Here is a 113,580-nt window from a genome sequence, read left to right as displayed (position 1 = left end):
CTATCTCGTTAAACAAGAGATCCTGAATATGCTCCTGTCAGAGGGGAAAAGGATCGCCTTCGTCGTCGATGATCGCAAACAAGTTGTCGACATGTGGCGGCGTAACGGGATTACATGTCTACAATGTGCGGAGGGTGATTTTTAGATAACTTACTCTAAACTAAATTCCATTCTAGCTTGAAGCAGCCAAACAATAAACTCTTTCGGCAACTATGTATCAACCTCCCCCGCCACATGCCCCAACCCATTCCGGGCTAGACGAGAAACATAATCGCGTGTCGCCCTACTCGGCGTTCCCGCCTCCCGCTTGGCTTCGTTCTCCTCAAACCCTATCGCCGCCTCTGTGATGGAAAGCCCCTGCCCGGCGATGGCGAACACTGCCTGAGATTGATCAGGCCCCAAGAGGGCTGCTATCCGCTCTAGGGTTCTGTTTGCGTCTGTGGTGGAGACAAGAAGCCAGTCGCGCACTTTGCGGCTGCAATCTACGCGGGGCTGGGTGAAGTCGATGGAGCTGGCCTGCCCCTCACACTCAGCATACAACGCCCGGATTTTGCAACCCGCCAGGTATTGCAGTTTGGTGATGTGTTTGTTGTTGTAAAGCCATTCCAGCGCCTGCCCGCGTTGATACTTTGCCCGGCGCAGCACTTCCTGTTTTTGCTCTTTCTTGGTGCCGCGCAAGCGAAGTGGATCTGTATTCTTAGAGCTCAACATCCTGCATCTCCCCATGTCGTAAAACTTCCTTGGCAATCAGGCCCGCCAGCCGTTCACGCCGCCGCTCAAAAGTATCTGCCATCAACTGAATTGGATGGTTTGGCGGAAGTGCTGCCAGCTCCCGTGTGGTTTCCCCGCGCAGCACATCCAGAGCAGACTTCACCTGCCCGGCCACGCGCCGGTTGCGCTCCATTGTGGCCACCACAAGAATCTCAGTTTCCGCCATATCCGGCATGCGCTTTTCCCGGCGCACAAAGTCCACCAGATCCGCTTGCCAGCCAGCAAGGCAGGCGGAAAGCGCAGTGTCTGCATTCGCTCCCACCATTATCTTGATGGCCACATGCTCAGGCCATGGATAGCCGCCCACCTGCAGGCTGGGCTCAGGTGTGCCTTCCAACTGCCGTTGCGCCTCAGTGCAGGCTTTCACGCACTCTCCAACAAACGGCCAAACAGTGCTTTTTGCAGCCAGCACCAACGCATCCGCTCCGGCTTTCAGCACCTCCTCTGAAAACCCGCTAAGCTTCTCTCGCAAAGAGGTGAAATAGGCTTCCTCGTTGCTGCCTGGCACCTTTTTGAAAGTGCCGCCCAGCGTACTCAAAAAGTGCTGCGCTATGAGGTCATTGGCTGATTTTGTCTGTGCGGCCGCGCTCATGCATACCCCTCACCAAACACTTTGGTAATCGCCGCCCGGCAGCGCTCTGCTGATCTGTCCAGATCTCGCGCCCTCGCTGCTTTGGCCTTGCTGCCATCAGGGATAAACCGGCCTTCAATCTTGCCCAGCTCTTCGCGGCTGCGTTTGGCCGCAAGAATGGCGCGGGTGAAGTAGTTGAGGCTGCGCGGTTGCTCCGGCGCACGCCCCAAAACATGGGTAATTGTGGGTTTTACATCCATTTCAAGATCGCACCCATGGATCAACCAGCCCCAAACCGGGTTTAGGCCGCCCCGCACCTGCGCTGTGGTGGCATCAAGCCCTAGTGATTTCAAAAACCGACTACAGCCCTCAACAAACCTCTGCCCGGCCTTATCTGCGGTTGGTGAGCTGGAAGGTTGAGTGGAAGCATTTTCGCATAAAGACCCACTCGCAGCCGCTTTGTCTTCTTCTTCTTTAGGTTTTAAGGACTCGTTCTTATAGGTGCCGATCTGGGGTGGCAGGGACTGCCGCTTATTGGATGGCACCCCCTGCCTGTCATTCACATGAGTATCCGGGGGAGCCTCTTCTAAAAGATCCCCCTGCCCGTCCTGGCGCTTTCGCTTGTTCTCCACCCGATAAGTATGGGAGCAGTCACCACCATCAGCACGCACACCCCGCATCACTTTAAGCCAGCCATAGCGCACAAGGTTGCCAATGGATTTTTGCACTGTAGAGCGTGCAATCTCCAACTGCCGGGCAATCTTCACCTGACTGCGATAGGTCACGCCATTGCCATCGGTAGAACAGCACAACACGCCCAGAACCTGAATATCCCTTGGTTTCAGGCGCGTATCTTCAAAAACACCAGCAGGAATAATAGACAAACGGGGACGGTTAACAGGCTTAGGCATTTTACGACCTCCTGAGCAGTGCGGACAATTGGAAAAGTGAGAACTAGAAAATCAGTGGCGGAATACGCGCTCTGATTACAAAGGGATTGAAGCTAACAAGGTGACTTGTAACTATACCCTCAGAACAGCCCTAGCGGCTTGTGGCGGTCACGGTCCCATAGCTTTCCGTCTCCCGTTGCCACGTCTCCAATTGAAGAGATGGCGTGGCAGTTCCATATTGGCGACAAGCGCCAACTGTTCCATCTCATGAAACCACGAAGCAGGAAATTGCCCTCGCACAACGGCAGCGCTTACAGCGCCCGACTTAACCCCGAGAGCACTTTGCAATTTGTCTCTTCCCAGTTTCTGCGCGATCATCCTAGCTGTAGTCATACCAAGAGTATTCTAATTAATTTAGAATGCGTCAATATGTGATCTGAGCGATGGTCTAAGAAATGTAGAATGTGTTAGTCTAAGCTCATGACGAAAAAGCTTAAAAATATTTCTGGACCTTTTGCGGATATCGCAACTCGCCTTCGTGCGGTTGAAACATATGTAGGCATGTCACAAAAAGAGTTTTCAGAGTCAGCTGGCGTACAGCAAAAATCCATGAGCCAATGGCAAAGTGGTGATTTTCGCATTTCAATTCAGGGAGCACTTAAGCTGCGCGAGAGATACGGAATATCGCTAGATTTTATATACTGTGGCAACATTGATGCATTACCGACCAGGATGGCTAACGAGCTTTCATCCATATTGCGTGACAGCAACTCGAGTAAGTCAAATGACAGCGGTGATCTACAAGCCCCATAAAACAACAACTTGTATCGCCGATCTTCATCCATGACCACCTCCTGAACTATCTACTCGTTTCCACCAATCAAAATTCCATCATTGCTCTTCTTATATTGTCCAATGTGCTCACCATGTTTCTGCCGAAACATGTCTGAAGTGAGACACTGGTAGCTTTGTATCAGCTGCTGACCAATTAATTGCATTCCGCATAAAAGCATGTTGCGCGTGCATTGCCTACCCATTTTAGGCACATCACTTTCTGGCACCCAACTTCACTAACCTCTCTCCCAGATATAGCCAAGCATACTTGGTCATTTTCTAATTTATTTAGACATGTATATTGACATTCTAAATTTATTAGATTTACGATGAGTGACACTTTCTAGAATACGAAGAAGTAAAGCCGCATAAAAACAACGGCCAGTTCCCCACACAACAAGTCCCAAAGCTATCTATTGCGAAAGGAATAGGCGATGCATGTTTTACCTGACTTGGGAGAAACGGACGTAAAGCCGAATAGCCCACACAGTCTTTCCAGCTACTACAGCTTATTGCAGCCAGAAATATTCAGCCTCGAACGATTGGTTGAGGCTGCACCTCTCCCTTTGAGTGAACGCGGCGAACTTGCGCAAATCATCGCAATCCGCTTTTCCAGCGGGGCAAACCGCGCCCTGTCTATAGCTCCAACTCAGTGAGGTTCAACATGGCACCTCGGAAGAAGAAACAAGACGAAGCCGCGCAGCCCAACTCCAACGCTGGCGGCATTGCAGCCGATCAGTTGCGTAGCTTTGTGGATCGCATCGAACGCCTGGAAACTGACAAAAAGGGCATTGCAGACGACATCAAGGACGTCTTCACAGAAGCCAAAGGCAACGGGTTTGATGTTCCAACCATGCGCCTGCTTCTCAAACTGCGGAAACAGAAGCCGCATGAGCGTGAAGAACAGCAATCCATGCTGGATCTTTACCTGCACGCCATGGGCATGGCTGGTGAGTACACGATTGCAGAGCAGCAAGGCATCGATGACGCCAGCGCGGGCAAGGTCGCAACAGATAACCCGTTCCTCACAGATGACCCAAGGCACACCCAATGGGCCACCGGCTGGCAAATGCAAACCACTCTGCTCGCCACTGAAGACAGCTAAGCCCCAAAACAGCGGGAGCAACTCAGCATGCCTAACCAGCACATTTTGGTAAATCAGAAGACAGCAGCAGAGATGCTTGGGGTTTCTGTAACCCTCTTCAAGCGTCTACGGTCTACCGATCACAGGCTCATGCCCGCCGTTATCCCGGAGACAAAGGGCGAAGAGCGCTATTATGTGCCTGATCTTGAGCAATGGGCGCATTCACTAAAGTATCCTCACACGGATCCTTTAACCTCAAACGGTGGTATGTGGGATGACCAAAGTGCGGCTTAAAGGCTTATCGGCGTATGCACGCAATGGCAGATGGTATGTTTACATTCGCAGCAACCGGAAAGCACTTGTAAAAGGCTTTGAAGGGTCCAGAGACGCCCTTCAAAGCCACCTCTCAACACCTGAGATCCTCAAGCGCTATACAAAGCTGGTAGACGCTCCAAAGGACAAAGGCTTCGGCACCCTTGGCGGGTTGATAGAATATTATCAAACCAAAGACCGCTGGACCAAACTCTCCCCACGCACACAATCAGACTACCAGAGGGTCATAGACTGGCTGAGAGAGAAGAATGTTCTCAAAGCCCCTCTGATAACGGTTGCCCCCTCAGACATGGCAATCACCCGTGACAAAGCCGCCGAAGACAAATACCCCAAATTCTCAAACGATGTACTCGCCATGCTGTCAGCCGCCTTTTCCGTAGGTGTCGAATACGGCTATGCAGGCTTGAAGCTCAACCCGGTCAGGGGCATCAGCCGAAAATACAAAAACTCAGCAAACGCCAACCGAAGATGGAAAGAAGCAGAGTTTGAGACAATCTTTGAGATCATCCCAAAGCACCTAAAGCCAGTCCTGGCATTGGCAAGGTGGACAGGAGCCAGAGGGCAAGACATAGCCTCGCTCAGATGGGACAATCTGCAAGGATCGCAGGCAGAAGGCTACTCCATCACCTACACCGCCAAAAAGAACAAGGTTGATTGCCTCTTCTACGTCTTGCCACCCCTGCAGGACGTGCTGAACGCAGAAGATAAATCAACCCTCACCATCTGTAAGAACTCCAGAGGCAAGCCCTACCCGTCAGAGAACGCCATGCGCAAGGCCTGGCAGGACTTCAAAGCAAAGCCGGTCTTCAAAGACACCTGCCCCACTGGATCAGATCTCACATTGCACGGTTTGCGCGTAACCTATGCCAGCGACCTGAAAGATCATGGATTTTCAGATGAAGATGTTGCCCAAGCCATTGGCGATAAATCAACGTCTATGGGTAAGCACTATGGCAGAGGCAAGAGTGTTGAAAAATTCGCTTCAAGGGTACGTAGAACTCTCTCCTAGAGAACGGTTTATGAACAGCTTTTGCCTAACACATCTGAGAAAGTTGCCTAACTGGCTTGACTATCCGCCCCAAATATCAGAAAAGCCGTTCCACACCATACTGTTGGCCTCTTGGCGGAGTGGTGACGCAGCGGATTGCAAATCCGTGTACGCCGGTTCGATTCCGGCAGAGGCCTCCATTTTTCTTCCTTTGCATTGATAGTAAAAATCTTTTCGCCTTTGGGGCCTAGAAGAATTGCGCCTTGCAATCAGTCTTGCCTCACGTTTTACAACACCGGTGGCGCGTCTATTTTTACGCGACCAATCTCCCGGTGATGGCTCGGTTTTCCTGTCAGCTTGCTCCTGAAATTCAGATAACCCGTATAAATTTCCGACTGACGCCCTTTTACACCCGGCAGTGAGCGCAAGTCTAACCCAGGCCATGGGAAGTAAGGTGATCGGCGCAAATCTGCGAAAAGGCCGACACGAGCACCTGGGCGCGTTGCAATCCCGCGGCGGTGGAACCCATGCGTATCAGCAATCACCAGTGAGTTTGCCGGCACATCAAAGCAGACGGGTTCACCATATCCCATCCTCAAAATATCTTCCTCACTGGCTCGAAAAGAACCCGCTGCATGCATGCCATCTGGATGCTGAACCGCATTCAAGCTCTGTTCAAACTCCCAGGCAGTCCGCTCCGGCGTATAACGATGAGACCCCGGCACGTAATGAAAAGGTCCATCAGCAACATCAACATCGCGCAAAAACAACCACGCTTTCGATGTGGCGTGGAATGTATCCATATGAAAATCAGTTTGCGGGTCTTTCCTCGTTTTTTCCAAATCCCACAAAACGGCATGCAAAAACACAATGGGATCCGCATTGTAAGACGCCACATAGCGCATCGCATTTTGCAAATAAGGATCGCGAACTGCCCTGCTCAAACCCGGTAGGTCTTTCAGCACCGAAGGCGGCAACCCAATGAACCGCGTCACCGTTTTCCCCTGCCGCATTTCACTTGCGGCAAACGCATTCGTGGCAATCTCATCCTGAACTTGCGCAAAAACATCCTTGGAGAGGAAATTCTCTTTCACTACGTATCCATTACGATGAAAAAACGCTTTATCTTCCTCTGGCAGAAAGCGCACCATCTGACGACGGCGCAGTGCAGCCATTTTTTCAGCCCACGCCACACGCTTCAGATAAAACCCACGCTCATTTAACCAGCGACTTCCGATAATCGGATTTTTCTTAAATGACTTTTGTCCCATCAAGGCATCAAGAGCCCAGATAGGACTTTTTAAAATTCGCAACACACGAGCCCCCACTCCTCTGACAAAACGGCCAGAACCTGTGCAGTAACAAACACACTACGTATTCCTGTGTCCATTTGCCATTTAAACTCATCAAGCAGGCTATTGCAGCACTGATGATTTAAAGGGCAATTTCCGATGAGCGATACACTTGATCAACCAACTAAGCGCTCAGCTCCCAAACGCCGCAAAAAAAGGCGTCGCAAAGCCGAGTTTGCCTCCGAAAGCGACATGTGCACCCATTTCATCAACAAGCTTCCCGAAGAGTGGGTCGCCTACCCGGAGTGGGGCAACTGGGATATTCTGCTTGTCAGGAAGAAAGATGGGTTTCAGGTTGGCATCGAGGCCAAGTTGCGCCTCAACGCAAAAGTCATCTCTCAATCTGCAGAAACCGCCTATCACTGCGACAAACCCGGGCCGGATTGCCGAGCAATCCTGATTCCAAAAGGCTCCAATCTCGACTTTCAACCGGTTTGCAACATACTATCTCTGCAGATCATTGAGATTGAAAGCGAAATCTCTAAAAGCCCAAGTACCGTCAGTTGGTATCGGCCCAAACTCCCCAATCCAGATCGCGCATCCCCAGCAGGAAACTTCAAAGAGTTTTATCCCTCCGAACGACTGGAACTCCCTGAAATCATTCCAATTGTTGCAGCTGGCAAGCCCTCGCCCATCAAGCTGACACCGTGGAAAATCAAAGCCATCAAGCTTGATATTTTGCTGCAAAAGCATGGCGTGGTTACGCGCAAACTGTTCAAAGCCCTCAACCTCAGCACAACGCTCTTCCTTCATTCCGGCAATGGCTGGATGTTGAAGGGATCAGAACGGGGTGCATGGACACGCGGCCCCAGTTTCCCCGATTTCAGAATAGGGTGCGAAGAGAACTATGACGAGCTGGAAAAGCGTTACAAAACATGGGTTAAAACCTTGCCGATGGAAGGCATCCTCGCACCGGAAACCGAAAAAGAACCTGCCTCATGAGCGAATGAGCAGCCCTTTGTTGTTGCATGCAGAACAAACACCCCGAAACAACAGAGTTTCACTTGACCTAAATAGCTGCTAGATTACCCTTAGGTAAACCAAGCATCTGGGAGGGAGCGATGGTTTTCAAAACGCAAGATGAGACGGGCACACTCAAAACATTCAGGGACGCAAAGCGATATTACTGGCTAATTGCTTATGCCAGCAGCAGTGTCACGCTCATCACAGTCGCGCTTTATGCCTACACGCACGTCACAGCAACTCTGTTCATTCCCCTCGTTTACTTCTTCATCGTCATTCCCGGTCTGGACGCTCTAATCGGCGAAGACCAGTATAATCCGCCTGATGATGTGTTGATCCAGATGGCAGAAGATCCTTATTACAGCCGGCTTGTGCGCTGGCTGGTTCCATATTCGTGGATCAACCTTTTTGCAGGCGTATGGCTTGTTGGCACCTATGACCTCCCTCTCTGGCTGATTGCTCTGTTTGCCTTTGGCAAAGGCTTGTTCGGCTCTGGCACCATCATGCTTGCCCATGAGCTCGGCCACAAAACCAACAAGACAGATCAGTTACTGGCCAAGTTTGCCCTCGCAGTTGTCGGCTACGGTCATTTTTGCATTGAGCACAATCGCGGCCACCACGTGTATGTGGCAACGCCAGAAGATCCCGCCAGCTCCCGCATGGGAGAAAGCATCTACGCCTTCGCTTGGCGCGAGATCCCCGGCGCGTTCGTCAGAGGCTGGCAAAACGAAAAGGAGCGCTTGCACAAGAAAGGCCTCAGCACCTTCTCAGCGAAAAACGATATCTTGCAAGGCTACGCCATCACCCTGATTGTCTTTGGCATTTGCACCGCCCTGTTTGGCTGGAAGGTTCTGTTATTACTGGCAATTCAAAGCGTGGTTGCTTGGTATGGCCTGACGCAGGCAAACTATGTGGAACACTATGGCCTTCTGCGCCAAAAGGACAAGAATGGCAGATACGAGCGCTGCCAGCCGCGCCACTCATGGAACACAAACCACATCTTCTCAAACCTGAGCACGTTCCACCTGCAGCGCCATTCAGACCACCACGCCAATCCGCTGCGCCCCTATCAAACCCTGCGAAACTTCCCGGACTTACCCAGCCTTCCCAGCGGATATCCCGGCTGCTTCGCACTGGCGGCCATCCCTTCACTGTGGTTCAAAACAATGGACCCCAAAGTTCTGGAATGGGCTGGCGGAGACATCAACAAGGTCAATCGCGTTGATGGGTATGAACCTGTTGCATACTCTGCGCCGAACATCTGTTGAAACACGCAGAATACCACTGCATTTCATGGCAATCACACAGTCGCCCCGCTAAAACAGAATCAAGTTTTGAAGCGGGGTTAGACCAATGCAACATGGTGGCGATCTTTCAAAGGCAATTGCTGAGTTTGGCGGCGAGATCAGCGACTGGCTGGACCTTTCCACCGGCATCAATCCTGTTGCCTATCCAGCAGCAGAACACATCACGTTCCGCGGTCTGGCAGAGCTGCCAAGCGAAAGAGCCGAAGTCGCGCTGATTGAAGCTGCACGAAAGGCTTATCAGGTCGCGCCGCACTCAGGCATCACAGCAACACCCGGCACTCAGGCAATAATCACCGCACTTCCGCATCTACTGGGTGCCAGTTCTTCAATCGCAATTGTCGGTCCAACCTATGCTTCCCACGAAGAAAGCTGGAGAGCTGCTGGTGCGACCGTTCAATGCATTTCCGCTCAAGAAGCCCATACCGCTGCGACTGACCACCTCTTGCTTGTGAACCCAAATAATCCGGATGGTCATCTTTTCTCAAAAACCGAACTTCTGGAACTTGCAGTTAAGAGGAGAAAAGGCGGCGGCTATCTGATCATCGACGAAGCCTACATGGATCTTTATCCAGAAACCTCGATCATTCCTGAGCTTAATAACCTTCCAATTCTGGTCCTGCGCAGTTTCGGCAAATTCTTCGGCCTCGCAGGTTTGCGCCTAGGGTTTCTTGTTGGTCCCAAAGCAATCACAACCAAACTACAGAACCAGTTGGGCAGTTGGGCGGTGTCGGGCCCCGCATTGGATGTAGGCTGCGCCGCTCTGTCGGATCTGAACTGGCAAGACGAAATGCGTGCGTTTTTGAAAACGGAAATGGCCATCTTCAGAGCGACATTTCAAGACCATGGTACATCAGTCATAGGCCACACCAATCTCTATCTGTTGATTGATCATCCTTCTGCTCACCAGCTCCACACAGCACTGGCGAAAGAGAAAATCTGGACACGCGTGTTCGATTACAGCGAAAGCTGGTTACGCCTTGGATTGCCTGCATCTCAAGCCGCCCGAAAGCGATTTACGCAAGCTTTCGAAAGTGTAGTGCGATCGGTTGAAAATCATGCTGCTCTTTGAAAACACACTCTGGGTCGTACTACTTGCCATTCTTCTGGATGCAATCATTGGCGACCCAAACTGGCTGTGGTCCAGACTGCCGCATCCAGTCACTTTGATTGGCAAGCTGATCTCCTACATGGATCACAACTACAACAAACTCGTGCACCAACGCTCAGCTCGCAAAACCAATGGCATTCTAACGCTTGTCTTATTGATCAGCAGCGCCGGCTTTGCTGGACTTGCACTCCAGTATCTGCTCGATTTCCTGCCATTTGGTGGCATTCTGGTCGCGCTGATCAGCATGACCTTGATCGCACAAAAAAGCCTCTACCAACACGTGGCAAGAGTGCGAGATGCCCTGCGAAACTCCGGCCTTACCGAGGCCCGCAAGCAAGTCTCCATGATCGTTGGCCGTAATCCTGAATATCTGGATGAAGCTGGCGTCAGCAGAGCAGCCATAGAATCATGCTCGGAGAACTTTTCAGATGGTGTGGTCGCGCCCATCTTCTGGTTTGCCGTTTTGGGCCTGCCTGGGCTGTTCATTTACAAAGCCGTCAACACAGCTGACAGCATGATCGGCCATAAAAACGAAACCTATGAGGACTTTGGCTGGGCCTCAGCACGGTTTGACGACTTGATCAATCTACCAGCCTCTCGCCTGTCCGGTCTGCTGATCGTGCTCGCAGCGCTCATTTCCGGCAGAGCTTATAAAACAGCACTCTCCACCATCCTTAGGGAAGCAAAAAAACACCGTTCACCCAACGCAGGCTGGCCCGAAGCTGCTATGGCAGGGGCGCTCGGAATAGCTCTAGCAGGCCCACGGCAGTATGCTGAATACCGTATTGAAGATCCCTTCATGAACGCAGAAGGACGCAAAATAGCGGATGCAGATGATATTGATTGTGCGCTGAAACTGATGGCAATTTCCAGCGTCCTCCTAGCACTCCTGATCGCAGCAATTTTAGTTATCTAATGCGGCTTTGAGCAATTTCCCAAAGCGCATCCAGATCAAGATGCTGCTCCAGATGATCCGCCAGCGCATCCAGCGCCCGTTCCACGCGGTGCTCGTATCCCAATTGAGAAACAGCCCCAAACCCTTTCAGGAATGCTGCACGAAACGCATCTGAGCCAAAGACGCCATGCATATAACACCCTGAAATCTGGCCGGTTTTCGAGATCGCACCATCCACGTGGTCTCCAAGGTCAACAAAGGGACGTTCACAATCCGGGCCAGACGTCCGCCCCACATGGATCTCATAACCTGTGACACTCTCACCACTCGGGACATGCAACCCGGTCTTCTCCGTGGTTTCCTTATGGGCTGTCAAAACCGTTTCAACATCCAGCAAACCAAGCCCGTCAACGGTGCCAGCATCACCTTCAATGCCTTCAGGATCCGCGATAGTTTTGCCAAGCATCTGGTAGCCGCCACAAATCCCCAGCACTTGCCCACCGCGGCGGACATGACCGTAAAGATCAATGTCCCACCCCTGAGCGCGGAAGAAGGCAATATCACCGATGGTGGACTTGGTCCCCGGCAGCAAAACCACATCCGCATCAGCTGGCAGCACCTCACCCGGGAGCACAAACTCCAGCGAAACATCCGCTTCCATGCGAAGTGGGTCAAGATCATCAAAATTCGCAATTCGGCTGATGACAGGAACCACAACCTTCAACTTACCGCGACTGGTGCTCTCAGACAGGTCCAGCGCATCTTCCGCAGGCAGGTCCATCACTTGCGCAAACCATGGCACCACGCCATTGCAGGGCCATCCGGTTTTGTCCTCAATAGCCGTTACACCTGAATCAAACAGTGAGGGTTCACCCCTAAACTTATTGATTAAAAACGACTTTATGCGTTTTACTTCACCACTTTCCAGCACAGCATGCGTTCCGACCAACGAGGCAATGACGCCGCCGCGATCAATATCTCCACACAGTACAACCGGTACATCTGCTGCCTCGGCAAAGCCCATATTGGCAATGTCACCGGAGCGCAGATTGATCTCAGCCGGCGAGCCGGCTCCCTCAACCAGAACCAGATCAGCCATTGACTCAACTTCAGCAAAACTCTCCATAACGTACTGGATAAGCGTGCCTTTTTGCCGACCAAACTCCGCCCCGCGCAACGTACCAAACCGTTTGCCCTGCACAATCACCTGAGACCCACTGTCGCTTTCAGGTTTCAAAAGCACAGGGTTCATATGCACGCTCAACGCAACATTTGCGCCTCGTGCCTGTAAGGCTTGAGCGCGCCCAATCTCTCCACCGTCAGCCGTGACAGCAGCGTTGTTAGACATGTTCTGCGGTTTGAACGGCTGAACGGAAAGACCACGCCGCGTGAAAGCACGCGCCAGTCCGGCAACAAGCACGCTCTTACCAACGTTAGAGCCAGTGCCCTGTATCATCAGGGCTGGCTTTCTTTTCTGCGAAACGGATGACGTCACAACTTAAAACTCAATGCCTTCCTGCGGCTTCACGCCAGAGCGGAATGGATGCTTGATCTGGCCCATCTCAGTCACAAGATCAGCAATCTCAATCAACTCGTCCTTCGCATTCCGACCTGTGATAACCACATGAACATCCTCAGGTTTTTCATCACGCAGGTACGCAACAACCTCTTCAAGAGGTATGTATTCGTAACGCAATACAATGTTCAGCTCATCCAGCAAAACCATCTTATGTTCACGAGAGCTGATCAGCTCCTTTGCCGCATCCCAGGCAGCGTGTGCAGCTGTGATATCTCGCTGGCGATCCTGAGTTTCCCATGTAAAGCCTTCGCCCATGCGTTTGATGGTGACGAGATCAGAGAAGCGATCCAATGCCATGCGTTCGCCGGTCTCCAGGCGGCCTTTCACGAACTGTACGACAGCCACTTTATGACCATGACCGAGGCTGCGAAAGATCATGCCGAAACCAGCGGTGGATTTGCCTTTCCCCTTGCCGGTATGGACGATCAGCAGTCCCTTCTCGATGGTCTTAGTCGCCATGATCTTATCGCGCGCAGCCTTCTTCTTACGCATCTTTTCAGCGTGGCGTGCGTCCAGATCTTCTTCACTCATGTCAGCCTTGGTAACCATTCTTATTCCCCTCCATCCATGAGCGCGCGTCGCAGCTCCATTAAGTCCTCAAAGGCGCTGTTTCGTTTCGGCACCCACATATCTCTTTGAATGATCTCTAAAAATCGCTCTGTCATTTCCAAAAGCGCTGCAGAATTCTTCTCTGCAATAAAGTCCCGCACCTCATCATCATAAAGATATGCATCATAGAGCTGATCAAAATGATGGTTAGAGACTGCATTGGTCGTCGCCCCAAAAGCAAAGAGATAGTCGACCGTGGCCGCCATCTCAAAAGCACCTTTATACCCGTGGCGCATCACACCTGCGATCCATTTTGGATTGGCAGCTCTTCCTCTGACAACCCGCCCGATTTCCTCAGAAAGCGTGCGAATGACAGGGCGTTCAGGGCGCGAATGGTCGTTGTGGTAGACGTGCGGAGCATCGCCTTTGAGCGTTTCAACAGTTGCGGCCAAACCGCCCTCAAACTGATAATAGTCATCAGAATCAAGGAGATCGTGCTCTCTGTTGTCCTGATTGTGAACCACTGCATCAGCATGGGTGAGCCGGGTGACCAGATCGTCTCTGGCTTGCTCGCCTTCTTGCGAACGGCCATAGGCATAGCCGCCCCATTCCAGGAAACTCTCCGCAAAATCCGCGCGTTTATCCCACAGCTTCTCGTCAATCAGCGCCTGCAGGCCAGCGCCGTAAGCCCCTGGTTTACTACCAAAAATCCGGGTGGAAGACCGCTTGCGCGCTTGTCCTTCTTCAACACCTTTCGCAAGTAATCCCCCAAGCTCAGTTTGGTACCGAGCCGCCAGAGGATTGGCATCATCAGGCTCATCAAGATCGCAAATCGCAGCAACGGCAGCGTCAAACAAATGTATGAGTTGTGGGAACGCATCGCGAAAAAAGCCGGAAATTCTGAGGGTTACGTCAACGCGAGGGCGTTGAAGCTCGGAAAGCGGAACAATTTCAAAACCTGTCACGCGGCCAGAGGTGTCTTCCCAGACCGGACGAGCCCCAATCAAGGCCAGCGCCTGTGCGATATCATCCCCGCCGGTGCGCATATTTGCGGTTCCCCAGCAGCTCATGGCGATGCTTTGCAGCCACTCGCCGTGCTCCTGAAAGTGCCGCATAATCAACGCGCTAGCGCTTCTCTCACCAAGCTTCCAGGCGACCTTTGTAGGAACGGAGCGAACGTCAACAGAATAAAAGTTACGCCCGGTCGGCAGCACATCAGGGCGACCACGCGACGGCGCACCCGATGGTCCGGGGGGGACAAACCGTCCGGCCAAGGAGGATAACACCCCGTCCACCTCAGCAGCGCCAGAGGCATCTACTGAGCGCGCAATCTCTTGCTCCAACGCCTCCAACACGGCACAAGTCGCTGTAAACACAGCCGGAACCACCCGCTCACCTGAGACATACGCCAGCGCCAGCGCTTCCAGCCGCTCAGCCGTATCCCCGCAGCTGCGCCACGGCGCGTCAACAAGCTCCTGCAAAAGCACAGGCCGTTCACCAGCCCACGCCTGCTCAAAGGCACAATCCAGTGGATCAAACTCCACCAGATTCAAATCCTCAGCAAGTGCGCGTAACAAACTGTTCTCGTGAGGTTTTTCACCACGCGGCACGCGCAGCAAAGCCACCAGCAACTCGGCCCGTTGCTCTCCTGTTGGTGACTGCCCCAGAATGTGCAACCCATCGCGGATTTGTAACTCTTTCAGGTCACACAAGTAGGCATCGAGCCGCGCCAAACGTGTGTCCTCATCCATCTGCGATGTAAGACCGATATCCTTGTCCATACCTTCACGCGCAGCAACGCCAAGTATCTCTTTTCCAAGCGCTTTCAGGCGGCGGTGGTCCACTCCCGCTGCAATGTAATACTCATCCAGCAGCGCTTCCAGCTCCAGCGCAGAGCCGTGGCTCTCAGCGCGGGCCAGCGGAGGGGTAAGATGATCGATGATCACCGAGGATAACCGCCGTTTTGCCTGCGATCCCTCTCCAGGGTCGTTGACGATGAAAGGATAGATATTCGGTACAGGCCCAATCACGGCCTCAGGATAGCAAGCCTCTGATAAGGCTAATGCTTTTCCAGGGAGCCATTCCAGATTTCCGTGTTTGCCAAGGTGAATAAGTGCGTCCGCCTCAAAGCTGTCGCGCAGCCACATGTACCAGGCAAGGTAATGATGCGGCGGAACAAGCGCTGGATCGTGATAAGTCTCTTTAGGATCAATATTATAGCCGCGAGCAGGCTGAATACCGACAGTGACATTGCCATAAGTCTTCAGCGCCAGCTGGAAAGACCCGTCAACAATATGCGGATCGTCCTCTGGAGCCCCCCAACGTTCCTCAATCCCCTCACGCACAGCCAAAGGCAGCTGAGAAAACAACTGCTTATAACGAGCAAGCGCAAACACTTCCCCGCCTTTGCGTTGGTTTGCGTTCCTAAGGGAGTTGGTGGGGCCAGCCAGCAGGTCCTCTATCAACGCCTCAGAAGATTTCGGCGCATTCTCAGCAACCCCATAACCTTCTGTTTTCATGGCTAAAAGAAGGTGCGCGCAAGAGGCAGGCGTGTCCAGCCCAACCCCGTTTGCTATACGCCCATCCTTGTTAGGATAGTTTGCGAGCACTATGCCGACTTTGCGTTGATTTGCGTTTTTGTGTTTCAGCCGCGCCCAATTGGCTGCCAGCGCTGCCACAAACTCTATCCGGTCCGGTTTTGGTACAAAGCGAACAAGCGAACATTGGGTCCTGACATCACGCCCACCTTCTTCCTTAAACGAGATCGCCCGCGTCAAAAGACGGCCATCAATTTCAGGAAGCACCACATGCATGGCAAGGTCGCGCGGGGATAAGCCCTGATCACTCTCCGCCCACCCTTCTTCCGAGGAAGATGACAGAACGATCTGCAGAACACATGCACCTGGATTGTCCAACACCGTGCCGGAATGAACAGCACCTGCACTCGACAAAGCAAAGGCTGTGGCATTCAAAACCACGTCTGGCGGACACTGCTCAAATACGCTGGAAACAACACCAGCGCATTCCGCAGTTTTCAGGCTCGCCACATAAAGCACCAGCGGGTTTATCCCCTGTGCCTCAAGCGCATGGCATAATGCCTGCACTGGCTCAATTGCACCGCTCTGGTACAGCGCACGATAAAACACAACAGCAGCAACGGGACGGCTCGGATCTTTCCAACTGGCTCGCACATCCTCCAGAGTAGGAAGCGAATGCCCTTGCAGCACCAGCCCGGCCCGCGGCAACGCCATTGGCTCCGATGGCGCTTCGACAGGCAACTCAGCATTCTGCGCGGCATAAAGCAAAGCGTTAGAAAGGTTCTCCGCCCCGCCCTCAATCAGGTATCGCCACAACATCTGCGCAACAGACAAAGGCACAGTGGAACGCTTCGCCAGCTCTTCATCCCACTTGTCATCACCGGGCAACAGAACCAGCTTCACCCCGTCAGCGCGGGCAGCTGCTTCCAGCCGCTCAACGCCGTAACGCCAGTATTCAACACCGCCCAAAAGGCGCACCACAACAAGCTTGGAGGCCTGAATGGTCTGCTCAACATAAAGATCAACAGAGTACGGATGTGATAGCGCCAGAAAACTGGCAAGACGAAGAGAGTAGCCCTCATGCTGGGCATGCGCCGCCGCAAGCCCGGCAAGCTCTGTGTCTGCTGCACTTAAAAACACAACATCCGCAGGCGCCTGCTCAAGGTCGACGGCCTCTTCTCCATCATCCAATCGGCGTGATTGCCCGACAAGTACGTGCATCAGGCCTGAACCAACTCAAATTCACTCAGCGCAGCCTGCACACTGTGCTTGTCCAGCCCCGCAAGGCCGATCACAACAAGTTTGGAGTGGCTTTCACTGCCAGCCGCAAACCAGGCCTCCACACGCGGCCCAACCGCCTGCACCAGCACCGGCGCGGCCTTGCCCTCAACCACCACACTGCCCTTAATGCGCAACACACCAGAAACCTTCATGGCCGCTTCCACCTGTGCCTTCACCTCATCAATTGAAGCAAACCGGCGGGTTGGCAGTACAAAACTCTCAAAATCATCATGAGAATGATCGTGATGATGATGGTGGTCGTGGTCGTGGTCGTGGTCGTGGTCGTGGTCGTGAGCATGCTGCGCTTCATGGTGAGAAAGACGCAAGTCCATATCATCTTCGGCCCCGGCATCACGCCCAAGCAGAACATCCAGCGCCAGCTCGCCATGAGAGGCAGCCACAATCTCAACCCCATCACGCACCCGGCCACGGATCGTCTGCTTGACAGCCGCCAGCTCTGCCTCGCTCAAAAGGTCCGCTTTGGAAAGCACAACAAGGTCAGCACAGGTCAGCTGATCCGCAAAAAGCTCTTCCACCGGGCTTTCATGGTCCAGCGCATCATCCGCTGCCCGCTGTGCAGCAACAGCCTCTTCATCGCAGGCCACTTTGCCAGCAGCAACAGCCGGTGCATCTACCACGGTCACCACACTGTCAACGGTCACACGTGGCTTGACAGAAGGCCAGTTGAACGCCCGCACCAACGGCTGTGGCAGAGCAAGGCCAGAGGTTTCAATCACAACCACATCCGGCACCTGCTCGCGCTCCAGAAGCATCTCCATGGTCGGCAGAAAATCATCAGCTACCGTGCAGCAAATGCAGCCATTGGCCAGCTCCACCACTTCATCAGCAGAACAGTCCGGGTCAGCACAGCCATTCACCAGTGAGCCATCAAAACCCATCTCGCCGAACTCATTGACGATCAGCGCTATGCGCTTGTTCTGTGCCTTCATCAGCAGGTTACGCACCAGCGTTGTTTTTCCGGCCCCCAGAAAACCAGTGATAATGACAGCAGGGATTTTTTTAGAAGGTGCAGCAAAAGAAACAGTCATAGGGAAATCTCCGGTAAAACAGCAGGCTTCAGCTGCAAAGGCTGCCCAGCAGCCACAAACATCACAAAATGGCAGAGGTCGGCGATACGCTGGTTCAGGCGGCCAGCTTCATCTCGAAAGGCGCGGGCCATGGCGTTTTCAGGCACAATGCCCATGCCCACTTCATTGCCAACAAACACAACAGGGCACGGCAAAGAGCTAAGAACCGCCTCAAGCCGCTCAAGCTCCACGGTCCAGTCCCGCGACCCGTGCATAAGGTTGGAAAGCCAAAGCGTCAGACAATCAACGAGGATCGCACGATCGCTGCTGGCATGCGTTTCCAGCACGCGCACAAGCTCCAGCGGCTCCTCAACAGTGTCCCAAAGGTCGCCCCGCTGCATCTTATGATGCGCGATACGCTCCTCCATTTCACCGTCAAAGGCCTGGCCTGTCGCGATATAAGTCGGGCGTCGCCCGCTGCTTATAACCAGCTTTTCCGCATATGCGCTTTTCCCGGAACGAGCTCCACCCGTAACCAGGCAATGGCGAACACCAAGGTCGCCTCTCTGTTCAGCCATCTGGGTTAGCTGGTCAGCAAGCGCAAAGAAGCCGGGGCTTCAGTCAAAGAATATGAAAGTACAGCAACTGTCTCGCACGGAGACAGGAAAATATGCGTCATGAGCACCTCTCGCCGTCCACCCGACAGCAGTCCTATGTCAAATCATATCTCCAGCCGGTCTCCTGGCTTGCGGCTCAACCGACCATAGCCCCTTCCCAGCCCTTAAAAGGCCAGTGGGATTTTCGCTAAGGTCTCACCGCTCACAGTTGCGGGGGCAGCTGCGGCTTGTCTCCATAATATATGGAACCGCATTCCCGTTTAATCTTGTCATTCCAAAGCCTGAGCCGGAACAAAAAGAAACTGGAGTTCTGGCCTTAAGTGTGGGGCGCAATCAGCTCTCCTGTCAATTGTCTTTGTGAGGATTCCAACATCACCGGAAAATCAAACCCGCAAAATCCGCGGTTTTTGGAGATTTCTGGCTAACCCCCTTGGATATCTCAATAAAAAAATAGAGAAACTGTCCACAAATCGAAAAATACGCAAAAAACGACTTGGCAAACACAACATGCCTCTGTAAAAGCCTCCTCACGCAAACGGCGAGGCAAACTCGCAAGGGTGTCATGATCCCCGGTAGCTCAGTGGTAGAGCAAGCGGCTGTTAACCGCTTGGTCGCTGGTTCGAATCCGGCCCGGGGAGCCATCCTTTTTCGTTTGCAGCCATACGGCAAGATCATCGTGATCCCCGGTAGCTCAGTGGTAGAGCAAGCGGCTGTTAACCGCTTGGTCGCTGGTTCGAATCCGGCCCGGGGAGCCACTTCTTTTATCGATCGCCGCCAATGGCAACATAGTATGATCCCCGGTAGCTCAGTGGTAGAGCAAGCGGCTGTTAACCGCTTGGTCGCTGGTTCGAATCCGGCCCGGGGAGCCATACTTCTCTCTTTATCCTCCCCTTCTTCTTAAAACAGCTCTTCTCTTCACAAAACACGTGCGTGCGCGTCTATCCAGAAAACAAGAAAAATGATGGGTAGAAAACCATGTTCACGCGAAGCGAAGGTGCAGCACTATCAAGTGCCGCTGGCCGAAGACATAAAGTCCATTTGGGTAGAACTCTCTTCCGCACAAAAGCGGAGGCGTTCCATTTTGCGCTAAAACTCACCCTGATCCTGCACATGGCCACCCACTGACGCAGCTCTGGCTCCTTCAATTTTCAGGGAGTTCATAAGTTGGGAGAGCTGTGCATATCAGCAACGAGCTCAAATACCGCCTAATGGCCCTTGGCACCCATAAAAAATTGGCCGAAATGAAGCGCTGTTCTTTCAAAAGCTTAGCTCATGCGGAAAAATACTAGATTTTTTTGCCATATGCACAAACTGCGATCTACATCACAGTTCTATCCAAATCCTATAGCAAATCAACACAATGAAAATTTTACATAATAGCATTTAAATAACCTGAAAGTATAAATACGCGAAACATAATTTATATACAATTATTATGGCATAGATACTCTAAGTAAATGCGTATACCTCTAATATATCTAGTGCATATTATCATAATCACTACTAAGTGATGACTAGTGAAGTGCACATAATAAGGCGCCCCCTCTGGGAAAGTTGCTGCGTAAAAGTCAGGGAGCCATAAATGAGTAGTCTGTTGCCATCCTGCGGTCTGCCGCAAACCTTCAAGTTGCATCTCACAAGATCAGGGTTTCTTGCCGCCTGCATCGCTGCGCCACTCGCTTTGGCTGCGCCTTCGCACGCAGAAACGCCCCCCGCCTCCGCGCCTGCCACAACATCAGGCCCTCAGCTCATCGAAAAATCCGACAATGGCAACACCTACGCCATGCCAGAGGATTATCTGGCCGTCACCGTTGCTCCGCCCTCCAAAACTCCCTACGCCGATCCATTAGAGAGTGATTTGTCCATCTGGGTTGGTGAGGTGGAAATTGAGGGCCGCAAGACCCTGTGGGTCGAGTTGATCGATACCCACGGCGAGGTCATTTACAATTCCGAGGTCCAGCAAAACGAGACGCATCTGCTGCCAGATGGCAGAGCCATTGCCGTCACCGTGATGCAACCTGCCACTCACAACAAAGCACTGCAGTCTGCCAGCCTGAAGAAAGACCAGTCCCGCGTGCCAACTGATGAGCGCTTTGTCATCACCCGCAAGGAAGCTTTTGCCCCGGCGCTGGATACGCAGGTGAACCTGCTGGAAGTGCAGCCCGTCCCGAAGGAAGTCCATAACTCCTTCATGCTACGCGCAGGTGAGAACGGCGAGATCCTCTGGAAAGCCACCAAGGATGCCATCACCTGGCTGGAAAGCAGATCCTGACGAAGACTGGACTGCGCGCAAATCGATACTCTCTCAAATCGCATTTAGCGCACTCATTCGAAAGCCACGCACCCCGTGAGCAATTTTGTTCTCATGCGCAATTGCAAAGAGAATAATATCCTAGTCTGACGCACCCTTTGGCAGCCCATTTCTTGTTCTCGTGAGGTCAGCACAGTAGCGTGGTCTCAAAAGGGGTAAACACCCGCATTCTGATTTTTGGTCATACGAATTATTTGAGAGAAACTATGGATACGCGCGCCTCTGCCATCGAAGCCATCGGCAACACTCCACTTATTCGCCTCAAAGGCCCCTCCGAGCGAACCGGCTGTGAAATTCTCGGCAAAGCCGAGTTCATGAACCCGGGCCAGTCCGTCAAGGACCGCGCCGCGCTCTTCATCATCAATGACGCAGTCAAACGCGGCACGCTCAAGCCCGGCGGCATCATCGTGGAAGGCACGGCTGGCAACACCGGCATCGGCCTCGCGCTGGTTTTAAGAGCCCTGGGCTATCGCTCTGTGATCGTCATTCCGGAGACCCAGTCTCAGGAAAAGAAAGACATGCTGCGTATCGCAGGCGCCGAGCTGATCGAAGTTCCGGCTGTCCCCTATAAGAACCCGAACAATTACATCAAAGTCTCGCAGCGCGTTGCTGAAGAGCTGAACAGAGCCCACCCGCAAGGCGCCATCTGGGCCAACCAGTTTGATAACACCGCCAACCGTCAGGGCCACATTGAAACCACCGCTCAGGAGATTTGGCAGCAGACCGACGGCAAAGTGGACGGCTTTATCTGTGCAGTCGGCACCGGCGGCACGCTTGCCGGCACCGGCATCGGCCTGAAGGAAAAGAACCCGAACATCAAGATCGGCCTTGCAGACCCACACGGCGCAGCGCTTTACAACTATTACGCCCACGGCGAACTGAAATCTGAAGGCTCCTCCATCTCGGAAGGCATCGGTCAGGGCCGCATCACCGCCAATCTGGAAGATGCACCGATCGACATCCCTTACCGCATTTCTGATGAAGAAGGCCTGCTGATCAACTTCGAACTTCTGGAACACGAAGGCCTTTGCCTTGGCGGCTCTTCCGGCATCAACGTCGCTGGCGCCATCCGCTTGGCAAAAGAACTCGGCCCCGGCCACACCATCGTCACCATATTGTGCGACTATGGCACCCGTTATCAGGGCAAGATGTTCAACCCGACCTTCCTGCGCGAAAAAGGTTTGCCAGTGCCAGAATGGATGGAACGCAAGTCCGAAATCGCCATTCCATTTGAAGCTGCCTGACCTTAACGGAAAGAACTGCACAATACGCCAAGAGGTTTTGACCATTCCTCTTGGCACAGCTATAAGTAGGTCCTCGCATTACAGGAGTTGTAGCGCTTGGAATCCTCATTTAGCCTTCTTCCCCTGATCGCAATTTTCAGTGTTCTTTTCTATGCTTTGGCAGTCATTTGCGCCATTCGCGAGATCATGTACTCGCGCACCTCGCAAGGCAGCATTGCCTGGCTGCTCTCTCTGTTTTTCATCCCCATGCCAACGGTCCCGCTCTACTTCGTCTTCGCATGGAAGCGGCTGGATGATTACATCGAGGTCCGCGATGATATCTCCCAGATCGAAGCAGACGTCCTCAATCGTCACACACCGTATGTAGACAGCGCAGCCAACACCCAGTGGCCTGTGCACACCCGTGTAGCCTCGGTGCCTTTTCTCGCCAACAACCAGTGTGACCTGCTCATCGATGGTCCAGCCATGTTTGCCTCCATCATTGAAGGCATCCGCACCGCCGAAAGGCATGTTCTTGTCCAGTTCTTCATCATCCGCGAAGACAGCGCAGGACTGGAACTGGCAGATGCCTTGATAGAACGCGCCAAAGCGGGCCTGCACGTTTGTCTGCTTTACGACGACATCGGCTCCCGCTCCCTTTCCACACAGTACCTCACGCGCCTGCAGGACGCTGGTGTCCGCGTCAGCGCCTTCAACAGACGCCACCGCCTTATGCGCATGCTCGGCCCCATGCGCCTCAACTATCGCAATCACCGCAAAGTCGTGGTCACAGACAGCAAACACTGCTGGATCGGCGGTCACAACATCGGTGAGGAGTATCTGGGGCTGTCCAAGGAGTTCGGCCACTGGCGAGACACCCACGTCAAAGTCACCGGCCCTGCAGCACTGGCAGCCACACTGTCCTTCAGCGAAGACTGGCAATTTGCAACGGGCAAGACATTACAGCTGGAGCTGCCCTCCACCTTCTCCCAAACGGGTGGGGAAAGCGTCATGGTCATGCCAACAGGCCCGGCGGACATTCAGGAAGACTGCGCCATCACGTTCGTGGAGAGCATTTCAAGAGCCAAGGACCGCATCTGGATCGTCAGCCCATACTTTGTACCGGGCATCGAGGTCCTCACAGCCCTCTACGCAGCAGCTTTGCGCGGTGTGGACGTCCGCATCCTCCTGCCGGAGAAAGCCGATCACTGGCTCGTCTGGCTCGCCAGCTACGCCCATGCAGATAACCTCGCCAGCCATGACATCAAGGTCTATCGTTATCTGGAAGGCTTCCTGCACGAAAAAGTCATCCTCATCGATGAGGAACTGGCAGGCATCGGCACAGTCAACTTCGACAACCGCTCCTTCAACATCAACTTCGAGATCACCCTCTGGTTCACGGGCCAGAATATGATCAGGAAAACCGAAGAGATGCTGCAACAGGATTTCAAAGGCGCTCGTCAAACAGATCGCCTCGAACTCAACAACCGCCGCTACGCCTTCCGCGTCCTCGCCCAAGCCGCCCGTCTGTTCTCACCAATACTTTAGTTTTTGATGAGGACAGTTCAGTAGACTTGCGCGGGGGCAGTAAAATACGTTAGGGCCAATTGAGAATAATAACCCAGAGGGCCTTTCGCATGTATTTTGTGCCTGAACTAAGTGTGATGGCGGGCTTTACCCTTGCTGCCTTCATCCTGTCCATTACTCCTGGACCGGACATGACCTTCTTCATGAGCAAAACGCTCACACAAGGTCGCAAAGCGGGACTGGTTGCGATCATCGGCGCAACAAACGGCATCATGATCCATGCGTTTCTGGCAGCCGTTGGCATCTCCGCGCTGCTCGCTGCATCTGAGTTCGCCTTCCAGATCCTCAAAACAGTGGGCGCGCTCTATCTGGTCTACCTGGCCTTCCAGATCCTGCGCAACGGCTCAGCCCTCTCATTGGAAGAAGGCGAAGCATCCCGCGAAACACCAAGAGCCATCTGGGCTAAGGCTGTCACGATCAACCTGCTCAACCCGAAAGTTGTGCTGTTCTTCGTAACCTTCCTGCCACAGTTTGTGTCCGCATCTGATCCATACGCAACCTCCAAACTGCTGTTCCTTGGCTTCTTCTTCATTCTGCTGAACGTGCCAAGCAGTCTGGTAATGGTGTTTGGGGCCTCTGCTGTCTCCAAGTTCCTGCGCAGCTCACCGCGGGTGATGCGCATCCTCGACTATTCTTTCGCCGGCATCATGGCAGCTTTCGCTGTGAAGCTGCTCAGCGCACGCACCACCGCTTAAGATCACCAGTTAAAGGTGCGCCAATTCATTTCATGGCGCACCTGTCCAATCCATTTGAGATTATCCCATGACCGAACATTTGTACCGTGAAGATGCTTACTTGCGCAGCAGCGAAGCCGCTGTAAACGAAATCACTCCGGAAGGTGGCATCATTCTGGACCGGACCTGCTTCTACCCCAATGGCGGCGGCCAGCCGGGGGACTGCGGCTCGCTTGAGCTGGAAGATGGCACCCGCATTCCAATTGCAACAGCTGTTTATTCCAAAGATCGCAGCCAGATTGTGCATGTGCCGGCTGATGGCACCGAGCTTCCCGCAGGGCTGACCAGCGGCGCAAAGATTACTGCGCACATTGACTGGGAAACCCGCTACAAGCGCATGCGTGTCCACACTGCTTTGCATCTGCTCTCCGTCGTGCTGCCCTTCCCCGTCACCGGTGGCCAGATCAGCGATGGCACAGGCCGTCTGGACTTTGACATTCCAGAGGCTGCACTGGACAAAGAAGAGCTGACAGGCAAGCTGCAAGACCTCATTGCAGGCGATGATGGCATCACTCAGGAATGGATCACCGACGAGGAGCTGGAAGTAAACCCGGGCCTTGTTAAAACCATGAGTGTAAAACCACCTATGGGCAGCGGACGGGTAAGGCTGATAAGAATTGGGGAAGATGTTGATTTGCAGCCATGCGGCGGAACGCACGTGTCGCAAACCGCACAGATTGGCAAAGCTGTCATCACTAAGATAGAGAAAAAAGGCCGTCAGAACAGACGCGTCCGTATCCAGTTGGAGGACTAAAACATGGCACAGGACCCGATTGTTTCGACAAGCTGGCTCAAAGACCACCTTGATGCTCCTGATGTAGTTATCATTGATGCTTCCTGGTATCTGCCTGCCATGGAGCGCGACGCCAAAAAGGAATACGAGCAAGAGCATATTCCCGGCGCACTGTTCATGGACATTGACGACGTGTCCGACCAGAATTCTCCACTCCCGCACATGATGCCAGAGCCACATGTATTCTCATCCAAAATGCGCAAGATGGGCATTGGCGATGGCCAGACCATCGTTGTCTATGATGGCATGGGAATTTTCTCCGCAGCCCGCGTCTGGTGGATGTTCCGCGCCTTTGGTGTAAAAAGCGTCTTCGTGCTGGACGGCGGTTTGCCTGCCTGGAAGGAAGAAGGATATCCGGTCTCTGACGAAGTGCCAGCCCGCATGGAACGCCACTTCACAGCCATGCTGAACAACGACATGGTGCGCAACCTCAACGAGGTGCAGGATGCCTTGGAAACCAGCAGCCACCTTGTGCTTGACGCACGCGCACCAGAGCGCTTCAAAGGACTGGCACCGGAACCTCGCGAAGGCGTGCGCGCCGGCCACATGCCAGGTGCTCTGAACCTGCCGTTTGGCTTGCTGCTGAACGATGGCAAGCTGCGCTCTAAGGAAGACCTGCAGAACATCTTTGCGCAAGCTGGCGTCGATGCCACCACTCCGGTAATCACCTCTTGCGGTTCAGGCGTAACAGCTGCTGTCATCACCCTTGCTCTGGAGCAAGTAGGCTTCACTAAGAACGCACTTTATGATGGTTCGTGGACCGAATGGGGCTCAAGTTCAAAGACCGAAGTTATCAGCGAACCAGCCTGAGTTAAACCAGATTCACATTCGCAACAAAGCCCTGCAAGTCATTGACCTGCAGGGCTTTTCTTTACGCCACAGCCAACACGTCCTGCACTGCAAGCGCATCTTGTTTGCCAAGTTCAGCAGTTTCCGCAATCCATGCAGCGCGCTCGTCCTCACCCGCCAGATAGGTTGGCGAGAACATCTTGAAGCTGTGCTCCTCAAACCCGATGAAGTCCAGAATCTGACGTCCCATCACCTTGTCATGCGCACAGTCATAAAGCTCTTCATAATAATGCGCGGCTGTATCACTGGTGATGATCACACGTGCGCTGCGGCCTTTGAACAGTTTGGCAGGCAGCTCTTCCCCTTCCACAATCTGGAAGGCAACACCCGGCAGCAGGGCCCGATCCAGCAGCCCCTTCATAGGCCCCGGCATACCACCCCACCATAGCGGATAAATTGGCGTCCAATGACTGCACCATTTCAGGTTCTCCTGAAATGCAGCCACATCCGGTTCCAGCGCCTGATCTCCTTTGAAATCACCTGAGAACAGCGCACTCTCAAAGCTCATAGTGCTCAGGTTCATTACACGAACCTCCGCTCCGGATTGACGTGCAGCTTCAGCGTATGTTTCAGCCAGCACATGCCCAAGGCGATCCTCTCCGAGATGACCGCTAAACACAAAAATTCTGTTTGTCATGGAAACTCCATTTATTTGACTGCGGTCAACTTATTTTCAAAATATGACTGTAGTCAATTTATTTTTTTGACCATAGTCATATTATTCAGATTGAGGGAACCATGCTTCAGGGCAAACAAAAACGAGCACAGGAAACCCGCCAGCGCATTTTGGTGGCGGCAACGAGCCTGTTCAATGAAGGCAATTTCAATGCGGTCAGCACAGAGAGCATTGCCGAGCAAGCCAACGTTTCCAAAGGCACGCTCTTCGCCCACTTCGGCGACAAGCTGGGACTGTTTGCCGAGATCGGCCTGAAGGAGCTGAAAGCCTGCGTGGACAGTCTTCACAAGGCAGCAGAAAGTAGCCCCCTCAATGGGCGGGATGTATTGAATCAATCTCTCATGGGAATTCTGGAATACTTTGAAAAACAACCAGAATTCCTGCGCATCTTCATCGATGTTGCTGGTTGGGAAAAAGGCACCAGAGCGGAAAACTTCATCAATGTCGCAATCAGCATTGATGCGCTCTTTCAAGCAAGTGTTGAGAAGGGCCAGCAGGACAAATCTATTCGAGCAATTGATCCAAAACTCGGCGCAGTCTCCGTCCGCGCTTTCATGATCCACGTCGCAATTGGCCGTGTCTGCGGCGAGTACAAAGACACGCAACAGCAGCACACCGAAGTTCAAAAGCTGCTCTCATTGGTGCTTTAGACGGCGCTATACGCCATAGATATCAAACGCAGTCTTCGGCGCTTTGCCACCTGTCAGCTTGGTCAACACATAAGGCCGCGTGCCTTTCAGGTGGCGTGCCGTTTCAAACTCCAACGCTTCAATCACCCCATCACGCGGGTGCTTGTGCATGATTTCATCCACGCTGGACTTGGCAAGACGGCGATGCCCTGCACCAAACAGATCACACATCGCCCCTCGGTTCACCAGATACGCCTCACCCCCATGCGCCCGCGCTGAGACATAGGCATTCAGATGCAGCGCAATCGCGTCGCCCACCCTATGCACCGTATCAGCATCATGCCCACAACTGGAGAGATGATTGCACGCCACTTCAGCCCCAGAGATCGCAAAGCAACACTCATGCACTTGGATCTCACGATCATTGATCAATCCACTGTCGTGCAAGATCGCCGCTGAGAACAAGAGCTCCCGATCAAACGGCACACCTGCATACTCCCCCAGCAGCACGCCAAACAGATAGGTCCGCCAGCTGTGATGCAGCAATCTCGCATCATGCGTCTCAACAGCAAAATCAAGGCTATCGCGCACCAATCCCGTCTCAACAGGCAGCAGCGCTTCCAGCCCAGAAGAAACCGGCGACAACAAGCCCAACCGGTCTTTCACGCTGTCACCCAGCTCAACCAACTGCGTGCGCACCAGATTGCCAACCAGTTTGAGATGTTCCAGAGGCGTCAGCCGCCCCTTGCTGTACGCCCCGTCGCGATTGCCCCAATTCAGGCTACCCATCACGCGCTCAGAGGCTCTGCAATCCTTTGCTGTCACAGACATAACTCGCTCTTCCAAAAACAAAAATAATTATGTACCGTATCGCATCAATATTTAGAGCTCAATATTTTTATGCGAAGCAGTACATAAATGAGTCCATCACGCCCACGCGGACGCCCGCGCCTTTTTGACAAAGACGAAGCGCTGACCACAATTCAGCAGATTTTCTGGAAAAACGGTTACTCGGCAACCAGTCTGGATCAGATCTCCGCAGAAACCAAAATCAACCGCCCAAGCCTTTACGCCACCTTCGGCTCCAAGAAGGACATCTACATCAAGTGCCTGGAGCACTTTGCCGAAATGATGGGCAAACGCACCGAAGCAGCCATCCTGTCTGAGACAGAGATTTCACGGGGCCTGGAGAAGGTTTTCATGCAAGCCATGGAGATCTACCGGCCCAAAGCAAAGAGTGACGGCGGCCCGATGGGCTGCTTCGTCACCTGCACAGCCCCGTCTGAAGCAGGTGCAGATGAAGAGATCAAAGAAGTCCTGAAAATGGTCCTCGACCGGATCGACCAGACCATGCGCGAAACCGTTGAGGCGGCGATCAAAGACCGGAAAATCCAGCCCAAACAAACCGCTGAAATCACCGGTCACCTGCTGGGCTGCCTGCTGAACGGCCTGTCCCTGCGCGCCCGGTCCGGCACCTCGCGAGACGAACTGGAACGCACAGCAAAAGCAGGCATCGAGCAAATTCTTGCATGACATCTGCATGCAAACAAAGCAAATCATGCCGCCCATCGGCAAATAGAAAGTGCACCGGCTTTCAACACCGGTGCACTTACAGTCACTCACTCACCCATTCAAATCAGGTCATGGCACCTTGCACCACGAGGGCCTGATCAATAGCAGCCTTAAACCGGCTCGCTACCTTCGCAAATCCATCAGACGTGCCGTGGATTTCATCCACCCAATCCGTCAGGTTTGGCATGGCCCCCCGGCAGTCAACCACAATGACATTGTCATCGCTCGCCGCCAGACCATCAAGCATAGCATAGAGCTCATCCAGCATTGCGCTGATGATCTTACGTCCAAGCACGCTCGGAATATTGCGGTCTGACAGTGGTTCACCCAGCCACTCATCCTGAGCCGCATGCAGCGGATCACGCGTATCTCCCTCCCATCTGAATGGGAACACGTAATCGTATCCATGCACGAAGACAGGCATCTCCTGCAGCTCGGCAACACCGCGAATATCGCTGATCACCCGCTCATAAGCCCCCTTGAGGAAAGCAAGTTTCTCATCAAACACCACACGGTCGATGTGCCCTTCCACATCAGTAATATCGCCGTTAAAGTCTCTCAAAACGTCAAAGAGCACTGCAACACCGGTATCCGGATCTTCGCCGATCACGTCATTCCCGGCAGCCGAGAACAGGAACCCGGACACCTGATCCTTGTATTCAAGCAGCGCGGAGAGATACTCACGCCGCCGCGCCCGGTTCGCACCATACACCATGTTCTGCGCCGTATCCCCGGCAGCGTCTAACGAGTAAATGTTGAAGTGTGCGCTGAGATGATCAATGACGTCATCAATCAGGATCGGAAACTGGAACCAGCTGTCTCCCTCAGAAATCAGCATTGGCCGCTCTGGATGATCCCTGAGCGCATCTTTGAACCGCCAATACCGCCGGATACGAGATGCCCAATTGCCGATCTGAAGAGCATTCTCAAACTCCTGATCAGCCTCAGTCATCTGCACCATGTCAGGCTTTATCTTGAACTGTATGTCAAATGCACCTGAATGCTCAACCACATCACAGTATTTTAGAAGTTGTTCCTCTGGGACACTTGGGTCCCGAGCAATTTTCAAAAACTCATCATATGTAATTTTCATAGTATTCCCCCTCCTAGATTTACAGATAAACTTTACACAAGAGGTGAGTTTATGATTAAGCTTGCCATATGCAGATAACAATTTAAAGGTACTTTTCATGACCCTTAAATTACAAAACTTAAACAATGTATTACTTGAAAAAGCGACTCATAGATTACAAAGCCGTCTGGGGGATTTAAACAAAACACGCAGTGCAATTCTTGCAGGTACACAAGCGGAAACAGATAGCCGGGAACGCTTGAATCTCTATCAGAAACGGCAGGCCACACTCGCCTTATCAGAAGGCTGCGCCATCTCTGCGCAGCCCTCAATCTTTGAGGAAGACGTGCAGGATCTCTCAAGACTGGGCAAGGAAGCTTTGATCGGCACGCGCAACGACCTCCTCCCAATCGAGTTCTTTGAATACGGCCTTTATGCCGCGCGCTCAGTTGGCAGAATTGAGCATGTTGAAGGGCTTAGGTTCGGCACCGGCTTTCTGGTTGGGCACGGTCTCATCATGACGAACCACCATGTTTTGCCCAATGAGCACGAAGCACGCCAGCACTTTTTCGAGCTCGGCGCAGAAGCTAACCGCATCGGCAATCAGACGCCCTCGAAAATCTGCTCCATCGAACCAGACCGCTTTTTCTGGGCCAACGAAGAACTGGACATAGCCATCGCGGCCGTCGTGGACGAAGACCCGAGCTTCATTCCACTGGACCATTATGGCTGGCACGCCCTCATCCGTCAGCAAGGCAAAATCAAGAAGGGAGATCCGATTAATATCATTCAGCATCCCCTTGGACGCAACAAAGCCGTGGTCGTCCATAACAACCACCTTCTTCATATTGAAAATGGAACTGATGCACACATGTTTTGCTGGTATTCCGGCGATACGCAAAAAGGAAGCTCCGGTTCCCCTGTCTTTAACAGTCGCTGGGAGGTCGTCGCCGTACACCACATGGCAATCCCGCAAACCAACACACAAGGTGACATTCTGGGCAAGAACGGCCAACCCATCAGCCGGGCAAACGCACGCAGACACCCAGACCAGATCGCCTACGCAGCCAACGAGGGTATCCGCACCTCCCGTATCGTAGATGCACTGGAAACTGCTCAGTTCACCAAAGCCCACCACGCCGACATCCGCGACTTCCTCCTAAAATCATGGAGCAGCCCCGGCGCCCAACGCAGAGGCCTGCGCGCCGCAGTAAGAAGCGCACAGGCTTTGTAACTCTGCAACATCATATTATAGCAGGCAGATACATTAAGCACCCAACCGTATCCAGATGCCTGGAAACTCGTAGGAGTTCGGGCCGATCTGTGTCGCTGGCTTTGCGGAAGAGCTGGTCTGCGGTTTGAAGTTACCGGTGGTCGCAATCTCCAGAACATCACCTGTCGCAGGATCATAAATCATGGCCTTATCCGTATCCGTCAGATGACGCGTACCAGCAACCCAATGCATCGTATTGGTGCCCGCATACTGCACCAGAATAAGGTTCACCTGATTGGTCTGGAACGGAATACTGGTCACGTTGGACAGGCTCACAGTCTTGCCGAGCTTGTTCTGAATCAGGTCTTCCTCACGATTGAAGAGATAACCACCAGCCGCATTCAGAACTTTGAAGTTGTTGAACAAGCCTTTGCCGAATGCAGTGTAATAAGTAATGTTCTTTGCCAGACCCGGGGCAAGAGTTTTCGCAACAGCAACCATACCCGAAGGGCTGTTCTCCAAATCAACTGTTCCGTCATTTTCTTTATAAAGTGCAGTTGGACCTGGCGAAGCTGTGAGATCAAGTTCCAGATTTCCTGAAACTTTGTAAGTCTGCGTCGTCACCACCTCAGCAATCTGCAAGCGATGATAGATCAAATGACTCAGCCGCCATAAATTAATGCGCCCTGGATCGGTTGTGACATCATAACCTTTGGTGAGATCGGCTGCGTTGAGCGTATCGACATCAGTCGCTTTGGGCATGAAGCCCAGTTGAGCAAGAGCTGCGTTCACACAGTAAGCACCACAGGATTTAGGGGAATGCTGGACGATACCTTCGTAGAGGTCAAATTCTGCCATTTTTACTTTTCCTTGTTGAGAGCCATTGCTCTGCAAGGAAAGACGTGGCGGCAGGCAAACTGTGAAAACGGCAGACAGCAGACAAGAAAAAAGCCCCGCTGAAACAGCGAGGCTTTGAATTGGGAACTCTGTCCAGATCAGTGATTGAGGATCTGGGAGAGGAACAGCTGAGTACGTTCATGCTGCGGATTGGTGAAGAACGGCTCAGGCTCATTCTGCTCAACAATCTGCCCCTGATCCATAAAGATCACGCGGTTTGCCACTTTACGGGCAAAGCCCATTTCGTGGGTCACACAGAGCATGGTCATCCCCTCTTCCGCCAGACCGATCATCACGTCCAGCACTTCCTTGATCATCTCAGGGTCAAGCGCGGATGTCGGCTCATCAAACAGCATAACCTTCGGGTTCATGCACAGCGAACGGGCAATTGCCACACGCTGCTGCTGACCACCGGAAAGCTGACCTGGGTACTTGTTGGCCTGCTCAGGGATCTTCACGCGCTCAAGGTAATGCATCGCAACTTCTTCAGCCTGCTTCTTAGGCATCTTGCGAACCCAGATTGGAGCCAGCGTACAGTTCTCCAAAATGGTCAGATGCGGAAACAGGTTGAAGTGCTGGAAGCACATACCAACTTCACGGCGGATCTCATCAATCTTCTTGAGGTCAGAGGTCAGCTCAATACCGTCGACAACGATCTGGCCCTTCTGATGCTCTTCAAGACGGTTGATACAGCGGATCATCGTGGACTTACCAGAACCCGATGGACCACAGATCACGATACGCTCGCCGCGCATAACCTTCAGGTTAATGTCGCGCAGAACATGAAAGTCACCATACCATTTATTCATGCCGTTGATTTCGATAGCCACATCGGTATCCGAAATCTGCATTTTTGAGCGGTCCGCCTGAACATCAGCGAGATTTGCGTCACTCATTTTTATTTCTCCGAGTTTCTCTTGGCTTGCGCCAGGCGACTAGCGATGGCCGGTATGCAGTTTGCGTTCCAAATACATCGAATATCGGGACATTGCAAAGCAGAAGATAAAGAACATGAACGCGATAAACGCATAAAGTTCCACAAAAATACCATTCCAACGTTGGTCAGCGAGCGTTGGCGCAACCAATCCGAGAGGATCCATAAGGCCAATAATCAAAACCAGTGTGGTGTCTTTGAACAAGCCAATGAAGGTGTTCACGATACCTGGGATGGAAATTTTGAGCGCTTGCGGCAGAATAATCAGACGCATGCTCTGCCAATAACTCAGCCCCAATGCATCCGCAGCTTCATACTGCCCTTTCGGCAATGCAGCCAGACCACCGCGAATGACCTCAGCCATGTAAGCACTGGCAAAGAAGGTCACCATGATGACAACACGCAGCACGATATCGAAGTTCACGCCCTTTGGCAGGAAGTAGTTGAGCAGAACGTGCGCAACAAACAGCAAGGTGATCAATGGCACACCGCGAATGAACTCGATGAAGATAATCGCCAGAGACTTCACAATAGGCAGATTGGAACTGCGAGACAGCGCAAGAACGATACCGATCGGAAGCGAGAACGAGATACCGGAGACACCGATAATCATGGTCAGCAGCAAACCGCCCAGCTTAGTGGAGGAAACCGGCTCAAGACCAAAACCACCCCAAATCAGCCAGAACGCCACAAATGGGTATGCCATAGAAGCCATCAACGCTGTACTGCGCTTTGGCATACCATCCCAAAGGGCGGGTACAAGAGCTAGGAACAGCAGCACGAAAGCCAGAATCGGACGCCAGTACAGCTCAGTTGGGTAAAAACCAAACAGGAACTGATGATAACGCTCACGAATAACGGCCCAACAAGCACCATTTTCTGTCAGTGCCCGGCATTCATCCAGAGAGTTCGCATTCCAGACTGAATCCACAAACGCCCAATTGACCACACCCGGCACGGTTGAATACACCACAAAAATTGAGAGCAGCGTCAAAATAGTGTTCAGCGGCGACGAGAACAGGTTTTCACGGATCCAGCCGACAGCACCAGTTGTACCCTGGGGAGGTGGCAACTGAGGCTTTTCAGAGGTCGAGACAAAGGCGAAATTATTTTCACTCATGTTAGCGCCCCTTCAGCTTTACGGATTCGTTGTAAAAGTTCATGACTGCTGAAATAGATAGTGAAATCAGAAGATATGTTGCCATCAGAAGCAACATGCACTCCATCTCACGGCCTGTCTGGTTCAGTGTAATACCGCCCAGTGTGCCAGTCAGATCCATGTAACCAACCGCAATCGCCAAGGATGAGTTCTTGGTGATGTTCAGGTAGTTGGAGATCATTGGTGGAATGATAATGCGCAAGGACTGCGGCAGAACAACAAGGCTCATGGTCCGTTTAGGACGAAGGCCAAGAGCATACGCAGCTTCCGTCTGCCCTTTACTGATCGCCATGATGCCTGCGCGAACAATTTCCGCAACAAAAGCTGCAGAGTAGATGGAAAGCGCAAACCACAGAGCGATAAGCGGGGTACCAACTTTAAGGCCGCCCTTCAGGTTAAAGCGTCCGGCAACAGGGTAATCAAGGCCAATCGGCATACCAGAAGCGAAATAAGCCAAAACGGCTGGTACAATCAAAATACCAAGCGTGATGTAGCCTACAGGCAGGATCTGACCAGTCGCTTCCTGACGCTGACGCGCCCAACGACGGAATACAAAAATGCCACCGATGGAAGCGAGCAAAACTGCAACAACAATCTGGTAGCCACCATCGAAGGTCAGTCCAGGAACATAGAAACCACGGTTTGTTGCATAAACCGCCCCTTCAATAACTGGTGCTTTGACAGCCTGCTTGGGGGTTGGAAACACATGAATGAAGACAGCGTACCATGCCAGAATCTGCAGCAGCAGCGGCACGTTACGAACGCCTTCAATGTAAACCGCCATCAAGCGGGAGACGACCCAGTTATTGGAGAGACGCAGAACACCGACAAAAACGCCGATGAGTGTTGCAGTCACGCAAGCCAGGAAGGCAACCAGCAGTGTGTTGAGCAAGCCAACAAGTGCCGCTTTCCAGTGTCCTGAAGCGGATGTATATTCTACCAGCATCTGACCAATGTCATAGCCTGCTGGCTCAAATAAGAAACCGAAATTGAAATCTTTGCCAAGTGCTTCGAGGTTCTCGACAGCATTGCCGATGAGCATCATCACAACAGACAGAGCAACGATAAGCGCGATAATCTGGATCGTATAAGACCTGTATCGAGCATCTCGCCACAGTTGCGAAAACTGGAAGCTATTATCGGCTGGTACGGTTGAAGTGCTCATAAGTAGCCCGCCTTATTTATTATGCTTAGAAAAAAGGGCGCTGTCATCTTACAACAGCGCCCCTTTTGTCAGATCTCAATCAGATCAACGGAATGGAGGTGCGTACTGCAGACCACCTTCGGTCCATGTCGCATTCAAACCACGAGCCAGATTAACTTTGGTCTGTGTGCCCAGGTGACGCTCGAACATTTCGCCGTAGTTACCAACGGATTTGATAGCTACGAGAGCGAAGTCGTTACCCAGACCAAGGGATGCACCCATTTCACCGGAAGCACCAAGCAGACGCTTAACTTCTGGATCTTTGGTGTTAGCGGCCATGTCGTCTGCATTTGCAGCGGTGATGCCTTTTTCTTCCGCAATCTTCATTGCATTCAGAACCCAACGGCCAATGTCTGCCCACTGATCGTCGCCATGACGGACGAGCGGACCGAGAGGCTCTTTGGAGATGATTTCAGGAAGAACGATATGGTCGTCCGCGTTCTCGAATGTTGCGCGGGAAGCAGCCAGACCGGAAGCATCGGTGGTGTACACGTCACAAGCGTCTGCAAGGTAGTTTGCACGACCTTCAGTGTTTGTCTCAATGGACAGCGGCTCGTAAGACATGCCTTCAGCTGAGAAGTAGTCAGACAGGTTCAGCTCTGTTGTTGTACCAGTCTGGATACAAACAGTTGCACCGTCCAGCTCTTTAGCAGAAGCAACACCAAGAGACTTCTTCACCATGAAGCCCTGACCATCGTAGTAGCTCACACCAAGGAAAGTGAACTTCAGGTCTGCATCACGGGAGAACGTCCATGTGGTGTTACGGGACAGGATATCCACTTCACCGGAAGCCAGCGCAGTAAAGCGGGTCTTACCAGTGGTTGGTGAGAAATCAACTGCATCCGGATCACCAAGAACAGCAGCAGCTACTGCACGGCAATAGTCAACGTCAAAGCCCTGCCATTTGCCGTTTTCGTCGGTGTAAGAAAAGCCTGCAAGACCAGTGGAAACCGCGCAGCGCAGCTTACCGCGCTCTTTCACGTCTTCGAGAGTGCCGGCAGATGCTGCAGACAGAGCAGTCGCTGCGAACGCTGCACCCAGCGCAACTGGAAGGATCATTTTTTTCATAGAATTGGAGCCTCTTTTTCTTGTCCAATTTTAAAATTCATCACCGGAAGTAGCAGGCTGTTCTCCTCCTCTAAGAAAAACACCCAGGACAGACATGTCAGCGCATGTCCTTAAAGCCCCCCTATTGGCTTCAACCACTCCTCGCTAAGCATTCGATGATATTTCTCTAAAAACGTCAAGAGGTTTTTATTAATAAGTTAGTCTACGAGGTGCTATTCATCAGCGATTGCAAAGTTTCTATGCAATTTATATCTCAGCTGCACGCGCTTTAACCATTAATCAAAATTGCAAAATATAGTTATTTATACACCAGCAAACAAATTAATCCAAACAATACTGAAATAGAGAGGAAATATTACTTAGACTACAAGCGCAATGAAAAAACTAACCTTAAAAACTGACCGCATAATCTGAGCAATTTTCTTCAAAAATACGTATTTCACACTAACCTTTACAATCCCACTGCACAAATAATACGCAATTTTACGAAAATCCCACAAGGAAGTCTATCTTCCCTATGGGCAAATAGCGTTCAGCTATACTGGTGTATTCAGGGTGCATTTATTGCGGATAAATCGCCTAGAAATTCGGGTCCTTGCGTTTTTCCTTGTAGATAAGCCATAGATTTCGGAAATAAATGATCAATCCGAGCCCCTGTCCCGCAATAAAAACCGGATCCTTCTTGACGATAGCGTAAGTCAAAAGGAGCGATCCACCCCCTATTGAGAAGAACCAAAAAGCCACCGGGACAATCGATCGCCCCACCCGCTCAGAGGCAATCCATTGGATCATAAAGCGCATCATGAACATGAATTGCGCGACAAATCCCCAAAGAACCCAAAAATCCCATTGAGCGACGAAAACATCATAAAACCAGTCATACAAACCCGAGAACATCAATGGTCCTCCTTAGCAGGAGACACATCCGAATCTGTCACCATCACCACTTCAGGAATGACTTTTCGGCGTCGGCGCAACCACCACACACCAAACAGATCAAGAACTCCGACAAGCGCCCGGTCAAAGATCCCATATTTCGAGACACCGTGCTCACGCTCACGGTCAACCACATCCACGTGGACCACCTCATATCCTTCGCGGATCACAAGCGCCGGCAAAAACCGATGCCAGCTGTCAAAATACGGCAGCTTTAAAAACACATCACGCCGTAACAATTTGAGCCCGCATCCACTATCCCGCGTATTGTCTTTCAGGATTGCACCACGCAACTTGTTAGCCGCTTTGGAAGCGTAACGTTTGAAGAGGCTGGCTTTTCGCCCCAGTCTTTGCCCGGCAGCAAGACCAACACGCACACCACCCTTCTCCATCGCCTCAAGCATTTCACGATAATAGATCGGATTATTCTGCCCATCGCCATCGATCGTGGCAACATACGTGCCCCGCGCATGCAACAACCCTGTACGCACAGAACAACTCTGCCCTCCAGACCGTTTATGATGGATCAGCCGCAAAAAACCGTGCTCCAACGCATAGCGGCGCAAAACCTCAAGACTATCATCAGTAGAGCCATCATCAACCACAATGGCTTCAAACCTGTAGTCCTTCAAAGCTTCCGCAATTTCATCCAGCAATGGAGGAAGATTATCTCTCTCATTCTTGGCGGGGATAACGACGCTAACGTCAATCTCATTCACACCAGCATTCTTGGTCATTCCAGTTACCCCTACCCTGAGACGGAACTCCGCTCAGGCTAAGGACAACGACCTCAATCAGCCCGGAGTGTCTCCGATTGTTTTTGTACGGGAGAAAAACTGTCAGATCGCGCTGCTCGCCAGGACCTCAAACATAAAGCCGCAGAGATACTGCTCATGATCGGTTGCACACCGCCTTTATCATCAAATGAAAACCCGATCCGCCGACGAGCCATCCAACGAGCACAGCAATAAGAAAATGCTCCACCTATGATAATGCCAGCGACAACATCACTGGGATAATGAGCTCCCACAATCACTCTGCTGGCAGCAATCCAAAGCCCCACAACCGCAAGCAGCCACCGAAGTCTGGGAGCAATCAATGCCAAAGCAACGATCAGAGCACCAGCCGTTGTCGAATGCCCGCTTGGAAGGCTCGAAAGCTTTGCCTCCCACGCGAAGAAGTCGAAATACATTGGCCCCATTTCATCAAAAAGGGTTGGTCGGGCACGCCCGATATTCCATTTCAGAGCAATGGCCAGCAGCCCACTAACAGCGACAACAAAGAACAGATAACTCCCGTATATCGTCAGATACGACACTGCCATCTTTCTACGAAACGGGAGGCGCTGCCAGCCGCCAAAAATCATTGCTAGAATCCATAGTCCCGTTGGGAACAGGATCCAGTCAGACTTGCCGACATCTGTAATGACCTCGAAAATATCATGATAGGCAACGGGCAGTTTCCGAGCCCAAATCGGGCTACTGTGGTCCAGAAAGACCATCGCCAGACCGCACAGCCCAATCAATAAGGCCGCAATATTTTGTGGCTTCAAAAGTGGAGGAAGAGCAGCAGCCGCAACAGAGCTCCGTGCTTTCCGGTTTTTCAAAATTGCAGAGGTTTGCCCAACATGCCGTCTCGCATTATTGCCAGCAACACGTAAGGTCTCAATCAGACGCTCACCAATTGATGGAGTGGAACTTTCTTCCCGCGGAGCATCTTCCTTGTAGCTTTGCTTATAAGACGCAGCACTGTCGGCATCTCGTTTGAAGGGTTGCGCTTCGCGTGATTTATCTTTTGTTTGATCCACGTCCTGAACTGGACGCTCTAAGGTATCGATGGAGCCGTCATCAATCATCACGTCGCCCCACCCGCAGAAAAAATGTGTATCAGCAATGCTTTACCGCCATTGATATTCAGGCCAGATACAGTTGATACGTCCGAAGTCTTCATCCCCAACCGAAGAGCTTCCGCATCAAACCGATCCAGCTGCCGTCCTTCCACCAGCACGACTCTGCAGGTCCCCTTAGGCACTCCGACTTTCTGGCTTCCATCCGCCAAAAAACGCGCCGCAGCTTCTGCGCCAAGTAATTTTGTTTGCGTGCCCTGCAAAAATACGAAGCTGGGCTCATAAAAACCTACTGTTGCAACGTCTTTCCGCTCACATCCCGGGAGCTGCTCAACAACTTCCACGAGACGGCTGGAAATCCAGATGATCGACAATGCCGGACCAGAAAATGCCCAGAAACCGACAAACATCAGCAAAGCGGAAGACCCCACCGTCGGCAATGCTCCAACAAGCTCCCCGCCAATCAGTTTACGAGTGGCTGATAACGCGGCAATGACAGCCAACCCACACAGCACAACACCGGGAGGAGACGGCCACAGATCAAGCAGCAAAGGCCCAACAAAAACAGCAATCAAAATGCCCAGCGGCACCAGCAAGAATAAAAACGCCGAGGCATATCGCCAATAAACGCCGGCCTGTTTTGCTCTGCCAGTCGTCAACACACCTGCCGCCAACAGCGCCAATACTGGCATCATCGGCAGTGTGTAGTGAGGCAGCTTCGTTGAAACCAATTCAAATATGACCCACGACGGGATCAGCCAACACAACAAGAATCTATAACAATATTTATTCAATTCTTGCCCAATTCCCTTAAAAACTACAAGGAGAAAAGAGGGGATTGGCCAGAAAATAACGAAACTGATTAACAGGTGCGTGAGTGGTGGAGCACCGTGAGCCTCTCGCCCGGTTCCCACTTTCCCCCAAAGGTCACTGCCCAGCGCATCCCGGAAGAACACACCCTTTGTTTCAATGTAAATGGCAATAAGCCATGGGGAGACCAATGCAAGAAACAGCAGAAAACCGGCGATTGGAGCGAGTCCTCTCAACCACGAGATTCGTCTTTCCCAAAGAACCAACGACAGGATGGTTAGGCCGCATACCATAAGAATGATCGGCCCCTTGATAAGGGTGCCCAGCGCCAACCCAACCCAAAAGAGCACGGCAGAAGCCCAAAGCGCTTTGCTTTGTTGCGCTATCCATACTCGAGCCAAAGCCCCTTGAGACAACATCACACATGCCAGAAGCGCTGCATCCGTTTTAGCCAAATGTGCTTCAACATTTAAAATGAGAGCTAATGTAACAAGCAGCGCACTTAAAAAGGCCTCCTGCTCCCGGAAAAATGCTCGCCCAGTCCAGTACGTCAGCAACACAGCTGCAATTGCGCCAATCACAGAAGGGAGACGATAAACCCAAATGGGCGCATGCTCTCCATATCCTAACAGTTTGGCAGCACCCACTTGTGCCCAGTAAATTCCGATAGGTTTTTTGTTTCGTGCCAGCTCTTGATAGTGAATGGAAACGTAGTTGCCTGTCTCCATCATCTGTTTGGAAGCCTGAGCAAATCTCGGTTCATCACGATCAAGCGGGGGAACGGACATCAACCCCGGCAGGTACAAGCACAGACACAAAAGCAAAAGAATGATCGGGGCCAGCCAGTCGCGCGCCACCAGACGAAGCCAAATAGCCTGCTGATCAGACCTCTCAACCTCATCCTCACTCAGAGACATTGCAAGATTCATTTGCGCAGACATAACCGCCTTGAGGCCCTCCACACTCCCAAAAAAAACATGGTCTGAGAGACTGCCGCTCCCTGAGAACAATACGCAGCCGATCATCTGGAACACATTCCCCAAAACTCCCCACTCAAATGCACGGTGGGCCTAAATCCATAAGCAACACCCTCCCCTGGAAAGCTGAAGAGCACCTGAGTTGCCCCTTCCAATTGTGTCTTCAGCATTTGACAGTCTGTGAGGTTTCTAAAACTCATGGCTTGTCTTCACTCTTCTTTGAGATCACCTGAAAATCCGAAGGACAGAAGTATGAGGGAAATGTATTTTTGTCAACTTTATTGACAATAATTACTTTTAAAATATATAATTCAATACGTTATAATAAAGCAACCAACTCTATATCGATCTATACTGGTATTCACATGACTGCTCGCTGCTCCGCACGACCAGCAATCGAAGCGCCAAAGCCGCTCCTTTTAAGGACAATCAAAATAAAGAAACAGCTTGGGAATTACGTGGATTACTCGCGAGCAGTACAGTTTCGGCCAAATTTCATGCCTAAGATGAAATGAACTAATCGGGCATTTCGGGATTACACACGTGCGTTTGAAATTAAGGGCAACTGCTGCCTTGCTGCTGGCAGGAACACTTGCTGGCTGCGCTGGCTTGGGGATGGAGACTTCAAAAGTTGAGTTGTCTCAGATTGCGATCAACAAAAACGAAGCATTGCGCCAGACCAATGCATGGCGGGCGAAGCATTCCCTGCCGCCGATCAAACTGGACCCGCACCTCAGCGAAGTCTCGCAAGATATGGCCGATCACATCGCCCGCCTGGATTCGCTCAAAACCAGACGCCATTCTTCTTCCAGTCTCATCAGTCGCACCCAGACCGACGATTATAAATCCTTTGCAGGCGCAGAAAACCTGGGCGCAGGTTACGCGAACATTTCAGCTGCAATGACAGGTTGGAAAACCTCTCCCGATCACAACAAAAACCTGCTCAACAAAAACGTCACCCATATGGGCATAGCGCGCACAAACCGAGCAGACGGCACCTACCGGAATTTCTGGGTCATGACACTTGCTGCCCCTCAAAAACCAGTGACAGCAACAGGTTTCACAACTGTCTCGCTGCCCTTCCCAGTCCAGTAACTTCCCTTGCGTCGAGAATTGATTAGGGGAATTTTCAACCCGCTTCCTTTACGCAGTTGCAATTAACACCCATATTCACATCTCCAGCGCGCATTCCCATGAAGAGGCATTGCCTCCTTGAGGGAATACGCGTCCACAATTTCATTTAAAGCAGTCTGGCTCTCCTCCTAAATGACCCGAGTCCAGCCTATGTTTTGAATTTCATCGGAGATATTTAATATGAGCGAGACCACAAAGGTTCTTCTGCAAGACTGGAAAACCCCGTTTGGACTTCCCCCGTTCGCACAGATCAAGCCGGAAGACTTTGAGGGCGCATTTGAAGAGGCCTTTAAGGCAGGCGAAGACAACATCAATCGCATTGCTCAAAATCCTGAAGAACCAACCTTTAAAAACACCATTGCAGCATTGGAACTGGCCGAAGATGCTCTTGAGCAGGCTGCAAGCGTGTTCTTCAACCTTTCCTCGGCAGATACCAACGAAACCTTACAACAAGTCGAGCGCAATGTTTCACCAAAACTGGCGGCCTACAGCACTAAGAAGTACCTGAACCCTGCCCTCTTTAAGCGTATAGAAACACTGATGGCGAAAAAGGACACGCTGGACCTGACATCTGAACAGGACCGTGTGTTGGAGCGCTACTACGCCATCTTCCATCGCGCTGGTGCAGGTCTGGACTCCAGTGGCAAAACCCGTATCGCAGAAATCAACGAGCGTCTTGCAACTTTGGGCACCAGCTTTGCGCAGAACGTTCTGGCTGATGAGGCCTCTTACAAACTCGTTTTGGAAAACGAAAGCGGTCTGGAAGGCTTGCCGGAATTCCTTGTAAAAGCCGCAAGCGCAGCAGCTGAGGAACGTGGTGAACCGGGCAAATACGCCATTACCCTCTCCCGCTCCTCCATTGAGCCGTTCCTGCAGTTCTCCAAACGTCGCGACCTGCGCGAAGAAGCCTTCAATGCCTGGGCAAGCCGTGGTGACAATCCGGGAAAAACCAACAACTCAGTAATCGTCCGCGAGACTGTGCAGCTCCGCAATGAGAAAGCCAAACTCCTCGGCTTCGAAAACTTTGCAGCATTCAAGCTGGATGATGTCATGGCGAAAAACACGAATGCAGTGGATGATCTGCTCTCCAATGTCTGGGGACCAGCCAAGGCACGAGCACTGGAAGAAGCCGCTGACCTGCAAGATATGGCGCAATCTGAGGGCGACAACATTGAGATCGCTCCGTGGGACTGGCGTTACTATTCAGAGAAGGTCCGCAGCGCTAAGCATGATCTGGATGAAGCTGAGATCAAGCCGTATTTCCAGCTGGATCAGATGATCGAAGCGGCCTTTTACACCGCAACCCGTTTGTTTGGCCTCACCTTCAAAGAGCTGAAGGGTCAAGACGTCTACCATCCGGATGTGCGTGTCTTTGAGGTCTTTGACAAAAACGGTGACCATCTCGGCATCTTCATCGGCGACTACTTCGCCCGCGCTTCAAAGCGTTCCGGCGCATGGATGAGTGCTTTCCGCTCACAACAAAAGCTGAAAGATGATGTTCGCCCAATCATCGTCAACGTGATGAACTTCTCAAAAGCACCAGAGGGTGAGCCAACCCTGCTGACCTTTGATGATGCCCGCACCCTGTTCCACGAATTTGGTCACGGCCTCCATGGCCTCATGTCCAACGTGACACACCCACTTGTTTCCGGCACCAGCGTGGCACGGGACTTTGTGGAGCTGCCATCCCAGCTCTTTGAGCATTGGCTGGATCAACCGGAAATCTTGAAAAAGTATGCCCGCCACTACCAGAGCGGCGAAGTCATTCCAGAAGAGCTTCTGGAGCGTCTGCTCGCAGCAGCCAACTTCAACCAAGGTTTTGCAACGGTTGAGTATCTGGCAACTGCTCTGGTCGATATGGCAATCCATAAAGAAGATAAACTCGACGATCTCGATCCGGCTCAGATGGAAAAGAAGATCCTCAACGGTATCGGTATGCCGAAAGAGATCATCATGCGTCACCGCATTCCGCACCTCCTGCACGCCTTTGCAGGAGACGGATATTCTGCGGGTTACTACAGCTATCTCTGGTCAGAAGTGATGGATGCTGACGCATTTGAAGCTTTTGAAGAAACGGGCGATGCGTTTGACGCTGATACAGCAGCCAAACTGGAAAAGTTCATTTACGCAGCAGGCGGATCTCAGGATCCGGCAAAAGCTTATATGGATTTCCGCGGCAAACTGCCATCCATTGAGCCGCTTCTCAAAGGTCGCGGGCTGGTCAACTAAACATCAGACACCCAAAACAGATATCAAAAAGGGCGGACCATGTGGTTCGCCCTTTATCATGGGGACTCAAAGGAAGAAGGCTAGCCTCTCATCATCCGGTTGAGACCACTTAAGAAAACAAACAGCCAGCCCAGGATCATCAGCATGCCACCCGTTGGGGCAGCAAAGTCAAAGAGCTTCTCACCAACGAACAAGCGCTGAGCCAGATCACCACAGAACAAACCAACACCGGCAAACAGCAAGAGCATGGCAAATGCAATGCCTTTGGAGCCCGTAATCCCGTGCGCAACGCCTAGCCCGACAAAAGCGGCGGCATGCATCATCGTGATTTGAGAGATAATACCCAGATACTGGTTATCGACCGCGTGCGAACTGGCCGCCGAAGTCAAAATGGCAATAACACCGCAAAACCCGCCAAGCGCCAATCCAAGACCAAGGCCCTGACCAAGTCTGATCCGTGGCTGGTCAACAGGCACCGCTTCACTTGCACTATCCGGCATGGCTGCTCCTTAAATCCCTATTCCAAATAACATACTGCGTGAAACACAGACACGCATCAACTGCATATAGGATAGCCAGCAAAAATTACAAAACCCTCAGCAACACACCACCATGATTGATAGCTGATAAGAACATGCACCCCGCTGCAGTCCCTCAACACCTGGTCCTGCGACAAACAATAGGCTCTCTCCTCGACCAGAGAGAAGGCTGCAAAGATTGACTCTTTACAGCCTGCATCACTTATTTCGCAGCATCCGCTAGATTGCTAAACGGGTCAGCCACCAGCGGCTTCAAGATTGTTAGCGTAGACCCATCCGGGTCGAAGTCCTTGAAGCTCACAGAGTTGAAGTTCATCGCATTGAGCTTCCGTACATAATAAACAGCACCATTCAGATCTGCCATAACAGACCATTGCGTGTAGTCTGGGTTGTCATCTTGCTGAGAGCTCGCAGACTGGGCCGCATCCGGCGCTTCCGGTTGGGCAAAGCCTTTCGGAATGTCGAAGTTGTTCAGAATATGCCCAGCGACATTGAGGTTCTCTTTTGCAGTTTCATGTTCCTCAGCTGTGGTCACAAACGCCGTCACGCGCACAAAACGCGATGGCGGCGTTACATCTCCCGGCACGCCCAGCATACCTGATCCCTGCCCCAGTGGTTGCAGCTCACCTTCTGGAAACTTCTTTCCAGCCGAGTTTATTGGTGTCAGGTTCACGTAATTGCGCAGGTTGGTTAAGTGCCAATCAAACTGCGGCGAGTTGGTCATCACACCAAGCTCATTATCGTAGACCTTCAAGCCATCATCGACGGGCTCAATCACGATGGACTTTCCAGAACGGTCATGAATAGTGAAATGCAGCGGAGGCACTTCGCCAAGCGGAGCAAAATCAACATCGACCAGCTTGATCGACTTAACGGCTTCTTTCACCTCTTCAACTGTCTCAAACTGCGATAGGACCCAAACGAGAAAATCAATCGGTGCAACTTCATCATCTGCGCCACTCGCCTTCACATCAGAGTACTCTGCAAAACCAGGGAAGTAGAGAGCACCAGCTGCAAGACCAGCTTCATTTACACCATCAACAATCGCGGTCTCATGCTTCATTGCATTCATACCGATCACAGCATACTTGCTTTTCCACTTTGCCCCTTCCCATTGTTTATCCCCATTAAGCTCTCCAGAACTCGTGAGCTCATAATTGCGTGGGATCAGAGAAACAGTGGACTCAGTTTCAAAGCCGAACTCCATGGTCCTCCCATAGACACGTCCGTCATCTTTGGCCGTAACAACAAAGCTCGTGCAAGCAGATGCACCAGCAATTGGTGATATCAAGAGGGTGGTCGAACACAATCCAGTCAGCACAACGCGCTGCATTTTTGAAAATAATGATGGCATGCTAAGCTCCTTTAGCTTTTTGCATGCGTATCGTCTCTGGAGATCTCCAAGAAATGCATAACGTTTGCATTCGATTATTCTGAAGCTTAGTAAGTGCTTTATGCTGTTGTTTTAATGAGAAATATTTAGAGCTCAGTTGGAGAAATCAATGCACAAAACTCTGAGCATCTCGAACCTCGTTGATGTTCCTCACTTCCTTGAGCCAGCCGCAAAAGGCATGTGGCTGGAATGGTGGGAAGAAGAAGGCCTTCCGGTTGAAGATGTTTATGAGGAACTGCGCACGAGCCTCAGCGAGGAAACCATTCCAACAACATTGATCGCCCACGACCAGACCGGGTTCCTTGGTATGGTCATGCTGGTGCGCTCAGATATGAGCAAACGCCCGCAATACGCGCCATGGCTGGCATCCCTATGGGTCGCTCCAGAGCACCAGGGAAAAGCCATCGGCTCCCGGCTCACAAAAGAACTGGAGGCACTCGCTTTAAACGATGGCACAACACACCTCTACCTCTTCGCAAAACTAAGCTTGCACCGGTTTTATGAAGGTTTGGGGTGGCAGTGCATCGAAAATGACGTGAATGGAGTAGATATTTTCCGCAAGAAATTAAGCCAAGACAGCAGGCCGTTTCATCAGCACCTTATGTAGTCCGGGTCCATAACCATCCGTCTCGACGGATTCAGCAACAAACCCCATTCTCTCGTAGAAGGGACGTGTATGCTGTGAGGTATCGATATAAACCGCCTGATCTGGATAGTCCTTTGCAATACGCGCAAGCCGGAATTGCACAAGCGCTCTGCCAATCCCCTGACCGTGCTGTTCACGGCGCACCATACCCCAAATAAGCCCCACCCCTTTAGCATTCAGGCAATACCCACCAGCAGCAACAATCAGCCCATCTTGCTCGGCCACATAGTATGGATCATCAAGGTTTTTCAGGTCCAGGCTGTATTCTTCCAGCTCAGTCTCCATGAAATACTTGGGAACATTCCCCTTAAAGATCTCAAGGCATGCGTCATAGTCACCGGTTTGATACCTACGAAAATCCATCACACAGTCCTTAGTGGCCTTGGTTCCAAAACGTATCGCATCACCGGCAATTTCCGCCCTGCTGGAAGGGAAGGCTGAAACCCAATTTCCTCCGCTCCCATACGCTCATAAAATCCTTTGGCATGAGGATCAGAGACAATCACCAGCTCTGGAAGCTGCTGATCTTGCAGCCAGTTCTGAATGAAGCCAAACATAATCCGCCCTGCGCCCCTACCCATCAGTTGCGGAGAGACCCAGAAGTCCTCAAGCTCGCTGCGTTGCTCTGCATCAACGGAAATAGAAAACACACCAACAATCCGGCCCTCAGCTTCCAAGACCCAGAAATGCCTGTTTGCCAAAACAACTGCATCAACGATCAGATCAGGCAGCCAGACATCCATCATCTCCTGCGAATAGCCCCAATGGCCTTTCGCTGAGAGGATAACCTCATTCATTTCCGAAATATGCTGCGCTCTGGCCCTGATAATATTCAAGTTCAGGCCTCCTTAGATGGAGAAGACTAAACATCTCACGCAGGCTGAAGCAATCCGAAAAGCCCGGACCTATGCGCCGTATTGCCCTCTGGTTGGGTCTGCCACATCAATAATGCGTAAGGACGGTTTCGCCTGCCCCTGCCACGTATCAACACTCAAACTACCAGCAATATGCAGGGGCTTGCCGCGAGCTTGTAAGAGCGCCTTCCCATGAGGCTGGTCTTCAGCTTTAAAAGCAATCGCCTTGAGGTTCGTTCCCTCATTGCCGCCAAGCGTCACACTCACATGGCCTTGCCCAACCACCTTGGAAAATTTGATCGGCACAGATGGCAAGGCAAAGACAGGTTCTGCGTGCGAAGCACCATAAGGTCCTGCCTGTTCCAGTATATCCAGCAGGCTCAGGTTTGCACCGGCAGGCGTCAGCACACCATCAATAGTGAGTTCATGGTCAGCAGAGGCCTGCTCCACATCCTCACTCAACTGCTCGCTCAGGAAGGCCTCAAACTCAGGCACTTTTGCCTTTTCAATGGTCAGCCCTGCCGCCATTGCATGCCCTCCGCCTTTGACAAGCAAACCCGCCTCAACAGCTGCACGAACCACAGAGCCCAGATCAACACCAATGATTGAACGGCCTGAACCAGTGCCCAAACCCTTTTCATTAAACGCCATCGCAAAAGCAGGCCGGCGGTAACGCTCCTTCAACCGCGAGGCGATCAATCCAACGACACCCGGATGCCAGCCGTCTGCTCCTGTCAAAAGCACGGCAGGAGGAACAGTGACCTCCATTTTCTGGAACGCCTGCCCCTCGCCTTCTTCCAGCATCACAGCTTCCATGGCCTGACGTTCCTGGTTGAGCCGTTCCAGTGTCGCTGCAATCCGCTCACCCTCCGCCCGATCATCAGAGGAAAGCAGTTTCATACCGAGAGCTGAATCGCCAATTCGTCCGCCCGCATTGATGCGCGGTCCAAGCATGTAACCCAGATGATACGGCGTCGGCTTTCCACTCAATCGGGAAATATCAGCAAGACAGGAAAGGCCAATGTTCTCACGCCGTGCCATCACTTTAAGGCCCTGCACCACATAAGCACGGTTCAGCCCCTTAAGCGGCACCACATCACAAATCGTTCCAAGTGCAACAAGATCGAGAAGGTCCATAAGCCGGGGCTCAGCGCGCTGCGCAAAAGCACCACGCCGCCGCAACTCCCGGTTCAAACCAACAAGGAACAGGAAGGTAACACCCACAGCTGCCAGATGGCCCTGCCCCGACAAATCATCCTGCCGGTTGGCATTCACCAGAGCATGAACTTCCGGAAAGCTCTCATCCACCTGATGGTGATCCAGAACCACCACTTCCAGTCCGATCCGCTTGGCTTCTTCAAAGGCTTCAAACGACGTGGAACCACAGTCTACTGTGACTAGCAACCGTGCTCCACCTGCATGAAGCTGATTGATCGCCGTTGGATTTGGCCCATAACCATCAATGATGCGATCCGGGATATAGACATCCGGCTCCGCTCCAAGCTGCAACAAGTAGCGCTTGAGCAAAGCAGAGGACGTTGCCCCATCAACATCGTAATCCCCGAAGATCGCAATCTTAACGCCCGCCTGCAGCGCATCTGCAACGCGTGCGCAGGCCTTATCCATATCCACCAGTTTGGAAGGATCCGGCATCAGGTCTTTAAGGGAAGGATTTAAGAACCCGGAAGCCTCTTCCAGCGCCACATTGCGCCCGGCAAGCACACGGCCAACCACTTCAGGCAGATCGGTTCTTTGAGCAATGGCCAGTGCTTGTGAGAGCCCCTGATCATCAAGCCGCTCACGCCACATACGTGCGCTCAAAGACTTTTTGACACCAAGAACGACACGTCGCTCGGTACTGGATGCATCCAACGTCATAACCATAGAAAGAAACTGCCCGGATTCTCGTATAAAAGCAAAAGGGGCGAGTGTTCAACACACCCGCCCACTCTATTTATCTAGCTTGAAGGAAGCGCTAAATCAATCCAGATGGAATTTTTCCAACTGGGTATGCTTCGCTTCAATGAAACGAACAGTACCGGTCGTGGAGCGCATCACAACAGTGTGGGTGGTGATGTTATCACGGCCCAGCTTCACACCCTTCAGGAAGTTACCAGTTGTCACACCGGTTGCTGCAAACAGAACGTCTCCGCCAGCCATTTCTTCCATGGTGTATTTGCGATTGATATCGTCAATACCCATGCGGCCTGCGCGTTCAACCTGCTCTTCGCGAGTGATCACCAGACGGCCCTGCATCTGACCACCAATACAGCGCAGAGCTGCAGCAGCCAAAACGCCCTCAGGTGCACCACCAATACCAACATAAAGATCGATACCGGTCTCTTCAGGGTCAGTGGTGTAAATGATGCCAGCGACATCACCATCACCAATCAGGAAGATGGAAGCACCCGTAGCACGGATGTCGTCAATCAGCTTAGCGTGACGCGGACGGTCCAGCACACAGACGGTTACGTCTTTCACTTCACAGCCCTTTGCTTTCGCAACAGCTGCAAGGTTTTCCTGAATTGGGCGATCCAGATCGATGGTACCCTCAGGATACCCCGGACCAATCGCAATCTTATCCATGTAGCTGTCAGGTGCGTTCAGCAAACCGCCTTCTGGTGCCAGCGCGATAACAGCAATGGAGTTTGGCATGTTCTTCGCACAGATCGTGGTACCTTCCAGCGGATCAAGTGCGATATCAACCTTTGGCCCGTCTTTTGTGCCAACCTTTTCGCCAATGTAGAGCATTGGCGCTTCATCACGTTCCCCTTCACCAATCACGACAGTACCGTCGATTGGCAGCTGGTTCAGTTCGCGGCGCATTGCGTCCACAGCAGCCTGGTCAGCTGCCTTTTCATCGCCCCGCCCACGAAGACGTGCTGCAGATACAGCAGCACGTTCCGTAACGCGTGCAAGTTCCAGTGTCAGAATACGGTCAAGAACGTCAGTTGCGTCCTGATGACTATCCGCCATTTAAACCTCTCGGGTGTCCTGTTTTCACGTTAAACGTGAGGAAGTATTATTTCAGGTTCTCAATTCGTAACATCTGAGGCTTACCAGAAGTTACTTTTTCAGCAGCAATCGCATCCAGAGCTTCGCGCACAGCCAGTTCAGTGGTCTCATGCGTGATAAGGATAACACTTCGCGGTGCTGCAGGATCGCTTACACCATCCTTATCATTTCTGGAATGCGGTCCACGTTGGACAATAGACTCAAGTGAGATCCCTTTGTCCGCCATACAGCGCGCAATTGTGGCAAAAGTACCGGCTACGTCCAACACAGCCAGACGAATGTAATAACCACCTTCATGCGCTCGCATACGCGCTGGAACATAATCTGCAAGTGTTGTCGCAGACTGACTAAACACCGGCAGAGAAACATCACGTGCAATATCGACAAGATCGGAGATCACAGAGGATGCTGTTGCATCACCGCCAGCACCCGGACCGACCAGCACCACTTCACCAACCGCATCACCATCAACAGCAACGGCGTTCAACACACCATCAATGCGAGCGATTGCAGAAGACTTCGGCACCATAGTCGGGTGCACACGTTGCTCGATCCCCGTATCAGTACGCTGAGCAACACCCAGCAGCTTGATCCGATAACCCAGCTCATCCGCAGCGCGAATATCAGCAGTCGTAATGGAAGTGATCCCTTCCACATAGATCGCATCGGCATTCACTTCACAACCAAACGCAAGGCTGGTCAGCAGAGCAAGCTTGTGTGCGGTATCAAAACCTTCGATGTCAAAGGTTGGATCAGCTTCGGCATACCCAAGGCGCTGCGCATCAGCAAGACACTCAGCAAATGACAGGCTCTCCTGCTCCATCCGCGTGAGGATGTAGTTACAAGTGCCGTTCATGATGCCGTAAACGCGGGACACATCATTGCCCGCAAGGCTCTCACGCATGGTCTTGATGATTGGAATACCACCAGCGGCGGCGGCCTCATAGTTGAGGCTCACACCTTTGGCTTCTGCAAGGTGAGAGAACGCAACCGCGTGCTTCGCCAAGAGCGCCTTATTAGCTGTGACAACGTGCTTGCCGGTTTCTAGCGCAGTGCGAACACTCACCTCAGCCGGACCGTCTTCACCACCAATCAGCTCCACAAAAACATCAATCCCGTCGAACTTGGCAAGTTCAACGGGATCTTCAAACCAGGTCAATCCATCCAGATTAACACCACGATCTTTAGAGCGGCTGCGAGCACTCACAGCCACTACTTTGATAGGTCGGCCACATCGATTAGCAAGAACATTCGCCTTGGCCTCGAGGATACGCACCAACGAAGCACCGACGGTTCCTAGACCAGCAACGCCAACTTTCAAAATATCAGTCATAAATACCCAGTATCTGTAGGTGGGCGGGCGCCTAAGCGCCCGATTTGCTCAATTCCTCAGAATTGCTGCCCGCGTCTTCAAAAAACTTCCGAATGCCACGTGCGGCCTGCCTGATACGCTGTTCGTTTTCAACCAGACCGATACGCACAAAACCTTCACCGTGTTCACCAAAGCCGATTCCCGGAGCAACCGCCACATCTGCCTTTTCAATAAGCAGCTTGGAGAACTCCAAAGAGCCTAGATGTTTGAACTGGTCTGGAATTGGAGCCCAGGCAAACATGGATGCTTCTGGAGCAGGAATATCCCAACCAGCGCGTCCAAATGAGTCGATCAGCACATCACGGCGCTTCTTATAGATCTCGCGAGTTTCACGAATGCAGTCATCTGATCCGTTCAGCGCAGACGCAGCTGCCACCTGAATTGGAGTGAACGCACCATAATCCAGATAGGACTTCACGCGAGCAAGAGCCGCAATCAGACGTTCATTACCAACTGCAAAGCCCATACGCCACCCCGGCATGGAGAAGGTTTTGGACAAAGAGGTAAACTCAACAGCAATATCCATTGCCCCCTCTACCTGCAGGATGCTCGGAGGAGGAACATCACCAAAGTAGATTTCAGAGTACGCCAGATCAGAAAGCACATAGATTTCGTGCTTACGCGCAAAGGCAACCACATCGCGATAGAAATCCAGATCAGCAACACTTGCTGTCGGGTTCGCTGGGAAGCACAGAATAATTGCAATTGGTTTCGGAATGGAATGGACCACAGCCCGCTCCAGAGCCTCAAACAGCTCAGGACCCGGAGTTGCCGGGATAGACCGCAGCGAACCACCTGCCATCAGGAAGCCAAATGCATGAATTGGATAGGATGGATTAGGGACAAGCACCACATCGCCCGGCGCGGTAATCGCCTGAGCCATGTTGGCAAATCCTTCCTTGGACCCCAGTGTCGCAACAACTTGCGTATCTGGGTTTAGCTTTACACCAAAGCGACGCTCATAATAGCCAGCCTGTGCCTTACGCAATCCCGGGATCCCTTTGGATGCGGAATAGCGATGTGTGCGCGGGTTCTGAACAGTCTCCACCAGCTTATCGACAATATGTTGCGGAGTAGGCAAATCAGGGTTGCCCATACCCATGTCGATAATATCGGCGCCTGCCGCTCGCGCTTTGGCTTTCAGACGATTGACCTGTTCAAAGACATATGGCGGGAGCCGGCGTGTCTTGTGAAAGTCGTCCATGACGCGAGCCTCACTTTCTTCAGTTTAGCGTTTCAAGCTATATTTTGATTTCTGTTCAAACTTGGTCCCGAGTCATTTCAGCCAAGTTTCCACGGCCTTTTAGCAGGTGCGAACATTTTTCGCATCATTCATGAGGGATAAAACCGACATTTTTTTAAAGTTTTCAAAGAAGATGTGAAACTTTAAATCCAAAGAAAAAGCCGCAGTATTCTGCGGCTAACAACGGGATCTACAATTTCAACTTGAGAAATTAGACGGCTTTCACACAAAATGCACAACTAAAGGTGTATTCGCCACATGAAAAATGCGACGAAAGATTATTGCGCCTGCACATCCTGAGATTGCCCAGCCTGCTCACCAGCAATCGTTTTCAGCTGTTCGGCACTGGACTCAAAGCTCCCACCGAGACCTGCCCTGCGCTTACTCTCAGAGGAGATCGCAAGCAGATTGGCTTCAGAAGCCGCACGCTGTTCTGGGGAAAGCAAATCGCTGGAAACTTCTGGCGGCAGTTCAGCCACACCAGTCTGCTTTGCGCCGTTGCCTTTTTCGATGGCCTCGTAAACCGTCAAAGATTCGCCAAATGCACAACCGCCAACAAAACCTGCCAGCACAACTGCACAGCAAACTCGTTGAAACTTAAGCAACATCTGGAACCTCGCGTTTTATCTGATGACGACACAAAAGCAGCGCACATAACTTTATTAAAAATGCACTTAGCAGTTGCGTCATCCGTAGTCCACATATATTACCCTGTTAACAACACATAGTTTCTTACTCTAGGGCAACTGTCATTTACTGAACACAGAACACGATATACTCAAACCATAACCGATAAATATTAAGAAGAAATACTATTAGAATTCGGAGTATTCCGAGTTTTCCTCAAGAGTTGAACTCATCCATAAAACTTAAGAATAACCCAAAACTTCTCACAGTTCCGCAAGAGCACTTTACTTGCTAAATACCTACTAAGAATCCACCTAAGGACTAAGACAATCAGCATGGATTTTCACGTGCCTGTCAAAATTCTTAGGGATATACTCATTATGCCGTTTTTGTAGGCTAAGACACCGCCCCATTACGCATGAGTGTATGTGGCATATTTTTGAGCACGATCACGCACACCAAATACTATTGGGTCTGGCGCGTATTAATCAGACACCAGATACGAGGACTGAGCAGGCAAATGACCGGTGAAGACACCAATCCAATGTTGCAGTACATCCTCAATAATCCTGAGGAGTTTGCCAAGAACCTCTCCGAGATCGCCGAAAATGGCGGCAAGGCTCTGGCAGCCTATCTGGAGCCTCGCGAAAAAGGCGAAGCGGCATCCGGCGGCACCGAAGAACTCAACGCGGTGGTAAAGACACTCGCTGAGGTCGGCAATTATTGGATGAAAGACCCTTCCCGCGCCATAGAAGCTCAAACCAAGCTCTGGTCTGGATATATGAACATCTGGAACTCCACGCTCCAGCGCATGGCTGGAAAGGAAAGAGAACCAATCGTCGTCCCCACCAACACTGACAAGCGCTTTAAAGACAGTCAGTGGGACGACAACAACTTCTTCGACTTCATCAAGCAGATGTACTTGCAAACGAGTAACTGGGCTGAAGAACTTGCCGAAGGCGCCGATGAACTGGATGACCACACGCGCCATAAGGCGGGCTTTTACATAAAGCAAATCTCCAATGCCATGTCGCCGTCCAACTTCATCCTCACCAACCCGGAGCTGCTGCGCGAGACCATGTCGTCCAACGCCGGCAATCTGGTGAAGGGCATGAAGTTGCTCGCCGAAGATATCAAGGCCGGTCACGGAGACCTACGCATCCGTCAGACTGACCCGGACAAGTTTGAAGTTGGCGTGAACGTTGCTGTCACACCCGGCAAGATCGTAGAACAGAACGATGTTTGCCAGCTGATTCAATACACACCAACGACAGAAACAGTTCTCAAACGTCCGCTCCTTATTGTTCCGCCTTGGATCAACAAGTACTACATTCTTGATCTTAACAAGGAAAAGTCCTTCATCAGATGGGCAGTCGATCAAGGCCATACTGTCTTTGTAGTCTCGTGGATCAATCCGGATGAGACGCAGGCTCAAAAAAGCTTTGAGCATTATATGCGCGACGGCATTCTCAACTCTCTGGAGCGCATTCGCAAGACCACACAGCAGACGACCGTCAACGCCATTGGTTACTGCGTCGGCGGCACTTTGTTGGCTGCTACCCTCGCCTACCTTACCAAAATCGGAGAGCAAGATCGCATTTCATCCGCAACCTTCCTGACCACTCAGGTGGATTTCACCTATGCAGGCGACCTGAAGGTGTTTGTGGACGAAGAGCAGATCGAAATTCTTGAACATCGCATGGGCGAGAAAGGATATCTGGACGGCTCCAAAATGGCGACGGCCTTTAACATGCTGCGCTCCAATGACTTGATTTGGCCTTATGTCGTCAACAATTACCTGCGCGGTAAAGATCCATTCCCGTTTGACCTGCTCTATTGGAACGCGGACAGCACGCGCATGCCTGCTGCCAACCACTCATACTACCTGCGCAACTGCTACCAGAAAAACGCACTTGCGAAAGGCGAAATGGAACTGGCCGGGCAAAACCTCGACTTGAGCGATGTCCAGATCCCGATCTATAATCTGGCAACAAAAGAAGACCACATTGCACCTGCAAAATCCGTATTCAAAGGCTGCGGGTGTTTTGGCGGTCCCGTGGAGTACGTTTTGAGTGGCTCTGGCCACATCGCTGGCGTCGTCAACCCGCCCTCCAAAGAGAAATACCAGTACTGGACAGGAAGTAAGCCGGAGGGTGCTTTGGAAAACTGGATGCAAGATGCATCTGAAACCCCTGGGTCATGGTGGCCACACTGGCAAAAATGGATTACATCTCAGGATGATAATCAGGTAAAAGCACGCAAACCGGGCGCACGCCGCACAAAAATTTTGGAAGACGCACCAGGCAGTTATGTTAAGGTGCGCATATAAAGAGAACACGCAGTGAGTCTGCTCGACGCCACGCTTGTTCTCACGAAATAAATGGAGGACAACGTGGCAGGAGATCCTAAGCTATCACAAATGCAACCGCGGAAGATCGGCGGCTGGGATCCTCGACATGTTCGGCACCTGAACACACAAAGCGCGGCCCTCACGCGCATGAACAAGCCTAAAAACCTCTTGGCAAGAATCCTCGTGCTTCCTGCCTTGCTTGCACCTCTGTGGTATCAACCAGCACTCGGCTGGTTCTGGGCTTTAGCCCTTTCACTTGCAGCTGTTGCATGGGTTTGGGTCATTCCACCCTTTGGCAAAAAAGCAATTGGCGCAAAAACTTGGCTGCAAAAAGCGATGTTGGGTGAGAGAATGTGGCTGAACCGGATGTTTGTTCCAGTTCCAGCCCCTTATCATCAAAAAGCACTCGCTCTTCTTGTCATCGGGCTAATCGCAGTAGGCACAGCGATCTGGGCAGCAACCACCAACAATCTTCCACTTATGCTTACGGGTGGCATCCTCGCCTACCTCGCAAAGCTCGCCTCACTGTTTGTGATGGTGAAGGTCTTCGAGCATATGAAAAATGCCCATCCGCTCTACAAGAGCTGGCGAAACATTCCAGTCAACGACAACAGCCTGAAAGCAAAAGCGAGCTGAGTCTTAGTCGGCCAACAAGGGCGCACCATAACCGTCTTGCTTTGCAGAAACAGACGACGCACGCCCCTGCCCTGAAACAAACCAGTAATCTGCTCCGGAGAGTTCCGGCTGGGTGACCACATATCCCTGCAACTTCATAAAGGCGACTAAGGCATCTTGCTGCTTTGAGTTATGATTGTGCTCAACGCATAGGAAGTCAAACGTCCTGCGCGAAAAATCTATTCCCTTGAGAACCTCCAGCTCAGTACCTTCCGTATCAATAGATATAAAGGGAATGTGATCAGGCACATTGTGCTGAACCAGAATATCCTCAGTCCGAGCAATAGGAACTTCAATCTCGCGCCCGGGCTTAGTTCCTTGGCCTACAACGGAGAGCATCCCAGAGTACTCCGAAGTATCAGCACAAAAGAAGCGAAGCGCTCCCCCTCCCGAACTCCAAGCCGCTCTCTTATCCAAATCAGCGTCACGCCTTGAGCAAATCTGCTCCCAGCAATCTGGATTGGGTTCCACAAGCAAACCAGACCAACCCAATGCCCTCTCAAAAAGGAAGCTATTAGAAAGGTGCGTTCCATCTCCAACGCCTATTTCTACAAAAAAACCTTTTTGCTTCTCGTAGAATGGAAACTGTTTGAGGAAATGCAGCTCCTGAAAGCGCTGAGCACGGCAATAGTAAAAGTACTTCTCACTCAACCGCGCAAACTGCTCATCACCCAAGCCAACTCGCAAAAACTCTTCCAATCGCCTCATATTGGAAAAGCCCTTATGCTCTTTCAGATAAAGCACTCTCGAAGCACTCAGGTTCTTCTTATCCAACCTCAAAGCAAGACGAGCCAGCGTCCCACTTCGTTTATGCGGGGCAAGCCCCATTAGGAATGCCGACAAGAACTTTTGCGACCACCGGATCAATGCACATCCCCACCACAGTTTCGCACAAACGTGGCAGGTAAACCCCAGCGCAACAACTCTGCAATTTCACCCACGGCAAGACAGAGAGCCCAAACACAAAAAGGGCCGCCAAATGGCAGCCCTTTCCGTAAAACTGTTTCCAGTATCGCGTATTAGCGCTTGGAGAACTGGAAGGAACGACGAGCTTTACGCTTACCGTACTTCTTACGTTCAACAACACGGCTATCACGAGTAAGGAAGCCTTCTTTCTTCAGAACCGGACGCAATGCTGGCTCGTAGAAAGTAAGTGCTTTAGAGATACCGTGACGAACAGCACCAGCCTGGCCGGAAAGACCACCACCAGCAACAGTTACGTTGATGTCGTACTGGCCATCACGCTCAGTGAGCATGATTGGCTGACGCAGGATCAGCTGAAGTACTGGACGAGCGAAATACTCAGCGTACTCTTTGCCGTTTACAACGATTTTACCGGTGCCTGGCTTGATCCATACACGAGCGATAGCGTCTTTACGCTTACCGGTTGCATATGCACGACCTTGTGCGTCGAGCTTCTGTACATGTACAGGAGCTTCGTTCTCGGTAGGGGCGATTGCGCCGCCCAGTTCCTCAAGGGACTGTAGCTCAGACATAATTAACCCCTCTTCGCATTTTTAGGATTCATGGCTTTAACGTCTACCACTTCTGGAGACTGGCCATCATGCGGATGTTCTGCAGCAGCATAAACACGCAGGTTACGCAGCTGTGTACGGGAAAGAGGTCCGCCTGGCATCATACGCTGGATAGCCTTTTCCAGAACGCGCTCTGGGAAACGACCTTCGATCAGCTGACGTGCAGTGCGCTCTTTGATACCGCCAGGGTAACCAGTGTGCCAGTAGTACTTCTTGCTCTGGTATTTTTTACCAGTCAGTACAACTTTGTCTGCATTGATAACGATTACGTTGTCGCCATCGTCGATATGTGGTGTGTAGGTCGGCTTGTGCTTGCCGCGCAGACGGTTTGCGATGAATGCTGCCAGACGGCCAACAACAACGCCTTCTGCGTCGATCAAGATCCACTTCTTGTCGACCTCAGCCACTTTAGTGGAATGAGTCTTCATAAGATCTACCGTAGTTTTGACGGTTAAAATTCTTGGGAGAAATTCGTTCAGGCCCGAAAGAGCAGCTAAACGTGATAGCTCCGTGTAGGAACGGGTAGATACGCGAGCTTGAGCACAACGTCAAGAACAAAAAAACACACACTCAAGCAAATTACTCAATAAAATCAAATAGATATAAAATAGGTATTATAATACCACACTTTTTCCGCATGAATCTGAGGTTTTTGCACCTCAGGAAACACCGGCAGCACGTGCAGCAGTCAAAATAAGGTCATCCACCTGCAATTCATAGAAGACCCAGTTGGCGCTGTAACAGCTGACGTAATAGCCAAGACCAGCAAGTGCCACACGATATTCGCGCAAATTAATAGGCGTAAAATGAACCGGATAGAAAAACCGCCAACGACTGCGGGTCAGGCGTGTCGTCAACGTGGCATTTGCCAGCAGAAGATTGAAGAACACCAGGCTCACGAAGACGATTGGATCACCAATAAAGGCCGTATCCAGATAGAATATCGTCTCGCGGAATTCAGCAAAGACCCGAGGCTCACTGACCACATAAAGATCAAAGAATGCAGGAACAGCCAGAACCAAAAGGATATTCAGGGCTAGAAAGCCAATATAGCCGATCGTGGCCAATAGAGTTCCGAAACGGAGTGGCACCAACAGGAAATCAAAAATGAAACCGAAAAACGCACGATAGAACACAAGCCTGCTCCCCCACATGCCGTCTTCTCAGGTCTCCCATCCATCAAAAACGGCCTTTGGCTTTAGTCCCTGAATTTTAAGTGGCTTTTTGCTTTTGGATCAACAGACAATTCAACTTTCAGACAAATTTAATTCAAAAATTTCAATAAGCTGAGGGTTTTAGGCACTTCAACGCAGTGTCGTCTTGTAGAGCACATGCCTCATACATTGGATAACATGGGATGAACACATTTCCGTGCGGAAATCATCGAATCGTTTGTTCAATCCAAAGTTGCTTTTCTCAGGTATCAAATTTTCAAATGCACCTCCCCTTTTTCTTTCTAATTCCGTCCCTGTTCATAAAACCTGCCCTTGCAGAAAATCCACCGGTCCAGATCATCATAGACGTCAGCACCACCACACCTATGAGCGGAACTGCAACAGTCACATTTCCAGTTCCACAAGGCCTCAGGTTACTGAAGCCTCGCACCATTCGAGGGGATGCAGAAACGCCACCAATTCAGTTCTTCTGCGACGGAGTTCACAAGACATCCATTACCTATGGAAAGCAATTATCATGTCGTGAGCTGCAATGGAATGTCACCTTCCAGAATGTGCAAACCGCCCCTCACGCCATTGCAAACCAGCAAAACCTTTACTCTCCCTCTGGATGGTGGAGCTTGACGGAGTGGGATGACATTCCTCGTTTCGAAGGTGTCTCAGCAACAGAGATCTGCGGCAAAGTCCATAACAAGACGCAGGCGGTCAAATGCAGCGCCCTGCCCGCCCAAAACGAACCACCTCTGATCCTCACATGGGGCAAGTCCACCAAAACACTGAAAACCGGGCAAACAACACTCACGCCATTCAAAGACGATCCGACTTCAGCCTTGAAAGCAGAGAACCTGCCCGCTCTTCAACAACAACTTGCGTATCTGAAAGCGTTGCTTGCACCCGAGGAGCGCACACCAAACAATATCGATCTCGTGTGGATCGCAATTGACAAGAAACTGGGGCAAATAGCTGGAGCTGCTGGCAAACAAGCGTTCCTTGCCAATTTTGCAGTAACCGATGGCGCAGCCACAGACGACAGCATCGCCAAACTTCATTGGGTCTCCAGCCACGAACTCTTTCACTTGCTGGCAACCCAATCTTACCCACTCTGGATTTCTGAAAGCCTTGCTCAATATTACGGCTACAAATCACTGGAGAAAGCAGGTTTACAAACAGAAACTCCGATGGAGCAATGGCAAAACTTTCAAGAGCGCTACCCTCACGCAGCAGCAGGCCTTTATGAAGCCCACACCAAAGTAACGCGCGACAATAACCCCAGCTACTACCCTCTCTTCTATATGAAAGGTGCTGCATTCTGGCAGGCAGTTGATCAGAAATTGCAGAAGGCAGGTACATCACTCGATAAGGTTCTACCTCAAATAGAAGCCTCAGCAGCAGATAATGCGGCATTATCGTCAAAGACAATCGGCCTCCTGAAAACTAAGCTTTCGGAGCAAGTCGTTTCAACTCTACAACAGCAGTACCTCCACTAAGCGCATTGCAGGTTCCCATGATCACACAGGATTCATTTCAGTATCAGCAGCTCAAAAGCATCAGGCACCGTCAAGATGGAACCCCATGCGCAGTCCAGTCCGGCGGCAAGCTGACGGATGTCGCGCTCACAAAGTGCGAGTTGAACCGTTTCCCATCAGAGTTGTTGCATCATAGTTCCTTAAGAAGCCTCTATCTGGGACAGAACCCAATCAGCGAAATACCGCAGGCCCTATCCGACCTTCAGGCGCTGAAGGAACTCTACATCTACGGATGTAAGCTAACACAGCTGCCCGGCAGCCTCTGTGACTTGCCAAATCTGGAGATCCTGGACCTCAGCCATCAAGCATTGAAGTGTCTTCCGGAAAAGTTAGGAGCTTTAAAGAAACTGCGTGTGCTCTATGCAAGCAACACAGTCATGACGCAACTACCGGAGAGCATTGGTGATCTGTCTGAACTGGAGTATCTCGGCTGCACCGACAACACCATTACCCATCTCCCAGAAAGTTTCGGGAACCTGCAAAATCTGAAGGAGCTAAGGCTCTACGGCAATGGTTTGCGCGCATTACCCTTGCACTTTTCCAACCTCTCATCCTTACGAGAAGCTTATTTGCGCGACAACGCCCTCACAAAACTTCCTGAAAACATGGATGAATTGCATCAGCTCGAAGTGCTGGACCTTCGCAACAATCAAGTATCCCAGCTCCCAGAAGAAATTGGAGATCTTCCCAATCTCTATCAGTTGGACCTCAGGGCAAATCCACTGGAAGAACTGCCCGCCAGCATGAGTAACCTGAAGAACTTGCGCAAGCTGGATCTGCGCTGGACACGCCTGACCAAAGAACCGGAGTGGTTTGAAATCCTGCGCGCACAAGGCACGCTGATTTACCTCTAACCCGAAAAGCGCCCCTGAAAAACAGTGGTAGCGATCCACGCCCTACATCTTACCATAGGGAATGCATCGCTATCTCTTACTCACCCTATCGCTTTTGTTGCTTTGGACCTGGAATGTCCAAGCTCAGGAAAGCAAGTTCCGCAAACGTCCTCGCAGTCTGTTTAAACAGCCGGACTGTTATTGCACCAACCGTGGCCTGCGGATTGAGCTGGGTGATTTTTCCTGCCTGTATGTAGACGGCACCGCCTATCTGGCCCAATGCCAAATGGCACTCAACAACCCCATGTGGCACAAAATTGAGGATGGATGCCCAACCACGCAGTTGGACAACAAACAGCACGCATCCTATCCCTTGAACGACGCCGGCGGGATGGAGTAAGTTGCGGTGGCATGAGCAATCAGATCATCGCTCCCTTCACGTGTAATTTCGCATTCCATAACAACAAGGCGCTTGCCGCCCTTCAGGATGCGACACGTGGCGATCATCTCACCAGCTTCAGCTTTGCGTAGGAAGTTGATATTGATGTTGGTGGTCACAGCAAGCGCATGCAGCCCCATATTGCCCAGCAGAACCACATAGGCTGCATAGTCAACCAGAGCCATCAACGAAGGACCGGAAACAGTACCACCAGGACGCAAATGCACGTCCCCGGCCTTGAGCGTGACAATTGCTTTTCCCGGTAGAATTTCATCGATGAAATATGCACGACCTAATGCGTGCATCTGCGGAAATGCCTTGTCCAGAAATTCCGTCAGTTCTGCCGGACTAAACTTAACAGCAGGCGCCGCCACCTCACTGGTCATGAAGTCCCTCCTCCTCATGCAAGCCGACATACTGATATATGGCTCCATGATTTACCAGCTGAACAAAAGTTCTAAACCGTTGCGCTAGGCTCAAGTTTTGTTCACTCTGTGATTTAACACTTAATCATGGCCCGATAGCCTGCTAAAGGCATCTTAACGACTATTTTCAGCACTATGGAGAACCATCATGTCTGACGCAGACACCACCAAAGATCAAAACGAAGCAGAACGCCCGATGCTTGGCAAACTGCTGCACAATGGTGTTCAGCGTATCGTCATGCAGCGCCCTGAGCGTATGAATGCTCTGTCCATGGCCATGATGAAAGAGCTCTGCACCGCGCTGGATGAAGCCGCAGCAAACCCGGAAGTGCGTGTTGTTTTGCTTGGGGCTGAAGGCAAAGTCTTTTGCGCAGGCCACGACCTGAAAGAACTAACCGCTGCACGCGCGCAAGCAGATGGCAGCAAAGTTTTCTATCAGCAGACATTCGATCAATGCGCTGAGCTCATGCAGAAGATCGTGAACCTGCCAAAGCCAGTCATCGGCGTTGTAACTGGCGTTGCAACAGCAGCAGGCTGCCAGTTGGTCGCTTCCTGTGATTTGGCACTGGCACTGGATACAGCCACCTTCTGCACCCCAGGCGTTAACATCGGCCTCTTCTGCTCCACCCCAATGGTAGCCTTGACCCGCAACATTGGCCGCAAACAGGCCATGGAAATGCTATTGACCGGTGAAAGTATCGACGCTTCCACCGCAAAAGAATACGGCTTGATCAACCGAGTGGTGCAAGCAGACTATCTGGAAGCCGTAGTTCAGAAATACGCTGAAGTGATTGCGTCCAAGTCCGCCCTCACAGTCAAAACCGGCAAGGAAGCCTTCTACAAGCAGGCCGATATGCCATTGGCAGAAGCGTATGCTTACACCTCACAAGTCATGGCAGAAAACATGCTCGCCAACGATGCGGAAGAAGGCATCAACGCTTTCCTTCAAAAGCGTACGCCTGATTGGAAAGACAGCTGATCAAGATGTAAGGAGCAGCGCAATGACAGCCGGGTATTCAAAAAGACCACTAGCTCAAAAGCTAGGCCTGAAACCCGGCATGCGCTGCTGGTGGCACAACATGCCACAAACCGTCTTCGATGAAATTGCAGCAGGAGTTGACGATCTGGTCCTCCTGCCTACTCTGGAAAACGGCGTAAACACTGCCCATATTTTTGTAACGGGTCAAAGCGAACTAGCAGATCTGCTGAGTAAACTGCGCAGGACACTGAATGCAGACGGTATGATTTGGGTGTCATGGCCCAAGAAGGCATCTAATGTCCCCTCACAAGTGACAGAAGGTACAATTAGAGAAGTTTGCTTGCCTATGGGGTTGGTCGATATCAAGGTTTGTGCGATTGACGCAGTCTGGTCCGGCCTCAAGCTTGTTATTCGCAAGGAGCTGCGTGCAGAGCACAGACGAATGCAGCTGGCAGCCAAGGAAATTGCAGAAAGTTGATAAGAATATGAATCACGATCATTATGCAGACAGCTACATCCAAGGCATTTTGGAAGGCACCAAGACAATCGCATTGGTTGGAGCTAGCAACAAGCCAGAACGCGCCAGCTTCCGCGTTTTGAACTACCTGCTGGAAGAAGGGTATACCGTTTATCCGATCAATCCCGGTCAGGCCGGAACCGAGATCGCAGGCGCAAAAGTCTATGCTTCCCTGACTGACCTTCCAGAACCTGTCGACATGGTAGATGTCTTCCGCAATTCAGAAGCGGCTGGCGGTGTCATTGATGAGGTAATCGCTCTGCCAACGCTCCCCAAAGCAATCTGGCTTCAGCTGGGTGTGAGAAACGACGAGGCAGCAGCGCGAGCTGAAGACAAGGGAATCAAAGTGGTAATGGACCGCTGCCCTAAGATCGAAATTCCACGTCTGGCATCAGTTGCAGCCAGCTAAACACTCCGATAAGGCGCTCTCGATGCCGCGAAAATTGAGAGCGCATCCGATAAGTTAGAACGATTTTCCAATCTCGCCAAGCAGAAGCGAACAGAATTTCAAACATCAAATAGTCGGCAAGTTGCTTGAGCTTTCTGCAAGAGTGAAGAGCGCTCATCTTTTCATCTGAGCTTGCCAACCTCCGGTTGCCCCCTCATAGTTCCTAGCGGGAAATTATATAAATTTCAGCAGAGAATGACGCGCCTGTTCCAAGGGTTTGCAAACCATACACCTTGCGCAGAACCGTTCCATCCTGCAAGCGCATTGAAAGGACTGCCTTATGAGCGATCACACCCCAGGCTTTGATACCCTTGCAATTCACGCAGGCGCGAAACCAGACCCAACCACAGGCGCGCGCGCAACACCAATCTACCAAACCACATCTTTCGTGTTTGAGGATGTAGACCACGCTGCGTCCTTGTTTGGCCTGCAAGCATTTGGCAACATCTATACTCGCATCACAAACCCAACCACCGCTGTTCTTGAAGAGCGCGTGGCAACATTGGAAGGCGGCACTGCAGCTCTGGCCGTGGCATCCGGCCACGCCGCACAGCTTCTGGCCTTCCACGCCCTCATGACACCTGGCTGTAACATCGTCGCTTCCAAGCGCATGTATGGCGGCACCATCAACCAGCTCAACCATTCTTTCAAAAGCTTCGGTTGGGATGTAAAATGGGCAGAAGGTCTGGACGCACAAAGCTTCGCAGACCAGATCGACGAAAACACCCGTGCCGTCTTCATCGAAAGTGTCGCCAATCCAGGCGGCGTTATCATGGATATCGAGGGCATCTCAGCAGTGGCCAAAGATGCTGGCGCGCCTCTTATCGTCGACAATACGATGGCAACCCCATACCTCTGCCAGCCAATCAAACACGGCGCAGACATCGTGTTGCATTCCCTGACCAAGTTCATGGGTGGACATGGCAACTCCATGGGCGGTGCCATTGTTGATGCCGGTACATTCGATTGGGCAGCATCTGGCAAGTATCCAATGCTGACCGAACCTCGCCCAGAATACAACGACATGCGCCTGTTTGAGACCTTCGGCAACATCGCCTTTGCGATCTGCTGTCGGGTACTGGGCCTACGAGATCTCGGCCCTGCTATCTCACCGCAAAATGCCTTCATGCTCATCACAGGCATCGAGACACTTGCGCTGCGCATGCAGAAACACTCTGACAATGCCTTGAAGGTCGCTGAGTTCCTCCAAAGCCATCCAGCTGTCAGCTGGGTTTCTTATGCAGGCCTCGCCAATGACCCATTCCATCAGGCACATCAGAAGTACTGCCCGAAAGGCGCAGGCGCAGTCTTCACCTTCGGCCTGAAAGGTGGCTATGAGTCGGGCGTTGAACTGGTAAAAGGTCTGGAGTTATTCTCTCACCTTGCTAATATTGGCGACACCCGCTCGCTCGTCATCCATCCAGCGTCTACCACACACCGCCAGCTGTCTGATGCTCAAAAAACTGCTGCTGGAGCAGGCCCGGATGTTGTTCGTGTTTCCATTGGCATTGAAGATGTTGCTGATATCATCGCAGATCTGAAACAAGCCCTCGAAAAGGCATAATACCTTTATATTTCAATGCGGTATGATTGGAGAATGAATCAATCTGCCAGCAATGATCGCTCAACAAAAAAAGGCGCCCACAAGGCGCCTTTTTCGATTCCACATCAACCACTTAGTCAGACAAACTGAATCATCATCTCAACGCAGCTTCTTTTTCGCGGCGAAGCAGACAAACCTGCTCGACAGCAAGTGCCAGAACAATAAGCGCCATCGCCTGATGCGCCAATGCGCGATCCATCGGCACCATGCCAAGCAGCGTCACAACACCAAGGAATACCTGAACAACAATCGCCACCATCAACCAGCTGGCATTGCTTTTCAGCACGCTCTCTCTGTTGCCGCGCATCAGATAAAAACCCTGCACAAACACAGCAATCACCAGCGCATAAGCGATCATGCGGTGCTGGAACTGCACCATCATCACATTCTCGAAAAAGTTGATCCACCAAGGAGACATGACAAACAAACCTGATGGAATAATCTGCCCATCCATCAGCGGCCAGGTGTTAAAGGTCAGCCCAGCATTGAGGCCTGCGACCAGTGCTCCGAGGAACAGCTGAAAGAGCACCAAGCCAACAATGGCATATGCACCAAACAAACCATCACCAAACACATTCCAGCCTTCACGCTCAAGCTCTGGGCGGCGCTTCAACACAGCTGCTAGATAATACAGGTAAGCAAACAGAATACAGGCCACACTCAAGTGCACAGCAAGACGGTACTGGCTCACATCTACGCGGTTCACAAGGCCAGACGCAACCATCCACCAGCCAATCGCCCCCTGCAATCCACCAAGCAAGAACGCAACCACAAGCCGCGGCTTAAGCCATGAGCTCACCTGTCCACGAGCCCAAAACCACACAAGCGGGATGAAGAAGAAGAGCCCAATCACCCGGCCCAGCAAGCGGTGTCCCCACTCCCACCAGAAGATGGACTTAAACTCGCCAAGCGTCATACCCTCATTGAGCAGCTTGTACTGCGGGATCTGTTTGTATTTCTCAAACTCCTCCGCCCATTCAGCTGCACTCAGTGGTGGAATGGCGCCATGTATTGGCTTCCATTCAGTAATGGAAAGGCCGGATTCGGTCAGGCGGGTCGCCCCGCCCACAACAACCATAGCCAAAATCAGGAAGCAGATAAACAGCAACCACACGCGAATTTGCCTGCGGTTGGAAAGGTCTTGAGCAGAAAGATCTGAACTGTAGAACGGAGTAGACATGACACCTATTCGAAGAACTTGTTTGCCCCTATATATGTCAGATCAGCAGCCAAATCAGGAAAAATACGCAGATCCTCACAGCAGTCTAGACAAATTACCTAGATTTTTCAGGTGAAAGTCAGTCATGCAATAGCACTGCTGTGTCATAGACTTAGAGAACACGAAAGCGGGTCTGCACAATCTAAATTGCAAATTATCAGCAAGATCCTCTTGAAAAATATATGCATTTTGAACTATGGCTTGCGCGGAAAAGAAAGGCCCTACGCAAAGAGGCTTTCAAGGAGAACTCTATGGTTTCGCCATTTCGCCGTTTCATCGGCATGGTATTTTTAGTGACTTTTGTTCTTGTCTATATCTTCCTGGCAATGGTCATTGGCGATATAACAATGGCGGGCAAGCATTGGTCTATTAAGCTTATCTTTTTTGCAATTGCTGGTTTGATCTGGGTAGTTCCGGCGGGATTGATTATCAGCTGGACCTATAAAAAGCGCTAGGACCTAAAGGTTCAAGCCCTGATCAAAGCTCACGCTCTTCTCAAAAAAGACCGGACGCGCTTCACCGCGTAGTAAGCCGCAAATGCGGCTCCGGTCAAATACACATCAACCATTCTTTGCTGTTGATGTAATCCATTCAATGAGACACGCGGCAAATGATAGCGTCGCTTGAGATTTTCCGTAGTCAAGGTTCCCGGTTGCGTCGTCACAGCCGCCGCAAAACTCAGTTCCTCTGCAACACTTTCACAACGTTTATCAACCGCTTCTGCAAAACCATAAGGATACGCCAAAACCGTCGGCGTCTTGCCTAACTGCGCAGTCATCTCCTCCAGCCCTGCCTGAATATGCTGTCGGATGTCCTCTCGGGTAGAAAGCCGCGCCAACATCGGATGAGTGTCCGTATGTGCGCCCAGGCTGACCAGTGGATCCTGAGAGAATGCACGCAACTCTTCAAAAGACAGAATCAGCTCTCGGCAAAGCACTCGCCAATCCAATCCATAACGCTCTGCAGCCTCCCGAATAACTGCCCGCTGTTTAGCCTCTGGCACCTCGCTGATAAGCATGCAGCGCGCTGATACAAACGATGCCTCTTTATGCTTTAAAGAGGTGCAATCATAATCAAACTGTTTGTCTTCATATCGGAATGAGATGTGGTCATTCTCAGCGATGAGCTGTTCTATGATAATCCACCACAGCTCAGAGTTATGCTTGCTGTACTCGCTGCTGATAAAAACGGTGAAAGGAACATCGAGTTCCTTTAGCACGGGATAAGCCACATCCCGGTTATCTTTATAACCATCATCAAAAGTCAAAACCGCAAACTTCTGAGAGCATTGCCTTTTGCTTTGAAGCCGTTCCAAAGCATCATCCAGTGAAATAAACTCGTATCCCGCCTGCCGAACCTGAATAACGGTTTTACGCAAAAATTCGGGTGTAACTTCAAGCAGTTTATTAGGCTGAAAGGACCCAGTTGCTTCAGGCAGAACACGATGAAGCGTAAAAATAATGCCATCACCAGCGGTCATGTTCCTGAATAATCTGGCAGGCCCACGGCTACTTAAAAAGTAGCTGGCGTAATCAATAAATAAATGCTTGAAGGACTTCCGCACGGAGACCCCCTAGTTCCAAACCGAATATCTCTCAAATTGTAACTGGGAATTATTTACGATTAATTTCAATTTGGGTTGCTCTACCTAGTTAGATTTGAGATTCATTAAGAGCTTGGAACTAATAATTCCTTGTATTTTATTTAGGGCATTTTTCAATGGCACTTTCACAATCCACGTCAAACAGCGAGCGCTCTAACCGTGCTGATTGTAATAACACGCTGGATTTGAATAAGCTTTCTTTTCAGATCATCTCAGATGAAGACTTGTCAAAACTGCGAAGTGATTGGCTCGTTCTGGAAGCTTCAGGCGATGGAAGTGCCTATCACGCCTATGAATGGTGTAAAAGCTGGGTGGAGCATGTTGCCCACTCAGAAAGAGCCACCACACTGATTGTTGCCGGATACATCGGCGCAAAACTCCACGTCCTACTACCTCTCGCTCTCCATCAGTGCCACCTTGCAAAAACCGCCCGATGGCTCGGGGAGGAAATCTTCAACCAGAACACGGGCTATTGGTCTCAAGAGCTATTACAAGCTCCGCAGGCACATTTTCTCCGCCCTCGTCTGGTCGCAACCCTCAAAGCATGGGGCGTTGATCTCATCCACCTTGGCAACATGGCAAGGCGTGTGGGCACCTACGACAACCCGTTAATCTGTTTGGATGACACCACGAGCACCAATGCAATCTATCCGTTTGAGCTAACAAGCCCTGCGGAAGAATTCGTCAAAGCAAAACGCTCTAAAGGTGCCCGCAAAAAGCACCGCAGTAAACTTAGCAAACTTCAGTCACTGGGAACGCTCAGCTTCAAGGCTGAAGTCACAAAAGAAGGCGCAGCCGCAGCCGTTGATGCCATGATTAGGCAGCGAGAACTCCGTCAGGCTGAGACAGGTATTCCAACCGCCTTCGCTCTTCCCAACTACCAGTGTTTCGTGCGTGAGGCCTTCACAAACCTTTCGCAAGACGACAGCCCATCAAAACCGGTGATTTACAGCCTGAAGCTTGATGATGAGATCATCAGCACATGCCTCAGTCTTATGTCTGGAAAACGAGTATATTGCTACTGCACCTCCATCATTAATGGCGAACTGATGCGACATAGTCCGGGCGAGTTGCTCATGCAGCACGTCATTGAGGACATGTGCAATGAAGGCATGGAGATTTTTGACTTTGGATTGGGCGAAGAACGTTTCAAGCTGGCATGGGCTGAACCAGAACACTTAAAGGACTGGATCGAGCCACTCACTTTCAAAGGAAAGCTCGTCGCAGCTCTCGAAAACGTCATACTCAGCTCTAAGCGCAAACTCAGAAACAACGAGCGTTTTTGGCAGCTTTACAGGCGTGTCCGTGGAATTTTCGCTCGCATACAGCACTAAGCTCACTCAAAACATTTTGAACAGCTTTTATGCTGCCATATCAACCTGTAGCCAAGCCGCAGCTTCATTGCTGACCACTCGCTCCACCTCAACGGGTGCCTTGGTGTGCTTTTCAAGAATGGTCAGAGCTTTTTCCAGCTCAGGGCCAGCTGGTGACCCGTCAGTTGCAATAATTACGCGATCCGCTTCAGAAAGCAGCTGCGCGCAAATCAAGCTCGGTTCGATAAGCCCGAGATCAGCCACGATTACGTCATACGTCAGATCCAGGGCTTCCATAATGAGATTATAGCGCCCGCCATAAACCACTTCATCACGAATAGGCATGACACCTGATTGTATCACATGCGCACGGGAAACAGGGTCGCGGTGGATCACGTTCGTAAAGGCCGCCTCGCCTTCCAACAACTCGGCAAAACCCGGCTTCAGCGGATCATCAGAACCCTCTTCAGCCTGAGGCACATCCCCAACTTCTTCAAGCGGCGTTTCTTTGAGGATGGACTGAGCCCCTTCACCGCCTTCAGACCGCACCTCGACGACCACAGGCATAATACCGCGCTCGGCAATCTTGCGCGTACAGCTTAGGGCAACGCGTGAAGACAGGCTTTCATCCTCCACGCTCAGCACAACCACACGGCCAACTTTTGCTAGCTGATTAGCGTTATCAGCCTTGACTTCTTTTAGAGTGATTGACGAAACCTCAGCACTTGCTTCTTCTTCCTCAAACTCCTCGTCAAACTCTTCTTCTTCGCGTGCTTCGTCATGCTCTTCTTCAAAAGCTTCATCCTCAGCAAGTTCAGTCATTTCCTCTTGAGGCTCTTCCTCCTCTGAGGTTTTTTGCTCCTCATCAGACTTATCTTCCTCTTCAACAAAGGAAGGCTTCAGCTCGACAGGAGGAGCGACAACAGCATGGCTGCGGGTCGTTGCATCCACCACGCTTTCAAGCGCATTAGAGGTTGCTGTACCAGTCGCTTCTTTCGGATTAGCGGCAGGTGCTGTTGGCGTAGAAAATGTTTCTCGGCGCAAAACTTCACCAGCAATCAAAGCACGTGCAATCACCCAGAGGCAGCCGAGGAAGAACGCGGCAAAACCAGCAATCGCAGCAAGCGCAGAAGGCTTCCGGCCAGACGGCTCACTTGGCACAGACGCACGCGAAATCACACGGGAGTCAGCATTCAACACACCAACACCCTGCAGCACTTCTGCTTCACGCAAGCTCACAAGTAACTGGTTCAGCTGCTCTTCTTTGGAGCGTGCTTCTCGCTGCAACTCCTGCAAATGAACCTGATCAGCGCCCGAACGGGCAGCTTCTACCTTCAACGCATTCACCTGCTCATTGAGAGCGACATAACGGTCCTGAGCAATCTTGGCATCATTCTCAAGACCAATAACAATTTTCTCCGCCTCAGCGCGGATCTGACGATCGTACCCACGCAACTGGGAACGCAGTGCTTTGATCTGCGGGTGATTTGGCAAGAGCGTAGTTGAAAGCTCCGCAATACGATTTTCCAGCGCCAACTGACGCTCGCGCAAGCGTTGGATTAGAGAAGAAGCCAGAACCTGCGTCGCAGTTTCCAAAGACCCACCATCCTCCAGCAAGGATCGGATCTGTCGCGCCTGAGCTTCAGCCTGCGACTTTGCCACGATGGCGGAAGAAACCTGAGAGTTGAGCTCGGCCAGCTGCTGTTGGTTTAGCGTCCTGTTTTCGGACCCAAGCAACAGGTCTGCTCCCGCACGAAACTCCGCAACGGTCTTTTTCGCAGCCTCAACTTCGTTTTCGAGGCGCGCAACCTGCGGCGCAAGCGCATCAGCCGTGTTATTGGTCACCGCGCGCTTCGCATTATCCTGCAGCATGCGATATTCGTTGATCACCGTGTTAGCAACACGCGCTGCAAGCTCAGGATCTTTGCTTGTAAAACGCACTGCGATAACGCGGGATCCGTCGACCTGATACACATCCAGATTGCTCGTGAATTTGTTCAGCAGCCGCTCTGCTTCACTCATCTGACCAGATGTCGGCTCAAGCCCAACACGGGTCATCAATTGATCGACAAGGCCCGGTTTGCTTTTGGCCGCAAAAACACTGTTGTTCGCAAGATCAAGTGTTTGCACAACATGGCGCGCCAAATCGCGTGACTGCAGCAACTGTACTTGGCTAGCAATGCCTTCTTTATCCAGCAGAGAACGTTCCTGCTCGCTGTTACGGATTTGGCCTGGCAGGATAATTTTGGCTGTATCAATGAGGACTTTGGATTCGCTTGTGTATTTGGCAGTTTGCTTGCTGGCCAGGTAAAAAGTGCCGAAGGCGATCAGCGCTGCAAAAGGGATCACCCAAAGGAGCCCCTTAAACACTTTTTTGAACAGCACGCCCATATCAAGAAAGACATCTTCTTGCGGCACAGCCCACTTCCCCACTCAATACAAAGCCCGAAACAATTTTCAATCACAAGAATGCATAGACAGGGTAACCAAGTTATTAAGCACCTAAATCAAATGCTGGAAAGAAATGACAAAGCGCCCAACAATTCTTGCAAAATTAACTAGAGGATAATTACAATATTTATACTCTGTTAACCTTGAGCGCCGAAACATACTCCCAATGAATTTAAAGGATTTCGTAATGCGCCCGCGCCTACTAGCAGTTATTGCTGGCTTAACTCTGTTAACGAGTTGTTCATCATATAAAAAGCCAGAGCCTGCTTTTCATGAGGAACTGGTCCAGCCATACACTCTTGCTGCAAGCGACGAAGTCCGTATTATTGTTTTTGGACAGGCTGATCTGTCCAATACCTACAAGATTGATCAGGGCGGCAGCCTCGCCTTCCCACTAATCGGTCAGATCAACGCAACTGGCAAAACTCCAAAACAACTCGCAAGCATAATCCGCACCCGTCTGAAAAACGGTTTCATCCGCGATCCAGATGTATCTGTGGAAGTTGCCGTCTACCGACCAATTTTCATCATGGGTGAAGTCAGAAACGCGGGCCAATACGCATACCTGCCGGGCATGACCGTGCAAAATGCCGTCGCCACCGCTGGAGGCTTCACTGCAAGAGCCCGCCAACAGGATGTTGATCTAACGCGTCAGATCGGTGGCGAAATTGCCAGCGGACCGGCACCAATCACAGCGCCTGTGCGCCCTGGGGACACGCTCTATGTGCATGAAAGGCTCTTTTAAATTAAGAGCATGCACTCTACATGCCTTTGCGTTTTATTAGTCTAAAACCCACGATTAAGAATTAATTAACCCTGTCGATTAACAGGTCAAACAGTATTTTAAGCTAGCAATAAACTCAGTTGCGCGGCGGTCTGTGCTGGGGAGCATCAGACAATGCATGCGCGGTGGGGAGTTTGCTGCGGATGTCTACGGACAAGCTGAAAATCGTTCATTGCATACGTGCGCCTTTAGGTGGCGCGTTTCGTCATCTTATAGATCTTGCCGAAGAGCAGATCGAGATGGGCCATGAGCTTGGCATTGTCTGTGCCTCCAACGCTATACCTCCCTCATCAATGAAACAATTAGAAGCCTTAAAGACTAGTCTTTCCCTTGGCTTACTCACAGTTCCCATGGCGCGTTCGCTCGCTCCCAAAGACCTTTTCAGCTTCTACAAACTCACAAAACACCTTACCCCTTTAAAGCCGGATGTCTTGCACGGTCATGGCGCGAAAGGTGGCGTCTGGGCACGCACCATAGGGTCTGCACTGAGGCTGAGGGGAATCAATACCCAGCGCGTTTACAGCCCTCACGGCGGCAGCTTGCACTACGATTTCTCAACCACATCAGGCAAAGTTTACATCACGCTTGAAAAGCTCTTGAGACCACTCACCGACTCACTCGTGTTTACCAGTGCGTTTGAGCAAGCAGCTTATCAACAAAAGATCGGCTTGAGCGGTAATCCTCCACACCACAAAATCGTACATAACGGTTTGCGGCAAGCAGAGTTCCAACGCAGCACAACTCATGAGAATGCAGCCGACCTACTCTTCGTCGGAGAACTTCGTCTTTTGAAAGGCGTCGACCTGCTCATCAATGCTCTGGATGACTTGCACAAAAACTCCAGTACCAAGCCAACCCTTGCAATTGTAGGAGATGGTCCAGATAGTGCTCTGTTTGAGCAAATGGTTCGAGATAAAAATCTGCAAGCCTACGTTACCTTCCATGGGTTCTTGCCACTCAGTCAAGCTCTTCCACTCGGCAAAACAGCAGTCATCCCCTCACGAGCAGAAGCTCTGCCGTATATCGTGTTGGAACTCCTTGCTGCACAAAAACCGCTGATCACGACCCGCGTTGGCGGCATACCTGAGATTTATGCAGAGCATCACAAGACACTTGTTCAGCCCGATGATCAACAAGCGCTGACAAAAGCAGTCCGTTGGGTGCTCTCTCACCCTGACGAGCAAATCCAGCTGAGCCAGAAACTACAGAACCATTTGAAAATGAATTTTACTCTGCCGCAAATGGCGCAGAGCATCACCCAACTTTATCACCCTGTTCAAAGTGCAAAAGATGAACTGGCAGACGCCTCACAGCAGTCTCAACAGTCCACGCTGCACTCACAAAACAAACTCACTTAGGCGCACGGCACAATGGTCAAGCATCGCTTCAATGTAATTGAGAGTGGCCCGTCACCTGATGACCAATCCGGGACGAACGGTCAGCAGATTTCTTCGACAAAAAATGAAGATACCACAACAAGCAACCTGTCCAAGGATGCTCTGGAGGTGGCTGCAACCCTGCGCACCAACACCATCTCTAAAACGGTTTTCGATGGTTTCATGCGCTGTTCGGATGCAGCCCTGATCGTTCTGACAGGTATTGTCGCCTATCTGAGCGGAGCCTCCCTTGATATCCCGCCTCTCTGGCAAATCTTCGCACTGTTCGAAGCATCCCTGATTGGCGTCATGCTGTTTCAAATGGCTGATCTGTATCAGGCCAACGCCCTGCAAAAAGTCGTGGCTCAGGCCATGCGTCTCATCACAGCATGGGCACTGGTATTTGCGGCTTTGATCACGTCTCTGCTACTTATCCTGCCATCTACGGAAATTCCGCAGGCCTTCCTGCTGAAGTGGTTTGTGAGCGGGGCTGTGGTCCTCACAATCTTCCGAATGGTCATGCGTGGCTTTATCGTGCGCTGGACTCGCATGGGTCGCTTGAGCCGCAGAGCAGTCCTCGTCGGAGGTGGGCAAAGTGCTGCTGATCTCATCGCAGAACTTGAGCGCCAACCAAACAATGACATTGAGATTTGCGGGATTTTTGATGATCGTTCAAATGATCGTTCCCCGCCAAGCGTCGCTGGCTACCAAAAGCTTGGCAACGTTTCTGATCTGGTAGAGTTCGCCCGCATCGCACAAATCGACATGTTGCTGGTGACGATCCCGATCCGCGCCGAAAAACGCATCATTCAGCTGCTGGAAAAGCTCTGGGTTCTCCCGGTCGATATCCGCCTCTCAGCGCATGCAGACAAACTCCGCTTCCGCCAAAGGGCCTCGTCTTTCGTTGGCGCAGTGCCGTTTGTCGATGTTCTTGAAAAACCGATCGCGGATTGGGACACAATCGCAAAGCGCGCCTTCGATATCTTCTTCGCAAGCATTTCGTTGATTGCCCTCTCTCCGGTCATGCTGGTCACAGCATTGCTGATCAAACTGGACAGCCCCGGCCCGGTCATCTTTCGACAGAAGCGCTACGGCTTTAACAACGAGTTGATTGACGTCTTCAAGTTCCGCTCCATGTACCACAACATGACAGACGCCAACGCCTCAAAACTGGTGACCAAAGGCGATCCACGCGTTACCAAAATTGGCCGCATCATCCGCAAGACCTCCATTGACGAGTTGCCTCAGCTGATGAACGTACTGATGGGACAGCTCTCTCTCGTCGGCCCTCGCCCGCACGCTCTCTCCGCAAAAGCTGAAGATCGCCTCTACGAGAATGTGGTGGATGGCTATTTCGCACGCCACAAGGTCAAACCAGGTGTCACTGGTTGGGCGCAAATCAAAGGTTGGCGCGGCGAAACGGATACCGAAGACAAGATCCAGAAGCGTGTCGAATGCGACATCTACTACATTGAAAACTGGTCCGTTTTCTTTGATCTCTATATCTTGATTAAAACACCGTTCTGCCTTCTGGAAACGGAAAACGCATATTGACCGATTTATCGCGCCCACACGATGCAATCAGAAATGCACGCCCCTTTTGGTACGTGCCTCTGACAATCGGCACAGAAACAATAGCCAGAGCGCTGTTGTTCCTGACCGCATCTGTGAGCGCACTCGTTATCATCGAACCAGCTCCCTATGACCTTCTAATCGCCCTCTTGTTGGTGGGTTGGTCCTTCTTTGGGCTGGAATTGCGTAAGGACATTCTGCCTCTTCTGATTTTGCTGTGTTTTTACATAGCAGGCGGAATTCTTGCCTTACCCGCAGCCGCAGACACCAAAGAAGCCGTCACTTTCTACGCCGTAACGATCTTCCTGGCGTTTTCATCCTTCTTGTATGCAGCAACCCTGTCTGCAAAAATTGAACGGATAGACATTCTTGAGAAGGGCTATTTGCTGGCAGCTCTGTTTGCCACCCTGCTTGCCATTGCAGGTTACTTCAACGCCTTCCCCGGCGCTTATGACCAGTTCACCCTGTATGGCCGCGCAAAAGGCACCTTCAAGGATCCAAACGTCTACGGCCCATTTCTGCTCTTGCCAACGCTGCTAATAACCTACGACATTCTAACCAAACCTTTGCGAGAGAACATCTTCAAGTCAGGCGCCCTGCTCATCCTCTTGCTGGGAGCGTTCCTCTCTTTCTCCCGAGCAGCATGGGGCATGACACTGGGTGGCGCACTCATGGTGTTTCTCCTCGTCTTCATCAACGAGCAGCGCTCACTCCCACGCATAAAGCTGCTCGGTATCCTTGGTCTTGCAGGTATCGGCCTCATCATTGCGCTGTTTGCAATTCTTTCAATTGAATCGATATCGGAGATGTTCACGCTTCGCGCCAAGCTCGTGCAGGATTATGACGGCGCACGTTTAGGACGTTTTGGACGCTGGGGGGAAGGCTTCACACTTGTCACAGAACGCCCGTTTGGTCTTGGTGTCGGCGGCTTTAACTCCATATTCCCAGAGGATGAGCACAACGCCTACCTCAAAGCCTTTACAACCTACGGGTGGCTTGGTGGCCTGTCCTATATAACGCTTGTTTTTTGGACATTGATCAAAGCTTTGCCGCTGGTTTTCAAGCCACGGCCTTGGCAGAAATACATCATCTGCACCTACGTCGCGTTCCTGCTACACGCTTGTGTTAGCTTCATTATCGACACAGATCATTGGCGCCACTACTTTCTGCTACTCGGCATTCTGTGGGCCATCATCGCAGCGGAATCCGGCATCTCACGCTACAGGCGTTTTCCACCAGCACAATAAGCTCAGTTTCATTTGATCCTTGATCGGACAACCTGAATTAGGTAGGAAAGTTGTGTGGTAAGCTGTTAAGGCAGCTCCACAAATAGGAATACTTGCATATGCGGCACCGCACCCAGGCGCAAGGTTCCTCACGGTTCGGGTAGTAGCGCAGCCTGGTAGCGCACTTCACTGGGGGTGAAGGGGTCGTCGGTTCGAATCCGGCCTACCCGACCAATATTTTCAATAACTTAAAGCATAAAAGTAAAGTAGCACCTTGGTACAAGTGTACCCAAATCATCTGAGTCGCAACTTGAGAACACTTCAGCACAACAAGTTGAATTGATTAAATTTCTGATGATTTGTGGAATATTGGGCTGTCAAACTACATTCCACTACCTGAAGGTGTGTACTAATATCACTTTCACCTTTAGTTCTATTGGGACACGTACTGTACACTTAGGCACACTTGCCCAAATAATGGACATTCACATGAGCTGGTTACAGTTCTTTGCTTCGCTTGCATCTTCCTTAGCGTGGCCAGTGGTCGCGGTAATTATTGTGCTTGCCCTGAGAAAAGCAATTTTAGAGAAACTCCCGCAGTTGATAAGATTTAAGGCCAAAGATTTTGAGGCTGAGTTTGCAGAAGCTCTCTCGGATCTCGGCAAGGAAGTAAGAGAAACCGGACTAGACGAAGAAAAGGAAGCCGATAGTAGCGAAGTAGACGAGCTACAAGAGATAGCTAAGATTTCAGCATCCTTAGCTGTCGCTGAAGCCTACCATAATGTAGAGCGCTCAGGCAGAGAACTTATGAAGGCCAAAGGACTGTTTGAAGATCAAAGGGTCACACTTTCTGGTATGCGCCTCTGGAAGGCTCTTTTGAAAGAAGAATATATAGGATTTAGTGAATACAAAATTTTGGACGACCTAAGAGTTCTGCGCAATAAAATTGTGCATGAGGGTAGTAATGATATCACTTACGAGAGCGCTCAAAGGTACATCAAGTTCGCAGTAATCGCGTCACAAGCCTTTGAAAAAGCAGAGCGACATGAGCCCAATATGCAACCCCACAACGCTATGACCTAGACAACCACGCGTCAGGGTTCTGGCAGAAGCCTCCACTATCTTTCCCGTTACATTGTGATTCTTGACCCTTTCAGGATTTTCTTCTCACATTTTTCGTGATGGAATCAAAGTGACGGATTATTGCCCTCAAAATGGCGTCCTTATCCCCTCCTAAAATGCGCATCAGAAGACAGCAGCTGATGCCCAGTTGATGGTAGAGCGCCCAGTCACACTGGCAATTCTGAAAGAACTCGATGCCTCGGTTTAGGACCACTGCTAAAAGTCACAACGTCCCTACTGAACGAACGCCAAAGCACACAATCATAATTCATATTGCACGAAGAGCCAGTAATAGAGATGCCACCATTGGCACCTTCGGACACCTTAAATAGCATCTCAGAATAGCAGACAATGTAAGATAGTATGGTTGTGCTCTACCTATTTTGTAGATGAGTATGTTCCAGTAGGAATTACCCTTCGACAACGATGATCGTAACAGAGTATAAAATCGACAAGTTAAACAACACAGAGCACGCACTTGCAAAATGAATTTGAGGCACCTTTCATATGAAAACTATTGAAATTTGTGCAGGAGCAGGTGGGCAAGCTCTGGGGCTGCACAATGCAGGCGCAGAACATGTCGCTTTAGTTGAAATAGACAAGGATGCTTGCGAAACCCTCCGCAGAAACATCAAAAAAAACGCGCTGAATTGGGGGGCAATTTTTGAACAAGACCTAAAGCACTTTGTAGAAAACCATGCTGCAAACTTTAAGGGTAACGTTGATTTAATTGCTGGAGGAGTGCCATGCCCTCCTTTTAGTAAAGCCGGTTTGAAACTTGGTCCTAAAGATGAACGAGATCTTTTTCCAACCGCTATACGCTTGATTGAAATAGTTCAACCCAAAGCAATTTTATTGGAAAATGTAGAGGGTCTTCTCACTTCAGAGTTTAAAGCATATCGGCAATCCATAAAACATCAGTTGAAGCGATTGGGGTACTTCATTTTTTGGCAAAGTATTCAGGCAACTGACTATGGGGTTTCTCAGAAAAGGTCTAGAGCGCTACTGGTTGGGTTTAAAGCGCCCTATCACTACCATTTTACGTGGCCTGCACCGACGAGTAAGAAAGCTCCCTCCATTGGCGACTTGCTATATGATTTAATTTCGTCTCGTGGCTGGGCATATGCAGATACCTGGAGAAAAAATGCCAGCGCATATGCCCCAACGATAGTTGGCGGCTCTAAAAAACACGGCGGACCGGACTTGGGTCCAACCAGAGCAAAGAATGAATGGAAGAAATTGGGGGTCAATGCACATCGAATTGCGAATGATGACGAAGTACCTTGGCCCGACTTTAAGAACTATCTTCTAAGGAATGGTACTGTTCGTAATGGTTATGATTACATGCCCATGCTGACAATACAGATGGTTGCAAGAATACAAGGCTTTCCAGACTTCTGGGATTTTGGAGCAAAGAAAACCGCTGCATATAGACAAGTCGGAAATGCATTCCCGCCCCCGGTAGCTGAAGCGATAGGAAAATCAATATTTGACGCGTTACTCCGAGGAGAACGTGAAAATTCTACAGAGTTGCGGGCAGCAGAATAAATGAGTTTATTGAGTCGCGAACGAACTGCGTTTCATAAAGAAATGATCAGAAGTGAACTGCTATGTTTTTCACACGCTTCAGAAAAACACAGCCGAATGCATAAGGTCGACAACATCTCGTGTATAGCCGATGTCGGAAACCGCGCGAGTGTGAAAATCGCAAACTTACTTACCCAAAAGGTCGCTGAGGCCGTTGGTAAAACTGTTTCGAAAAAAGCAAAAAAAACTGAAGGTCAGTCAGCCGGCGATCAGTTTGAGATTCAATGTAAGAAGTTTCTGGAAGCTACTTTCTTCGAAACCCAGAATCTTAGACCCGGCAACTGGGTAATAAGCAAAGATTCCAATTTTTTGGGAAACTACGAGCAGTTTTCACATTTGCTTGAACTTCAAAAGTTGATGTTGAACAACAATGAGCTAAAGTCTTTTTTGGGTGATGGATACACAATTAAGCCAGATATCGTCATTGCCCGAACGCCGGAAACTGATGCAGAGATCAACAAAGTACAAACAATAGTTGATCAAAAAATCGCAACTAAAACTCCAATTCGTAGCGCAAACCACAAGCAGCCTGCATGCCCTGAGTTAATTATGCATGCCAGCGTTTCATGTAAGTTTACAATGCGATCTGATCGCGCTCAAAATACACGAACAGAGGCTCTTAACTTAATCAGAAGCCGGAAGGGCAGAGTTCCACACATTGTGGCTGTGACTGCAGAGCCAATGGCAGGCCGAATTGCTTCGCTTGCTTTAGGTACTGGGGATATGGATTGTATCTATCACTTTGCTTTGGATGAATTAAGATCCGCTTATCTGGAACTAGAGCTCGATGATGCGAAAGACACTCTCGACGCAATGATCGAAGGAAAACGCTTGAGAGACATAAGTGATCTGCCATTGGATTTAACAATTTAAAGTTATAAGAGATATCATTTTGCTTACGACACAACAGGAACTTAAAGATTTAATACTGCAAAATACTCCTTTAAACTTCACCAGGCGCTACCTTTTTGATCAAAATGTATACATCTTTGAAAAGAGAGCGCCTGATGAATCAAAGGGTAATTATCATGATTTCAAATGCGCAGTTGCTGAGAAACTAGACACTTCACCAAACAATGTCGCAATTGTCGGTAGTGGCAAGTTTGGATTTAGCATGAACCCTACAAAAAAAAAATTACTAGCAGAGTTAAACTCAAACTCTGACCTAGATATTGTGATCGCATGTCCTGACCTTTTTGAGGAGACTTGGAACCAGCTGCGTAAGGCTTACTACAGCAATCAGCAAGTCGTTTACGAGGCACACGGTAAGCAAATTTTTCAAAAATTCTTAACTATCAGCGACAACATCAAATACAACACTAGCCACATCAGAAAAACCATAATACTCCTGACAGAGATGAAGAAAGATATAAAGGACAAATTCAGAATAAAACGTGTAATAAATTATAGAATATATTCAAAATGGTCAGACGTTGAAGATTATCACAATTTTGGCATCAACATACTTAAAGATCATCTCAGCGGCCCAAGAGGATCAACGATATGACTACTATAAATGAGCGCATCCAAACCGGCCGCCCAACTTTAACTGAAATGCATGATGCTATAACAAATGGCAAATACTTTGTTGATGACACTTTCCAGCGGAGACTTGTTTGGGTTGAAAAGCAACGGGTGCGTCTCATAGAGACCATATTAATTGGTTACCCCATGCCCGAGTTCTACTTGTGGCAACAGAAAGTTGATGCAACAACCGGTAAGCAACGCCACAGCGTGGTCGATGGCCAACAGCGAATGAATGCAATAATCCAGTTCGTTGGTAATGAATGGTCGCTTAAGAGCACTTACCTAGACAACAAAAAGGCTGGGTATGCGAATAAAGCCTGGTCAGAGCTAGAAGACATCGACAAGAGCCGTTTATGGAACTACGTCATTAATGTCCGGACAATACCCTCAGATATTGACAGGAACGAAATCACTGCACTCTTTAAGCGTCTGAATGAGACAGATAAGTCTCTTAATCCTCAAGAAATCCGAAACGCTGAGTTCAATGGCCTGTTTTTAAAAGCATCCGAGGAAGTGGCAGATGATCCCCTTATGAAAAAATGGGAGAAAGAATGGAACGTTTTTACCGACAACGAAAAACGTCGCATGGCAGACATCACTTTTGCAAGTAGTCTCTTAATCTATCATCGCATGGGTATCAGCAACGATACTCCTAAAAATATAAATCAAATTTACGACCTATTTAACGATTTATATGAGATGAAAGACACCGACCTAAAGTCTATACAAGATAACTTCAAAGTCATGGAAAGTATTTTTTTAGAAAATGAGATTATTGGTGACTTTTTCACATCACCTGTACACCTATATACTCTTTACGTAACTTTAGACCAACTGCGAAATGAAGATATATCTACACCACAAGTTGCTAAAAAACTAGTCAACTTTGTATCAGTGTACAAGACAACAAACAATCCGAAACCGGACACACTAATTTCAAAGTACCGCGAAGGCGCTGCAAGCCGAACGAGAAGTAAGCTAAGTCGTGAGCAACGAGTAGAGAGCTTGTTTGACTGGGTTGTACGAGACTGATTGAGAGGCCGATTTAAAGCGCTGCCATCAACAGTGATTATGTTATGGACAAAATGGCATTATCTCTGTGATGACAAGTTTGGAGAGATGCTCTTAATCGTTTTATGTCAGTTGAATTATGGGCCTCTCATTGAGGTTTCTGGTTTATATCAGCCTTGATCAACTTGTTCTAATTCTTTGATTTGAAGCATCTTTATGCGAGTCTCTAATCGCTTATTGCGAACATCAACCCACCGCCCCCAAGCGAGAAGAACCGCACCAATAAAAACAGCGATCAACAGCAGGAGTTGAAGTGCAGGTTCCAGATAACTGCTTGCATATCCCAGCGCGCCATACAGGCTTAATCCGGTGACTGCCCCAGCTTCTGTCTTCGGCGTCATTTCGCATCACCTTTCAAGTTGTCCTGCACGCTGTCGTAAAAGAGCTGCCACCCTTGGTGCCTGGCATCACAAGCGATCAAGGCTGCTCGATGCCTGATGGCGTCCAACCCCTTGTCACCACTGATGCCGGGGTCTTTACAACTGGCTGTAAGATCTGGTGGAGGATCAGGAAGTCTATAAAGTTTTTTGGAATTTAAGTGACCGCATCCAGTTAAGGTAAGCGGGGTCTGAAGGACAAGCAGCAATAGTGCCCCTCGCCAACTCAAGCTCATAATCTCTTACCTTTTCTTCAAGCTCTCGCATCTGCTGAATACGCTCCAACAGACTGGCATTGGCTTGCTCTGCAATGATTTTATGGGCTGCAGTTAAGCGAGTGAGCGCCTTGTAATCTGCCCGCAACTGAACAACTTCGGCTTCTTGGTCGTAATGAAGAGCAGAGAAGTGCCAAACCGAAACACACAGCGAAGAGACTGCAACCAGTGTGGAAAGCCAATCAGGGGTACGCGGATCGAACCGAGCAAGAAAAGCCAGTGCAGCCCCAGCAAGAGCGCCATAGGCTATCAGCGTGACAACACCAACTGAGATGAAGGACGCAATGAGCCCTATCATTCCCGCGCACCTTGCATGCACATTCGATACTCAGCTTGTCGACGGTTGACCAACCCCTTTACTTTCCGGCCACCAGCTCGATTAAACCAAGTGGCCGCCTCGCAAGCTCCAACCCAATCACCAGAGTTCAACCTGCGTCGAGCAGTCGATTTACAAAACGCTCCAGTACCGATGTTGTAAGACAGCGAAACCATAGCAAGATAGGTTTTGATCGGTATCTGATCTGGAGGCGACAAGCATTGACGCATGCCTGCTTCGTGCTCTTTAAGAGAAGTATTCAGCATAGCGTCACACTCAGCTTTGGTCGCTAGATCCTCGACCTTCACCCCCTTGGTTTCGCCGTAGCAGATCGTCGGCACACCAACAATATCCTTATATGCCTCAGTTCGAAGGCCTTCCCAAGCACCAACAAACGAAACAAGTAGCACCGCAGACGCACCAACAAGCCGAGTTTTGGTCGTTTTCATCGACATTCCTCCATGAAAAATGCCGCCCTGAAGAGCGGCAGAGGTTTCGCAATATGAAATTGAATTTGGCCGAGTGTTCTCTTAGCTGGACGTAGGCCTTGCGGACTCGAGCGCTTGCACTCTGCCGACAAGATCATCAATGCGCTGCTGATGACCCTGCATAACCTTCACAAGTGCTGGAACAAACCTGTCATAAAAAACGCAATACGGTCTAGGCTCCCCGTAATCTACAAACTCACCATTGATGAGAATGCGTTCTCTACGCCATGAGACAAGGCGAGGATCAATCTCAGCAAGTTCTTCAGAGATAAACCCCCAGAAGCTATGTTCTGAATCGTCACTATCAGAGCGTGAGCGATACCAGACAGGTCGACTTTCCATAACAATGGCCTGCGCATATGGCAGGCTCATACTCTCAACTTCACGCTTAAATCGAGTTGATGACGTTGAAAGCCTCAGTGCCCCTGTGTTTGTATCCATATTCAGATTTGAGCCATCAGCCGTCGGGTTATGTAGCGTTATTTCAGAACGCAAATCTGCACCTGCCAGCTTCAAATGTTCGTGGGCACTACCTGATCGCTTAAGATGGGCTACCCCAGAAAACTCTATTCCTTCATTGTCCAACGTTGCGATCAGCCCTCCGACCCCGGATTTATCAAAGAACTTGAAAGCGCCCTTTTCGTCATAGCTGTTAAGCTCAAAACGCTTGGTATCATTCCAACCACCTAGGCGAAGGTTTGGTGTGTTCATGAAGTTGCAAGGAGAGATAAACTCCATGTTGCGACCATAGGTTTCTGACAGACCATAGGCGAGCTGCGAAGTCCCCTCGTCATTGTAATCTTGCGCAATACCAAACCTAAGTGCACCATAGAAACGAATGGGCCCTTTGGTTCGCGTCATGGAAACATTCAACCGTGCTCGCTTTTGAGCAACCGAGCCACCATTATCCTGAATGTATTCCTGCCAAGATTCCGCCGTTTCGTTGTAGCTTCTCACGCCGCCTATATCGAGTGCACCAACCCATCCCAGATCCAGCCACCAACGGCAATATGGATCGTAGCGACAATCAATAAACGCCAGCCCTTGCGCGCCCTCTAAACCGCTATCGAGACGGTAATTGATCCGAATTAAAGCACCATCATCACTGTTACGCATTGCAAGTGTCGGACCTGAAACAGGACCATCATTGTAGAACCTGCAATTGATGTACTTACTATCTGAGATTCCATTCACGGCATACGCGAAATTGTCGCCGCCACTGTCGATGAAAACAGCACGTCCGCCCTCAAAATTGCACTTCTCAGTGATGCAATTCGTCAAACCAAAATCATAAATATTTTTATAGTCTTGATCGAACCAGTCTGGTGCATGATCGATCGCCATCATTCTGGGATTATCTCGCCCCCAGGTTGGATCTTTAACCTCCGCAGCAAGCGCCCAGGAACCACGAACATCAACCTCCTCAAGAACAACACTCGAGACACCACAGTTATAAATAGCAACATCCCAATTTTCATCTGTAACCGGTGTGTAGATTGACAAGTTGCGTATACTTGCACTCTCTCCCATGATGGCAAACGCAACAGCCAGATGTTCGTCGGAACCATCACCTGAGCGATCAGAGAACAAACGCTTTACACCCGGACCATTGGTCAGGAGTGTTGAACCCAGAAGCGGGTGCGGACTACCGGCTGTAATGTCACCATATTCACGCGCCCAAGAATGGCGTCCCGCTCCAACAAGTTGGATGCAGAACGGCAGATAAACGACCTTGGTCAGCAGATAAATTCCCCATGGTACACGTACTTTACTTATCCCCTTTGCATAAGCAAAATCGATTGCACGCTGAAATGCCGTACTGCTTCCATGTGTACCGTAGCGATCTGCACCAAAATCCAGAACGTTGACCTCAAGATCATTCAAACGCTCTTCTATAGAGCGAGCCAGTTGCGACCCCGGAACAATTATTGCATCATGATTTGCAACAGGAGATAAAATTTTGACCCATGCACCGGTACCATCACCAATCGGATCAACTCCGATAGCATTGGGCATTTGCAACTGATACCACTTGTGATCTGCCCCAGTTACAATCTGCCCTTCAGCATACTGCTCACCTGCGCTCCAATCTCCCTGATGATCAAAGGAAGACTTGGATCCACTCATCAAAACACGGTATTCTTTTTCTGAGTGCCCCAGAAACACCACAGCTTGACCCGCCCGCAGTTCGTTTTCAGATAGTTCGTTACCTGTCGCCGATCTCAGGGGAATAGATCCACGCCCATCATCTACGTCCAAATCAACCGGACCAGAATTATTCTCAACGGGCACGAAAGCAAACAACTTGACATCACCGGAATATATCGCGCTATCAATTTTACCAGTAATTGAGTTGCCACCAGTAACATCTTCAATCACAGCAAATGTATCTGTGATACCAGAGACACGCTTCCACTTATCCGTCTCAGAGTTTCCTAAGTAATAGCCATTCTCAAGCTTGTTTTCCGCGCCACGAACAACTCCCCAACGACTACTACTTCCAACACTAATATCTTCAAGCTCGGCTTGGGAAGCAGCAGCCGCATAACCCGCTAACTTTGACCGCTCTAACCACTTAAGATATTGGCGAAGCTGCGTGAGCGAGACTTCATGTAATCCGCTGTCCTGATCTCCCAAGATTTTGTTATCTCGAAGTAAAACATCTGGATCAAATGGATAGTTCATCTGTCACCTCACAGGACAAAAGAAGCCAGACAGGTGTAAGACCTACTAGCCAAGAACGTTGATGAAGGGAAGAAAGGCAGTCAACTAGCGACTGGGAGCTGTATGTAAGAACAGCATTAATGCTCAAACTAAGACACATCAAAGCTCTGCACAGGAGAATAGGCAGAGGAAATTCCGGAGATTGTAAGCGACTTAGCCCGTACCTCGTAGCTATGCCCGCTCTTCAATGTCCTTTCAGCACTCAGATTACCCGGCTCCAACCAGAGGTATGAAACCTCTGCACCATCATCCGTAACATCGGACAAAGCAATTTGATGTAACAACGATGCATCGGTCGCAGAAAGGGTGAAGATGCGTTTCTGATCGCCACCACTTACGGTCAATGTAGGAGCATCAGGGTTTATGCTGTTTTCAAGAGCAGGCAACACCTCAGGAGGTGGAACACCGTCAACCTCCTCATCATATTCAATATCTTCCTTTGTCACCGAACGAGCCGAAAACGAGACGCCCACAAAGTTCTCTTTATCGTCGATCAGATATTGAAGGTCACTCCCAACTTCAAAGATGGCATCTACTTCTTCAAGCGCACTTTGGAGCCGAATATATCTTTCCCCGACAACAGCTAAACCGCCAATATCGGCAACACACTGGATCTCATATTCAGCATTCAAACGTGCTGCAGTGGTTTTTTGCAGGTGACGGCATTGACCATGGTTCGAAGCCATCAGGAAATCAGCCGTTGAGATATCTCGGCCCAACGTGTCGGCATTGGGATGTTCAAACTCAATGGCATCTTGCTCAATGTAACCATGCGATGGGCTCACGTATCGGCTCTTGATCACCGTCCCGGTGCCAGATACGAACCGACCTCGTGTAACTTCCAAAGATAGCAAGTCATCGTCAGTCAGAACCACGGTTGGCTCTTGCCAGCCTCCAACGGATAAACCGACCTTGCCGTTTCCTGTTAAGCGCAAACGTCCATCACAGGCCGTAAGCATACGTTGCAAAATGGCAGCTGGCGTTTCATCAAATCGCGCCCACCCCGATAAGTTCCATTGATCCCGCACAGTATCCTCAGGACCTGCAACCTGAAGCGCACTCAAATCCGCAGCACTGGCAAAGTCGTCCAGATCCAAAAGGTCAACTGGTATCGCAAAACCATTCTCGATCAACGGAGCTTTCAGGTGATCTTGTATGACCAGCGCTGCGTTGCTGCTGAACTTCCAAGTCTCCGGATCATCAAGCGTCTGCTTTTGATCACGCTGATCAAAAATAGGAGACAGATCGGCAATCGCAGAGATTTCAGTACGCCACCCATTTGGAAACTTGGTGTAAACACCATTGGTGCACCGCAGCTCGGCTGCAATCAAAGCAACCCCCGCACCCTGCCATTCCTCAGAATAAACCTCAGGGAATTCCTCTACCATATGCGTGAAGGCTGTTTGGCTTAACCCACCCGCCCGCACGTGGAGGCGCAAGTATCCATCGTATTCTTCATTGCTAACTTCACCGTCAGTTGACGAGACCTCCAAGCCATCAACTAAAAACGACAGCCAGGAAGACACACGGCCATCACAAAAGGCAATCACCATGCAGTAGTTGTTGCCACTCGGCCATCGGTTACTTCCTGACTTCACAGCAGCAAAAAGCATCTGCCCTCCACCAACAACCCTGCCCCATCCTTTTCGACGATACCCAACGGATTCTCTTACAATCTGTCGCTGGCTGGTTGGAAGGGATTGGACGGGAGTTTGAGGAGCAGAAAGCAAAACACTTGCAATTGAAGCGCCTGCCGAAATGATAGCTCCAACTCCAATAGCACCACCAATAGTACTAATAGCGGTTGCAATGGTTCCTACTGTCGCAGCACCAGCCGCATAAGCCCCACCAGCTCCTAAAGCGAGTAAGCTGAGAGGAGCGCTACCAATCCCAGCAGCAGCGGCTGCGCCCGCTATAAATGCTCCTATCGCTGGCAAGACCATTGGCATTCAGGAATCCTCCACACCCTCAGGCATCTGGCAGATACAGGCAAGACTCCAAGCTCGCTGATTGTCCACCAGACATCGTCGCAAAAAATCGCTCCAACAACACTGCGGCATGCCCGAGCCACAATGCATCCAACATCACCCGAGCGAGGCTCACCAACCCGCTGAAGACCAGCAGATGTCATACCCAGATCTAGTATGTTCACCAGTCCGCCCGCTTCATGCACAAACGCAAGAGCTTGATCCTCGGTTTCATATCGTCCTCGCCAGTGTGCAGCCGGATCTGGACCGCCACAAAAAACAATCCAATCAGCAGGAAAACGGCAGCAGTCAACACGGTTTGGCTGATAACCAAAGCCCTTGGCATAGACATGCTGAAAGTAAATCTGGAGAGGCTTCTTGCTCATACCAACTTGATTGGTGTTCCTCTGGCAATCACAGGAGCGTAGTTGAAAATCTTGTCACCAAGATCTGGATACCGGCCCTTCTGGTCTGCTTCTGTATATCTGCCATAAGCCGCTTCAGCCCGATGCTCAAACACCGTCGCAACAAGAATTGAGAGGCTGTAACTTGGAGAACCGCCACCAACAGTCGGACCCTGACGCGCAGCCCTCAAGCGTCTCATCACATAAACCTGATTGAGAACCATAGGACCAACGAGCTGCAACGTCTGTCGGTCCAGTATCATGGCATACTCAATGATATAGTTTCCATAGACCTCAGCCTGCGCATCCCACATCATTTTTTTGATGTAGGAAGGCAAACCATGCACTCGGAAGAATGCAGTTCCATTTTCCCCTTTACTGGAAAACGGAACATTAGGAGCTTCAAGCTGCCCTCTCATCCCAACGAACTTGTTTGGATTGTCAGCAAACCGTCGGTCTACATTGCCATTCCAGATGCAAACTGTCTCAGACGTGAAACGAAACTCCCAAGCCCTTGCAACACGTGCTTTGTTACGCCTGATAACTGCAATCTGCTCTTGCGAATATAAGCCCATCACTCACCTTCACTTGGCACATGCGGTTTCGTATTCTCAATGAAGTGGAGCGAAGGTTCTGCATACCTACCAAACTGCATCTCTACATTGAATGCAGCACCATCAACAACAGTCACCATTACAACTGGACGCACAAACTCAACTTCATCTCTGATATAAACATCAGCCCGTAGCTCTGGTCTGATCTGCACCTTTGCGATCACATCATCTTGCTCTTCAACAAAACGCACTTGATAAAGGTGCCAGCCAACAGAGAACGCATACCCAGGTCGGATTTTTCCGCACGAGACTTTTCTGATACAGACAAACACCGTACCGGCATCAGCCTTCTTTGCGATCAAAGCTGTTGTGCCAGAGACAAAGAAACCTGCACCACCTTCAAACGTTTGACCGTTTGAGAATGTCGTCTCACTTGGGTCTGAAGCTTTGGGGTATCTGCCATAATGATAAAATGGCAGCAGAACAGGCACATCTCGCCCATGCAATTGGGCCACGATGCCTTCGTATACATCTAAGTTCAAGCGTTGATGAATAGGTATCTCCACCAGTTTCGGACGCCAAATCCCTAATCCCGGAACAGCACCATTTGCCAATCGACCCGTAAGCGACATTCGCTCCTCTGGTGTCTCTTGTGGGTCCAGTCCTGAAGAGTAATGTCGAGGTGCAAGAAGACCATGCGGCCACTCTAAATAAGCAACCATTTAACCAACCTGCGCTACGGTTTGAGATTGCATAGCAGAGAAGTTCTTTTGCACAATTGCGGCACCGGCTTGACCGCCTGCAGCAATCAACCCAGCACTCGCCTTCTGCACAACCATGCCTGCAAGCTGCTCAATATGGAAATCAAGCAGCTTTGAGGTTTTCACCTCAATCGTTGCTCCCATGGGCCCACCGACACCTCGTGCAGGTTGAGGTGTACTAGCAGCGGGCTTGGGTATCATTGGCACCGGACCACCAACAAAGCCGCCTTTTGCAAATCCCTTCGCGCTTTTGTGCAGCGCATCAAGATTGGCAACACCAAGCTTTCTAGTCGCCTCTTTCGAAAACACGTACTCATCACCGTGCACGATACCCTTAGGAGTATTCTTGCCTCCCGGACCCGTCCAGCCGCCCTCATCAAAACCGAGGAATGAAGATGCCAGGGTTGCAAGAGTAGACACCAGACCGCCGCCATTTGGGCTTGACCCACTTGAGCCCCCACCAAAGAAAGATCCTAAAGGCCCACTCCCAAACAATGCAGCTTGTACGCCCGCATCAAGCATTGATTGAACAAAGCGATCAAGCGCATCGTTGCCAGTCTCAATCTGACTCGTGATCAAAGAAAACTCGCTTTGAATATGCTGACCAGCAAAGGAGGCAATGCCCATCGCTTTTTCGTTCTTCTTTGCCCAGTTATCGTTAGCAATCACAAGCTGCTCAATCTCAGCCTTCTGCTCTTTCGTTGCCGCACTTCCCGCTTTGATCACTTCATTTTGCACACGCCGCTGGACCACGCTCATGTTCATTTGCTCACGCTCTATCTCAAGCGCCTTGATAACTTCTTTGACTTTGTCTGATTGCTTTTTGGCTGCACTGGCAACCTTCTTTCGAGACTTGCTTTCTGTTTGAGCGGCAAAGGCACGATTTGTAATATCAACAATGCGCTTGCCTTCATCACTGTCAACAGTAACCCCGGCACTGCTCAGGTTCGTGTCGATCACCCGTTGCAGTGGCGTTTTCTTTGCGGTCTCAAGTATCTTCTGCTGGCCAGCGAGCACACTTTGAACACGCTCGTTAGCAGCAATCTCTTGAGCCTTTAGGCTCTTGGAATACGCGCTATAAGCCTCGACACTTTCATCATCTATTTTCTTCAAGATCTCTTTGCGCTTGGCTAAAAGATCCTGCAGCCGTGCTTCCTCCTGACCCACCACATTTGAGCCAGCAGGTCGAGCACTCGCAGCCCGCCTTTCATCTTCCAGAATTTTCCGCGTCAAGCTAATCTGACTGTCAACCGTCTCCAACTGCCCCGGTAGCGTTGCCTTATGATTGACTTCATCAACAGCACCAGCAATTCCCCGAATAGCCTCAGTAAGACCTGTCGCGGTAGCAATCTGCTGCCCCCACCGCTCCAGTAGGATCTGAGTGGATTCCGCTAAACCATCATAAGCTCCAGCCAAGCCGCCACCAGCAGCTGCCCCAGCGCCGCCAACCTGTTTTTCTACCGCATCAAGAATTGCCTTTTGAGCTTGCGCGACTTGCCCAGTGGCCACAAAGTTCTTGATCATATCCTTCTGAGATTGAGTGAATGACACCCCGACACGACGAAGCGCTGACAGACCCGTCACCGGATCTTCCAACGCTTTACCCAATTGCACCGCAGAGCTGGAGAGAGTTCCAAACCCAACAGCTGCCAAATCCTGACTAAGCTTGATCGTGCGATCAAAGGTAGAACCGGCAATTGAGCGGAACGTTAGAAGCTGGTCAATGGCATCGCGAACTTCAGTGGTACTGGCAAGCGTATCCAGCCCGACACCCTGAGCAAGTTGTTCTAGCTGCTTTGAGGTACGACCAGCAGAATAACCCGTTGCTTTAAGCACCGCGTCAGTGCGTTTCTGCTGGACCTCAAATTTCTCAAAAGCATTGACCGCCTTTACTGATACTGTTGCGATCCCAGCCATCGCAACACCAGCAGCAACCATTGCTGGATTAACGCTGCCCAACGCCCCGCCAATCGCACTGATACGACCAGACACACCACCAAGTGGACCTTCAAGAATAGCAACAGAGCGCCCCGCCTGCGCAAAGGTAGAACGCATCTTTCCAGCAGCAGCGCTGGACTTACCCATAGAGCCGTTAAACTTCTTTATCTTGTTATCGTTGAACGCTTTTTTTTGGGCGCGGTCAATCTGATTGAGTTTGCGAAGGATGTCATCATTCTTCGCCTCAAACAGTGTGATGATCTTTTTGTCAGTCTTGCTAACCATACTGCTCTACCAGCCTTCTCAGCTCGACGTGATCGTCTTCGGTGATGGCGTTGTCGTCATCCCCGAGCCCATGGGCTTTGTTGTAGCCCTCAATCGCCGCAAACAACTCTCGGATGGATGCCTTCCAGAAAACATCTGGCGCCCATCCAAGAACAGGCATCCACTGCAACCAGTCACGCAACGGAAAGCGTTCTAGTCGCTCCCCGTTGCGCTGCCCTTTCCCGCCGCATCTGCTTCTTCAGCATCAGGAACAAGAGCCTCAACAATGCTGTCTGCTAGCTCTGGAATACCCAAAACACCGACTTTTGTGCGCAGAGCTTCTTCAATATCACCCTCGATAGTCAAAGCTCTGGCACAAGATTTCACGACACTTAGCTTGCGCTTTTGCAATCCAACCATGATTTCTGAGATTGCCAGATCAAGCTCAGCATCGATCTGATCGAGAGCTTGCATTTGCGCACACAGAATCAAATCATGACCGTTGAATGTGCACGCCACTTCACCGCGTGTTCTGTTGGGCGTCCTCATGCGAGCGCCTCCCATTCAACGGAAATTTCGCCAGTCATAGTCAGCTCGATGGAGAACTCCACTTCGCCCGACATAGGACCGCTTGCATCAACCTTGTTTATGATCACGGTACCCGTAAAAGTACCCCACAAAGGAACGATGATTTTCGCGTTCACATAAGCCTGATCAACTGCATCCTTTGCAACCCGTTGGTAGTGAACTGAACTGACAGCAACGCCGCTACCACTTAGGGAAATCGTTCGGATGCCATAAGCGCCCGAATAATAAAGAGGCGCACTTGGATCATCACAAGCAGGCCGAGTAGTATCGACCACTTCGTTGTTAATCGAGAAACTCTTATCCTTAACCCCACACACGCTTTCAAACGTCTCAGGGTTCTCACCATCGCCAAGTTGGATCAACATCAACTTGCCTTGGGATTCTGCACCAGCCATGTTCAGCTCTCCAGTTTTCGAGTAGTAAATTGAACCGCTATCACCCCGTGACGCGTCTCCCCGTCAGGATCACCCAGCGATTGAGTGTGCTCCACCTCAGCAAAGCAGGTGGCAGGCCCATCAATATCGACACCAACACAATCCACGCGCCGACAGATCTCAGCCATGATTGTCTTGAGTTCGGTTTGCCCCGAGGCTTGAGACCAGATGTGGAGAGTGATGACGTGCTCCCCACCTGGGGAACCTTGCGCATGATCAGGAATGTCGTTGCTTTCACCAATCTCGATGAAAGGGTAGCGACCATCCCCTTTGGGCTTATGGTCAAAAACGCCCTTAACCTGATCAATCTCAGGGACCGTCAAGGCACGAAAGAGCCACCTTTGCAGCTCGACTGCAAATTCCATCATTTTTTGAAAGATCTCCTGACAGCCCGATTTAGAGCAGCTCGCATCCGGCGCTCTTGCTTCCGCTCCAGAAGCCGACGAACTGGATTGATGAATGGCTGCGCAGATGTTGCAGTGGTCCCATACTCTGTAAAGAACCAACGCCATAAACCGTAGACGGCCCATGAGCTGGTCGCTGAAATTGACCGAGTGGCTCCACCACGATTTGTAAAAGTGGCGACCCCATCCTTGACCTTGCCGTATTCCAAAGACTCCGCGAGATCACCTTCATCTCTGGGAGCGAGAGATTCAGACAGCTCAACAAATTCTTTGCAGCTTTTTTCATTGGCTTTATCCATCTCTTCATCGAGATAGGGCACCACTTGCCTTAGCTCAGCAATATGCTTGTCTAGCTGCCGATTTTTTATTTGGACACCGTCAGCCATCAGACAGCAACCCCGCGCTCAACAACCAGCTCCAAGCGCTCCCTGCGCCGATCTGGATCTAGTGCCGGGGAACGGATGTTGTAGGTAACACCTCCAATTTCTACGATATCGGATGCCGTCACCGCTGCCGCAGAAGAGGAGTAACGAATAACAAGGGTACCAGCAGCTGAAGCTCCAATCCGCCCAGCATCTACGACTTCTTTCCCCTTGCTCATTCGCAGCTCACCGAATGACCTGTAGAACTCTTTCCAAGCAATCTGGCTACCGCCTGCACCATCAGAAACCGACACAGTCCGCTTGAACACCACTAGGTCACGTAGTTTTCCAGCTCGCATACGATGACCTCACATTGCAAATCGGCGATATGGGCGAATGAGCCGCTCAACACCGATCTCAATTTCTTGCTGAGCAACTCCAGTTATCGTTGCTTCTCGATGGTCGAAGAAATGCCCTGTTAGCAAACGAGCTGCACCCTTAATGTCTTCAGGAACAGACGACAGATCTTTTGCCAGTCCAGACGTAAAACGCACATCAACCGCATCAGGACGATCTGCGACATCAGGCCAAGATTTCCCCGTAAGCAGTGACACGACAGTTTCCCTACCCTGCCTCACAAGCAAATAATCAGAAGCAGGAACCAACGAAGTTTGCCCATTTGGGGAGATAGCACGAATTTCATCTACGCTTGTTACGTAGGCAAACGGCAGGCGAAGCAGATCAGCAGAAAACCGGTTCGCCTTTGAGGACCATTTTTGCGAAAGGATTGGAAACCCTAGACCACCAAACCCATGCGCATCGATCTCAAGGTGAGAAGAGGCAGAAGCAATTGCTCGACGAATGCTCGCATCATGCTCATCACCGAACACTCTAACGTGATCACGAGCATCGTCCAGGCTGATCAGTTCACCGCTCCCGCCAGAGATTCTCTCCAACCACATGAGCAGGCCCTCAGTCTTGAGAATGGTCGTCGCCCTGCTCTAAGGCAGGAGTGGCGATCTGCTCAGGGAACATGTCGATTAACTTGGTGACCTCACCAAGCAACCGGGCCGATTTATCATCGAGCACATTTCCGCTATCCGGATCCGGCTCAATGAAAGTTCTAAGCTGCTCAGCCTGCTCGAAAGCAGCCATCATTATCAAGTCGGTTTCCTGCAACCGACCCATTAGCTGTTCTTTTTCCGCCAATGCAACATCACGCTCAGCAAGTGCCTCTTGCAATGCAAGCTCTCTCGCTTTGAGAGTATTTTGTGTATCTGGATCATCATCACTTGGAGCACACATGCCCTTGGCTTTCCATGCCTGATACACCTCAGGTGCAAGCCATGTTTTGCTGCCCGGCTTCAAGCTGTACTTACGGCCTTCAACGCCGATCTTCATGGTGACGTAAACACCTTTGACCACGACGCCGAGTTCTTCAAGTTTCTTCAAATCGGCAGACACCAACTCTAAACGTTGGCCTGCTGTGAACTTCACAGCATTTTCTCCCAGCCCTTCAGTATGATCGCACGAAGCAAATGCGACGGTCTTTTTACCGCGCCGTGAAGGAGCTTTGCTGGCCTGCTTTGCAGTCGCAGACTTTCCCTTAGTGACAGCCATCTCAAACCTCAGTTCAACCAGTTCAAAAGGAACAAGACTGCCGCCTCTGTAAGGGGCGGCAGTGGTGGTTCTAAAACCGGCTTAGCTTGCCGCCTGCCGCATTTTCTTGATTGCTTTGTTGTCCGCTGAAATGGTCTTGCCATCAGTGCGAAGCATCGCGAGGAAGCCGACCTGACCTTTCTTGGTATAGGCAGAATCCGTGAAGCGATACAAAGTCACGTCCATCACGTCACGAACCAGATATTTGCGCATATCGCCAAACAGAACGGAGTCTGCACCAGCTTCAGGCACAGCCATATCCTGATTGATTGTGTAGCCATAACCATTGATCTCGGCAGGTGCTTGACTGGTGACACCGGGAACCCAGATCGGACGCCCATCATTATCCTTGATCTTCTTCGCTGCCTTCAGGACAACATCGTGGAACATCCAGCTCGCGCCATTGCGATAAGCAGGATCAACAGAGTGCTCCAGGTCTGTGAAGTCATCCCAAGTAAAGCTATCAACAAGACCAGTTGCAGTGGTATGACCCAAAGCGGCAGTGGTAACGATACCTGTAGGTTTGCCGGTACCATCACCGTTTGTGTATCCCTTATTGGTTAATCGGGATAGGCGAGCAGAAAGCAACTGCCCCAGCATACCTTGCACGTCACCAATACCAGCATCCTGAAGCAGGGCAAACGGGATAGCCACAACTTTGGAGCTTGCCAGATGAGCACCAATCATCTTGGTTCCGAAGGTGACATCAGCATCCGTTGCGGTTTCATTTTCACCAAGCCATTCACCCAGCACCGCAGTTTCATCAACCGTTGGCCACTGGATTGTCTCACCACTCGCAGTCTGACGAACTTCAGCAACAGAGCGAACGCCACCATACGCCGCCATAGCCTGTAAGAGGATACCGCTGAAGGTGGTCGGTACAAGATAGCCACCCTGATCATCAGTTTCAGCCGACTGCGCATTTTGAACTTGCCGAGAGTAGTCAGCCAACACATTTTGAGGAAGCCGATCAACCATAGCCTCACCGCCCCGAAGGAAGGCTTCAAACACGATGGTACGAACTTCATCCCCCGGCTGAGCTTGCGCCTGAACTTGCTGGTCTCTATTGCCCTGCAAGGCATCGGGATCTTCGTTTTCAGATTGCAGCCGCGCTTCAAGGTCAAGCTGCTTCTGCTCAGTTTTAATGCGAGTATCAATGCTATCAATCTCAGCATAGATCTCATCAATCCGCTTTTGATCAAACTCATCCGTCGTGTCATCAAGAATGTTGCGTGCCTCTTTGGCCAGCTGGTCGCGCTGTTCACGCAGCTGCTTAATCGTCTTCATTGGGCTCTCCATAAAACCCGGATAAGGCCGGGTGCTTCAGTCGTGGGAAGAACTGGATTTACGCGCCAGTGCGCTCGTAAAACTCCAGTCTGCGAAGCTGCGCGACACGATTTGCCGCCCAGTCCTCATCACCCTCCTGATCCAGCAAAGCTGCAGGAGTGTTCTCATAAATCGAAAGGTCGTAGCGATTGTTGGCACCGCCATCTTTCTCAAAGACGCGATCAACCAGACCGATTTCGAGCGCCTCATCAGCGTCGAACCAAGTCTCCTCATCCATCATCGTTCGGAACTCATCTTCCGACTTGGATGTTTTCTTCGCGTAATCGTAACGGATGCTACTGTCGATTTTCTCCAGCACGTGAGCGCTTTTCTCGTGCTCTTTGGCATCACCGATGGTGAAACTCCAAGCGTTATGGATCATCACCATCGCACCTTTTGCGATGACAATTTCATCGCCGCCAAGCATCAGGTAGGATGCCGCTGAGGCTGCAACCCCATCAATATGCACAATCACTCGCGCATCAATCTGCTCAAGAGTTGTTTTCATCGCTCTTGCTTGGAACACATCCCCACCCGGACTATCGAGGCGCATATGGATAATGTCTGCATCAAGCGACTTTATGCGCTGCGCAAAACTCTCAGATGAGATCCCCCAACTTCCAATCTGGTCATACACCAGCACCTCGACCTCTCCCTCTTCGTCAAGGTTGCGCACGATTAGGCCAGTTCCATCACCATTCTTAGGGCGCAACGCCTTCGCCATCATTTCTTTGAGTTTCATGAGGGGTTCCCTTCAGTCGTGTTGCCGGTCTCAGTTTTGGGCGCTGGAGGAAATAGAGGGTTCTCTTCAGTTTTCTTGCCCGTCTCTGTCTTCGATGCAGGAGTGAATAGACGGTCTGCTGCCGGATCATCTTTGCGAGGCAACCCTTCCATTTCTCGAACTTCGTTTGGCGTCATCCAGCCCGGATGCTGGGTGCCACCAACCGCAATTTTATGCGCGTCATAGCGAGCAGCCAGATCAGCCCGCAAAAGCGTATCGAGATTGAATTTGAAACCAGTGCCATCAAGACGCTCTTCCCGCGTGAGGAGCTTGCGGCTGAGTTCACCCTCAAACCGCTTCACGTGTTTGCGCAGACCAAGAATGTAAAACTGAGTTGTCTGGGCGTTGATGCCCGTCCCCCAACTGGTGGACTTTTCCGTTTCGCCGATCAAATGGGGAGGCACGCCATAAGCTCTGGCGACATCGAGCACTTGAAACGAACGAGATTCCAGCAGTTGAGCTGTTTCTGGATCAGTCATCAATGACTTGAAGTTTCCTCCCTCAGAGAGAACCGCTGGAATGTGCGCATTCTTCACGCCACCAAACTTGCGCTGCCAGTAGTTGCGCACCTCATCGGCCATTTGCTCTGTGACTTTTCCTTCATAGGTGATGTAACCGGGAGGATTGATGCCCTGTTTAAAGAAGCGCCCCGCATATTCATCAGCATCGAGACCAATCCCGATGGATCGCGCAAAGCACTTGAGAGGCGACAGCGCCTCCAGTCCGTTCATCGTTGCAGAGCCACGAAAATGAAGAATATCATCCTGATCACGGCCATAAGTTTTACCCTCTTCGGTAATCCGATAAGCTATTCTTTTGCCGCGCTTAAAAGGCTTAACGTAAGCCTCAAATAGAGGTCGCAGGCCAATTACCTGCCCTCGTCCATCGCGCAGTATTTCCGCATAAGAATTGCCATCAAGAAAGGCCAGAGCAGACAGGCCCTCAAAGAAGACCTCCGGCGAAAACATCTCATGCGGCTCAATGTGAACAAGGAAGTGAGTTGGGTGCTTCTTTAAAACTTCTGTTCCTGACCCAGATCCCTTCTTTGCCACCCGGACCGGGAGTGTCCCAATAGTGCCCGCTAACAGCGACACGCAGCCAAAGACTGCCGTGAGCTTCATGGCACTTTCACGGGTGACAGCATCAGTGCCTAAGAAGTTAAAGAAATCCTCCCACTGCTCCCAACCTGAAGAAGAGACCAAACTTGATGAGTTGCTCACCTGTGGTTCAGGAGCAGCAAGAACAGGTTCTTGACGAACAAGTTCGCTGCGTTCTGCTTTAGAGCCTAACAGCCGCTTAAACATCTACGTATCCTTGTGTCACAGTTCGCGTGTCCTCAGAGTCGGCAACCTGCGAAAGCGGCCAAAGCGCGTTCATCAAAGCAACGATGCCGTCGATCTTGTCTTCAGGAGTTAGCTTGGTGGGATAGATGTAGTCGCCGCCCTGCACTTGCTTGAGCATCGTGTTGCCTGCCATCCAAGTCAGAACAGGATTGCCATCATTGATAAGACGCTGGTCATCAACAGCTGCGATCAACTTGTTAAAGGGCTCATTCAGATTGGAGGCTCGTGAGCGAAGTTCAACAGCAGTGAGCCCTTCACCTTCCCAGTTCGCAGCCATCTGAGATGCAAAGAGCGCATCGTAAACAACCATCTCAACGTCCAGACTAGGAACGCCAGACCAGCCCCAGGTATCATCGCCCATGCCCGCCAACTGCAAAACAAGCGCTTCTACAATGTTCAGATCTAACTCAGCACCGGGAGTGGTTCGGATATAACCTTCTTTTGTCCATCCCCAGAGATGCTCATTACCCGGAGCTGAGACCACTTTTTCAGGTAGGAAATGCCAGCTGAAAACTCGAAAGATATCGTTTCGCGGGCCATCAGGGATAACAACTGTTACGCTCGCTGGGTCGTTACGCGTAGCCAAGTCAACGCCAATAAACGCACGGCAACCGCGAAAATCACTAAGCTGCATTTGACTGTTCTCAGCTTGTCGCCAAGCAGTCATATCGAGCGCTGATGCGCCTACGCTTGTCCAGATATCAAGGTGTTTACGAAGGAACTCACCCATCGCAGCAGGGCTTGCGGCCGCTTTCTTCCACTCATCCTGCATGTACTGCATGGATTTAGAAGCGTTGATACTTGGATTAGCCTTCGCCCAAACAACCGGGTCTCCCGGTTCATCACCTTCATCAGCCTCAAATATGAGACCAAAATAACTTTCATCCTCGTATGTGCCGTCCAGCACTCGTTGCAGGTACTTGCGTTGCTCATAGCAGACACCCGCTGTGTTGTATCCGGCTGTTGTGATCGCGATGAGAAGTGGGTGTTCTCTTGCCCCCAGCGCTGATGACATTGAGTCCCAGACATCGCGCTTCTCATGTTCGTGCAACTCATCAATAATTGCACAATGTGGGTTCTTGCCATCCTTCGATTTGGTCTGACTTGCAACTGGCTGAAAAACCGCAGCAACATCAGTAGTTTTAATCTTGTGCTCCTCAACCTTCAGACCAAGCAGATTTACAAGATCTTCACCGTCTATCTTGGCAGCGAGCGCAATCGCACGCGCCCTATCGAATACTTCTCTCGCCTGATGCGTAGATGCAGCAGCTGAGTAAACCTTGGCTCCCGGCTCATCATCTACAGAAAGGAAGTACAGCCCCACTCCAGCAAGCAAGGTAGACTTGCCATTCTTTCGCGGCACTTCAACATAAGCAGTTCGGAATCGGCGAAGGCCCGAAACCATATGCCGCCAACCACCAATTTGACTGATTAAGAAAGCTTGCCACCCAAGCAAGGCGATGGTCTCGCCTCTCGCCGCCCAAGCGCCTTCAACATGTGGCAACGCTTCGATAAATGCACACATATGTTCTGAGGCTTCAGCATCAAACACATATGGAAACTGGTCAGTGCCAGCACGCTTTAGATCGCTTCTGAACCTTTTGCATGCCTGCTTTGTCCGCTGACAACTAACAATCTTATTTGAAAGAACATCTTCAACCCAATCTAACGCCCGTTGCATGATTGGTGTTGCCAGTATCGAACTGTCCATTTTCAACCGCGACGTTTCTTAGATAACGGCTTCCATGGAACAACTTTTCCGCCATCGCTCTTCTCATCAATGCTGACATCGAGCTGTTCCAGAAAGCTAGTTTGAAGCGAGAGGTCTGCTTTGTTTTTTGCACTTGGCGTAACGAGCAGCTCACGCTCCAGTGTCAGCAACTCACGCTTGTGATAGGCACGCTGTTGCTCCGATCCAGAAAGATAATCGCTGCCCTTGCCTTTATCTTCTTCATCGCCCTCTTCGTCACGACGAGTCGCAATCACATCAGACAAGCGATCATACTCAGCACGATGAACCGCATACCTCACCACCAGACCAAACACGCCTTCATCGATCCACTTGTTGCGGATCTGGAGAGAGAGCATGCCTTCACCATGCTTGCACTCATCTTCGCCGAAGTACTCAGGCCACCCCCCCAAACGAGCAAGGGTCGCTGCGATCTCTGCTGGTGTGGTCATGTGAAATCAGGTGGTCCGTAGACCCCCCCTCTAAAAGTTGCGTGCGAAAAAATCTTCCTATCCACGCCGGTCCTTAACGTGGGGCTTTTGAACTTTTCATGCCCCCCAGGCTGGCTGCTCGGCGCTCCATCCGCTGCTTTTTGCCATCGTGGCAGCTCTTGCAAAGCGATTGCAGCTCCCCAAACCAAAACAGCCCATAGTCTCCGCGATGAGGAACCTTGTGGTCAGCCACTGTTGCAAGTTGACGGGAGGTTGGAGGGCACATCTCACAAAGAGGTTGGCTATCTAGTTGCTTTCTTCGCCGCCCTTTTGGTCCGTACCATGCGGCTTTTTTGTACCAACTGCGATACGCAGCCTTAGTTCTCTTTCCGTCAGCAGTTTTATCCCTGAGATGCTTCTCTTGCCGATAGTGCTGCTCGCAGAGTGAAGTACCGACTTCAATCAGCCTACTGCAGCCCGGATGTGCACATGGTTTCTTAGGCATAGCCAGCCAAACAGAAAAAAGGCCCGCCTCATCAGCGAACCAGTTAAACGCACCGCATGCGTGTCAAAATTCCATAGAAACTCTTCGCGCCAACTCCGCCATTCGGCGTCTTGTGTTGACTGGGTCTCGTGTTCGGGTCGCTCTGTTTGGTGTAGCAACGCTGGCTGCTCAGGCCCCAAAGATCCACGTGATCGTCCTGCTGCACATCATGGTTAACTTAACGACACCTTGTCAACAGGCACCTTCGCTTTTGTGGTCCGACCGAAGGCCAGCACGTCCACATGGAGAGACTTTCCGTCTGGGTTGATGTTACGCACCACACCCTTCAAAGTAGCGCCCTTCCCAGCAACTAAGATCACATTGCCACCTATGTTAAAGAGTTGACCGTTAACGTTCTTCCTTCCCACCTGAGCCTCACACGCTGTCTCCAGAATACGGCTCATCTCACGCAGGGGGACACGATGTGGAGCCGCATCAGCAGTGGTCGCAAGAATTTTTTCCACACCATCACAACCTCTAACCTGATCGCAGCTTTGCCCTTCCTTAATGTTCAAACCGACAAACATATACCGAGGGAACATTAAGCGATTGGCATTCAAAGTGTTTTTACGATGTTTCGATCTCCGCACCACCGGAATCATAGGCAGATAGGCTATCGCACCAGTCGCCGACACACTCACTTGTGCGCGGCCCTCACATTTGGGATTGGTCTCCACTACAACCCAATCAAGTGGAGCTTGCTTGATGAGGGCACGAAGCAAATAGTAATCATGCTCAAGCGCTTTGTTCCCTACATTTGGGGCAGTCATTCTCATTCAGCAGCCTCCTGAGTTGCTGTTGTGGTATTGATTACTTGGCCGTGCACAGCCTCAAAGTTTTCAAGAGCCCTCTTCACCGCCCCAAGCAAAGCCTCAGGTTTATTATCATCGATGAGCCCCACATCGGTCCCGACGAGCTTCGGCATGTAGACCCACTCAGGCAAATCGCGATCCACTCCAAACCAAGGCCAGCCGCGCTCCTCATGCAGCTTCTCCCAAGCTTTCCAGAGTTCAGAGCCGACTTTCACTTGAACAAATTCAGAAGCAAGAGGCTTCAGCTCATTGGCAACCAACACGCCCTTGGAGCTTGTCCGAGCCAAATGTTGCATGCTGTTCACCCGAGACCAGCCGTATAGCGCCTTACGTTGCCGCCGCTCTCGCTCAGCTGCCTCTCCTTCCCCTTCCAAGAGCCCAGCTAGGAAAGCCGACGGTTTGGGAAAGCTGCCGTAGTGAGGCTTGAGCAGATCAACAAACCGATACACACCCCAAAGCTTCCCATAAGGGTTGGCCTGCTGGGTGCTTGTTCCACCAGCCGAGCTTGCAGGAAGCCGTTGCCATTTCTTCTCCTTGAGGTAGGTGGAGAACGCGCAAACAGCCTTTCGCTTCAAGTCGTGACGGCAATGGTTGACATAGGCAATTGCAAGTCTTTGCGCCTCAGTTCGCTCTTCTTCGCTCAGCTCAAACCAAGCCTTTTCGACCATGTTTCTGCTATCATCAGCATAGGTCGGCCATGTTTCATGAGCTTTTCTAAGCCTTCGAAGCCATGTTTTTTGAGTGACCTTGCCCGTATTGTCATTTTTATCATTCTCACTCTCACGCGCGCTCTCTCTCATATGGATTGGTATTGGATTGTTAAGTGGGTTGTTCTTATCTTGGTCCACCTCATGGACCACCTTAGGTCCACCACGTGCACCACCTTCGTCCACCTCGTGCACCACCTTTTCTAAGGGAGGTAGTCCACCACATGCACCACCTTCTTCTTCACTCTCAGCAGTATTAACAATACGCTCAATTAAGCTAGGTGCATCCAATTTCCTCTCTGGCCATCGAGCGACATAGTCTTTTCGCTTCCATCTTTGCCCTTTAAAACCATGCTGAGAAATCGAGACCCAACCCGCATCTCTTGCCACTTCAAGATGCTTCATGATGGCGTTTTTGCTCAGGCTGCTATGCTCAATCAACTGGTCGATTGACGGGTAACAGCTCTCGCCCATCTCGTTCATGAAGAGCGCCAGAGTATGCAACACATGCTTGGTTGTTGGTGCGAGGTCTGACTTGCTAAACGCCTGCCTCCAACTCCAAGCCCTGCGACCATCATTCATGTCACACCTCCCACTTCAGGAAATTTGAGCGAGTATTGGTTTCGCATGAGCTTTGCCCCGTTGGCATCATGACGCTTCACGACGATCCAGTCGGACACCTCTGCAAGCTTCAGATGCTTAATCACCGATGGCTTACTCAGTCCGGTTCGGTCTGCCAGCGTCCCAACGGATGCCCAAACACCCTCGCCCATACGATTTGCGAAAAGGCTCAGCGCAAACAGCACGAGCCGAGTGCTCGCGTCCAAGTCGCTTTGCGAAACCTCGCGATGCCACTCCTCAACATTCTGAAATTCACGCACTACAAAACCTCCATCCGCTCCAGGTTAGTGAACAACGGACCCACATCAGGCTCAGGCACCGCTTGATTGACTTTCAACTCGGTAGGCCCCATCCAGTCCTTCTCGATGCGCTCTCGCGCAATCGCTGCATACTCTGGATTGAGTTCAATCAGGATCGCTCGCCTGCCATGCCGCAGCGCGACTAAACCAGTCGTGCCAGCGCCGCCGAACGGGTCCAAAACAACACCGCCTCGCGGACATCCCGCCTCAATGCAGCGTTGCGCTAGTTCTGGTGGAAAGGTTGCAAAGTGAGCGCCGGGGAAAGGTCGAGAGCCCACCTTCCAGACGGCGACAGGTGCAGGCTCATAATTGCGGAGATTGCGATGCGTTTGCTGCACATCTTCATCCTCTCGCATGTAAGAGCACCAATCCTTATGGCCCTGACCTGCTTGATCTATTGGTGGTTTTCGCTTTTTGCCGCGAGATTTTGTTCCGCCTGAAACAGGTTGCTTGACCACTTCTTTGTCGTAAAAGTAGCGAGGCGACTTAGTCAGAAGCCAGATCTTCTCATGGGCCACCGCTGGTCTATCGCGAGCGGTTTCCGGCATCGGATTGGGTTTTGCCCAGATGATCTCGCCACGAACCCACCATCCAGCATCTTGCAATGCAATTGCGAGCCGGTTCGGTAACATGCAAAGGTCTTTAGGCTTCAAGGTGCCTTGGATGGTCGAGAAGGGCTTTTGAGTAAATGTCCGATCATCATTCTCGCGCCGGATCCGCCCATCTGCACCCGCTTCATGCCCTGCCGGAGTGGTCGCATAGCAATCGCCATAGTTGATCCAACAAGTGCCCTCTGGTTTCAGCACGCGCCGAATTTCCTCGAACACCTCAACCATCTTGTCGAGATGCTCTTTTAGCGTCGGCTCAAGCCCCAGCTGCCCCTCAACCCCATAATCGCGCAGCCCCCAATAGGGTGGCGAGGTCACCACGCAATCAACGGAGTTGTCAGGCGTCTCACGCAAACGGTCGAGCACGTCGCCCAACCGGATTTCGCATGGTAAGTCGCCAATGTGGAGGGTTTCAGGAACGCTCATGCAGCAACCCTCCCGAGGAATTCCGTAGATCGACGCCTAGGTGAATGCGTGTTGCAATCGGCATCGCAAAAAGATGCAGAGAGCCTTGCCGGATGCGCCAACATAGCAAAGCTCTCTGCGCACACTGGCCAACCATGGAAGGGAGACGCCAGCATGAGTGATGATGAAACTAAGGAACTAAACGAGAACAAACACCTACGTTCTTTCTTTGTGTCCCAAGAAGACGTAGAAAAAAAAATCAGTAAATTAAATATTGAAAATACTATCCTACGCGATAAAGTTTCAAAGGTTATTGCGTCTATATCGAGCAATTCAGAGCAAGTTAATGAAGTAATAATGAAGCTTAACTTATGTAAAAACAGGAATACTCTAGAAGGTTTCAATTTTCTTCCAGATGAAGAAATGAAAGAACGCACAGAGCCATTTATTAGATCGCTTTCAAGAATGATAATTCCCAAAAAAACTAAGTAATCATTTCGCATAACTGCGTAATGTGCAAAAATTACACGATATCCATTAAATTTAATCACGACACACCTCCCCCAACAAATGCATTGCGTGACGAGGTTGGCTGTATTGAAGAATACTATCTCTCAATACAGCCAACTTTCACCAATTAACTCTTGGCAACGGAGAGGTTTTCTTCATCGGTCACTTGCTGTTGCTCCAACATGAATAGCTGGTAAGACCTTTCGAGAACGGCAGTTTTCTCAGAGAAACCATCTCGTTCAACACGAGAGACACAACTTTGAGAGCATCCAAGCGCACGCGCCATCTCCAACTGAGTAAGCTTAGCTTTCATTCGAATTTCGGTAGGCTCTAGCATCGCTATAAAATCCCGTGGGTATAATATTTACTCGACACGTGTATTTTCAATGCCAGATGCATAGTCCAAAGTCAACACCCAATGCATAAAGCCGATTGGCACTGTGGAGCTATGGAACCACACGAAAGACTTAGAACAGCCCGCTTCAATGCAGGCTTTAAAACAGCTACAGCAGCCGCCAAGTCTCTTGGCGTCAACGTTAGCACCTACTCAAGCCACGAGAACGGCTCTAGGGCATTCGGCCATGAAGAGGCTGCTCACTATGCCCGCCGCTTCAAAACATCACCCCAGTTCCTTTTGTATGGAGAAGGCCGGTCACCCGATGATGCAAAACCAGACGCTGATGACCTAACACACAGCCTGCTGGGTGAAATGGCGAACAATTCTGATAGACCGCAAACGGATAAGCTTGACTTAGAGTTATTCTTAAAGTCTTTTGAAGAAGGAATAAGACTTGAAGAGCAAATTCTTGATGGCAGGGGTAGCATTAGAGATTTATCTATTATAGTTGAAAATATTTATAACGCTGCAAAGAAGAAAAAGACTGATAAGTGATATTTTTTAACTGAAGGATACTGTCCTAAAGTTTAGCTACGCGCTCTAACCATAAGTACCTAAAGAGAGACCATATGGACAACGAAAGCGCACTATCACTGATCTGGCATCGTCCAACCTTCTCACACAAAGAGGAAGTTTTGGACCTTATTAAGACCGCCGAAAAGTACGACCTAATCACACCACTTAAGATGATGTGTGTTAATCTTTACGATTGCCCCTACATCGATTTACTAAGCGAAAAGCAGCAAAAAGAAGTAATCAACGCCTTTCGCCCCGCGCTGGTTCTGGCGTACACACAACAGAAACAGGAGCAGGAAGTTGCTTGAGTACACCAAGAGGCGCCCCGCTACTGCACTCATACTCGAAGAGTTGAGCACAACGGGTGCACAGCTTTTGCACATTTGGAATAAATCCAATGGGCACCTCTCACCCGAGTTCATCGATTACGCACGCAAAGTACTACTCATGGCGCCACCTGCCACCCCCAGCGACAGCCCTGACATTCTAATGATAGGCAACGACAGCTTCGCACGTCACGTGTTCGGGGCGGACTGGGCTCAACACCCAACCAGAGCCAGAAAGGCGATGTCACTGACATATCGACAATTGGTGGCAAGCAGTTATTGGAATGCGCACCAGTCGAATAAGCCAATTTTTGACCTGATCGGCGCAAACCTTTCCGACAATAACTATCGCGAGTATTGCAGGCTAATCCTGCCCGTACATTCACGAGCAGGAATTTCGCAACTTGTAGTTTTCACGAAAGAGCTACCTGATCAATCATCCCGCGCTATATCACTAATCAACTGATTCAGAGCGTATGAAGGGTTTGCACAAAACGCCAACCCCTTTGGAAAGTCTCGAGGCGGCACCTCAAAGCGAATGCCATCTGACTGACCCACCAACCATCCCCAGCGCGCTCCATTTCCATTCAAGAAATCAGTGGGACGCATCCAGCAATAAATCCAATCAAGTCGCCAAAGATCAAAAGCCATAATCTGCGCGAACTCCATCAATCTGCGCGCGTAACCCCGTTTCCTGAGATCTGGCCTTATCCAAAGATCGCCCAGGTATCCAACCTGCCCCGAGATACGCTTCGCGATCTCAGGCTGAACATTCGTCACCTGTACAGGATTGCCATCAACATCAACATATCGCAATCGCCAATAAGTGGCCAAGAAGTCCGACAACGCCAACCCTTGCAGCGGCTCTAGCCTAATTGCCGCAAACCCACATAAATGCTTCTCACCAACTAACCTCAGCCCTAGCCACGCAACATTCTCTTTACTCTGTGCGTTGAGAGAATATGCAAAATGCGGTGTAAGCCCGCCCTTAGCCTCGGGCAAAGCTTCTTCAGCAGCGGCAAACGATTCCCCCTGAACAATCTCAAAGCCGTTTTTCTCAAACTCAGAAATCAGCTTAGCAGCTGCCTGATAGAGCACTAAACGCGCCACCATATTGGTACCTCCAAATACCCGAAGAGCAATTGGATGCAGATATCCACATAAAACCTAACGAAATTACCCCTTAAATCTAACAATCAACATAGTTTAACTCGTGTCCTAAATTCATTTTTCGGACGCTGAGCATAATATTTATGCTATACGCATTGACAATCGCGTATACTCAGAGCATATTTTTTACACTGACTGTGTGGATTTGAATATCATGACCGAATTTGAAGCAATTAAGCTTCTTCGTGAACATCGAAGAAAACTGTCTCGACTTCCAGCTGGCTCATTAGTCCGTTTTCGAAGGAGCCCGCCTGAAGACTTAGGCCGATGCAACATCGGCATTGTGCAACGAGATGCAGCCCTCAGTGCTGTGGTCGTTCTCTACATCGATAGCGACAACCAACCTCAGCAAGCAGTAGCAGCAGTTTCAGATTTATTTATCGCAGAGGGTGAACGAGATGACATCTCAGATTGATGACAAAAAGGTGCGGGACACACGCGACGATCTACAACCGGGAATTGACAACCTGACCAGCCAGATCAAAAGCGCCGCGGTGTCTGACACAGATAAAGCAACTCTCGCTTTGCGTGCAGGGAAGGCAATCGTCTCAAACGTTGCAGAAGAGATCTTGGTGAACCAGTTCGCCGAGACACTCTCAAAGGAAGATGAAGACACCACCGCCTAACACAAAATAGAGAGAGAGGGCCCTGCTCTGTCTCTCTATCTCCAAAAGGGAGTATTTCGATGCATAGCGCCACAATCATTCAATTCCCTGCGACTAAACAGAGCCCAGCTCAAGCACCCTCCAAAACCGTACAGCAAGTGGGCGAAGAAGCGCTCACCCAGACAAAGGACGCTCATAGAGACCTCTGCACGTTCCTCTCTGACTTGAGCTTCATGGTCAAAGAGACCCCGCAGGATCGCCGCGCGATCAGCGCTCGCATCCTCGCCATGCACGAAACACTCACCAACGCCGATATCGCACTGGTGAAGATGCTTCAGCAAATGGAAACCGCAACTCCAGCAGGCACTCTTTAGGGGCTCCAACACTTCACCTCTTCGCTCCCCTCAATCACGAGGAACAGTCCCATGAATAGCATTGAGAAAGTCGTATCTAGTAATCTCTGCCGCGAGATCCTGCTCCACGTGAACGAGGCCGCGAAGCTATCCGTTCTGGTGGTCTTCGCCATAGTGCTGCTGCTCCTCGCCCCCGCCCTTGATGAAACAGTAATCGAGGCAAAACAGAGCATCTCCTCTGAGTTCATCAGCACCCAGCTTTCCTCTTTTGACGTCCTAAACGAACGCTAGAAGGTTCATGCGCCTATGAAACGTAAAGCGAAATTCCAGACTGAAGCCGAGATGTGCTCAGTGTTCCTAAAGAACTTGCCGGAAGGCTGGACCGCTTACCCGGAATGGAACAATTGGGACATTGTTTTGGTCCGCGACTGCGATGGCTTTCAAATCGGCATAGAAGCCAAGCTGCGCTTGAACGCCAAGGTCATCAACCAAGCCGCAGAGCAAGCCTACCAGATCGCGAAACCCGGACCAGATTGCCGAGCCATCCTCATTCCTGAGGGGTGTTTGAACGACCTAACTTCGATTTGCAGCCTTCTCAACCTGCAAATCATCGAGGTCACCGATGAGCCACGCAACACCAAGTATGATCCTTGGTTCCGGCCAGCACTTCCAAATCCCAAGCGCCGTAGCTTCTCAAGTTTCCCTGAGTTCTACCCTGTCGAAAGAATGCCCCTGCCGGAAGTTGTTCCGACTGTAGATGCTGGCAAGCCATGCCCTACTCGCCTCACAGAGTGGAAAATCAAGGCCATAAAGCTCTCCATTCTGCTGGACAAAAACGGCTTCGTGACCCGCAAAACTTTCGATGAGCTGAGACTAAGCGCAACGCTGTTTATCTACTCAAATAAAGAATGGATGAGGCGCGGACGTTCCAAAGGTCAGTGGAGAGCCGGACCTAACTTCCCAAACTTTCGTCAAGGCTTTGAAACGAATTACGTGGAGCTGGAACAGCTCTTTCCTGATTGGTCCCAGCAGTTGAGCCTCTAACATGCAAACAGAACTCTTCAATCTTTCCGCCAGCCGGACCTCTCACGAACTCATCATTGACGCCTTCGCAGGTGGTGGTGGCGCCTCAACAGGAATCGAGATGGCAATCGGCAGGTCACCAGATATCGCAATCAACCATTGCGACAAAGCCCTAGCCATGCATGAGCAGAACCACCCGGACACCATTCATCTGCCTCAGAGCGTTTTCGAAGTTGACCTGCCAGCCTACACAAACGGGCGTCCCGTTGGCTTCCTTTGGGCATCGCCAGACTGTCGCCACTTCTCCAGAGCAAGCGGAAAGAAGATCCTCTCTCCCCAAGTACGCATGCTTGCATGGGCAGTGGTCAAGTTTTGCCAAAATCTAGGCAGAAACCGGCCACGGGTGATCGCACTTGAGAATGTGGTCGAGTTCTTAGATTGGGGGCCACTCGATGAAGAGGGCGAGGTTATCAAGGAGCGCGCCGGCGAAACCTTCAATCAGTGGTGCACCGCGCTGCGCAAGCTTGGTTACAAGATCGAGTATCGCAAACTCAAAGCCTCAGATTATGGCGTCCCAACAATCCGAAAACGCCTCTTCATCGTTCTGCGCAGGGATGGAAGAAAAATCATCTGGCCATCGATCACACACGGAGACCCAAGTTCTAAGGGCTTCGAAGGTTCTGGATTACTCCCTTGGCATACTGCAGCCGAGTGCATTGATTGGTCAATTCCTTGCCGGTCAATCTTCGAACGCAAGAAGCCTCTTGTCGAGAAGACCTGCAAACGCATCGCCGCTGGCATCAAGAAGTTCGTGATTGAGGCTCAGCAACCGTTCATCTTGAACATGAGCCATGGCGGCTACTTCGAACCACTCACTCGCCCGCTGACAGCTATCAAAACAGAAAGTGGCGGATGCCGAGCTTTGGTTGTGCCTTGCATTGATCGCCAGTTTGGCAACTCCAGATGCGCTTCAATTACTGACCCAATCGGCACAATAACCGCCAAAGGCGGCGGTAAATCAGCATTGGTAGCGGCATTCCTGCACAAGTATTACGGACAAAAGAAAGAAAACGAGATCAGGGGTCATCTACCTAGCGAGCCCATACATACCCTCACTTCTGAGCGGCGTTATAGCCTCGTTACCAGCCACCTCACCAGCTTTCGCGGCACCTGCAAACACGGCCACGACGTTAATCAGCCAATGCCCGCAGTAACAGCAAGTGGAAACCATATCGCAGAGGTTCGCGCATTTCTCACCGCCTACTATGGCGAGAGCATTGGCTACTCAGCAAACGCACCACTTGGAGCTGCAACAACTAAGGACCGCTTTGGCCTTGTCACTGTGAATATTGGCGGCGAGCCCTACACCATCACCGATATCGGCATGCGTATGCTAGAGCCTTCTGAGTTGTATCTGGCGCAAGGTTTCCCCTCCGATTACACCATCAGTTTTAACCACAATGGCAGACCGTTCTCAAAGAAAGAGCAGATCAAGAAGTGCGGCAACAGCGTTTGCCCGCCACTAGCGAAACTGATCGTTGAAGCCAACGTTCCCGAACTCATGGCAATGGAGGAAGCAGCATGACCTTCCTTCCCCTCATCTTCACCGTAAACACCCTCCGCATGTGGCAACTCTACTGGTTCGGAATGGAGCCGGCTCGCTATGGAACAGCCCTAGAGCAGGAGAACGAGCAATGAAGTGCCCTAGCTGCGTTGGAACCGGACGCGATGACTATTTCCACCTTGCTCTAAGCGAGTGCGAACGCTGCGACGGAACCGGTTCACTCCCAATTGAAGACCTGAATCCGTCTGCCTTGAAGACTGCAACACGAGCCTACTGGTCTACTCTGCCCGTGAGCGAACAACAGCCCTTTGATGTTCTCACGCCAGACAATCAAATCAACCTGGCTTGGCATGCAGCAAAAATCATTTTCGCATACCAGACACACAACAAGCCTCTAACCGAGGAAGAGA

General features: G+C 50.8%; 117 protein-coding genes, 5 tRNA genes, 1 pseudogene and 1 riboswitch (1 of these 124 only partly in view). Of the genes and pseudogenes, 56 read left to right on the top strand and 67 right to left on the bottom strand.

Annotated features, from left to right (window positions below; translation table 11 throughout):
* On the top strand, positions 1-145 hold the end of the coding sequence (locus tag PsAD5_RS28820) for a phosphatase domain-containing protein (RefSeq protein ID WP_063292395.1). 308 nt of this gene lie to the left of the window's left edge; 145 of the gene's 453 nt are visible here — the last part of the coding sequence; its start codon lies beyond the left edge, outside the window; its stop codon occupies positions 143-145.
* A gap of 65 nt (positions 146-210) precedes the next feature.
* Here PsAD5_RS28820 and PsAD5_RS12805 read toward each other — a convergent pair whose 3' ends face one another.
* The 3 genes from PsAD5_RS12805 to PsAD5_RS12795 are packed head-to-tail and all read right to left on the bottom strand — an operon-like array spanning position 211 to position 2,253.
* Positions 211-711: a hypothetical protein gene (locus PsAD5_RS12805; RefSeq protein WP_063292394.1), complete on the bottom strand. Its 501-nt coding sequence runs from the start codon at positions 709-711 to the stop codon at positions 211-213.
* Positions 698-1,363 (bottom strand): hypothetical protein, encoded by a 666-nt coding sequence (locus PsAD5_RS12800; RefSeq protein ID WP_063292393.1) that lies wholly within the window; start codon positions 1,361-1,363, stop codon positions 698-700. The genes PsAD5_RS12805 and PsAD5_RS12800 overlap by 14 nt, the downstream gene beginning before the upstream one ends.
* Positions 1,360-2,253 carry a helix-turn-helix domain-containing protein gene (locus PsAD5_RS12795; RefSeq protein WP_063292392.1) on the bottom strand — a complete coding sequence of 298 codons (894 nt, stop codon included), beginning with the start codon at positions 2,251-2,253 and terminating at the stop codon, positions 1,360-1,362. The genes PsAD5_RS12800 and PsAD5_RS12795 overlap by 4 nt, the downstream gene beginning before the upstream one ends.
* 459 nt (positions 2,254-2,712) lie before the next feature.
* Between PsAD5_RS12795 and PsAD5_RS12785 the strand changes: the two genes are divergently transcribed.
* The 6 genes and pseudogenes from PsAD5_RS12785 to PsAD5_RS12765 all read left to right on the top strand — a co-directional run bounded on the left by PsAD5_RS12785 (position 2,713) and on the right by PsAD5_RS12765 (position 5,671).
* Positions 2,713-3,045 carry a helix-turn-helix transcriptional regulator gene (locus PsAD5_RS12785; protein WP_063292390.1) on the top strand — a complete coding sequence of 111 codons (333 nt, stop codon included), beginning with the start codon at positions 2,713-2,715 and terminating at the stop codon, positions 3,043-3,045.
* 455 nt (positions 3,046-3,500) lie between these two features.
* The gene (locus PsAD5_RS27850) at positions 3,501-3,722 is read left to right on the top strand and encodes a hypothetical protein (protein ID WP_153041377.1); all 222 of its coding nucleotides are present in this window, start codon (positions 3,501-3,503) and stop codon (positions 3,720-3,722) included.
* A gap of 8 nt (positions 3,723-3,730) precedes the next feature.
* Positions 3,731-4,018, top strand: a pseudogene (locus tag PsAD5_RS12780) (DUF2312 domain-containing protein); the annotation flags it as partial.
* A gap of 180 nt (positions 4,019-4,198) precedes the next feature.
* The gene (locus PsAD5_RS12775; protein WP_063292389.1) at positions 4,199-4,444 is read left to right on the top strand and encodes a hypothetical protein; all 246 of its coding nucleotides are present in this window, start codon (positions 4,199-4,201) and stop codon (positions 4,442-4,444) included.
* Complete coding sequence (locus PsAD5_RS12770; protein ID WP_063292388.1) at positions 4,425-5,492, top strand: tyrosine-type recombinase/integrase; 1,068 nt, start codon at positions 4,425-4,427, stop codon at positions 5,490-5,492. Before PsAD5_RS12775 ends, PsAD5_RS12770 begins: the two co-directional genes overlap by 20 nt.
* 105 nt (positions 5,493-5,597) lie before the next feature.
* Positions 5,598-5,671, top strand: a tRNA-Cys gene (locus PsAD5_RS12765).
* A gap of 87 nt (positions 5,672-5,758) precedes the next feature.
* Here PsAD5_RS12765 and PsAD5_RS12760 read toward each other — a convergent pair.
* Complete coding sequence (locus tag PsAD5_RS12760) at positions 5,759-6,742, bottom strand: phytanoyl-CoA dioxygenase family protein (RefSeq protein WP_084405969.1); 984 nt, start codon at positions 6,740-6,742, stop codon at positions 5,759-5,761.
* 180 nt (positions 6,743-6,922) lie between these two features.
* On the opposite strand from PsAD5_RS12760, the gene PsAD5_RS12755 reads away from it, so the two are divergent.
* From PsAD5_RS12755 to cbiB, 4 genes are all read left to right on the top strand, one after another.
* Entirely contained in the window at positions 6,923-7,765 is an 843-nt protein-coding gene (locus PsAD5_RS12755; protein ID WP_063292386.1) for a hypothetical protein, read from the top strand.
* A gap of 119 nt (positions 7,766-7,884) precedes the next feature.
* Positions 7,885-9,054, top strand: a complete 1,170-nt coding sequence (locus tag PsAD5_RS12750) for an alkane 1-monooxygenase (protein WP_063292385.1) — start codon at positions 7,885-7,887, stop codon at positions 9,052-9,054.
* Between the two features lie 85 nt (positions 9,055-9,139).
* Complete coding sequence (gene cobD, locus PsAD5_RS12745) at positions 9,140-10,162, top strand: threonine-phosphate decarboxylase CobD (protein WP_063292384.1); 1,023 nt, start codon at positions 9,140-9,142, stop codon at positions 10,160-10,162.
* A complete protein-coding gene (gene cbiB / locus PsAD5_RS12740) occupies positions 10,149-11,117 on the top strand; it encodes an adenosylcobinamide-phosphate synthase CbiB (protein WP_063292383.1) in 969 nt (322 codons plus the stop codon). The genes cobD and cbiB overlap by 14 nt, the downstream gene beginning before the upstream one ends.
* On the opposite strand, the gene PsAD5_RS12735 is transcribed toward cbiB, so the two are convergent.
* Genes PsAD5_RS12735 through cobU form a run of 5 tightly spaced genes read right to left on the bottom strand, consistent with a single transcriptional unit; the run spans position 11,110 to position 18,648 of the window.
* The gene (locus PsAD5_RS12735; RefSeq protein ID WP_063289151.1) at positions 11,110-12,552 is read right to left on the bottom strand and encodes a cobyric acid synthase; all 1,443 of its coding nucleotides are present in this window, start codon (positions 12,550-12,552) and stop codon (positions 11,110-11,112) included. The two genes, cbiB and PsAD5_RS12735, sit on opposite strands and share 8 nt — an antisense overlap.
* A 42-nt stretch (positions 12,553-12,594) precedes the next feature.
* Positions 12,595-13,224 carry a cob(I)yrinic acid a,c-diamide adenosyltransferase gene (gene cobO / locus PsAD5_RS12730; protein ID WP_063289152.1) on the bottom strand — a complete coding sequence of 210 codons (630 nt, stop codon included), beginning with the start codon at positions 13,222-13,224 and terminating at the stop codon, positions 12,595-12,597.
* A 2-nt stretch (positions 13,225-13,226) separates the two neighbouring features.
* A complete protein-coding gene (gene cobN, locus PsAD5_RS12725) occupies positions 13,227-16,982 on the bottom strand; it encodes a cobaltochelatase subunit CobN (RefSeq protein WP_063292382.1) in 3,756 nt (1,251 codons plus the stop codon).
* On the bottom strand, positions 16,982-18,091 hold the full coding sequence (gene cobW / locus PsAD5_RS12720) for a cobalamin biosynthesis protein CobW (RefSeq protein ID WP_063292381.1): 1,110 nt from the start codon (positions 18,089-18,091) through the stop codon (positions 16,982-16,984). Before cobW ends, cobN begins: the two co-directional genes overlap by 1 nt.
* Positions 18,088-18,648, bottom strand: coding sequence for a bifunctional adenosylcobinamide kinase/adenosylcobinamide-phosphate guanylyltransferase (gene cobU / locus PsAD5_RS12715; RefSeq protein ID WP_084405961.1), 561 nt, complete (start codon positions 18,646-18,648; stop codon positions 18,088-18,090). The genes cobW and cobU overlap by 4 nt, the downstream gene beginning before the upstream one ends.
* A gap of 136 nt (positions 18,649-18,784) precedes the next feature.
* Positions 18,785-18,993, bottom strand: a riboswitch (cobalamin riboswitch).
* 260 nt (positions 18,994-19,253) lie between these two features.
* On the opposite strand from cobU, the gene PsAD5_RS12710 reads away from it, so the two are divergent.
* The 9 genes from PsAD5_RS12710 to sseA all read left to right on the top strand — a co-directional run bounded on the left by PsAD5_RS12710 (position 19,254) and on the right by sseA (position 26,145).
* A tRNA-Asn gene (locus PsAD5_RS12710) sits at positions 19,254-19,328 on the top strand.
* A 39-nt stretch (positions 19,329-19,367) separates the two neighbouring features.
* Positions 19,368-19,442 (top strand) — tRNA-Asn (locus PsAD5_RS12705).
* Between the two features lie 39 nt (positions 19,443-19,481).
* Positions 19,482-19,556, top strand: a tRNA-Asn gene (locus tag PsAD5_RS12700).
* Between the two features lie 713 nt (positions 19,557-20,269).
* Positions 20,270-20,959, top strand: coding sequence for a hypothetical protein (locus tag PsAD5_RS12695; protein ID WP_063292380.1), 690 nt, complete (start codon positions 20,270-20,272; stop codon positions 20,957-20,959).
* 245 nt (positions 20,960-21,204) lie between these two features.
* Positions 21,205-22,242, top strand: a complete 1,038-nt coding sequence (locus PsAD5_RS12690; protein ID WP_063292379.1) for a cysteine synthase A — start codon at positions 21,205-21,207, stop codon at positions 22,240-22,242.
* Positions 22,243-22,338: 96 nt separating this feature from the next.
* Positions 22,339-23,769, top strand: coding sequence for a cardiolipin synthase (gene cls / locus PsAD5_RS12685; RefSeq protein ID WP_063292378.1), 1,431 nt, complete (start codon positions 22,339-22,341; stop codon positions 23,767-23,769).
* A gap of 89 nt (positions 23,770-23,858) precedes the next feature.
* Positions 23,859-24,503, top strand: a complete 645-nt coding sequence (locus tag PsAD5_RS12680) for a LysE family translocator (RefSeq protein WP_063292377.1) — start codon at positions 23,859-23,861, stop codon at positions 24,501-24,503.
* 67 nt (positions 24,504-24,570) lie between these two features.
* Positions 24,571-25,296, top strand: coding sequence for an alanyl-tRNA editing protein (locus tag PsAD5_RS12675; RefSeq protein WP_063292376.1), 726 nt, complete (start codon positions 24,571-24,573; stop codon positions 25,294-25,296).
* Positions 25,297-25,299: 3 nt separating this feature from the next.
* Positions 25,300-26,145, top strand: a complete 846-nt coding sequence (gene sseA, locus PsAD5_RS12670; protein WP_063292375.1) for a 3-mercaptopyruvate sulfurtransferase — start codon at positions 25,300-25,302, stop codon at positions 26,143-26,145.
* A 61-nt stretch (positions 26,146-26,206) separates the two neighbouring features.
* Here sseA and PsAD5_RS12665 read toward each other — a convergent pair whose 3' ends face one another.
* Positions 26,207-26,821, bottom strand: coding sequence for an NAD(P)H-dependent oxidoreductase (locus PsAD5_RS12665; protein WP_063292374.1), 615 nt, complete (start codon positions 26,819-26,821; stop codon positions 26,207-26,209).
* A 101-nt stretch (positions 26,822-26,922) separates the two neighbouring features.
* On the opposite strand from PsAD5_RS12665, the gene PsAD5_RS12660 reads away from it, so the two are divergent.
* A complete protein-coding gene (locus PsAD5_RS12660) occupies positions 26,923-27,510 on the top strand; it encodes a TetR/AcrR family transcriptional regulator (protein WP_057464415.1) in 588 nt (195 codons plus the stop codon).
* 6 nt (positions 27,511-27,516) lie between these two features.
* Here PsAD5_RS12660 and PsAD5_RS12655 read toward each other — a convergent pair whose 3' ends face one another.
* A complete protein-coding gene (locus tag PsAD5_RS12655; protein WP_063292373.1) occupies positions 27,517-28,320 on the bottom strand; it encodes an HD domain-containing protein in 804 nt (267 codons plus the stop codon).
* An 87-nt stretch (positions 28,321-28,407) separates the two neighbouring features.
* Here PsAD5_RS12655 and PsAD5_RS12650 point away from each other — a divergent pair, with 87 nt between their 5' ends.
* Positions 28,408-29,022, top strand: a complete 615-nt coding sequence (locus PsAD5_RS12650) for a TetR/AcrR family transcriptional regulator (RefSeq protein ID WP_084405960.1) — start codon at positions 28,408-28,410, stop codon at positions 29,020-29,022.
* 103 nt (positions 29,023-29,125) lie between these two features.
* Here PsAD5_RS12650 and PsAD5_RS12645 read toward each other — a convergent pair whose 3' ends face one another.
* Positions 29,126-30,154 (bottom strand): hypothetical protein, encoded by a 1,029-nt coding sequence (locus PsAD5_RS12645; protein ID WP_063292372.1) that lies wholly within the window; start codon positions 30,152-30,154, stop codon positions 29,126-29,128.
* Between the two features lie 97 nt (positions 30,155-30,251).
* Here PsAD5_RS12645 and PsAD5_RS12640 point away from each other — a divergent pair, with 97 nt between their 5' ends.
* On the top strand, positions 30,252-31,367 hold the full coding sequence (locus PsAD5_RS12640) for a trypsin-like serine peptidase (RefSeq protein ID WP_084405959.1): 1,116 nt from the start codon (positions 30,252-30,254) through the stop codon (positions 31,365-31,367).
* Between the two features lie 33 nt (positions 31,368-31,400).
* On the opposite strand, the gene PsAD5_RS12635 is transcribed toward PsAD5_RS12640, so the two are convergent.
* From PsAD5_RS12635 to PsAD5_RS12595, 9 genes are all read right to left on the bottom strand, one after another.
* Positions 31,401-32,204, bottom strand: coding sequence for a hypothetical protein (locus tag PsAD5_RS12635; protein ID WP_063292371.1), 804 nt, complete (start codon positions 32,202-32,204; stop codon positions 31,401-31,403).
* Positions 32,205-32,341: 137 nt separating this feature from the next.
* A complete protein-coding gene (locus tag PsAD5_RS12630; protein ID WP_063289166.1) occupies positions 32,342-33,139 on the bottom strand; it encodes an amino acid ABC transporter ATP-binding protein in 798 nt (265 codons plus the stop codon).
* A 39-nt stretch (positions 33,140-33,178) separates the two neighbouring features.
* Positions 33,179-34,297, bottom strand: a complete 1,119-nt coding sequence (locus tag PsAD5_RS12625) for an amino acid ABC transporter permease (protein WP_063289167.1) — start codon at positions 34,295-34,297, stop codon at positions 33,179-33,181.
* Between the two features lies 1 nt (position 34,298).
* Positions 34,299-35,501: an amino acid ABC transporter permease gene (locus PsAD5_RS12620; protein WP_063292370.1), complete on the bottom strand. Its 1,203-nt coding sequence runs from the start codon at positions 35,499-35,501 to the stop codon at positions 34,299-34,301.
* An 84-nt stretch (positions 35,502-35,585) separates the two neighbouring features.
* The gene (locus tag PsAD5_RS12615) at positions 35,586-36,608 is read right to left on the bottom strand and encodes an amino acid ABC transporter substrate-binding protein (protein WP_063292369.1); all 1,023 of its coding nucleotides are present in this window, start codon (positions 36,606-36,608) and stop codon (positions 35,586-35,588) included.
* A gap of 579 nt (positions 36,609-37,187) precedes the next feature.
* On the bottom strand, positions 37,188-37,505 hold the full coding sequence (locus PsAD5_RS12610) for a lipid-A-disaccharide synthase N-terminal domain-containing protein (protein ID WP_063292368.1): 318 nt from the start codon (positions 37,503-37,505) through the stop codon (positions 37,188-37,190).
* Positions 37,505-38,281 (bottom strand): glycosyltransferase family 2 protein, encoded by a 777-nt coding sequence (locus PsAD5_RS12605; protein WP_084404487.1) that lies wholly within the window; start codon positions 38,279-38,281, stop codon positions 37,505-37,507. The genes PsAD5_RS12610 and PsAD5_RS12605 overlap by 1 nt, the downstream gene beginning before the upstream one ends.
* 53 nt (positions 38,282-38,334) lie before the next feature.
* The gene (locus PsAD5_RS12600; RefSeq protein ID WP_063292367.1) at positions 38,335-39,399 is read right to left on the bottom strand and encodes a phosphatase PAP2 family protein; all 1,065 of its coding nucleotides are present in this window, start codon (positions 39,397-39,399) and stop codon (positions 38,335-38,337) included.
* Positions 39,399-41,141, bottom strand: a complete 1,743-nt coding sequence (locus PsAD5_RS12595; RefSeq protein ID WP_208981935.1) for an ArnT family glycosyltransferase — start codon at positions 41,139-41,141, stop codon at positions 39,399-39,401. Before PsAD5_RS12595 ends, PsAD5_RS12600 begins: the two co-directional genes overlap by 1 nt.
* A gap of 579 nt (positions 41,142-41,720) precedes the next feature.
* Between PsAD5_RS12595 and PsAD5_RS12590 the strand changes: the two genes are divergently transcribed.
* Together PsAD5_RS12590 and PsAD5_RS12585 are read left to right on the top strand one after the other, a co-directional pair.
* On the top strand, positions 41,721-42,272 hold the full coding sequence (locus tag PsAD5_RS12590) for a CAP domain-containing protein (protein ID WP_208981936.1): 552 nt from the start codon (positions 41,721-41,723) through the stop codon (positions 42,270-42,272).
* A gap of 219 nt (positions 42,273-42,491) precedes the next feature.
* On the top strand, positions 42,492-44,540 hold the full coding sequence (locus PsAD5_RS12585; RefSeq protein WP_063292366.1) for a M3 family metallopeptidase: 2,049 nt from the start codon (positions 42,492-42,494) through the stop codon (positions 44,538-44,540).
* Positions 44,541-44,620: 80 nt separating this feature from the next.
* Here the strand turns inward: PsAD5_RS12585 and PsAD5_RS12580 are convergent, their stop codons facing one another.
* Both PsAD5_RS12580 and PsAD5_RS12575 read right to left on the bottom strand, forming a co-directional pair.
* Positions 44,621-45,040, bottom strand: coding sequence for a DUF423 domain-containing protein (locus PsAD5_RS12580; protein ID WP_057464405.1), 420 nt, complete (start codon positions 45,038-45,040; stop codon positions 44,621-44,623).
* A gap of 241 nt (positions 45,041-45,281) precedes the next feature.
* A complete protein-coding gene (locus PsAD5_RS12575) occupies positions 45,282-46,433 on the bottom strand; it encodes a choloylglycine hydrolase family protein (RefSeq protein ID WP_084405958.1) in 1,152 nt (383 codons plus the stop codon).
* A gap of 148 nt (positions 46,434-46,581) precedes the next feature.
* On the opposite strand from PsAD5_RS12575, the gene PsAD5_RS12570 reads away from it, so the two are divergent.
* Positions 46,582-47,079 (top strand): GNAT family N-acetyltransferase, encoded by a 498-nt coding sequence (locus tag PsAD5_RS12570; RefSeq protein WP_063292364.1) that lies wholly within the window; start codon positions 46,582-46,584, stop codon positions 47,077-47,079.
* Here the strand turns inward: PsAD5_RS12570 and PsAD5_RS12565 are convergent.
* From PsAD5_RS12565 to PsAD5_RS12535, 7 genes are all read right to left on the bottom strand, one after another.
* Positions 47,038-47,481, bottom strand: coding sequence for a GNAT family N-acetyltransferase (locus tag PsAD5_RS12565; protein ID WP_057464402.1), 444 nt, complete (start codon positions 47,479-47,481; stop codon positions 47,038-47,040). The genes PsAD5_RS12570 and PsAD5_RS12565 overlap by 42 nt on opposite strands.
* Positions 47,481-47,954, bottom strand: a complete 474-nt coding sequence (locus PsAD5_RS12560; protein ID WP_063292363.1) for a GNAT family N-acetyltransferase — start codon at positions 47,952-47,954, stop codon at positions 47,481-47,483. The genes PsAD5_RS12565 and PsAD5_RS12560 overlap by 1 nt, the downstream gene beginning before the upstream one ends.
* Before the next feature lie 69 nt (positions 47,955-48,023).
* Positions 48,024-49,856, bottom strand: a complete 1,833-nt coding sequence (gene recJ / locus PsAD5_RS12555; RefSeq protein WP_063292362.1) for a single-stranded-DNA-specific exonuclease RecJ — start codon at positions 49,854-49,856, stop codon at positions 48,024-48,026.
* Positions 49,857-49,952: 96 nt separating this feature from the next.
* Entirely contained in the window at positions 49,953-50,948 is a 996-nt protein-coding gene (gene glpX / locus PsAD5_RS12550) for a class II fructose-bisphosphatase (RefSeq protein ID WP_063289178.1), read from the bottom strand.
* 46 nt (positions 50,949-50,994) lie between these two features.
* Positions 50,995-52,320, bottom strand: coding sequence for a homoserine dehydrogenase (locus PsAD5_RS12545; protein WP_063292361.1), 1,326 nt, complete (start codon positions 52,318-52,320; stop codon positions 50,995-50,997).
* Between the two features lie 31 nt (positions 52,321-52,351).
* Positions 52,352-53,563 (bottom strand): LL-diaminopimelate aminotransferase, encoded by a 1,212-nt coding sequence (locus PsAD5_RS12540; RefSeq protein WP_057464398.1) that lies wholly within the window; start codon positions 53,561-53,563, stop codon positions 52,352-52,354.
* Between the two features lie 317 nt (positions 53,564-53,880).
* The gene (locus PsAD5_RS12535; RefSeq protein WP_208986779.1) at positions 53,881-54,210 is read right to left on the bottom strand and encodes a hypothetical protein; all 330 of its coding nucleotides are present in this window, start codon (positions 54,208-54,210) and stop codon (positions 53,881-53,883) included.
* A 539-nt stretch (positions 54,211-54,749) separates the two neighbouring features.
* On the opposite strand from PsAD5_RS12535, the gene PsAD5_RS12530 reads away from it, so the two are divergent.
* Both PsAD5_RS12530 and PsAD5_RS12525 read left to right on the top strand, forming a co-directional pair.
* Positions 54,750-56,558, top strand: coding sequence for a PHA/PHB synthase family protein (locus PsAD5_RS12530; protein ID WP_063292360.1), 1,809 nt, complete (start codon positions 54,750-54,752; stop codon positions 56,556-56,558).
* Between the two features lie 63 nt (positions 56,559-56,621).
* Positions 56,622-57,215 carry a DUF6653 family protein gene (locus PsAD5_RS12525; RefSeq protein ID WP_208981016.1) on the top strand — a complete coding sequence of 198 codons (594 nt, stop codon included), beginning with the start codon at positions 56,622-56,624 and terminating at the stop codon, positions 57,213-57,215.
* A gap of 3 nt (positions 57,216-57,218) precedes the next feature.
* Here the strand turns inward: PsAD5_RS12525 and PsAD5_RS12520 are convergent, their stop codons facing one another.
* The 4 genes from PsAD5_RS12520 to PsAD5_RS12505 all read right to left on the bottom strand — a co-directional run bounded on the left by PsAD5_RS12520 (position 57,219) and on the right by PsAD5_RS12505 (position 59,943).
* A complete protein-coding gene (locus PsAD5_RS12520; RefSeq protein ID WP_208981939.1) occupies positions 57,219-58,097 on the bottom strand; it encodes an FkbM family methyltransferase in 879 nt (292 codons plus the stop codon).
* A gap of 176 nt (positions 58,098-58,273) precedes the next feature.
* The gene (rpsI, locus tag PsAD5_RS12515; RefSeq protein WP_057464395.1) at positions 58,274-58,750 is read right to left on the bottom strand and encodes a 30S ribosomal protein S9; all 477 of its coding nucleotides are present in this window, start codon (positions 58,748-58,750) and stop codon (positions 58,274-58,276) included.
* A gap of 2 nt (positions 58,751-58,752) precedes the next feature.
* The gene (gene rplM, locus PsAD5_RS12510) at positions 58,753-59,217 is read right to left on the bottom strand and encodes a 50S ribosomal protein L13 (RefSeq protein WP_057464394.1); all 465 of its coding nucleotides are present in this window, start codon (positions 59,215-59,217) and stop codon (positions 58,753-58,755) included.
* Positions 59,218-59,448: 231 nt separating this feature from the next.
* A complete protein-coding gene (locus tag PsAD5_RS12505) occupies positions 59,449-59,943 on the bottom strand; it encodes a hypothetical protein (protein ID WP_063292359.1) in 495 nt (164 codons plus the stop codon).
* A 281-nt stretch (positions 59,944-60,224) separates the two neighbouring features.
* Here PsAD5_RS12505 and PsAD5_RS12500 point away from each other — a divergent pair, with 281 nt between their 5' ends.
* Positions 60,225-61,451 carry a hypothetical protein gene (locus tag PsAD5_RS12500; protein ID WP_063292358.1) on the top strand — a complete coding sequence of 409 codons (1,227 nt, stop codon included), beginning with the start codon at positions 60,225-60,227 and terminating at the stop codon, positions 61,449-61,451.
* Positions 61,452-61,468: 17 nt separating this feature from the next.
* Positions 61,469-62,344: a leucine-rich repeat domain-containing protein gene (locus PsAD5_RS12495; protein WP_153040793.1), complete on the top strand. Its 876-nt coding sequence runs from the start codon at positions 61,469-61,471 to the stop codon at positions 62,342-62,344.
* Positions 62,345-62,429: 85 nt separating this feature from the next.
* On the opposite strand, the gene PsAD5_RS28035 is transcribed toward PsAD5_RS12495, so the two are convergent.
* Positions 62,430-62,684, bottom strand: a complete 255-nt coding sequence (locus tag PsAD5_RS28035; protein WP_063292357.1) for a hypothetical protein — start codon at positions 62,682-62,684, stop codon at positions 62,430-62,432.
* A 5-nt stretch (positions 62,685-62,689) separates the two neighbouring features.
* On the bottom strand, positions 62,690-63,148 hold the full coding sequence (locus PsAD5_RS12485; RefSeq protein ID WP_063292356.1) for a PaaI family thioesterase: 459 nt from the start codon (positions 63,146-63,148) through the stop codon (positions 62,690-62,692).
* Between the two features lie 187 nt (positions 63,149-63,335).
* Here PsAD5_RS12485 and PsAD5_RS12480 point away from each other — a divergent pair, with 187 nt between their 5' ends.
* The 4 genes from PsAD5_RS12480 (at position 63,336) to PsAD5_RS12465 (ending at position 66,695) form a co-directional block, all read left to right on the top strand.
* Positions 63,336-64,166, top strand: coding sequence for an enoyl-CoA hydratase (locus tag PsAD5_RS12480; RefSeq protein WP_063292355.1), 831 nt, complete (start codon positions 63,336-63,338; stop codon positions 64,164-64,166).
* A 22-nt stretch (positions 64,167-64,188) separates the two neighbouring features.
* Positions 64,189-64,644 (top strand): DUF3052 family protein, encoded by a 456-nt coding sequence (locus PsAD5_RS12475; protein ID WP_063292354.1) that lies wholly within the window; start codon positions 64,189-64,191, stop codon positions 64,642-64,644.
* A gap of 7 nt (positions 64,645-64,651) precedes the next feature.
* Positions 64,652-65,092 (top strand): CoA-binding protein, encoded by a 441-nt coding sequence (locus PsAD5_RS12470; protein WP_063292353.1) that lies wholly within the window; start codon positions 64,652-64,654, stop codon positions 65,090-65,092.
* A gap of 319 nt (positions 65,093-65,411) precedes the next feature.
* Positions 65,412-66,695, top strand: a complete 1,284-nt coding sequence (locus PsAD5_RS12465) for an O-acetylhomoserine aminocarboxypropyltransferase (RefSeq protein WP_063292352.1) — start codon at positions 65,412-65,414, stop codon at positions 66,693-66,695.
* Between the two features lie 133 nt (positions 66,696-66,828).
* Here the strand turns inward: PsAD5_RS12465 and PsAD5_RS12460 are convergent, their stop codons facing one another.
* Positions 66,829-67,914, bottom strand: coding sequence for a COX15/CtaA family protein (locus PsAD5_RS12460; protein ID WP_063292351.1), 1,086 nt, complete (start codon positions 67,912-67,914; stop codon positions 66,829-66,831).
* A 290-nt stretch (positions 67,915-68,204) separates the two neighbouring features.
* Here PsAD5_RS12460 and PsAD5_RS12455 point away from each other — a divergent pair, with 290 nt between their 5' ends.
* Positions 68,205-68,408 (top strand): DUF2842 domain-containing protein, encoded by a 204-nt coding sequence (locus PsAD5_RS12455; protein WP_057464452.1) that lies wholly within the window; start codon positions 68,205-68,207, stop codon positions 68,406-68,408.
* Positions 68,409-68,437: 29 nt separating this feature from the next.
* On the opposite strand, the gene PsAD5_RS12450 is transcribed toward PsAD5_RS12455, so the two are convergent.
* Positions 68,438-69,517 (bottom strand): polysaccharide deacetylase family protein, encoded by a 1,080-nt coding sequence (locus PsAD5_RS12450; RefSeq protein ID WP_208981941.1) that lies wholly within the window; start codon positions 69,515-69,517, stop codon positions 68,438-68,440.
* 155 nt (positions 69,518-69,672) lie between these two features.
* Between PsAD5_RS12450 and PsAD5_RS12445 the strand changes: the two genes are divergently transcribed.
* Entirely contained in the window at positions 69,673-70,890 is a 1,218-nt protein-coding gene (locus PsAD5_RS12445; RefSeq protein ID WP_063292349.1) for a GNAT family N-acetyltransferase, read from the top strand.
* A 27-nt stretch (positions 70,891-70,917) separates the two neighbouring features.
* On the opposite strand, the gene PsAD5_RS12440 is transcribed toward PsAD5_RS12445, so the two are convergent.
* Positions 70,918-73,287, bottom strand: a complete 2,370-nt coding sequence (locus PsAD5_RS12440) for a GumC family protein (RefSeq protein WP_063292348.1) — start codon at positions 73,285-73,287, stop codon at positions 70,918-70,920.
* Between the two features lie 220 nt (positions 73,288-73,507).
* Here PsAD5_RS12440 and PsAD5_RS12435 point away from each other — a divergent pair, with 220 nt between their 5' ends.
* From PsAD5_RS12435 to PsAD5_RS12390, 10 genes are all read left to right on the top strand, one after another.
* A complete protein-coding gene (locus PsAD5_RS12435; RefSeq protein ID WP_063292347.1) occupies positions 73,508-74,065 on the top strand; it encodes a polysaccharide biosynthesis/export family protein in 558 nt (185 codons plus the stop codon).
* 182 nt (positions 74,066-74,247) lie between these two features.
* Positions 74,248-75,462 (top strand): glycosyltransferase, encoded by a 1,215-nt coding sequence (locus PsAD5_RS12430; RefSeq protein ID WP_063292346.1) that lies wholly within the window; start codon positions 74,248-74,250, stop codon positions 75,460-75,462.
* Between the two features lie 12 nt (positions 75,463-75,474).
* Positions 75,475-77,034 carry an undecaprenyl-phosphate glucose phosphotransferase gene (locus PsAD5_RS12425; RefSeq protein ID WP_063292345.1) on the top strand — a complete coding sequence of 520 codons (1,560 nt, stop codon included), beginning with the start codon at positions 75,475-75,477 and terminating at the stop codon, positions 77,032-77,034.
* On the top strand, positions 77,031-78,299 hold the full coding sequence (locus PsAD5_RS12420; RefSeq protein WP_208981942.1) for an O-antigen ligase family protein: 1,269 nt from the start codon (positions 77,031-77,033) through the stop codon (positions 78,297-78,299). The genes PsAD5_RS12425 and PsAD5_RS12420 overlap by 4 nt, the downstream gene beginning before the upstream one ends.
* A gap of 136 nt (positions 78,300-78,435) precedes the next feature.
* A tRNA-Pro gene (locus PsAD5_RS12415) sits at positions 78,436-78,512 on the top strand.
* A gap of 255 nt (positions 78,513-78,767) precedes the next feature.
* A complete protein-coding gene (locus PsAD5_RS12410) occupies positions 78,768-79,361 on the top strand; it encodes a hypothetical protein (RefSeq protein ID WP_153041376.1) in 594 nt (197 codons plus the stop codon).
* Between the two features lie 546 nt (positions 79,362-79,907).
* Positions 79,908-80,948 (top strand): DNA cytosine methyltransferase, encoded by a 1,041-nt coding sequence (locus PsAD5_RS12405; protein WP_063292342.1) that lies wholly within the window; start codon positions 79,908-79,910, stop codon positions 80,946-80,948.
* On the top strand, positions 80,949-81,860 hold the full coding sequence (locus PsAD5_RS12400; RefSeq protein WP_084405957.1) for an NgoMIV family type II restriction endonuclease: 912 nt from the start codon (positions 80,949-80,951) through the stop codon (positions 81,858-81,860).
* 19 nt (positions 81,861-81,879) lie between these two features.
* Entirely contained in the window at positions 81,880-82,494 is a 615-nt protein-coding gene (locus PsAD5_RS12395; RefSeq protein ID WP_063292340.1) for a hypothetical protein, read from the top strand.
* On the top strand, positions 82,491-83,546 hold the full coding sequence (locus tag PsAD5_RS12390; RefSeq protein ID WP_063292339.1) for a DUF262 domain-containing protein: 1,056 nt from the start codon (positions 82,491-82,493) through the stop codon (positions 83,544-83,546). The genes PsAD5_RS12395 and PsAD5_RS12390 overlap by 4 nt, the downstream gene beginning before the upstream one ends.
* A 149-nt stretch (positions 83,547-83,695) precedes the next feature.
* Here PsAD5_RS12390 and PsAD5_RS12385 read toward each other — a convergent pair whose 3' ends face one another.
* The 26 genes from PsAD5_RS12385 to PsAD5_RS12255 form a co-directional block, all read right to left on the bottom strand.
* The gene (locus PsAD5_RS12385) at positions 83,696-83,926 is read right to left on the bottom strand and encodes a hypothetical protein (RefSeq protein ID WP_063292338.1); all 231 of its coding nucleotides are present in this window, start codon (positions 83,924-83,926) and stop codon (positions 83,696-83,698) included.
* Positions 83,927-84,100: 174 nt separating this feature from the next.
* Complete coding sequence (locus PsAD5_RS12380; RefSeq protein ID WP_063292337.1) at positions 84,101-84,535, bottom strand: hypothetical protein; 435 nt, start codon at positions 84,533-84,535, stop codon at positions 84,101-84,103.
* A complete protein-coding gene (locus PsAD5_RS12375; protein WP_063292336.1) occupies positions 84,532-85,002 on the bottom strand; it encodes a lysozyme in 471 nt (156 codons plus the stop codon). The genes PsAD5_RS12380 and PsAD5_RS12375 overlap by 4 nt, the downstream gene beginning before the upstream one ends.
* 81 nt (positions 85,003-85,083) lie before the next feature.
* Complete coding sequence (locus tag PsAD5_RS12370) at positions 85,084-87,726, bottom strand: hypothetical protein (RefSeq protein WP_063292335.1); 2,643 nt, start codon at positions 87,724-87,726, stop codon at positions 85,084-85,086.
* 128 nt (positions 87,727-87,854) lie between these two features.
* A complete protein-coding gene (locus tag PsAD5_RS12365) occupies positions 87,855-89,714 on the bottom strand; it encodes a hypothetical protein (protein WP_063292334.1) in 1,860 nt (619 codons plus the stop codon).
* Positions 89,690-90,118 (bottom strand): DUF6950 family protein, encoded by a 429-nt coding sequence (locus PsAD5_RS12360; RefSeq protein WP_063292333.1) that lies wholly within the window; start codon positions 90,116-90,118, stop codon positions 89,690-89,692. The genes PsAD5_RS12365 and PsAD5_RS12360 overlap by 25 nt, the downstream gene beginning before the upstream one ends.
* Positions 90,115-90,711, bottom strand: coding sequence for a hypothetical protein (locus PsAD5_RS12355; protein WP_063292332.1), 597 nt, complete (start codon positions 90,709-90,711; stop codon positions 90,115-90,117). The genes PsAD5_RS12360 and PsAD5_RS12355 overlap by 4 nt, the downstream gene beginning before the upstream one ends.
* Positions 90,711-91,412 (bottom strand): hypothetical protein, encoded by a 702-nt coding sequence (locus PsAD5_RS12350; RefSeq protein ID WP_063292331.1) that lies wholly within the window; start codon positions 91,410-91,412, stop codon positions 90,711-90,713. Before PsAD5_RS12350 ends, PsAD5_RS12355 begins: the two co-directional genes overlap by 1 nt.
* Complete coding sequence (locus tag PsAD5_RS12345; RefSeq protein ID WP_063292330.1) at positions 91,413-93,674, bottom strand: phage tail length tape measure family protein; 2,262 nt, start codon at positions 93,672-93,674, stop codon at positions 91,413-91,415.
* Positions 93,667-93,834, bottom strand: coding sequence for a phage tail assembly chaperone (locus tag PsAD5_RS12340; RefSeq protein ID WP_153041375.1), 168 nt, complete (start codon positions 93,832-93,834; stop codon positions 93,667-93,669). The genes PsAD5_RS12345 and PsAD5_RS12340 overlap by 8 nt, the downstream gene beginning before the upstream one ends.
* 32 nt (positions 93,835-93,866) lie before the next feature.
* Positions 93,867-94,202: a hypothetical protein gene (locus PsAD5_RS12335; protein WP_063292328.1), complete on the bottom strand. Its 336-nt coding sequence runs from the start codon at positions 94,200-94,202 to the stop codon at positions 93,867-93,869.
* Positions 94,199-94,636 carry a phage tail tube protein gene (locus PsAD5_RS12330; protein ID WP_063292327.1) on the bottom strand — a complete coding sequence of 146 codons (438 nt, stop codon included), beginning with the start codon at positions 94,634-94,636 and terminating at the stop codon, positions 94,199-94,201. The genes PsAD5_RS12335 and PsAD5_RS12330 overlap by 4 nt, the downstream gene beginning before the upstream one ends.
* Before the next feature lie 2 nt (positions 94,637-94,638).
* Positions 94,639-95,043 carry a DUF3168 domain-containing protein gene (locus PsAD5_RS12325; RefSeq protein ID WP_063292326.1) on the bottom strand — a complete coding sequence of 135 codons (405 nt, stop codon included), beginning with the start codon at positions 95,041-95,043 and terminating at the stop codon, positions 94,639-94,641.
* Positions 95,040-95,465 (bottom strand): HK97-gp10 family putative phage morphogenesis protein, encoded by a 426-nt coding sequence (locus PsAD5_RS27845; protein WP_063292325.1) that lies wholly within the window; start codon positions 95,463-95,465, stop codon positions 95,040-95,042. Before PsAD5_RS27845 ends, PsAD5_RS12325 begins: the two co-directional genes overlap by 4 nt.
* The gene (locus PsAD5_RS12315; protein WP_063292324.1) at positions 95,465-95,800 is read right to left on the bottom strand and encodes a phage head closure protein; all 336 of its coding nucleotides are present in this window, start codon (positions 95,798-95,800) and stop codon (positions 95,465-95,467) included. Before PsAD5_RS12315 ends, PsAD5_RS27845 begins: the two co-directional genes overlap by 1 nt.
* A 9-nt stretch (positions 95,801-95,809) precedes the next feature.
* Positions 95,810-96,403 (bottom strand): head-tail connector protein, encoded by a 594-nt coding sequence (locus PsAD5_RS12310; RefSeq protein ID WP_063292323.1) that lies wholly within the window; start codon positions 96,401-96,403, stop codon positions 95,810-95,812.
* Between the two features lie 10 nt (positions 96,404-96,413).
* Positions 96,414-97,061, bottom strand: a complete 648-nt coding sequence (locus PsAD5_RS12305; RefSeq protein WP_063292322.1) for a hypothetical protein — start codon at positions 97,059-97,061, stop codon at positions 96,414-96,416.
* An 81-nt stretch (positions 97,062-97,142) separates the two neighbouring features.
* Complete coding sequence (locus PsAD5_RS12300; protein WP_063292321.1) at positions 97,143-98,387, bottom strand: phage major capsid protein; 1,245 nt, start codon at positions 98,385-98,387, stop codon at positions 97,143-97,145.
* 58 nt (positions 98,388-98,445) lie between these two features.
* Positions 98,446-99,168, bottom strand: a complete 723-nt coding sequence (locus tag PsAD5_RS12295) for a head maturation protease, ClpP-related (protein ID WP_063292320.1) — start codon at positions 99,166-99,168, stop codon at positions 98,446-98,448.
* Complete coding sequence (locus tag PsAD5_RS12290; protein ID WP_063292319.1) at positions 99,165-100,511, bottom strand: phage portal protein; 1,347 nt, start codon at positions 100,509-100,511, stop codon at positions 99,165-99,167. Before PsAD5_RS12290 ends, PsAD5_RS12295 begins: the two co-directional genes overlap by 4 nt.
* The gene (locus PsAD5_RS12285) at positions 100,504-102,261 is read right to left on the bottom strand and encodes a terminase large subunit (protein ID WP_063292318.1); all 1,758 of its coding nucleotides are present in this window, start codon (positions 102,259-102,261) and stop codon (positions 100,504-100,506) included. Before PsAD5_RS12285 ends, PsAD5_RS12290 begins: the two co-directional genes overlap by 8 nt.
* A 2-nt stretch (positions 102,262-102,263) precedes the next feature.
* Positions 102,264-102,731, bottom strand: a complete 468-nt coding sequence (locus tag PsAD5_RS12280; RefSeq protein ID WP_063292317.1) for a hypothetical protein — start codon at positions 102,729-102,731, stop codon at positions 102,264-102,266.
* A 696-nt stretch (positions 102,732-103,427) separates the two neighbouring features.
* A complete protein-coding gene (locus PsAD5_RS12270) occupies positions 103,428-104,030 on the bottom strand; it encodes a transcription termination/antitermination NusG family protein (protein ID WP_063292316.1) in 603 nt (200 codons plus the stop codon).
* A complete protein-coding gene (locus PsAD5_RS12265) occupies positions 104,027-105,355 on the bottom strand; it encodes a helix-turn-helix domain-containing protein (protein WP_063292315.1) in 1,329 nt (442 codons plus the stop codon). The genes PsAD5_RS12270 and PsAD5_RS12265 overlap by 4 nt, the downstream gene beginning before the upstream one ends.
* A complete protein-coding gene (locus tag PsAD5_RS12260; RefSeq protein ID WP_063292314.1) occupies positions 105,352-105,654 on the bottom strand; it encodes a helix-turn-helix domain-containing protein in 303 nt (100 codons plus the stop codon). The genes PsAD5_RS12265 and PsAD5_RS12260 overlap by 4 nt, the downstream gene beginning before the upstream one ends.
* Complete coding sequence (locus PsAD5_RS12255) at positions 105,654-106,727, bottom strand: DNA-methyltransferase (protein WP_063292313.1); 1,074 nt, start codon at positions 106,725-106,727, stop codon at positions 105,654-105,656. Before PsAD5_RS12255 ends, PsAD5_RS12260 begins: the two co-directional genes overlap by 1 nt.
* A 48-nt stretch (positions 106,728-106,775) precedes the next feature.
* Between PsAD5_RS12255 and PsAD5_RS12250 the strand changes: the two genes are divergently transcribed.
* Positions 106,776-107,198, top strand: a complete 423-nt coding sequence (locus tag PsAD5_RS12250) for a hypothetical protein (protein ID WP_153041374.1) — start codon at positions 106,776-106,778, stop codon at positions 107,196-107,198.
* A gap of 145 nt (positions 107,199-107,343) precedes the next feature.
* Here PsAD5_RS12250 and PsAD5_RS12245 read toward each other — a convergent pair whose 3' ends face one another.
* Positions 107,344-107,529 carry a helix-turn-helix transcriptional regulator gene (locus PsAD5_RS12245; protein ID WP_063292311.1) on the bottom strand — a complete coding sequence of 62 codons (186 nt, stop codon included), beginning with the start codon at positions 107,527-107,529 and terminating at the stop codon, positions 107,344-107,346.
* Between the two features lie 135 nt (positions 107,530-107,664).
* Here PsAD5_RS12245 and PsAD5_RS12240 point away from each other — a divergent pair, with 135 nt between their 5' ends.
* Both PsAD5_RS12240 and PsAD5_RS12235 read left to right on the top strand, forming a co-directional pair.
* Entirely contained in the window at positions 107,665-108,108 is a 444-nt protein-coding gene (locus PsAD5_RS12240) for a helix-turn-helix domain-containing protein (protein WP_153040930.1), read from the top strand.
* A gap of 74 nt (positions 108,109-108,182) precedes the next feature.
* The gene (locus PsAD5_RS12235; protein ID WP_057464815.1) at positions 108,183-108,437 is read left to right on the top strand and encodes a hypothetical protein; all 255 of its coding nucleotides are present in this window, start codon (positions 108,183-108,185) and stop codon (positions 108,435-108,437) included.
* Positions 108,438-108,887: 450 nt separating this feature from the next.
* Here the strand turns inward: PsAD5_RS12235 and PsAD5_RS12225 are convergent, their stop codons facing one another.
* Positions 108,888-109,568 (bottom strand): GNAT family N-acetyltransferase, encoded by a 681-nt coding sequence (locus tag PsAD5_RS12225; RefSeq protein WP_063292310.1) that lies wholly within the window; start codon positions 109,566-109,568, stop codon positions 108,888-108,890.
* Between the two features lie 211 nt (positions 109,569-109,779).
* Here PsAD5_RS12225 and PsAD5_RS28270 point away from each other — a divergent pair, with 211 nt between their 5' ends.
* The 7 genes from PsAD5_RS28270 to PsAD5_RS12195 form a co-directional block, all read left to right on the top strand.
* Positions 109,780-110,040: a hypothetical protein gene (locus PsAD5_RS28270; RefSeq protein WP_208988588.1), complete on the top strand. Its 261-nt coding sequence runs from the start codon at positions 109,780-109,782 to the stop codon at positions 110,038-110,040.
* On the top strand, positions 110,024-110,251 hold the full coding sequence (locus tag PsAD5_RS28265) for a hypothetical protein (RefSeq protein WP_208981011.1): 228 nt from the start codon (positions 110,024-110,026) through the stop codon (positions 110,249-110,251). The genes PsAD5_RS28270 and PsAD5_RS28265 overlap by 17 nt, the downstream gene beginning before the upstream one ends.
* A 59-nt stretch (positions 110,252-110,310) precedes the next feature.
* The gene (locus tag PsAD5_RS12215; protein WP_057464812.1) at positions 110,311-110,604 is read left to right on the top strand and encodes a hypothetical protein; all 294 of its coding nucleotides are present in this window, start codon (positions 110,311-110,313) and stop codon (positions 110,602-110,604) included.
* Positions 110,605-110,655: 51 nt separating this feature from the next.
* Positions 110,656-110,874, top strand: a complete 219-nt coding sequence (locus PsAD5_RS12210) for a hypothetical protein (protein WP_063292309.1) — start codon at positions 110,656-110,658, stop codon at positions 110,872-110,874.
* 15 nt (positions 110,875-110,889) lie between these two features.
* Entirely contained in the window at positions 110,890-111,627 is a 738-nt protein-coding gene (locus PsAD5_RS12205; protein WP_063292308.1) for a hypothetical protein, read from the top strand.
* Between the two features lies 1 nt (position 111,628).
* Positions 111,629-113,191, top strand: coding sequence for a DNA cytosine methyltransferase (locus PsAD5_RS12200; RefSeq protein WP_063292307.1), 1,563 nt, complete (start codon positions 111,629-111,631; stop codon positions 113,189-113,191).
* Positions 113,192-113,300: 109 nt separating this feature from the next.
* Positions 113,301-113,580 (top strand): hypothetical protein (locus PsAD5_RS12195; protein WP_153041372.1); only part of this gene is annotated, 280 nt, incomplete at its 3' end.

This window comes from Pseudovibrio sp. Ad5 (assembly GCF_001623095.1).
In the GTDB taxonomy this organism is placed as follows: Bacteria; Pseudomonadota; Alphaproteobacteria; order Rhizobiales; family Stappiaceae; genus Pseudovibrio.
This window is presented reverse-complemented; position numbering and strand designations above follow the sequence as displayed.

Coding starts and splice junctions, on each gene's coding strand:
- PsAD5_RS12650 (WP_084405960.1), top strand. CDS start 28,408: ATGAGTCCATCACGCCCACGCGGACGCCCGCGCCTTTTTGACAAAGAC.
- PsAD5_RS12305 (WP_063292322.1), bottom strand. CDS start 97,061: ATGGCTGTCACTAAGGGAAAGTCTGCGACTGCAAAGCAGGCCAGCAAA.
- PsAD5_RS12200 (WP_063292307.1), top strand. CDS start 111,629: ATGCAAACAGAACTCTTCAATCTTTCCGCCAGCCGGACCTCTCACGAA.
- PsAD5_RS12755 (WP_063292386.1), top strand. CDS start 6,923: ATGAGCGATACACTTGATCAACCAACTAAGCGCTCAGCTCCCAAACGC.
- PsAD5_RS12795 (WP_063292392.1), bottom strand. CDS start 2,253: ATGCCTAAGCCTGTTAACCGTCCCCGTTTGTCTATTATTCCTGCTGGT.
- PsAD5_RS12695 (WP_063292380.1), top strand. CDS start 20,270: ATGAGTAGTCTGTTGCCATCCTGCGGTCTGCCGCAAACCTTCAAGTTG.
- cobN (WP_063292382.1), bottom strand. CDS start 16,982: ATGCACGTACTTGTCGGGCAATCACGCCGATTGGATGATGGAGAAGAG.
- PsAD5_RS12655 (WP_063292373.1), bottom strand. CDS start 28,320: ATGTCTGTGACAGCAAAGGATTGCAGAGCCTCTGAGCGCGTGATGGGT.
- PsAD5_RS12800 (WP_063292393.1), bottom strand. CDS start 1,363: ATGAGCGCGGCCGCACAGACAAAATCAGCCAATGACCTCATAGCGCAG.
- PsAD5_RS12330 (WP_063292327.1), bottom strand. CDS start 94,636: ATGGCTGGTGCAGAATCCCAAGGCAAGTTGATGTTGATCCAACTTGGC.
- PsAD5_RS12480 (WP_063292355.1), top strand. CDS start 63,336: ATGTCTGACGCAGACACCACCAAAGATCAAAACGAAGCAGAACGCCCG.
- PsAD5_RS12600 (WP_063292367.1), bottom strand. CDS start 39,399: ATGATTGATGACGGCTCCATCGATACCTTAGAGCGTCCAGTTCAGGAC.
- PsAD5_RS12355 (WP_063292332.1), bottom strand. CDS start 90,711: ATGGGCTTATATTCGCAAGAGCAGATTGCAGTTATCAGGCGTAACAAA.
- PsAD5_RS12640 (WP_084405959.1), top strand. CDS start 30,252: ATGACCCTTAAATTACAAAACTTAAACAATGTATTACTTGAAAAAGCG.
- recJ (WP_063292362.1), bottom strand. CDS start 49,856: ATGGTTATGACGTTGGATGCATCCAGTACCGAGCGACGTGTCGTTCTT.
- PsAD5_RS12455 (WP_057464452.1), top strand. CDS start 68,205: ATGGTTTCGCCATTTCGCCGTTTCATCGGCATGGTATTTTTAGTGACT.
- PsAD5_RS12445 (WP_063292349.1), top strand. CDS start 69,673: ATGGCACTTTCACAATCCACGTCAAACAGCGAGCGCTCTAACCGTGCT.
- PsAD5_RS12435 (WP_063292347.1), top strand. CDS start 73,508: ATGCGCCCGCGCCTACTAGCAGTTATTGCTGGCTTAACTCTGTTAACG.
- PsAD5_RS12335 (WP_063292328.1), bottom strand. CDS start 94,202: ATGAGGACGCCCAACAGAACACGCGGTGAAGTGGCGTGCACATTCAAC.
- PsAD5_RS12770 (WP_063292388.1), top strand. CDS start 4,425: ATGACCAAAGTGCGGCTTAAAGGCTTATCGGCGTATGCACGCAATGGC.
- PsAD5_RS12240 (WP_153040930.1), top strand. CDS start 107,665: ATGGAACCACACGAAAGACTTAGAACAGCCCGCTTCAATGCAGGCTTT.
- PsAD5_RS12575 (WP_084405958.1), bottom strand. CDS start 46,433: ATGCCATCATTATTTTCAAAAATGCAGCGCGTTGTGCTGACTGGATTG.
- PsAD5_RS12340 (WP_153041375.1), bottom strand. CDS start 93,834: ATGCCTGTTCTTGGATGGGCGCCAGATGTTTTCTGGAAGGCATCCATC.
- cobU (WP_084405961.1), bottom strand. CDS start 18,648: ATGGCTGAACAGAGAGGCGACCTTGGTGTTCGCCATTGCCTGGTTACG.
- PsAD5_RS12505 (WP_063292359.1), bottom strand. CDS start 59,943: ATGTGGGGGAGCAGGCTTGTGTTCTATCGTGCGTTTTTCGGTTTCATT.
- PsAD5_RS12210 (WP_063292309.1), top strand. CDS start 110,656: ATGAATAGCATTGAGAAAGTCGTATCTAGTAATCTCTGCCGCGAGATC.
- PsAD5_RS12610 (WP_063292368.1), bottom strand. CDS start 37,505: ATGTTCTCGGGTTTGTATGACTGGTTTTATGATGTTTTCGTCGCTCAA.
- PsAD5_RS12605 (WP_084404487.1), bottom strand. CDS start 38,281: ATGACCAAGAATGCTGGTGTGAATGAGATTGACGTTAGCGTCGTTATC.
- PsAD5_RS12750 (WP_063292385.1), top strand. CDS start 7,885: ATGGTTTTCAAAACGCAAGATGAGACGGGCACACTCAAAACATTCAGG.
- sseA (WP_063292375.1), top strand. CDS start 25,300: ATGGCACAGGACCCGATTGTTTCGACAAGCTGGCTCAAAGACCACCTT.
- PsAD5_RS12300 (WP_063292321.1), bottom strand. CDS start 98,387: ATGAAGACGATTAAGCAGCTGCGTGAACAGCGCGACCAGCTGGCCAAA.
- PsAD5_RS12380 (WP_063292337.1), bottom strand. CDS start 84,535: ATGATAGGGCTCATTGCGTCCTTCATCTCAGTTGGTGTTGTCACGCTG.
- PsAD5_RS12285 (WP_063292318.1), bottom strand. CDS start 102,261: ATGGACAGTTCGATACTGGCAACACCAATCATGCAACGGGCGTTAGAT.
- glpX (WP_063289178.1), bottom strand. CDS start 50,948: ATGGCGGATAGTCATCAGGACGCAACTGACGTTCTTGACCGTATTCTG.
- PsAD5_RS12785 (WP_063292390.1), top strand. CDS start 2,713: ATGACGAAAAAGCTTAAAAATATTTCTGGACCTTTTGCGGATATCGCA.
- PsAD5_RS12205 (WP_063292308.1), top strand. CDS start 110,890: ATGAAACGTAAAGCGAAATTCCAGACTGAAGCCGAGATGTGCTCAGTG.
- PsAD5_RS12495 (WP_153040793.1), top strand. CDS start 61,469: ATGATCACACAGGATTCATTTCAGTATCAGCAGCTCAAAAGCATCAGG.
- PsAD5_RS28270 (WP_208988588.1), top strand. CDS start 109,780: ATGACCGAATTTGAAGCAATTAAGCTTCTTCGTGAACATCGAAGAAAA.
- PsAD5_RS12370 (WP_063292335.1), bottom strand. CDS start 87,726: ATGAACTATCCATTTGATCCAGATGTTTTACTTCGAGATAACAAAATC.
- PsAD5_RS28265 (WP_208981011.1), top strand. CDS start 110,024: ATGACATCTCAGATTGATGACAAAAAGGTGCGGGACACACGCGACGAT.
- PsAD5_RS12255 (WP_063292313.1), bottom strand. CDS start 106,727: ATGAGCGTTCCTGAAACCCTCCACATTGGCGACTTACCATGCGAAATC.
- PsAD5_RS12595 (WP_208981935.1), bottom strand. CDS start 41,141: ATGTCTGCGCAAATGAATCTTGCAATGTCTCTGAGTGAGGATGAGGTT.
- PsAD5_RS12485 (WP_063292356.1), bottom strand. CDS start 63,148: ATGACCAGTGAGGTGGCGGCGCCTGCTGTTAAGTTTAGTCCGGCAGAA.
- PsAD5_RS12630 (WP_063289166.1), bottom strand. CDS start 33,139: ATGAGTGACGCAAATCTCGCTGATGTTCAGGCGGACCGCTCAAAAATG.
- PsAD5_RS12425 (WP_063292345.1), top strand. CDS start 75,475: ATGGTCAAGCATCGCTTCAATGTAATTGAGAGTGGCCCGTCACCTGAT.
- PsAD5_RS12295 (WP_063292320.1), bottom strand. CDS start 99,168: ATGAAACTCAAAGAAATGATGGCGAAGGCGTTGCGCCCTAAGAATGGT.
- PsAD5_RS12290 (WP_063292319.1), bottom strand. CDS start 100,511: ATGTTTAAGCGGCTGTTAGGCTCTAAAGCAGAACGCAGCGAACTTGTT.
- PsAD5_RS12805 (WP_063292394.1), bottom strand. CDS start 711: ATGTTGAGCTCTAAGAATACAGATCCACTTCGCTTGCGCGGCACCAAG.
- PsAD5_RS12280 (WP_063292317.1), bottom strand. CDS start 102,731: ATGACCACACCAGCAGAGATCGCAGCGACCCTTGCTCGTTTGGGGGGG.
- PsAD5_RS12645 (WP_063292372.1), bottom strand. CDS start 30,154: ATGAAAATTACATATGATGAGTTTTTGAAAATTGCTCGGGACCCAAGT.
- PsAD5_RS12310 (WP_063292323.1), bottom strand. CDS start 96,403: ATGTGGTTGGAGAGAATCTCTGGCGGGAGCGGTGAACTGATCAGCCTG.
- PsAD5_RS12215 (WP_057464812.1), top strand. CDS start 110,311: ATGCATAGCGCCACAATCATTCAATTCCCTGCGACTAAACAGAGCCCA.
- cbiB (WP_063292383.1), top strand. CDS start 10,149: ATGCTGCTCTTTGAAAACACACTCTGGGTCGTACTACTTGCCATTCTT.
- PsAD5_RS12565 (WP_057464402.1), bottom strand. CDS start 47,481: ATGGATTTTCGTAGGTATCAAACCGGTGACTATGACGCATGCCTTGAG.
- PsAD5_RS12580 (WP_057464405.1), bottom strand. CDS start 45,040: ATGCCGGATAGTGCAAGTGAAGCGGTGCCTGTTGACCAGCCACGGATC.
- PsAD5_RS12535 (WP_208986779.1), bottom strand. CDS start 54,210: ATGTTGCTTAAGTTTCAACGAGTTTGCTGTGCAGTTGTGCTGGCAGGT.
- PsAD5_RS12585 (WP_063292366.1), top strand. CDS start 42,492: ATGAGCGAGACCACAAAGGTTCTTCTGCAAGACTGGAAAACCCCGTTT.
- PsAD5_RS12475 (WP_063292354.1), top strand. CDS start 64,189: ATGACAGCCGGGTATTCAAAAAGACCACTAGCTCAAAAGCTAGGCCTG.
- PsAD5_RS12680 (WP_063292377.1), top strand. CDS start 23,859: ATGTATTTTGTGCCTGAACTAAGTGTGATGGCGGGCTTTACCCTTGCT.
- cobO (WP_063289152.1), bottom strand. CDS start 13,224: ATGGTTACCAAGGCTGACATGAGTGAAGAAGATCTGGACGCACGCCAC.
- PsAD5_RS12410 (WP_153041376.1), top strand. CDS start 78,768: ATGAGCTGGTTACAGTTCTTTGCTTCGCTTGCATCTTCCTTAGCGTGG.
- PsAD5_RS12665 (WP_063292374.1), bottom strand. CDS start 26,821: ATGACAAACAGAATTTTTGTGTTTAGCGGTCATCTCGGAGAGGATCGC.
- PsAD5_RS12245 (WP_063292311.1), bottom strand. CDS start 107,529: ATGAAAGCTAAGCTTACTCAGTTGGAGATGGCGCGTGCGCTTGGATGC.
- PsAD5_RS12465 (WP_063292352.1), top strand. CDS start 65,412: ATGAGCGATCACACCCCAGGCTTTGATACCCTTGCAATTCACGCAGGC.
- PsAD5_RS12620 (WP_063292370.1), bottom strand. CDS start 35,501: ATGAGCACTTCAACCGTACCAGCCGATAATAGCTTCCAGTTTTCGCAA.
- PsAD5_RS12625 (WP_063289167.1), bottom strand. CDS start 34,297: ATGAGTGAAAATAATTTCGCCTTTGTCTCGACCTCTGAAAAGCCTCAG.
- PsAD5_RS12235 (WP_057464815.1), top strand. CDS start 108,183: ATGGACAACGAAAGCGCACTATCACTGATCTGGCATCGTCCAACCTTC.
- PsAD5_RS12570 (WP_063292364.1), top strand. CDS start 46,582: ATGCACAAAACTCTGAGCATCTCGAACCTCGTTGATGTTCCTCACTTC.
- rpsI (WP_057464395.1), bottom strand. CDS start 58,750: ATGTCTGAGCTACAGTCCCTTGAGGAACTGGGCGGCGCAATCGCCCCT.
- PsAD5_RS12270 (WP_063292316.1), bottom strand. CDS start 104,030: ATGAGAATGACTGCCCCAAATGTAGGGAACAAAGCGCTTGAGCATGAT.
- PsAD5_RS12530 (WP_063292360.1), top strand. CDS start 54,750: ATGACCGGTGAAGACACCAATCCAATGTTGCAGTACATCCTCAATAAT.
- PsAD5_RS12635 (WP_063292371.1), bottom strand. CDS start 32,204: ATGGCAGAATTTGACCTCTACGAAGGTATCGTCCAGCATTCCCCTAAA.
- PsAD5_RS12460 (WP_063292351.1), bottom strand. CDS start 67,914: ATGTCTACTCCGTTCTACAGTTCAGATCTTTCTGCTCAAGACCTTTCC.
- PsAD5_RS12540 (WP_057464398.1), bottom strand. CDS start 53,563: ATGGACGACTTTCACAAGACACGCCGGCTCCCGCCATATGTCTTTGAA.
- PsAD5_RS12315 (WP_063292324.1), bottom strand. CDS start 95,800: ATGCGAGCTGGAAAACTACGTGACCTAGTGGTGTTCAAGCGGACTGTG.
- PsAD5_RS12775 (WP_063292389.1), top strand. CDS start 4,199: ATGCCTAACCAGCACATTTTGGTAAATCAGAAGACAGCAGCAGAGATG.
- PsAD5_RS12390 (WP_063292339.1), top strand. CDS start 82,491: ATGACTACTATAAATGAGCGCATCCAAACCGGCCGCCCAACTTTAACT.
- PsAD5_RS12690 (WP_063292379.1), top strand. CDS start 21,205: ATGGATACGCGCGCCTCTGCCATCGAAGCCATCGGCAACACTCCACTT.
- PsAD5_RS12350 (WP_063292331.1), bottom strand. CDS start 91,412: ATGGTTGCTTATTTAGAGTGGCCGCATGGTCTTCTTGCACCTCGACAT.
- PsAD5_RS12375 (WP_063292336.1), bottom strand. CDS start 85,002: ATGAAAACGACCAAAACTCGGCTTGTTGGTGCGTCTGCGGTGCTACTT.
- PsAD5_RS27850 (WP_153041377.1), top strand. CDS start 3,501: ATGCATGTTTTACCTGACTTGGGAGAAACGGACGTAAAGCCGAATAGC.
- PsAD5_RS12400 (WP_084405957.1), top strand. CDS start 80,949: ATGAGTTTATTGAGTCGCGAACGAACTGCGTTTCATAAAGAAATGATC.
- PsAD5_RS12405 (WP_063292342.1), top strand. CDS start 79,908: ATGAAAACTATTGAAATTTGTGCAGGAGCAGGTGGGCAAGCTCTGGGG.
- rplM (WP_057464394.1), bottom strand. CDS start 59,217: ATGAAGACTCATTCCACTAAAGTGGCTGAGGTCGACAAGAAGTGGATC.
- PsAD5_RS12660 (WP_057464415.1), top strand. CDS start 26,923: ATGCTTCAGGGCAAACAAAAACGAGCACAGGAAACCCGCCAGCGCATT.
- PsAD5_RS12735 (WP_063289151.1), bottom strand. CDS start 12,552: ATGATACAGGGCACTGGCTCTAACGTTGGTAAGAGCGTGCTTGTTGCC.
- PsAD5_RS12225 (WP_063292310.1), bottom strand. CDS start 109,568: ATGGTGGCGCGTTTAGTGCTCTATCAGGCAGCTGCTAAGCTGATTTCT.
- PsAD5_RS12385 (WP_063292338.1), bottom strand. CDS start 83,926: ATGACGCCGAAGACAGAAGCTGGGGCAGTCACCGGATTAAGCCTGTAT.
- PsAD5_RS12760 (WP_084405969.1), bottom strand. CDS start 6,742: ATGGGACAAAAGTCATTTAAGAAAAATCCGATTATCGGAAGTCGCTGG.
- PsAD5_RS12675 (WP_063292376.1), top strand. CDS start 24,571: ATGACCGAACATTTGTACCGTGAAGATGCTTACTTGCGCAGCAGCGAA.
- PsAD5_RS27845 (WP_063292325.1), bottom strand. CDS start 95,465: ATGGCTGACGGTGTCCAAATAAAAAATCGGCAGCTAGACAAGCATATT.
- PsAD5_RS12265 (WP_063292315.1), bottom strand. CDS start 105,355: ATGAATGATGGTCGCAGGGCTTGGAGTTGGAGGCAGGCGTTTAGCAAG.
- PsAD5_RS12345 (WP_063292330.1), bottom strand. CDS start 93,674: ATGGTTAGCAAGACTGACAAAAAGATCATCACACTGTTTGAGGCGAAG.
- PsAD5_RS12500 (WP_063292358.1), top strand. CDS start 60,225: ATGCACCTCCCCTTTTTCTTTCTAATTCCGTCCCTGTTCATAAAACCT.
- PsAD5_RS12615 (WP_063292369.1), bottom strand. CDS start 36,608: ATGAAAAAAATGATCCTTCCAGTTGCGCTGGGTGCAGCGTTCGCAGCG.
- PsAD5_RS12360 (WP_063292333.1), bottom strand. CDS start 90,118: ATGAGCAAGAAGCCTCTCCAGATTTACTTTCAGCATGTCTATGCCAAG.
- PsAD5_RS12430 (WP_063292346.1), top strand. CDS start 74,248: ATGTCTACGGACAAGCTGAAAATCGTTCATTGCATACGTGCGCCTTTA.
- PsAD5_RS12325 (WP_063292326.1), bottom strand. CDS start 95,043: ATGATGGAATTTGCAGTCGAGCTGCAAAGGTGGCTCTTTCGTGCCTTG.
- cobW (WP_063292381.1), bottom strand. CDS start 18,091: ATGACTGTTTCTTTTGCTGCACCTTCTAAAAAAATCCCTGCTGTCATT.
- cobD (WP_063292384.1), top strand. CDS start 9,140: ATGCAACATGGTGGCGATCTTTCAAAGGCAATTGCTGAGTTTGGCGGC.
- PsAD5_RS12545 (WP_063292361.1), bottom strand. CDS start 52,320: ATGACTGATATTTTGAAAGTTGGCGTTGCTGGTCTAGGAACCGTCGGT.
- PsAD5_RS12470 (WP_063292353.1), top strand. CDS start 64,652: ATGAATCACGATCATTATGCAGACAGCTACATCCAAGGCATTTTGGAA.
- PsAD5_RS12365 (WP_063292334.1), bottom strand. CDS start 89,714: ATGCCAATGGTCTTGCCAGCGATAGGAGCATTTATAGCGGGCGCAGCC.